We start from the raw sequence: 115343 nt of genomic DNA on the forward strand, positions 1-115343 counted from the left end.
GGGTGAACAGATCCGGCAGCTCCTCGGCGGCAATGCCTTTACCCTGATCGGTCAATTCACAGCATAGCCACTCACCCCGGCAACTGACGTTCAACTTGATCGTGGTACCGACCGGGCTGTACTTGATGGCGTTCTCCAGCAGGTTGAACAAGGCGCGGGTCAGCAGGCCCTGGTCAGCGTTGATCAAACGCTCTTGGGATTGTTCGTCCATCGTGTGCAGCAGTTTGATGCTTTTCTGCTGGGCGATGGGCAGCGCCTGATCCAGCACGTCCAGCACCAGCATCGCGAACAGACTGGGCTGGAACTGATAAGCCTCGGACTCGGCCCGCGCCAACAGAACGAAACCGTCAGTCAGATCGAGCGCCCGGCGTACCTGGCGCTCGATCTGCTCGAACAGCGGTGAGTCCGCGCCGGCTTGATGGCGATGTACATCGAGCAGGGCCAAAATCGCCGAATGCGGGGCGCGCAGATCGTGGGAAAGGAACCGCAGCAAGACCCCTCGCTGTTCTTCTGCGGCGCGTTCGGCGCTCAGATCGGTGAGGCTCAGCAGCCAGCCGATGGGAGTATCGCCATCCACCGGCAGCAAAGCCGCCCGTTCCAGACGCAAACTGCGTTCCTTGTGATCGCGAAACTCCAGCAGCGTCAGGTCCGACAGCGCCGGGCGTGGTTCTGTGGACAATTCCGGATAACCGAGGCGGGCCAGTTGCTCGAGAACATAGTCACCGACCAGCGGGTCATCGAACAATACCCGGGCCTTGCGGTTTCCCAGCAGAATCTGCCCCTTGGGATCGCTGATCAGCGTCGCCACCGGCAGGTATTCCAGACCGTCGGCAATGAAACGCCGGGTATCGCGGGTGCGGCTCATGGCTTGCTCCAGTGCCATGATCTGGCCCTGCAGCTGATCAGCGCTGGTGAATTGCGCACGGCGCCGCTCGGGAAATACTTTCGGCTCGCGGTCCAGTCGGGCCAGCTCCCAGCCAAAATACGTCAGCACCACACTCAGGCGCCGCCAGTTCCAGATCAGGTAGCCGAACAACATGCCCAGCGCCGCTGGAGTCGGTGACCACCAGTGTCGAACTTCCGCCAGCCCGGCGCTAGCCAGCAGCACACAAGCCACACCGCACGATGTCACCCAGATCGCCCAGCGCGGGCGCCACAGCAGCAATCCGAGTACGCAGGCTACCAGCCCTACCGAAAGCAACGCGCTCCACATCGGTACCACGTCGTGCAGATTGATCTGCGCGCGATACGACAACAAGGCAGTCAGCGGCAACAGCACTAGACTTATCCACAACCACTCACGCACCAGCCGTCGAAACAGACGCTGGACCTGACTTGGCTCGCGGCTTTCACGCCGACGCGGGCTATTCATGACAAACAGGGCAGGGGACAGTGAATGGTTTCATGGGCCACAGGTCTGAGGATGTAGATCCGAAGAATCATAGCGGACGTCGACCGATGGTGGACTGCTTACTTTTACCGCACAGGCCGAGCCTTCAGGGTTGCCGGCCACTGCTCAAGCAACAAGGAACCCACGCGTATGCGCGTTGCGATACTGGACGATGAACCCGCCGAACTGCGTCGGGTCGAGCAAACCCTGCAGCAGATGGCTGCGGAGGGAGACCAGCCTTGGTCGTTGCACAGCTTTGAACGGAGCGAGGACCTGTTGCGCCAATTGCGCCGGGACACCTTCGACCTGCTGATCCTCGACTGGCAACTGCCCGACCTGTCCGGCCTGGCGCTGCTGCGCTGGACCCGCGAACACATGGAGGCGCCGCCCGCCGCGATCATGCTGACCAGCCGCGACGGCGAGAGCGATATCGTCCAGGCGCTGAACGCCGGTGCCGACGATTACGTCAGCAAACCGTTCCGCCCCAACGAGCTGAAAGCCCGAGTCGCCGCCGTACTGCGCCGGCACAGCCAGCAACGCAGTAGCGCTGCCGAAGTCCTGAGCTTCAATGACCTGACCTTCGACGATGCCGAACTGAGCGTCACCCGCGAGGGCAAGGCAGTGGTCATGACGGAGCGTGAATACCGCCTGGCGCGCTGCCTGTTCAGTAACCTGGGTCGGCCATTGTCGCGGGAGTACCTGTACGAACGCTTCTGGCCCCACGAAGAAGTGGCGTCGTCACGGCCGCTGGATACGCACATCTATCGCCTGCGCAACAAGCTGGGGCTGACGGCGGATCGGGGTTGGCAGTTGCTGACGATTTATGGGTATGGGTATCGGTTGGAGAGTGTATCTGCGACACCTGCTGACAGCATGATGCAGTCGTAAGGTGAATCGACCAGTCAAACTGGTCGATATTTGGCAGCCCGCGAGCGTCAGTTGACCAAAGGTGCACGCCAGTCATCTGAACCCGTCGTGCCGCAGATTTCATGCGTCCAGATGATTTTACGATACGTGAAATGTACGTCTTCCAACTGTGTGAAGTGCGCCATATTCATATCTTGGAAATTCGGCATTCTGGAATTCACTTCCACAATAACGGCGTCTACCAATTCAATACTGAAAAAATGTTCTTGTGTACCTGAAGCGGAAGTTCGATACCAGGCAATATGACAATTGTCCAAGACTTCGCCACTGGTCAAGGCGCTGAATATCAACGGGGATGCCTTGTCGAAAACTTTGGTAACCATGAGCGGCTTATGCACCCGCTGACCGGTGGGCTGGCCGGATTGAGGGTCACGTGGAATGATTATTTGATGGCTGAAAGCTTGTACCAAAATCTGATCTTCGTGCCCTTCCTGGTAGGTATTACCCACTGAATCTGCTGTAAAAGCTCCAGCACTGATTAAACCTTGTCGATTACCATTGATCGTCAAATACGCAGGTGTTGGCATAACTAAGTTCCCTGTTTGATTCTAGACACTGACAGTGCTTCACCTGTGCCGTAGGGCAGTTAGCGAAGCGGCTGTAAGATAAATAGAACCGATCCAGATATATGTAGGAAGAGTCTCTCCTATACGAAGGGATAGTCTTAAAATTTGCAGGTTTTAATCCGACAAGAAAGAACTAAAAAAAAGCCAGCGCATAGCGCTGGCTTTTTTATTCGTGCGTTAGCGATGGGACGATGGATCAGAAATCCAGGTTGGAAACCGCCAGCGCATTGCTCTCGATGAAGTCACGGCGAGGTTCGACCGCATCACCCATCAGGGTGTTAAAGATCTGGTCTGCGCCAATGGCGTCTTCGATGGTGACTTTCAGCATGCGGCGCACGCTTGGGTCCATGGTGGTTTCCCACAGCTGATCCGGGTTCATTTCACCCAGACCTTTGTAGCGCTGGATGGTGTGGCGCTTGGTGCTTTCGGCCATCAGCCAGTCGAGGGCTTCCTTGAACTCGGTGACCGCTTTCTTGCGCTCGCCACGCTGGATGTACGCGCCTTCGTCGAGCAGGGTGCTCAGTTGAGCGCCGAGGGTGACGACGGTCTTGTAGTCGTTGCTGCCGAAGAAGTCGCGGTTGAAGGTGACGTAGTTCGACAGGCCGTGGGAGATCAGCTCGACCTCTGGCAGCCAAACGCCACGTTCACGATCTTCACGCAGGCTGGCCTTGTAGACCAGGCCCGACTTCTCGACGGTGCGCAGACGCACTTCGTACTGAGCCAGCCAGTCCTGCATCTTGGCGTGGTCGCCGAGCATTTCCAGGCTCACGGCCGGCAGGTAGATGAAGTGTTCGGTCAGTTCCTGCGGGTACAGGCGCGACAGACGCTTGAGGGTCTTCATCACCATGCGGAAGTCGTTCACCAGACGCTCGAGCGCTTCACCGGAAATGCCCGGAGCCTCTTCGTTCAGGTGCAGGCTCGCATCTTCCAGAGCCGACTGCGTCATGTACTCTTCCATGGCGTCGTCGTCTTTGATGTATTGCTCTTGCTTGCCTTTCTTGACCTTATACAGCGGCGGCTGGGCGATGTAGATGTAGCCGCGCTCGATCAGCTCCGGCAACTGACGGAAGAAGAAGGTCAGCAGCAGGGTACGGATGTGCGAACCGTCGACGTCAGCATCGGTCATGATGATGATGTTGTGATAGCGCAGCTTGTCGATGTTGTACTCTTCGCGACCAATGCCGCAGCCCAGCGCGGTGATCAACGTGCCCACTTCCTGGGACGAGATCATCTTGTCGAAGCGTGCTTTCTCGACGTTGAGGATCTTGCCCTTCAGCGGCAGGATCGCCTGGGTCTTGCGGTTACGTCCCTGCTTGGCAGAGCCGCCCGCGGAGTCACCTTCCACGAGGTACAGTTCGGACAGCGCAGGATCTTTTTCCTGGCAATCAGCGAGCTTGCCCGGCAGGCCGGCGATGTCCAGCGCGCCTTTGCGGCGGGTCATCTCACGGGCCTTGCGCGCCGCTTCACGGGCACGCGCCGCGTCGATCATCTTGCCGACGACCAGCTTGGCTTCGTTCGGGTTTTCCAGCAGGAAGTCGGAGAAGTACTTGCCCATCTCCTGCTCGACCGCGGTCTTCACTTCGGAAGACACCAGCTTGTCTTTGGTCTGCGAGCTGAACTTCGGATCCGGCACTTTTACCGAAATGATCGCGGTCAGGCCTTCACGGGCATCGTCACCGGTGGTCGCGACTTTGTGCTTCTTCGCCAGACCTTCCTGCTCGATATAGTTGTTCAGGTTACGCGTCAGTGCGGAACGGAAACCCACCAGGTGAGTACCGCCGTCGCGCTGTGGAATGTTGTTGGTGAAGCACAACAGGTTCTCGTTGAAGCTGTCATTCCACTGCAGGGCGATTTCCACGCCGATGCCGTCTTCACGCTGGATGTTGAAGTGGAACACCTGGTTGACCGCAGTCTTGTTGGTGTTCAGGTATTCAACGAACGCACGCAGGCCGCCTTCGTACTTGAACAGCTCTTCCTTGCCGCTGCGCTCGTCCTTGAGGACGATGCCGACACCGGAGTTGAGGAAGGACAGTTCACGAATGCGCTTGGCCAGAATGTCCCAGCTGAAGTGAATGTTCTTGAAGGTTTCGCTGGAAGCCTTGAAGTGGATCTGGGTACCGGTGGTTTCGCTGTCGCCAACGATCGCCATAGGAGCCTGAGGCACGCCGTGGACGTAGGTCTGTTCCCAGATCTTGCCGCTGCGGCGTACGGTCAGTACCAGCTCTTCGGACAGGGCGTTCACGACCGACACACCTACACCGTGCAGACCGCCGGATACCTTGTAGGAGTTATCGTCGAACTTACCGCCAGCGTGGAGGACGGTCATGATCACCTCGGCGGCGGAAACGCCTTCCTCTTTGTGCACGTCTACCGGGATGCCACGGCCGTTGTCTTTGACGGTGATGGACTCATCCGGGTGGATGATGATGCTGATGTCGTCGCAGTGGCCGGCGAGGGCTTCGTCGATCGAGTTGTCGACCACCTCGAACACCATGTGGTGCAGACCGCTGCCATCGTCGGTGTCACCAATGTACATACCGGGACGTTTGCGTACGGCATCCAGGCCTTTCAGCACTTTAATGCTCGTTGAGTCGTACGTATTTTCTTCGCTCAATGCCTTCACTCCCGATGGTCGTGGGTCTGGGTGATACGGCCCTGTTCCACGTGGAACAGAGCGACTGGCGTTTCCGTCTGCCAGCCTTCCCTCAATAATTCGTGATCTACACAGGTGATGAAAACCTGGCAGCGTAAGTCTTCCAGCAAGCGGCACAGCGCGCGACGGTGGCTCTCGTCCAGCTCGGACGGCAAGTCATCCACCAGATAAATACACTGGCCGCGTCGGGCCTGGCTCACCAGATGCCCCTGGGCAATTCGCAAGGCACAAACCACCAGCTTCTGCTGACCCCGGGACAAGATGTCCGCGGCATTGTGTGCGCCCAATCTAAGGCGCAAATCAGCCCGTTGCGGTCCGGCCTGGGTATGACCCATTTGCTGGTCCCGTTGCACGGAGCCAGCCAGTACGGCACTCAATTCCCGGTCCTTGTCCCAGCCTCGGTAATAGCTGAGCGTCAAACCTTCAAGCTCAACCAGTTCGCTCAAGGTTTGTTCAAAGACTGGTTTCAAGGCTTTGATGTAAGCGCGGCGGTATTCATCGATTTCAGCGCTGGCCTGGCACAGTTCCCTGTCCCAAACCGCTTGCGAAACGGCGTCAAGTGTACCATGCCGCAGCCAGGAGTTTCTCTGGCGCAAGGCCTTCTGCAAACGCTGCCAGGTCGCCATGAAACGCGGTTCGACGTGGAACACGCCCCAATCGAGAAACTGCCGGCGAATCTTCGGCGCACCTTCGAGCAGGCGGAAGCTGTCGGGGTTGATCAGTTGCAGCGGCAGGATCTCTGCCAGTTGCGCGGCACTGCGAGCGTTCTGCCCGTCGATGCGGATCTGGAACTCGCCCTGACGGTCGCGAGATATCCCCAACGCACTGTGACCACCCTCGGCCAATTCGACCTGACCGAACACGGTGCAGGCGAGTTGCTCGTACTGGATGACCGGCAACAGCCGCGTGCTACGAAACGAACGGGCAAGCCCCAGCAGATGAATGGCTTCCAGAACACTGGTTTTGCCGCTGCCGTTGGCGCCGTAAAGAATGTTGATGCGGGGGGAGGGGGAGAAGGTCACCGGGTGCAGATTACGCACCGCGGTGACCGAAACACGACTTAAGGACATCCAGGATCAGCTGATTACAGACGCATCGGCATGACAACATAAGCCGAGTCGTCATTGTCGGACTCTTGCACCAGCGCACTGCTGTTGGAGTCGGAGAGGATCAGGCGAACCTGTTCGGTGGTCATCACGCCCAGCACGTCGAGCAGGTAGCTCACGTTGAAGCCGATTTCCAGCGAACCGCCGTTGTATTCAACGCCCACTTCTTCTTCCGCTTCTTCCTGCTCCGGGTTGTTGGCCTGGATCTTCAACTGACCGTTGGCCAGTTGCAGACGGATGCCGCGGTACTTCTCGTTGGACAGAATCGCGGTACGGCTGAACGCTTCACGCAGGGCCTGACGATCGCCCAGTACCAGCTTGTCGCCACCCTTCGGCAGAACGCGCTCATAGTCCGGGAACTTGCCGTCGACCAACTTCGAGGTGAAGGTGAATTCGCCGGTGGTGGCGCGGATGTGGTGCTGACCCAGAACGATGCTGACGTTGCCATCCGGCTCGGTGAGCAGACGCGCCAGTTCCAGAATGCCTTTGCGTGGCACGATCACCTGGTGACGATCCGGCTGACCGATATCGGCCTGCATCGAGCACATGGCCAGACGGTGACCGTCGGTTGCCACAGCGCGGATCACACCGGCCGAGACTTCCAGCAGCATGCCGTTGAGGTAGTAGCGCACGTCCTGCTGGGCCATGGCGAAGCTGGTGCGTTCGATCAGGCGACGCAGTTTGCTCTGCTCCAGGCTGCAGGTCAGCGAACCCGGGCCTTCTTCAACCGTCGGGAAATCATTGGCGGGCAGGGTCGACAGGGTGAAACGGCTACGGCCGGCCTTCACGACCAGCTTCTGCTCGTCGACCTTGATGTCGATCAGCGCGTCGTTGGGCAGGCTCTTGCAGATGTCCATCAGCTTGCGCGCAGGCACGGTGATGGAGCCGGTTTCAGCCGGCTCTTCGAGTTGCACGCGACCGACCAGCTCGACTTCCAGATCGGTACCGGTCAGCGACAGTTGCTGGCCATCGACGACCAACAGCACGTTGGACAGTACCGGCAAGGTCTGTCGGCGCTCGACGACGCCTGCGACCAGTTGCAGGGGTTTCAACAGGGCTTCGCGTTGAATGGTGAAATGCATGGTCTAGTCCCTTGCCTTAATAAGCTGCGCTGGAGTTCATCAAGTGGTCAGTGTACGCAGCAGGTTCTTGTAGTCCTCGCGGATGTCCGCGTCGGATTCCTTAAGTTCGTTGATCTTGCGGCAGGCGTGCAACACCGTCGTGTGGTCGCGACCACCAAACACATCGCCGATTTCCGGCAGGCTGTGGTTGGTCAGCTCCTTGGACAGCGCCATGGCCACCTGACGCGGACGTGCCACCGAGCGCGAACGGCGCTTGGACAGCAGGTCGGAAATCTTGATCTTGTAGTACTCGGCGACAGTGCGCTGAATGTTATCCACAGAGACCAGTTTGTCCTGCAGTGCCAACAAGTCTTTCAGGGATTCGCGGATCAACTCGATGGTGATGTCGCGGCCCATGAAGTGCGAGTGGGCGATCACGCGTTTCAGCGCGCCTTCCAGCTCACGGACGTTGGAACGAATTCGTTGGGCGATGAAGAAAGCCGCATCGTGAGGCAACTCGACTTTGGCCTGGTCGGCCTTCTTCATCAAGATCGCCACGCGGGTTTCCAGCTCCGGCGGCTCGACGGCAACCGTCAGGCCCCAACCGAAGCGGGATTTGAGGCGCTCTTCAAGGCCTTCGATTTCTTTCGGGTAGCGGTCACTGGTGAGAATGACCTGCTGGCCACCTTCAAGCAGGGCGTTGAAGGTGTGGAAAAACTCTTCCTGGGACCGCTCTTTACGGGCGAAGAACTGAATATCGTCGATCAGCAGAGCGTCCACCGAACGGTAGAAACGCTTGAACTCGTTGATCGCGTTCAGTTGCAGCGCCTTGACCATGTCGGCCACGAAGCGCTCGGAATGCAGGTACACGACCTTGGCATTCGGGTTCTTCTTTAATAGATGGTTACCCACTGCGTGCATCAAGTGGGTTTTACCCAGGCCGACGCCGCCATAAAGGAACAGCGGGTTGTAACCGTGTTTGGGATTGTCCGCCACCTGCCAGGCCGCCGCGCGGGCGAGCTGGTTGGACTTGCCTTCGACGAAGTTCTCGAAGGTGAAGGTGCGGTTCAGGTAACTGGTGTGCTTGAGCGCGCCTTCGACCTGAACGGTGCGCTGTTCGGCGCGAACCGGGGCCTGTTGCGAGGCCGCACCGGCCATCGGGTCAAAGCTGTCGCGGGACGGCTCTTCACTGACTTCCTCGGTTTTCTGCGTCGAGCGCTTGGCCGGAGCTGCACTTGGAGCGGGTGCTGGCGCACTGGCCGGCACGGTATTGGCCTGAGCCTGAGACACCTGCGCAGCGGCCAACGGCGCGTTCGGCGCGGCACGCGGTGCCGAGCTGCGTTTGCTGCCTATTAATAAGGAAAGCGCTGGCGCCATGCCGTTGCCGTGCTCATCCAGCAGTTCAAGGACGCGACCGAGGTACTTTTCGTTGACCCAGTCCAGCACAAAACGGTTCGGTGCGTAGACGCGCAACTCGTCGCCTTCGGCTTCGACCTGTAGTGGACGGATCCAGGTGTTGAATTGTTGGGCAGGCAGCTCCTCGCGCAAAAGCTCCACGCACTGCTGCCAAAGTTCCACTGACACGGATATCCCCTAAGTTGAAAGCCGGTGAGGCAAAAACAAGCGGCCATTGTAGCGGCGAGCCGTCCACTTATCCACATGCAGGTTGTGTGGTGACCATGATTAATCAATGCGTTAACGGGTAAAAAGGCGACCAACGGTGTGTGCATAAGCTCTGTGGATAACCGCCTCTGAGGGCACTGGACAACTGGGGGTGGAACTCGGTGGATAACCAGCCTGTGGATAACAGGCCATTCCACACACAGGTTATCCGACAGCGCAGCACAGGCTGAACACGGTTTTCCACTGTAGTTGTCATTCTCTGTACATCACGCTCTACAAGGGCTGAAGATGGTTATCCACAGAAGATGGCTGCCCTAGCTTTTACAAGCTTTACAGAAAAGCTTTAAATAATTCCCTTCTTTATTTTTATGTCTGGCAAACAGGATTTCGCTTCCGCAAGCTCCAGAGATCTATTTATAAGGAAACGTTGGTTGGAAATTGACCTGAGGGCTTGCTTTCTCTAGAATCCCCGGTCTCTTAAAACGGGGGCCATTCCGGCCCGTTGTGGACGAACCAGGTAACACGACATGAAACGTACTTTCCAACCAAGCACTATCAAACGCGCTCGTACCCACGGTTTCCGTGCTCGCATGGCTACCAAGAACGGTCGCGCTGTCCTGTCGCGTCGTCGCGCCAAAGGTCGTGCGCGTCTGGCAGTTTGATAATCCGGTACTGGAGGTGAGTCAGGACTTCAGTCGGGAAAAGCGTCTGCTTACCCCCCGGCATTTCAAGGCAGTCTTTGACTCCCCTACCGGCAAGGTTCCGGGGAAAAATCTCCTGCTCCTTGCGCGCAACAACGATCTTGATCACCCCCGTCTCGGGCTGGTTATCGGGAAAAAGAGCGTAAAGCTCTCCGTTGAGCGCAATCGCCTCAAACGTCTGATGCGCGAATCGTTCCGTCTGCACCAGGATTCTCTGGTCGGCTGGGATATCGTTATCGTCGCGCGCAAAGGTTTGGGCGACGTAGAAAACCCCGAATTGATTCAGCATTTCGGCAAACTCTGGAAGCGTCTGGCCCGTAACAAGCCAGTTCCAGCAGTCAAAACCGAAACTGTAGGGGTAGACAGTCCAGATGCGTAAACTGGCACTCGTTCCGATCCAGTTTTATCGCTACGCCATTAGTCCTTTGATGGCCAGTCACTGTCGTTTCTACCCCAGTTGTTCTTGCTACGCGTATGAAGCCATCGAAAATCATGGCCTTCTGCGCGGTGGCTGGCTGGCCTTTCGTCGTTTAGGTCGCTGTCATCCGTGGAATCCCGGTGGTTATGACCCGGTTCCACCTATCCCTACCTCCCGTTCTTCTTCGATGGCCGAGTAATCATGGATATCAAACGCACGATCCTGATCGTCGCCCTGGCAATCGTGTCCTACGTTATGGTTCTTAAATGGAACCAGGACTATGGCCAGGCTGCCCTGCCGACTCAGAATGTTGCTTCCAGTACGACTGCATCCGGTTTGCCGGACACCGTTCCTGGCAATAACGCTTCCGCCAGTGACGATATTCCGCGTGCCGCAAGCGACACCAGCGCACCTGTGGAAACCCCGGTTGCTGCCAGCAAGGATCTGATCCAGGTCAAAACCGACGTGCTCGATCTGGCGATCGATCCCCAGGGCGGTGACGTTGCTCAACTGACTTTGCCACTGTATCCACGTCGTCAGGATCGTCCTGATGTACCGTTCCAGCTGTTCGACAACGGCGGCGAACGTACTTATCTGGCACAAAGCGGCCTGATCGGCACCAACGGTCCGGACGCAAGCCCAGCCGGTCGTCCGGTTTACGCCTCGGAGAAGAAAAGTTATCAACTGGCTGACGGTCAGGACCAATTGGTCGTCGACCTGAAGTTCAGCAAGGACGGCGTCAACTACATCAAGCGTTTCACCCTGAAACGCGGCCTGTATGACGTAACCGTGACCTACCTTGTGGATAACCAGAGCGCTCAGCCTTGGTCGGGTTCGATGTTCGCCCAACTGAAGCGCGACGCCAGTGCCGACCCTTCGTCGACCACTGCCACCGGCACCGCGACTTACCTGGGCGCTGCCCTGTGGACAAGTTCCGAGCCGTACAAGAAAGTGTCCATGAAAGACATGGACAAAGGTCAGCTCAAGGAAACCGTCACCGGTGGCTGGGTAGCCTGGCTGCAACACTACTTCGTGACTGCATGGGTTGCGCCGAAGGGCGAAAACAACATTGTTCAGACACGTAAGGACAGCAAAGGCAACTACATCATCGGTTACACCGGTCCTTCGCTGACCGCTGCACCGGGTGCCAAAGTTGAAACCAGCGCCATTCTGTACGCCGGGCCGAAAAGCCAGGCCGTACTGAAACAGTTATCCCCAGGTCTGGAACTGACAGTCGACTACGGCATTCTGTGGTTCATCGCTCAGCCGATCTTCTGGTTGCTGCAACACATCCACGCGATCGTGGGTAACTGGGGCTGGTCGATCATCTTCCTGACAATGCTGATCAAAGGGATCTTCTTCCCGCTGTCGGCTGCCAGCTACAAATCCATGGCGCGCATGCGTGCCGTAGCACCGAAACTGGCTGCACTGAAAGAGCAGCATGGCGATGACCGGCAGAAAATGTCGCAAGCCATGATGGAGCTGTACAAGAAAGAGAAGATCAATCCGCTGGGCGGTTGCTTGCCGATCCTCGTGCAGATGCCGGTTTTCCTTTCGCTGTACTGGGTTCTGCTGGAAAGCGTGGAAATGCGCCAAGCGCCATTCATGCTGTGGATCACTGACCTGTCGATCAAGGATCCGTTCTTCATCCTGCCGATCATCATGGGCGCGACCATGTTCATTCAGCAGCGTCTGAACCCGACTCCACCGGATCCGATGCAGGCGAAGGTCATGAAAATGATGCCAATCATCTTCACCTTCTTCTTCCTGTGGTTCCCGGCTGGTTTGGTGCTGTACTGGGTTGTGAACAACTGCCTGTCGATTGCCCAACAGTGGTACATCACGCGTAAGATCGAAGCGGCGACGAAAAAAGCCGAGGCGTAACTTACTCTGTGGATAACACCACTCAAAACGCCCCCTAGTGGGGCGTTTTGCTATCTGCCACTTTTGTCTGGATTCCGGTTTATGAGCGTACCTCGTGAAACCATCGCTGCTGTCGCCACCGCTCAAGGTCGCGGCGGTGTCGGCATCGTCCGTATTTCCGGGCCGTTGGCCAGCGTTGCAGCCAAAGCCATCAGCGGCCGCGAACTGAAACCGCGTTACGCGCATTACGGTCCGTTTTTCAGTGCTGATCAGCAGGTGTTGGACGAAGGACTGGCCCTGTATTTCCCGGGACCAAACTCGTTCACTGGCGAAGATGTGCTGGAGTTGCAGGGGCACGGTGGCCCGATCGTCCTCGATATGCTGCTCAAGCGTTGCCTGGAACTGGGTTGCCGTCTGGCTCGCCCGGGTGAATTCAGCGAGCGCGCGTTCCTCAATGACAAACTCGACCTGGCTCAGGCCGAGGCGATCGCCGACCTGATCGAAGCCAGTTCGGCACAGGCTGCACGCAATGCCTTGCGCTCACTGCAAGGGGCGTTTTCCCAGCGTGTGCATAACCTCACCGAACAACTGATCGGGTTGCGTATCTACGTCGAAGCCGCCATCGACTTCCCGGAAGAAGAAATCGACTTCCTTGCCGATGGCCATGTGTTGAGCATGCTCGACAAAGTGCGCGATGAACTGTCCACAGTGCTTCGCGAGGCCGGGCAGGGGGCTTTGTTGCGTGACGGCATGACCGTGGTGATCGCCGGTCGGCCGAATGCCGGCAAGTCCAGTCTGTTGAATGCCCTGGCCGGCCGCGAAGCCGCGATCGTGACGGAGATTGCCGGCACCACCCGCGATATCTTGCGCGAACATATCCACATCGACGGCATGCCGTTGCACGTGGTGGACACCGCCGGTCTGCGTGATACCGATGATCAGGTGGAAAAGATCGGCGTCGAGCGTGCGTTGAAAGCGATCACTGAAGCGGATCGGGTGCTGCTGGTAGTCGATGCCACCGCGCCGGAAGCTGCAGACCCGTTTGCCCTTTGGCCGGAATTCCTCGAAACCCGTCCGGATCCGGCCAAAGTCACCTTGATTCGCAACAAGGCTGACCTGACGGGTGAAGCAATCGCTCTGGAAGTCAGCGACGATGGCCACGTGACCATCAGCCTCAGCGCCAAATCCGCTGGCGAAGGGCTGGAATTGCTGCGCGAACACCTCAAGGCCTGCATGGGCTATGAGCAAACCTCGGAAAGCAGCTTCAGTGCCCGTCGCCGTCATCTGGAGGCTCTGCGCCATGCCAGTGCAGCGCTGGAACATGGTCGCGCACAGCTGACGTTGGCCGGTGCCGGTGAGCTGCTGGCCGAGGATTTACGTCAGGCCCAGCACTCTCTGGGAGAAATCACCGGGGCATTCAGCTCCGATGACCTGCTTGGCCGGATCTTTTCCAGCTTCTGCATCGGTAAATAACCCTTCTGCTGTTCACAGACAGGCCCGTTCGCGGCCTGTCTGCACTCCTCATTTCTCAATTCCTTTCTCCAGTGCCGGGCAGACTCTCTCGCCCTGGGCGGATTTCCCTTGCCCGCCAACCAATCATTCAGCTGATTTCTGTGGATTAAGCCCTGTGAATAACTGCCAATGAGGTCAGTTGATAACAGGGCGTGAAAACTGGATATAACTGCCTCTGTGGATAACCACCCCATTCATCCACAGGCTTAAACCGGTTATCCAAGGGCCTCCCGAGGACCTGATAACAGGGTTTTGAAACTCTGTACACATTGAATAATAAGGCCTGTAGCAATTTATCCACAGAAAGGTCGGTCAGTAAGAATAAGCATTAAAACAAAGGTTTTATAAATTTCTCTCTTTTTTATTCTTTTAACCTCGAGTTCTCCACAGCTGGTTAAATTTTGTGCAAAGGGTTCTTTAGGAAGGGCGAAGTCCCTATACTTGTCGACCAGGTCCAGAAACCTGATCTCAAACTATTCCTGAATACCTACTTAAGCAGGCACGAGGTGCGTGGTGGATTTCCCTTCCCGTTTTGAAGTGATCGTCATCGGCGGCGGTCATGCCGGTACCGAGGCAGCACTGGCCTCAGCACGTATGGGGGCAAAAACCCTGTTGCTGACGCATAACGTGGAAACCCTCGGTGCCATGAGCTGCAACCCGGCCATCGGTGGCATTGGCAAAAGCCATCTGGTCAAGGAAATCGACGCCCTCGGCGGCGCGATGGCCATGGCTACCGATCTGGGCGGCATCCAGTTTCGCGTATTGAACAGCCGCAAAGGTCCGGCCGTACGAGCGACCCGTGCGCAAGCCGACCGTATTCTGTACAAGGCCGCTGTCCGCGAAATTCTGGAAAACCAACCGAACCTGTGGATATTTCAACAGGCCGCTGACGACCTGATCGTCGAGCAGGACCAGGTACGCGGTGTTGTCACGCAAATGGGTCTGCGGTTCTTCGCCGATTCCGTGGTGTTGACCACTGGTACGTTCCTCGGTGGACTTATCCACATCGGTTTGCAGAATTTCTCCGGCGGTCGTGCCGGTGACCCGCCGTCGATTGCCCTGGCACATCGTCTGCGTGAACTGCCGCTGCGTGTCGGTCGCCTGAAAACCGGTACGCCACCGCGCATCGATGGCAAATCTGTGGATTTCTCGGTCATGACCGAGCAACCGGGCGATACGCCGATCCCGGTCATGTCGTTCATGGGCAACAAGGAACAACATCCGCGCCAGGTCAGTTGCTGGATTACCCATACCAACGCCCGCACCCACGAAATCATCGCGGCGAACCTCGATCGTTCGCCGATGTATTCCGCTGCCGGCGAAATCGAGGGCATCGGTCCGCGCTACTGCCCGTCGATCGAAGACAAGATTCATCGCTTTGCCGACAAGGAAAGCCATCAGGTGTTCATCGAGCCGGAAGGCCTGACCACCCATGAGCTGTACCCGAACGGGATATCCACAAGCTTGCCGTTCGACGTGCAATTGCAGATCGTGCAATCGATCCGCGGCATGGAAAACGCGCACATCGTGCGTCCGGGTTATGCGATCGAGTACGACTACTTCGACCCGCGTGACCTGAAATACAGCCTGGAAACCAAAGTCATCGGCGGTCTGTTCTTCGCTGGTCAGATCAACGGCACCACCGGTTACGAAGAAGCTGGTGCGCAAGGTTTGCTCGCCGGGGCCAACGCCGCGCTGCGTGCCAAGGGCAAAGAAGCCTGGTGCCCGCGTCGCGATGAAGCGTACATCGGCGTGCTGGTCGACGACCTGATCACCCTCGGTACCCAAGAGCCGTACCGCATGTTCACTTCCCGTGCCGAGTACCGCCTGATTCTGCGCGAGGACAACGCCGACCTGCGTCTGACCGAAAAAGGTCGTGAACTGGGTCTGGTCGATGACGCGCGTTGGGCGGCCTTCTGCAAGAAACGCGAAAGCATCGAACTCGAAGAGCAGCGCCTGAAGAGCACCTGGGTTCGCCCGGGCACCCAGCAGGGCGATGCGATTGCGGAAAAATTCGGCACGCCGCTGACTCACGAATACAACTTGCTCAACCTCTTGAGCCGTCCGGAAATCGACTACGCTGGTCTGGTCGAAGTGACCGGGCAGGGCGCCGAAGATCCACAGGTCGCCGAACAGGTTGAAATCAAGACCAAATACGCCGGTTACATCGACCGTCAACAGGACGAAATCGCCCGTCTGCGCGCCAGTGAAGACACGAGATTGCCTGTGGATATCGATTACACCAACATTTCCGGTCTCTCCAAGGAGATTCAGAGCAAGCTCGGTGCGACGCGTCCGGAGACGCTCGGCCAGGCTTCGCGAATCCCGGGCGTGACCCCGGCAGCGATTTCGCTGTTGATGATTCATTTGAAAAAACGCGGCGCGGGCCGTCAGTTGGAGCAAAGCGCTTGAGTTCTAAGGTCACTTCGCAACACGCCGAAGAGTTATCCACAGGAGCCCGCGCGCTCGGTGTCAATCTCAGCGCAGCCCAGCACGAATTGCTGCTGGGTTACCTGGCCCTGTTGATCAAATGGAACCAGGCCTACAACCTGACTGCAGTGCGCGATCCTGATGAAATGGTTTCGCGGCATCTGCTCGATAGCTTGAGCGTGATGTCGTTCATCGAAAACGGCCGTTGGCTCGATGTTGGCAGTGGCGGCGGCATGCCGGGGATCCCGTTGGCGATCCTGTATCCGGACTCGCAAGTCACCTGTCTGGACAGCAACGGCAAGAAAACCCGCTTCCTGACTCAGGTCAAACTCGAACTCAAACTGGATAACCTGCAAGTTATCCACAGTCGCGTCGAAGCCTTCCAGCCTGCCCAGCCATTCAACGGGATCATTTCCCGGGCCTTCAGCAGCATGGAGAACTTCACCAACTGGACTCGCCACCTCGGCGATGCCGACACGCGCTGGCTGGCAATGAAGGGCGTTCATCCGGCCGATGAGCTGGTAGCATTGCCGGCAGACTTCAAACTCGATAGCGAACACGCCCTGGCCGTACCCGGTTGCCAAGGCCAACGCCATCTGCTGATACTGCGCCGCACGGCATGATTGGGAACACAAGCAAGAATGGCTAAGGTATTCGCGATAGCGAACCAGAAGGGTGGTGTGGGCAAGACCACCACCTGCATCAACCTCGCAGCATCTCTGGTCGCGACCAAGCGCCGGGTGCTGTTGATCGATCTCGATCCACAGGGCAACGCCACCATGGGTAGCGGTGTGGATAAACATGGCCTGGAAAACTCGGTCTACGACCTGCTGATCGGCGAATGCGATCTGGCCCAGGCCATGCACTATTCCGAGCACGGCGGTTATCAACTGCTGCCGGCCAACCGCGACCTGACCGCGGCAGAAGTGGTTCTGCTGGAAATGCAGATGAAGGAAAGCCGTCTGCGCAGCGCGCTGGCGCCGATCCGTGAAAACTACGATTACATTTTGATCGACTGCCCGCCGTCGCTGTCGATGCTCACATTGAACGCACTGGTCGCCGCTGACGGGGTGATTATCCCCATGCAGTGCGAATACTTTGCGCTCGAAGGCTTGAGCGACCTTGTGGATAACATCAAGCGCATCGCCGAACTGCTGAACCCCAACCTCAAGGTCGAAGGTCTGCTGCGCACCATGTACGACCCGCGGCTGAGCCTGATGAACGATGTTTCGGCGCAGCTGAAGGAACACTTTGGCGAGCAGCTGTACGACACGGTGATCCCGCGCAACATCCGCCTGGCCGAAGCACCGAGCTACGGTATGCCGGCACTGGCCTACGACAAGCAATCGCGCGGCGCGCTGGCCTATTTGGCCCTGGCGGGCGAGATGGTTCGCCGTCAGCGCAAAAATTCACGCATCGCCGCTGCCCAGCCAACTTAAGGAATCCCCATGGCCGTCAAGAAACGAGGTCTCGGACGTGGACTGGATGCACTGCTGAGTGGTCCGACCGTCAGCGCGCTGGAAGAACAGGCGGCGCAGGCCGATACCCGTGAACTGCAACACCTGCCGCTGGACCTGCTGCAGCGTGGCAAATACCAGCCACGCCGCGACATGGATCCGCAAGCGCTGGAAGAGCTGGCGCAGTCGATCAAGGCGCAAGGCGTGATGCAGCCGATCGTGGTGCGCCCGATTGGCGGTGGCCGTTTCGAAATCATCGCCGGCGAACGCCGCTGGCGCGCCAGCCAGCAGGCCGGCCAGGAAACCATCCCGGCGATGGTCCGTGATGTGCCGGATGAGACCGCGATCGCCATTGCGCTGATCGAGAACATCCAGCGTGAAGACCTGAACCCGATTGAGGAAGCCGTCGCCTTGCAGCGTCTGCAGCAGGAATTCCAGCTCACTCAACAGCAGGTGGCCGAGGCTGTGGGTAAGTCCCGCGTGACTGTGGCTAACCTGTTGCGACTTATTGCACTGCCGGAAGTCATCAAGACCATGCTGTCCCACGGTGACCTGGAAATGGGTCATGCCCGTGCTTTGCTCGGTCTGCCGGACAATCAGCAGGTGGAAGGGGCGCGACATGTTGTCGCACGCGGCCTGACTGTGCGCCAAACCGAGGCACTGGTTCGTCAGTGGTTGAGTGGCAAACCGGAGCCTGTGGAAGCGGCCAAACCCGACCCGGATATCGCCCGGCTCGAACAGCGTCTGGCCGAGCGCCTAGGCTCTGCGGTGCAGATTCGCCACGGCAAGAAGGGAAAAGGTCAGCTGGTGATCGGTTACAACTCCCTCGATGAGCTTCAAGGTGTGCTCGCACACATCCGCTGAAACATTTCCTCATGTAGCGCGCAGTCGGAAATCACTACCTGACAGTTGAATAGGGGCAGAACCGCCCCTATACTCTGCGCGCATTTTGTCGGCACAAATTATGCCAAGTTATTGAATTCTGGCAGCCGACCATTGGAGAGCAAACGTGATGGAAACCCGCAAGCCAAACCGCCTGCCGTTCCATCGCCTGGCGGTTTTTCCGGTGTTGATGGCTCAATTTGTCATTTTGCTCATTGCCGCTTTGGCGCTCTGGCAATGGCACGGAGTCGTTGCCGGATACTCGGGACTTTGCGGAGGCCTGATAGCCTTGCTGCCCAATGTTTATTTCGCTCACAAGGCATTTCGGTTTTCCGGCGCCCGAGCAGCCCAGTCCATCGTCCGGTCATTTTATGCCGGCGAGGCAGGCAAACTGATTTTGACGGCAGTGCTGTTTGCACTGGTGTTTGCAGGTGTGAAGCCATTGGCGCCGATCGCAGTATTCGGCGCTTTCGTGCTGACTCAGTCGGTCAGCTGGTTCGCTCCCCTGCTGATGAGAACAAGACTTTCGAGACCTTAGGGCGTTTGAGGCAACCATGGCAGAAACAACCGCTTCGGGCTATATCCAGCACCACTTGCAGAACCTGACCTTCGGTCAGCTACCTAACGGCGGCTGGGGCTTTGCCCATACCGCAGCAGAAGCCAAGGAAATGGGCTTCTGGGCTTTCCACGTCGATACCCTCGGCTGGTCGGTCGCGCTGGGTCTGATCTTCGTTTTCCTTTTCCGCATGGCGGCAAAGAAAGCAACATCGGGTCAGCCAGGTGCTTTGCAGAACTTCGTTGAAGTATTGGTCGAATTCGTCGATGGCAGCGTGAAAGACAGCTTCCATGGCCGTAGCCCGGTGATCGCACCGCTGGCACTGACCATCTTCGTCTGGGTGTTCCTGATGAACGCCGTCGACCTGGTACCGGTCGACTGGATTCCTCAGCTGGCCATCCTGATCACCGGCGACCACCACATCCCGTTCCGTGCCGTGTCGACCACCGACCCGAACGCGACCCTGGGCATGGCGTTCTCGGTTTTCGCACTGATCATTTTCTATAGCATCAAGGTCAAGGGCATCGGCGGCTTCATCGGCGAACTGACCCTGCACCCGTTCGGCAGCAAGAACATCTTCGTTCAGGCCCTGCTGATCCCGGTGAACTTCCTGCTGGAATTCGTGACCCTGATCGCCAAGCCGATCTCTCTGGCCCTGCGTCTGTTCGGCAACATGTATGCCGGCGAGCTGGTGTTCATTCTGATCGCTGTGATGTTCGGCAGCGGCCTGCTCTGGCTGAGTGGCCTGGGCGTTGTTCTGCAGTGGGCGTGGGCTGTGTTCCACATCCTGATCATCACCCTGCAGGCGTTCATCTTCATGATGCTGACCATCGTCTACCTGTCGATGGCGCACGAAGAAAACCATTAAGAGCAGCCTCGGCTGATCTGATGTCCCTCCCGGTCAAACGGGAGGGGGCTCTTAACCGGGCCTCTGAAACGATTTGTTTTACCGCTTTAATCTAAAAAACCTAAACCATACGACGTAAAAGTCGGGAGGAAAGATGGAAACTGTAGTTGGTCTAACCGCTATCGCTGTTGCACTGTTGATCGGCCTGGGCGCACTGGGTACCGCAATTGGTTTCGGCCTGCTGGGCGGCAAGTTCCTGGAAGGCGCAGCGCGTCAGCCAGAAATGGTTCCAATGCTGCAAGTTAAAATGTTCATCGTTGCCGGTCTGCTCGACGCCGTAACCATGATCGGTGTTGGTATCGCTCTGTTCTTCACCTTTGCGAACCCGTTCGTTGGTCAGATCGCTGGCTAATTACCCGGATTCTTCCGAGTAATTTGGTGTGATGGACAACGTAACTGCGAGGTGTTGGCGTGAACATTAATGCGACCCTGATTGGCCAGTCCGTTGCGTTCCTGATTTTTGTACTGTTCTGCATGAAGTTCGTATGGCCTCCGGTCATCGCTGCTCTGCACGAACGTCAAAAGAAGATCGCTGATGGTCTGGACGCTGCCAGCCGTGCAGCTCGCGACCTGGAGTTGGCCCAAGAGAAAGCGGGTCAGCAACTGCGCGAAGCGAAAGCTCAGGCAGCTGAAATCATCGAGCAAGCCAAGAAACGCGGTAACCAGATCGTTGAAGAGGCTGTTGAAAAAGCCCGTATCGACGCTGACCGTGTGAAGGTTCAGGCTCAAGCCGAGATCGAACAGGAACTGAACAGTGTCAAAGACAAGCTGCGCGCCCAAGTGGGCTTGCTGGCTGTCGGCGGCGCCGAGAAGATCCTGGGTGCCACAATCGATCAAAACGCGCACGCAGAGCTGGTTAACCAACTGGCTGCTGAAATCTAAGCGAGGGCGATCATGGCAGAACTGACCACGTTGGCCCGACCTTACGCTAAGGCGGCCTTCGAGCACGCTCAGGCCCACCAGCAACTGGCCAATTGGTCAGCCATGCTCGGCCTGGCTGCAGCGGTGTCGCAAGACGACACCATGCAGCGCGTGCTCAAGGCCCCGCGACTGACGAGCGCAGAAAAGGCCGCCACGTTCATTGACGTGTGCGGCGACAAGTTTGATGCCAAGGCACAGAACTTCATCAATGTCGTTGCCGAAAACGACCGTCTCCCGCTTCTGCCGGAGATCGCCGCTCTGTTCGACCTGTACAAGGCCGAACAAGAGAAGTCGGTAGACGTTGAAGTGACCAGTGCTTTTGCATTGAACCAAGAACAGCAAGACAAACTCGCCAAGGTTCTCAGTGCACGACTCAACCGGGAAGTGCGCCTGCAAGTTGCGGAGGATGCTGCCCTTATAGGGGGTGTCGTTATCCGCGCCGGCGACCTGGTTATCGATGGCTCGATTCGCGGCAAAATCGCGAAACTTGCCGAAGCATTGAAATCTTGAGTTTGAAGGGGCAGCAGAGCAATGCAGCAACTCAATCCTTCCGAAATAAGTGAAATTATCAAGGGCCGCATCGACAAGCTCGATGTGACCTCCCAAGCCCGTAACGAAGGCACTGTCGTCAGCGTATCTGACGGCATCGTGCGGATTCACGGTCTGGCCGACGTCATGTACGGCGAGATGATCGAGTTTCCGGGCGGCGTCTACGGTATGGCCCTCAACCTGGAGCAAGACTCCGTAGGTGCCGTTGTACTGGGCGCATACACCAGTCTGGCTGAAGGCATGAGCGCCAAGTGCACCGGCCGCATCCTCGAAGTTCCGGTGGGTAAGGAACTGCTGGGTCGCGTAGTCGATGCACTGGGTAACCCTGTTGACGGCAAAGGTCCACTGGGCAACACCTTGACCGACGCGGTCGAGAAAGTTGCACCGGGCGTGATCTGGCGTAAGTCGGTAGACCAGCCTGTACAGACTGGCTACAAGGCTGTCGATGCCATGATCCCTGTCGGCCGTGGCCAGCGTGAGCTGATCATCGGTGACCGTCAGATCGGTAAAACCGCTCTGGCGATCGACGCGATCATCAACCAGAAAGACAGCGGCATTTTCTGCGTCTACGTAGCGATCGGTCAGAAGCAATCGACCATCGCCAACGTGGTTCGCAAGCTGGAAGAAAACGGCGCCCTGGCCAACACGATCATCGTGGCTGCCAGTGCTTCGGAATCTCCTGCGCTGCAATTCCTGGCACCGTACTCCGGTTGCACCATGGGTGAATTCTTCCGCGACCGCGGTGAAGACGCGCTGATCGTTTATGACGATCTGTCCAAGCAAGCAGTGGCTTACCGCCAGATTTCCCTGCTGCTGCGCCGTCCACCAGGCCGTGAAGCTTACCCAGGCGACGTGTTCTATCTCCACTCCCGTCTGCTGGAGCGCGCGTCCCGCGTTTCGGAAGAATACGTAGAGAAGTTCACCAACGGCGCAGTGACCGGCAAAACCGGTTCCCTGACCGCACTGCCAATCATCGAAACCCAGGCTGGCGACGTTTCCGCGTTCGTTCCGACCAACGTGATTTCCATCACCGACGGTCAGATCTTCCTGGAATCGGCCATGTTCAACTCGGGCATCCGCCCTGCAGTGAACGCCGGTGTTTCGGTATCCCGTGTGGGTGGTGCCGCTCAGACCAAGATCATCAAGAAGCTGTCCGGTGGTATCCGTACCGCTCTGGCTCAGTACCGTGAACTGGCGGCATTCGCCCAGTTCGCTTCTGACCTGGACGAAGCGACCCGTAAGCAACTTGAGCATGGTCAGCGCGTTACCGAGCTGATGAAGCAGAAGCAATACGCACCAATGTCGATCGCTGACATGGCGCTGTCGCTGTATGCCGCTGAGCGTGGGTTCCTGACTGACATTGAAATCGCCAAGATCGGCAGCTTCGAACAAGCGCTGATTGCTTTCTTCAACCGCGATCACGCCGATTTGATGGCCAAGATCAACGTTAAAGGTGACTTCAATGACGAAATCGACGCTGGCATGAAAGCCGGTATCGAGAAGTTCAAGGCCACCCAAACCTGGTAAGCCGCAGCGGGAGCCGCAAGGCTCCCGCTTGCTAACCTGATAGGTGTTACATGGCAGGCGCAAAAGAGATTCGCAGTAAGATTGCGAGCATCAAAAGCACGCAAAAAATTACCAGCGCCATGGAAAAAGTGGCGGTGAGCAAAATGCGCAAGGCACAAATGCGCATGGCAGCCAGCCGTCCTTATGCGGAGCGTATCCGCCAGGTAATTGGGCATCTGGCCAACGCCAACCCGGAATACCGCCACCCGTTCATGATCGACCGTGAAGTAAAGCGCGTCGGTTATGTCGTCGTGAGCAGTGACCGTGGTTTGTGCGGCGGCTTGAACACCAACCTGTTCAAGGCCCTGGTCAAGGACATGGCGGTAAACCGCGAAAACGGCGTCGAGATTGATCTGTGTGTAGTCGGTAGCAAGGGTGCGGCCTTTTTCCGCAACTTCGGCGGTAACGTCGTTGCAGCTATCAGCCACCTGGGTGAAGAGCCGTCGATCAATGATTTGATCGGCAGCGTCAAGGTGATGCTGGATGCCTACCTGGAGGGCCGTATCGATCGCCTGTCCGTGGTATCCAACAAGTTCATCAACACCATGACACAACAGCCTACCGTGGAGCAGTTGATTCCACTGGTGGCAACCCCGGATCAAGAACTCAAGCACCACTGGGACTACCTCTACGAACCAGACGCCAAAGAGCTGCTTGACGGCTTGATGGTGCGCTACGTGGAGTCGCAGGTGTACCAGGCGGTGGTCGAGAACAACGCGGCTGAACAAGCTGCGCGGATGATCGCGATGAAGAACGCTACCGACAACGCCGGTGATTTGATCAGCGATTTGCAGCTGATCTACAACAAGGCGCGTCAGGCTGCGATCACCCAAGAGATCTCGGAAATCGTCGGCGGCGCTGCCGCGGTTTAACGGTTCAAATATTCAGAGGATCCAGCTATGAGTAGCGGACGTATCGTTCAAATCATCGGCGCCGTTATCGACGTGGAATTTCCACGCGACAGCGTACCGAGCATCTACAACGCGCTGAAAGTAGTCAGCGCGGCCGAAACCACTCTGGAAGTTCAGCAACAGCTGGGCGACGGCGTGGTTCGTACCATTGCGATGGGTTCCACCGAGGGCTTGAAGCGCGGTCTGGAAGTTACCGATTCCGGCGCAGCCATCTCCGTACCGGTCGGTAAAGCGACTCTGGGCCGGATCATGGACGTTCTGGGTAACCCGATCGACGAAGCCGGTCCAATCGACACCGAAGAGCGCTGGGGCATTCACCGCGCAGCACCTTCGTTCGCTGAGCAAGCAGGCGGCAACGACCTGCTGGAAACCGGCATCAAGGTTATCGACCTGGTTTGCCCGTTCGCCAAAGGCGGTAAAGTCGGTCTGTTCGGTGGTGCCGGTGTAGGCAAAACCGTAAACATGATGGAACTGATCCGTAACATCGCCATCGAGCACAGCGGTTATTCCGTGTTCGCCGGTGTGGGTGAGCGTACTCGTGAGGGTAACGACTTCTACCACGAGATGAAGGACTCCAACGTTCTGGACAAAGTGGCACTGGTTTACGGTCAGATGAACGAGCCGCCGGGAAACCGTCTGCGCGTAGCCCTGACCGGCCTGACCATGGCCGAGAAGTTCCGTGACGAAGGTAACGACGTTCTGCTGTTCGTCGACAACATCTACCGTTACACCCTGGCCGGTACTGAAGTATCCGCACTGCTGGGCCGTATGCCTTCGGCAGTAGGTTACCAGCCGACCCTGGCTGAAGAGATGGGCGTTCTGCAAGAACGTATCACTTCGACCAAAGAAGGTTCGATCACCTCGATCCAGGCGGTATACGTACCTGCGGATGACTTGACCGACCCGTCGCCAGCGACCACCTTCGCCCACTTGGACGCTACCGTCGTTCTGTCCCGTGACATCGCTTCCCTGGGTATCTACCCAGCGGTAGATCCACTGGATTCGACTTCGCGCCAGCTGGATCCGAACGTAATCGGTCAGGACCACTACGACACCGCTCGCGGCGTTCAGTACGTTCTGCAACGTTACAAAGAGCTGAAAGACATCATCGCGATCCTGGGTATGGACGAGCTGTCGGAAGCCGACAAACAGTTGGTTAACCGTGCTCGTAAGATCCAGCGCTTCTTGTCGCAGCCGTTCTTCGTGGCTGAAGTCTTCACCGGTGCTTCGGGTAAATACGTTTCCCTGAAAGACACCATTGCTGGCTTCAAAGGCATCCTCAACGGTGACTACGACCACCTGCCAGAACAAGCGTTCTACATGGTTGGCGGCATCGAAGAAGCGATCGAGAAAGCCAAGAAACTGTAATCCCGGCGCCCGGCAACGGGCGCTAATTTAGGTTGAGGCAATCAGATGGCTATGACAGTCCATTGCGATATCGTCAGCGCGGAAGGGGAAATCTTTTCCGGCCTGGTCGAGATGGTGATTGCGCACGGTGCACTGGGTGATCTTGGTATCGCTCTGGGTCACGCGCCGCTGATCACTAATCTGAAGCCAGGTCCGATCCGCCTGATCAAGCAAGGCGGGGAAGCCGAGGTGTTCTACATCTCCGGTGGTTTCCTCGAGGTTCAGCCGAACATGGTCAAGGTGCTTGCCGATACCGTGCAACGTGCCGCCGACCTGGATGAAGCTCAAGCCCAGGCAGCTCTCAAGGCTGCCGAAGCTGCTCTGCACGAGAAGAGCGCAGATTTCGACTACGGAGCTGCGTCCGCACGTCTGGCCGAGGCTGCAGCTCAGCTGCGCACCGTCCAGCAGATCCGCAAGAAGTTTGGCGGTTAATCCGTCAGCCACTTGTTGTGCGATTGATAAAAAAGGGTAGCCTCGGCTACCCTTTTTTCTTTTCCGATTTTTACAACCCGGTCGCAGTTGCTGACCACCCAGGATTGGTAGCCAGTCATGTCTCTCGAAATCGTTATCCTCGCGGCCGGTCAAGGCACCCGTATGCGTTCGGCGTTGCCGAAAGTGCTGCACCCGGTAGCCGGCAATTCCATGCTTGGGCATGTTATCCACAGCGCACGGCAGCTCGATCCACAGCGCATTCATGTGGTGATCGGCCACGGTGCCGATGTGGTGCGTGAGCGTCTGGCGGCTGACGATTTGAATTTCGTGCTGCAGGACCAGCAATTGGGCACTGGTCATGCAACGGCTCAGGCTGTGCCGTTCATCAGCGCCGACACCGTGTTGATCCTCTACGGTGACGTGCCATTGATCGAGGTCGAAACCCTGCAGCGCCTGCTTAAACATGTCGTACCGGGGCAGATGGGCCTGTTGACCGTCGAGCTGGAAGATCCGACCGGTTACGGCCGCATCGTGCGTGATGCTGACGGCAAGGTCGCAGCCATCGTTGAGCACAAAGATGCCAGCGAAGCCCAGCGCGCAATCACCGAAGGCAACACCGGCATCCTCGCCGTCCCGGCCAATCGTCTGGCCGACTGGATGAGCCGCCTGTCGAACAACAATGCCCAGGGTGAGTACTACCTGACCGACGTGATCGAAATGGCGGTCAGCGATGGTTTGGTGGTGGCCACTGAACAACCGCACGACCCGATGGAAGTGCAGGGCGCCAATGATCGTAAGCAACTGTCCGAGCTCGAGCGACATTACCAGCTGCGCGCCGGCCGCCGGCTGATGGCGCAAGGCGTGACCCTGCGTGACCCGGCGCGTTTCGATGTGCGTGGCGAAGTCACCGTCGGTCGCGATGTGCTGATCGACATCAACGTGATTCTCGAAGGTAATGTTGTCATCGAGGACGACGTGGTGATCGGCCCGAACTGCGTGATCAAGGACAGCACCCTGCGCAAAGGCGTGGTGATCAAAGCCAACAGCCACATCGAAGGTGCGATTCTTGGCGAAAGCAGCGATGCCGGTCCGTTCGCCCGTCTGCGTCCAGGTACCGTTCTGGAAGCGCGCGCGCATGTGGGTAACTTTGTCGAACTGAAAAACGCGCGCATGGGCGAGGGCGCCAAGGCCGGGCATCTGACCTATCTGGGCGACGCGGAAATCGGCGCCCGCACCAACATTGGCGCGGGCACCATTACCTGCAACTACGATGGCGCCAACAAGTGGAAAACCGTGTTGGGCGAGGACGTGTTCATCGGCTCCAATAACTCGTTGGTGGCACCTGTGGATATCTCTTCCGGGGCAACCACCGCGGCTGGTTCGACCATCACCCAGAATGTGGATAACGCCCAGTTGGCCGTTGGTCGGGCGCGGCAAAAGAATATCGATGGCTGGAAGCGCCCTGAGAAGATCAAGAAAAGCTGAGTTATCCACAGCTGCACTTATTGCTTGAATCCAAATGTGGGAGCGGGCTTGCTCGCGAATGCGGTGTTTCAGTTTCACATTTCAGTGACTGACCCTCCGCATTCGCGAGCAAGCCCGCTCCCACATTCGTCTGGGTCGTTTCTAAAATTTTCGATCTGTCGCTTGACGATTTATGGCCAATAGGTTTTGATTGCTTCCGTTATCTTTCGAATCGAAACTTAAGCCGCCATGTCGAAACGCAACACACCCCAGCGCCGACACAATATCCTCGCCTTGCTCAATGAGCAGGGCGAAGTCAGTGTGGATGAACTGGCCAAGCGCTTCGAAACTTCTGAAGTTACGATTCGCAAGGATCTGGCCGCACTGGAAAGCCATGGTCTGTTGCTGCGCCGTTACGGCGGGGCGATCACCATGCCGCAGGAATTGGTCGCTGAACCGGGCCAAAGCGTTTCAAAGTACAAACAGGCGATTGCCCGCGCCGCCGTCAAACGTATCCGCGAGCACGCCCGCATCATCATCGACAGTGGCAGCACCACTGCGGCGATGATTCCCGAGCTTGGCCAGCAGCCGGGTCTGGTGGTGATGACCAACTCCCTGCACGTGGCCAACGCCTTGAGCGAACTCGAACACGAGCCGGTGCTGCTGATGACCGGCGGCACCTGGGATCCGCATTCGGAGTCCTTCCAGGGCCAGGTGGCCGAGCAGGTACTACGCTCTTACGACTTCGACCAGTTGTTTATCGGCGCCGATGGCATCGATCTGGTGCGCGGTACCACCACGTTCAACGAGTTGCTTGGCCTGAGCCGGGTGATGGCCGACGTGGCGCGTGAAGTCATCGTGATGGTCGAGGCCGACAAGATCGGCCGCAAGATTCCCAACCTGGAGCTGCCGTGGAGCAGCGTCCATACCCTCATTACCGATGATCGCCTGCCACAAGAGGCCCGCGATCAGATACAGGCCCGCGGTATCAGCGTGATTTGCGCGGCTGTCAGTCAGGAGAAATAAGCATGTGTGGAATTGTCGGCGCAGTTGCTGAACGTAATATCACCGCCATCCTGCTCGAAGGCCTCAAGCGCCTTGAATACCGCGGCTATGACAGCGCCGGTGTGGCAGTTTTCACCAACGATGAAAAGCTCGAGCGCATGCGCCGTCCGGGCAAGGTCAGCGAGCTGGAAGCGGCGCTGGCCGCACAGCCGCTGGTCGGCCGTCTCGGTATCGCCCACACCCGTTGGGCGACCCACGGTGCACCGTGCGAGCGTAACGCGCACCCGCATTTCTCCGGTGATATCGCGGTGGTGCACAACGGCATCATCGAGAATCACGAAGCCCTGCGTGAGCAACTGAAAGCGCTGGGTTACGTGTTCACTTCGGACACCGACACCGAAGTCATCGCGCACCTGCTGAGCCATAAACTCAAGGATCAGCCTGACCTGACCGTCGCGCTGAAAGCCACCGTCAAAGAACTGCACGGCGCCTACGGTCTGGCCGTGATCAACGCACAACAGCCGGATCGTCTGGTTGCCGCACGCAGTGGCAGCCCGTTGGTGATCGGTCTGGGCCTGGGCGAGAATTTCCTCGCGTCCGACCAATTGGCCCTGCGCCAGGTCACTGACCGCTTCATGTACCTGGAAGAGGGCGATATCGCCGAAATTCGCCGCGATAGCGTGCAGATCTGGGACGTAGATGGCAAAACCGTCGAGCGTCAGACCGTGCAGTACAGCGATGGTGCCGAAGCTGCCGACAAGGGCGAGTTCCGCCACTACATGCTCAAGGAAATCCATGAGCAACCATCCGTTGTCCAACGCACCCTCGAAGGCCGTCTGAGTCCGAATCAGGTGCTGGTGCAGGCCTTCGGTCCACAGGCTGCCGAACTGTTCGCCAAAGTGCGCAACGTGCAGATCGTCGCCTGCGGTACCAGCTACCACGCCGGTATGGTCGCGCGTTACTGGCTCGAAGAACTGGCCGGTATTCCGTGTCAGGTCGAAGTCGCCAGCGAATTCCGCTACCGCAAGGTGGTGGTGCAGCCGGATACCCTGTTCGTCACCATCTCGCAGTCCGGCGAAACCGCCGACACCCTGGCCGCGCTGCGCAACGCCAAAGAGCTGGGCTTCCTCGCCAGCCTGGCGATCTGCAACGTCGGCATCAGCTCGCTGGTGCGTGAATCCGACCTGACGCTGCTGACCCAGGCCGGTCGCGAAATCGGCGTAGCCTCGACCAAGGCGTTCACCACGCAACTGGTCGGCCTGCTGCTGCTGACCCTGTCGCTGGGTCAGGTACGCGGCACCCTCGGCAAAGGCGTTGAAGCCACGCTGGTGGAAGAGTTGCGTCGCCTGCCGACCCGTCTGGGCGAAGCGCTGGCGATGGACAGCACGGTGGAAAAAATCGCCGAACTGTTCGCCGAGAAGAATCACACCCTGTTCCTCGGCCGTGGCGCGCAGTTCCCGGTCGCAATGGAGGGCGCCTTGAAGCTCAAGGAAATCTCCTACATCCACGCCGAAGCCTACCCGGCCGGTGAGCTGAAGCACGGCCCGCTGGCGCTTGTGGATAACGACATGCCGGTGGTCACCGTGGCGCCAAACAACGAACTACTGGAGAAGCTCAAGTCCAACCTGCAGGAAGTCCGTGCCCGTGGTGGTGAACTGATCGTATTCGCTGACGAGAAGGCCGGGATGACCAACGGCGAAGGCACCCATGTGGTGCAGATGCCGCACATCCACGACATTCTTTCGCCGATCCTCTACACCATCCCTCTGCAGTTGCTGTCGTACTACGTCGCCGTGCTCAAGGGCACCGACGTCGACCAGCCGCGCAACCTGGCGAAGTCGGTGACGGTGGAATAAGTTATCCACAGCTGACATTGACCCGCTGGATTTGAACAATATAGATTGACACTAAATAATAAAGTTTGACACACGCAAACATATGTTGACACAAGGCTTAAACCTCCGTATCTACGGGGGTTTTTTCTTTCCAGGCTTTCCCTTTGGTTTGGATTCATCGCTCCAGTTTTCAGCCGCCCATAAACTAAGAAACGTCCTATGTTCATAATCTATAACGGTCGCTAGAGTGCTTGGTCTCTCAGATAACTCTTATCGGTATCAACATGAAACATTCGAATTTATTTCTGACGTTTGCTGCTTCGGTAGTACTGGCCTACTCATCAGGGGCAGTGGCAGGTGGTTGCGGTGTTGTAGAGCTATCGACATTTACCATAAATTTCGGTAAGAGCCTTACACCTAATTTTACGATTCCCCAAGATGCTCCTAACGGCACGATTATTTACAAAGAAACTTCCAGTAGTGTGGTGCGAACTTCTATACTTCATTGTTTTGAACCTTTGATCGGATTTAGTGTTAATCCCGCTTTTGGAAGTGTGACTAGTGGTAGCGTATTTCCTTTGGGAGTGCCCGGGCTTTCATTTCGAATACTAAAAGAAGGCAATCCTTTGCCGGCGCCAACGCTTGAGTTGGGAAGTTTTACTATGCACTTTCCTCCCCGTATCTATAGCCTTGAAATTTTCAAGTCTGGAGAGATCTTGTCGCAAAGCCCGATCCCTGCTGGATCTCTAGGTCAGTATCGCGCCGGTGAAGTAGTATTGGGTAATTTTAATCTAATCAATCCTATAGTCGTGAACGCAGCGACCTGCCAAACACCCTCGATAACGGTGGCGATGGGAGAAGGCTATCGTCTGGGAGAGTTCGAAAAAGTCGGCGAAACCTCTCGGCTGATGAAATTTAACATTGCCTTGAATCAATGTCAGCGAGGCATCCAGAAAGTGACATATCAGCTCAAAGCTAATACGCCTGTTATCGATTCTAAAAATGGTGTCGTTGCGCTGAACGCCGGATCATCAGCCAAAGGAATTGGCTTGCAGTTGAGGAACGACGCAGGGCAGCCTATAGAATTAGACACGCCATACACGTTTAATGGTTTCAATCCCTCGGGCACGGATTTCAATATTCCGTTATCTGCCGCTTATATTCGCCTTGCCGATAATAGACTCGAAGCCGGTACTGCCAATAGTGAAGTATCCTTCATTATGAGCTATCTGTGAAACTAAGAATCGTCTGATTTTCCCTGCTTTCTGCTCCAATTAAAGTAGCGGAATGAAATTAAAAACGTATCTCCACCAGTTGAATCCAGTCCTTTCCACGCCAGACGCGGCGCGGCGATTACTGCGTATTTTTGCCTTGGTGCTGCTGGTCGGCATCCTCGGCGGCGTTTATAACTTTTTACTGTTCACCTTCAACAATGAAATTTCTCAGCGGCGCGGCTATATGAGCAGTGCGATTGCCGAAGCCCATACCTTTTTCACTACCCGTGAAGCACTTCTCAAAAGTCTCAGCTTGTCATCTACGCGCCACGACTGGCAGTTCGATCCGGCGGTGACCGAAGAAGAAATTCATCTGCTGTTGGGCGATTCGCCCGGCAAGCAGTGGAACATCTGGCTGACCCAGCGCATGCGTGATTATTTGAAAGCGCAACAAGTCAACTTGATCTATGTCAGCAGCGATGTCGAGACCACGGTGGCGCGCCTGTACAACGCCACACCAGTAGCAGGTGATTTCTCCGAAACCATGCTGAATGAACTCCAGACCCTTAAACGTGACAACGCCCCCGCCCTTCAAGAGTTGTGGCTGACCCATCAGTCGGCGGGGCATTCGCAGCTGTACATATTCATTCGTCTGGACGAGCGCGACGTGAACTCCGGCTGGCTGGGTCTGGAGATGGACGACCGGGAAGTCTCCAGAGCCTTGAGTGACCACAGCGCAGGCGAGTTCACCATGTTCAACGCCCAAGGCATGCCGCTTTTCAGCAACAGCCGCAGTCCTCACTCAAGCCAGAATCTGCCGGACCTTCAGCGACAAGACTTCTTTGGCTTTGTCGGCGAAAGCTGGCTGCCCGACCGCGTTGTGTTGCGCAAGCAGTTGAAGTCTTCCGACTGGCAACTCGCGTACTCCATTGACTTGCGCGCCGTGCTGTCGACTCTGTGGCCGCAATTGAGCGCTGCTCTCTTGTTTTGCCTTTTTAGCATCAGTCTGGTGTGGCTGCTGACCCATCGTATGGAGCGCCGCTTCATTAAGCCAGCGATCATGCGGATTCAGGCCCTAATTGAAAGCGAGCGGTTCAGCCGCGACGTCATCCAGACCGCCCCCGTAGCCCTATGCGTATTGCGGCGCACCGACGGTCAGGTGGTTCTGGAAAACACCTTGTCTCAGCAATGGCTGGGACAGGGAGGAGAGCGCGATCAGCTGTGCCATGGATGGATTCGCGATGCTTTCGATACGCTCGACCCTGCCCTAAGCGACTACTTTGAGACCATCGATGGGAAGCACCTTTATCTGAGCTGCGCGCCCACCCGGTACAAAGGTGAAGACGTCTTGCTCTGTGCGTTCAGCGACATCAGTGCGCGCACTGAAATCGAAGTCGCCCTGGATGAAGCCCGACAGATGGCCGATGCTGCCAACGAGGCGAAAACCCTGTTCCTGGCGACCATGAGCCATGAAATTCGCACGCCGTTGTATGGGGTGCTGGGTACCTTGGAATTACTGGCGCGTACAGATCTGGATGCCCAGCAAAAAAATTACCTTCGGGCAATCGAAGGTTCATCGGCAACTTTGCTGCAATTGATTTGCGATGTGCTGGACGTATCGAAAATCGAGGCTGGGCAACTGGCTCTGGAGTTGAGCGAGTTTTCGGCGCTGGAACTAGTGAGGGAAGTGGTTCAGGGTTATGCGGCTGCGGCGCAGAGCAGGGGCCTGCAATTGTACGCCTGTCTGGACCCGAAAATGCCGGATCGAGTTATCGGTGATGTCAGTCGTATCCGTCAAATCCTCAACAATTTGTTGAGCAACGCCGTCAAATTTACCGACTCCGGGCGGGTAGTGTTACGAGTCAAGTTGCTCAGCCGCGATGGTGAACGCGCCAGTCTGCAATGGCAGGTCTCGGACACCGGCAGAGGCATCGCACATGACGATCAGCCATTCATTTTTGAGCCGTTTTACCAGACCGGAGGCAATACCAATGTAATCGCCGGTACGGGCCTTGGTCTGCCTATCTGCTTGCGCCTGACAAACTTGATGAACGGCAATATCCGCATGGTTAGCGAGCAGGGTCTGGGTAGCAGTTTTTCTCTGACCTTGCCGCTGGAGGAGCCAACAATCTATTCATTGTCGGCAACGATGACAGGACTGTTGCCCGAAGTAGTCTACGTGGTCTCACCGATCCGTGAAGTGGCCGAAGCCATCAGTGGCTGGTTGCGGCGGTGGGGGGCCCGCCCGCAGATCGGTTGTCCATCACACCAGAACGTTGGCCCGGAGTGCGTATTAGTCGAGCTACACGCGGGCTCCATCGAACCGCGCTTGGTGCAAGAGTGGGGCGGTCCGTTGGTGTTGGCTACCAGCGATGGTTCAAATGAGCCGCAGGCCATGTGTGGTGGCTGGAAGGTCAACATCAATGACTTGAACGCTATTTATCAAGCAGTAAGCCGGGCCCAGGGTGTACGAATGGTCAAGCCTCAGCCGCTGATTGAGCATCGCGACCTGCGCAAACTTAACCTGCACATCCTTGTAGCCGAGGACAACGTGATCAATCAGTTGATCCTGCGCGACCAACTGGAGGAACTCGGCTGTACCGTGGAGCTGACTTGCAACGGTGAAGAAGCATTGGCGATATGGCGCAGTACACCATTCGATATTGTCCTCAGCGATGTGAACATGCCGAGACTCAACGGCTACGAGTTGGCCCGCGAACTGCGTCGCCAAGGTTGCTCTGCGCCGATCATCGGTGCGACGGCCAACGCCATGCGTGGAGAAGAAGCACTGTGTCTGGCGGCCGGTATGAATCACTGCCTGGTCAAACCTTTTACGTTGCGAGCCTTGTTTAACTACCTGGCTCCTTATGAGCGAGCAGCCCATGAAGCCGTGTAGCATTTTGATAGTCGAAGACCACCCCTTCCAGCAGGTGTACTTGCAGCATTTGTTCAGCGAACTGGGAGATTTTTATCTGGAGTCTGCGTGCGACGGCGAAGAAGCGTTGGCCTGCTTGAAGCGGCGCAATTTCGATTTGGTCCTCACCGACCTACTGATGCCCGGCATGGATGGCGTGCAATTCATCCAGGGACTGGCGGCCTTACGTTCGGGGCCAGTGCTGGCGATCATGAGTGCGGCCTCGCGCCGAATGCTAATGGGGGCAAGCCTGGTGGCCAGCAACCTGCAGGTAAAGGTCATAGGGCTGATCTCCAAACCGGTGAATTCAGCGGCCCTGCGCTGCCTGATCGAGCAATTGCAGGGACTGCGCCAAGCCGCTCAGCCATTACCCTTACCCGGTATTGACCGGCAGACGATCCTTGATGCGTTGGATAACGGCGAATTGCAGGCTTGGTTTCAACCCAAAAAAGCCTTGGTCAATGCACGCATCGTCGCCGCTGAAGCGCTGATTCGCTGGGTTCATCCTGAGCACGGCATGCTCTTGCCTGGGATGTTTCTACCCTCACTCATAACGTTCGGTCTGGAAGAGCACCTGTTATGGCGGGTTCTGGAACAGGCCATAGCGGCCCAGGCCCAATGGCGTGAGCAGGGCTATGACATTCCTGTGTCGATCAACCTGCCGACACACTTGCTCAACAGCCATGACCTGCCTGACCGTATTCTCGCGTTCGTGCTCAAACGTGAAGGTATTCCAGGGAAAATTTGCTTCGAGCTGATGGAGTGTTCGGTGCCTGACGATATCAGCAACTTCTACGCTGGTGCCTGCCGCTTGCGGATCAAGGGCTTCGGTCTGTCGCAGGATGATTTTGGCAAGGGCTACAGCTCTTACATGAATCTGGTATCGGCACCGTTTACCGAGTTGAAGATCGATCGGGCACTGGTACATGGCTGTAACGACAGCGAGGAACTGGCGCAAGCGTTGACCAGTATTGTTGGCTTGGGGCGGCAGTTAGGTTTGACTGTGGTAGCTGAAGGTGTCGAAACCGCGCAAGAACTTGCTCTGTTGCGTAAGATCGACTGCACTCAGGTCCAGGGTTTCCTGATTTCCCATGCTGTCGCCCCGGATCAGTTCCAAAAGTTGTTGAGCCATGACGGTCCGACAAACGTGTGCTGATGCACCCGAAAGTCTCTTTCTATGAGGTCATTGTGTTCAACGGCTATCGGCTCGCCCCCTGCGGGGCTGTGCGATGAATCGTTCCAACTCATTACTGGAGAAACTTGCCAGCAGCTCTCTTCGTCTGAATAAAGGCTTGATAGTGCTCGGCGCGCTGGTATTGCTCTTGGTTGGCATCAGCTACTTGGGCGTGCAGCGCACGTTGGAAGAGCAGCGTGACACAATGGGCTTTCATTTTGCCCGGCTGATGGAAAACATTCGCGAACAGGAAGCCTTCCTTAATGCTATCCAGCAGCAAGGTGCAAAAAGCTCCATCCTGGACGGCAGGATTTCGCCGCTGTTTCAGCAAAAAAAACTGCCCGACCAAGGACCGGATGTTTATGAAGGGCAGCAGTTTTCGTTTTCGCTGCCCTTCAGTGTGAAAATCGCCACCGATAAAATCGCGGCCAGCGAACAACCAAAAGTCTTTGCCCTGGCCGCGCACCTGAGCGATTACTACAGCGCGTTCTGGTCCGCGTCGCACTATCAGTCACCACAGGTCTTTCTTTTCAACGTACCGGACAACTTCGATATCACGGTACCGGCAACCGGGTACCTGCGTCGAGATGGGCAGATTCAGGGCGGCGTATTTGGCGATGTCGTGAAGCAGGTCAAGAAGCAACTGCATGACCAGACGTTGGACAATCAGGTTCATTGGGTTCGGTACGGCGCAGCGTCCGATGACGTGAAGACGCCAACCCTCCTCGGCTACGTCAATATTGATCTCGCTTCGACAACATCGAATATTGAAGGCGCCAGTCCTCGGGTGGCGCTCGCGTCCTTGCTGAATCTGACTCAGGTCAACAACATTGAGCGAATTATGCAGTGGTCGATCTACGACCAATTCACCCTGATTTCACCGGCCGGTAGAGTGCTGATTGGTGCACTTGAACCGGAGAGCATGTTGCGTGAAGGGATGAATTTCAACCGTGACGGCCTGGTCTTCAAACTGACCAACCATGATGAACACGCCTGGACGGCGATCTACACCATCAGTTTCAAAAGTTTTGTGGATTACGCCTTGTGGCCATTGCTCTGTATGGCTGCGCTGGTGCTGACGGGACTGGTTTGCGGTTGGGCCTTCAATCGCTGGTATAAAAGGCATGTTGTACTCCCTGCACATCAGGCTCACCAAAAGGTTGCCGAGAGCGAGGCATTCAGCCGTGCCGTGATCGACACCGCGCCAACCGGCCTGTACGTGGTGCGCTGCGGCGACCATAAGGTGTTGCTGGAAAACCAGCGCGCCCAGCAATGGCAAGATACTCCCCAACTGATCAGCGCCCTCAGCCGACAGCATGGCCTCACCGAGCCAGGGCAGGTCGATCTGGAAGTTGATGGCCGCCATTTACAAGTCGCTTTCATTTCTACTCGTTATCAAGGCCAGGACGCCTGGCTCTGTGCCTTTCACGACGTGACCCGGCATATTGAGGACGCAGCAGCCCTTGAGGAAGCCCGTCGGGCGGCCGACTCGGCCAACGAGGCCAAGACCCGTTTTTTGGCCACCATGAGCCATGAAATTCGCACACCCCTGTACGGCGTACTCGGCACCCTGGAACTGCTGGGACTAACCAAGCTTGAGCCGCGGCAGCAGGCCTATCTACACACCATCCAACGCTCTTCCGCGAATTTGTCTCAGTTGATCAGCGATGTGCTGGACGTCTCGAAGATCGAGTCCGGACAGATGACCATCGAGTCTCATGAGTTCTGTCCTCTGGAACTGACGGAGGACACCCTACGTACCTACAGCGCGTTCGCTCAAGCCAAGGGTTTGCAATTCTATGCCTGTATTGACGCAACGCTGCCGAACCGGGTTCGGGGTGATCCACTACGGATTCGGCAGATACTCAATAATCTGCTGAGCAACGCCATCAAGTTCACCGACCATGGTCGGATCGTGTTGCGGGTTCGAGTACTGCAAACCGATGGCTCAAACGTCAGCCTGCAATGGCAAGTCAGTGACACGGGGCGGGGGATAGCCCAAGCCCAGCAGGCGCGACTATTTGATCCTTTCTATCAAGTCCGCGATGGAGTCAACGATTCGGGTGCGGGGTTAGGCCTGGCGATTTGCTGGTGGCTGTGTGAGCTGATGGCTGGCCAGTTGAAAGTGGTCAGCGAACCGGGTCTCGGCAGCAGCTTTACTCTGCAATTGGCGCTTGAGCACTTGCCGGGGGAACTGGCCGATTGCCCCGAGTTCGAGCCAGGAGCGCCGGCAGTCTATGTTCGGGCGCCAGTGCAGGAGTTGACGCAACATCTCTGCACTTGGCTCAACCGACTGGGTATTGAATCCCAATCGGTTAGCTCCGGCCAGTTGCAAGCAGGGCCGTCAACATTGCTGGTGGACATGCTGCCATTAGGCAACGAAATACCCTGGCCGGGACCACGGATTATCGCCATGGCCGATGGGAGTAACCCGCCTGAGTATTCGGGTAGTGGCTGGAATGTAGATGCCAATGATGTGCGCGCCATTGCCTGGAGCATCAGCCTCGCGCAGCAGGGTGTCGACCGGGCTGACCACAGAGCACTGCCGGAAAGAAGCCGAAGCCTGAACTTGCATGTCCTCGTGGCAGAAGACAACCCTATCAACTCGCAGATAATCAAGGAACAACTGGAAGCCCTGGGTTGTTCAGTCGTTTTGGCGGCCAATGGCGAGCAGGCCCTCGCACAGTGGCTGCCTGGCCTGTTCGACCTTGTGTTGACCGACATCAACATGCCCATCATGAATGGCTATGAATTCGCCGCGACCCTGCGCCAACATGATGTGGATCTGCCCATTATCGGTGTGACCGCTAACGCTCTGCGTGAGGAAGGCGAACGCTGCGCTGCAGCGGGTATGAACGCCTGGATGGTCAAGCCGCTGAACCTGAAAGCCTTGCGCACTCAATTATTGGAATACTCCGAGATGGCAGTGCCCGCGCACGCCGCCGTCGCGGGTGACAGCCTCGCGCCTGAAGTTGCAGTTGACTCGGTGCGGCTCTCGCCAAAAATGCGTGAACTGTTTATCAGCACTATGCAGAAGGACAGGCTGGCTACGCTTGCAGCTCTGGACAGAGGTGATATCAACACCGCTGCGCGACAACTGCACAGCATGGCCGGAGCTTTGGGCGCTGTAGAGGCTGGGGCCATGGCAATTGCCTTCGCCGAACTGGAGCATCGGCTCACGGGGCTGACCTTCACGCAGGCGCTCGCGCTGGAGGTCAACACTCAACTTGATCGACTAAGCGCTTTATTGGATAGGCTCTAATAATCTCTATCTCACTGTGGGTAACTGGTCATGAAAAAACTAAATGTTGTCATCGCTGATGATCACCCCATTGTGCTGTTTGGGGTTCGTGAGCTAGTAGAGCGAGACGAACGCTTTCATGTGGTGGGGGAGGCGGTCTGTTCCAATCAGTTGATCAACCTGCTTGAGAGCCTGTCTGTTGACCTGATCATCACCGACTTCAATATGCCTGCAGACTCGCCCTATGGTGACGGCCTGAAATTGGTTGAGTACCTCAAACGTAACTTTCCAACATTGAAAATACTGGTGTTGACCATGATTTCCAATCCCTTGATCTTGACCTTGTTGCATGAGCTGGGGGTGGTTGGGGTCATCCAGAAAAGCCAAATGCACAATGAAATTCAAGTCGCGCTCAAGGCTGTCGCCCAAGGCAATCCGTTCCGAAGTTTAGGACCGGAACCCACCTCGGTGCTCGAGTCCGCCGTATCTATGGATGACCGATTCGCCAAGCTATCGTCCAAAGAACACGAAATTTTACGCTTGTTTGTGTCCGGGCAAAGTGTTTCCGACATCGCCCGTGGCCAGAATAGAAGTATAAAAACTATCAGTGCGCAAAAGACATCTGCCATGCGTAAACTCGAAGTTAATAGTGACCAAGATTTATTGGCATACTGCTTCGAGCGCAACATTTTCAATTAGTAATTATCGCGTCCCACCGTCTATTTTTCTTTAAGAATCGTCTGATGTTCCTGTATGGGTCGGTTCTATATCTTGCTTCTGCAACGAATAGAATCTCAATCCACCCAATGGTAATCAGAATGAAGAAGCTTTCCTTGGCAATGATGACACTGTCAATTTTGGCAGCTACTGGTAGCGCTTTCGCAGTAGAACCAGTCGTCACCAAAGCTGGTAGTGGCACTATCAACTTTTCCGGCATCATCAACAACGATGCATGTTCTGTACAAGGCTCCGGCGTCAACAAGACCATCTCCGTAGCGATGGGTGAAGTGTCGATCAAAGACATGGGCACGGCCGCCGCGCCAATTGGCAGTGGCAGACTGAGTGCCGAAAACTTCGATATGAAGATCAGCTGCAACGCCGGTGCCAAAGTTTCTATGATCTTTGAGCCCAATAAAGGGACCGGTTCGGGTGTCGATAGCAATGGTGTACTGAACCTGGTCGATGGTCTGGGGGCTGCAAAGAACATTGGTATCGCTCTTCTCGATGCTAATGGTGCGCTGATTAACTTGAGCTCGCCTACTACCGCGAAAATCGAGAACAAACTGCAAGATGGCAGCACTTCGCTAAAGTTCTCCGCCGTCTACGTCACGACCGGCGCAGCGGGTACTGCCGTTGCAGGTCGCGGTGATGCAACCCTGCCATTTACCCTGCAATACGAGTAATCGCAGGGAATTAACGGACTTAGTGCGGGGCTTATCGGCCCCGCGCACGCCTTGAATCAAACGGTAATTATTATGTTTCGTCGTCCCTCCCTATCTTTCTGCCTGGGCCTCCTGGGCGTTTTAGTTGTTTCCCAAGCCAATGCTGGCATCTCCTTGAGTACTACTCGTCTGGTCTTTGACGGAAAGCACAAGGAAGCTAGCATCACCGTGCGCAATAGCGGTGAAGACGTATTGATCCAGTCTTGGCTCGATACAGATACCCCTGGCGTTACATCGGTACCCTTTGCCGTAACTCCGCCGTTGGCTCGAGTGGTAGGTAAGGAGCAGCAGTTATTGCGAGTGATTTATGAAGGCTCCGGCATGCCATCCGATAAAGAGTCGGTAGTCTGGCTCAATGTTCAGGAAATCCCTCAGGCTTCGAAAGAGAAAAATACATTGCAACTCGCAGTGCGCCAGCGCATCAAGGTGTTCTTCCGTCCGGTCGAGTTGAGCGCAGATGCCTATCTGGCACCGACCAAACTGTTATGGCGCCTGGAGAATCGGGGCGGAAAAACGGTCTTGGCGGTGAATAATACAGGACTCTTTCACGTGTCCATGGCGGACATAAAACTTCAATCAGGAACAATGACCGAACAAACTGCAGACTCAACGATGATCGCGCCGGGCGAAAATAAAGAATTCGTTGTTAAACAATTCAATAGCACGGCTACGCCAAATTTACTGTTTACGAGTATTAACGACTACGGTGCACAAGATCGTTACATTGCAAAACTTTCCGATGGTGCCTCAAGTCAGGCTAGTCTGAATAAAGAGTAGCTTTGATACGCTTGCCATAAGGGCCAATTTATTCTTTTTCCGTATTTCTCTTCGCTCCGTTTAGAAGTTCGTATCGGAGGTGATATAGGTGCTTTAAATGCTTTTGTTTCCAAGCAACCGATCCGGTTCAGGCGCGAGCGACCAAACTTGGTACTCGGGTACCTACACTCTTTTAAGTACGCTATTTGTCGCTGTTACCACCACCCTCTCCATGTTTGTCGGTGCGGAGGAGTTAGAATCCGAACAACTCGAACAGTTCAACACCACATTTCTGCAAGGCGCTCACTCGTCGCTGGATCTGCAGTTGCTGTTATCCGCCAACAATGTGGTGCCGGGGCAGTACCGGGTCGACCTCTACAGCAACGAAGTGCTGGTGGGGCGCCGCGATATCGACTTCCAACGAAACGCGAAGAACGGCAAGGTCGAAGCCTGCTTGACCCTGGATATGTTGCTGCAACTGGGCATCGATATGAACAAGCTGGAAGCGGCGGGCAAAATCAACCCAAATGTACCGCAAGGCTGCTACGACTTGCCGTCACTTATCGACAAAGCTACCTTGCGCTACGACGCAAGCCGCCTGCGGCTGTTGGCCAGTGTGCCGCAAATAGCCATGCAGAGAGGTATGCGCGGGTATATCGACCCGGCTTTGTGGGATCAGGGGGTTCCGGCAGCCTTCATCAACTATCAGTTGAGCAGCAACCGCAACAGCTCGGATCACAGCACCGCGCTTTCAAATAACCTGGGATTGCGTAATGGGATCAATCTGGGCGGCTGGCGGCTGCGTAACGAGTCGAACTTCAGCACCACCACGGGGCAGCCGAGCACCTTCAAGAGCAACCGTAGCTTCTTGCAGCATGATGTAACGGCGCTGAAGGGCCAATTCTCTGCGGGCGACATCTTTTCCGACACGGACCTGTTCGACAGCGTGCGTTATCGCGGCCTGAAACTGGCCTCCGATGAAGGCATGCGCGCCGATAGCGAACGCGGCTATGCGCCGATCATTCGCGGCGTGGCGGAAACCAGCGCCACGGTGGAGATCCGTCAGAACAACTACATTCTCTACACCGCCAACGTACCGCCGGGCCCGTTCGAGATCAGCGATATCTATCCCAGCGGCTCCAACGGCGACCTGGAAGTGACCATCATCGAAGCCGATGGTTGGCGACGGGTAACGATGCAGGCGTTTTCCAGCTTGCCAATCATGGTCCGCGAAGGCCAGGTGAAGTACAGCGTGTCCGCGGGCCAGTACAACAGCAACAATGATGGCTTGGCGTCGCCGGAGTTTGTCAGCAGCACCCTGGCCTACGGGATCAACAGCAACCTCACCGGAATCGTCGGTGTCCAGGCCTCGGAGAACTTCAAGGCACTGTCCGTCGGTGCGGGTCGCAACACCCCGATCGGTGCCGTCTCCGTCGACCTGACTCGCTCCTCCAGCCTTACCGTAGGCCAGACGGTGCAAGGTAATAGCCTACGGGCGTTGTACGCCAAGACTTTCACCGGGACCGATACCAACTTTACCCTGGCGGCCTATCGCTATTCGACCGAGGGCTACCGAACGCTGACCAACCACGTCGAGGAACTCAACGCCGATGGCCAGAAACCCTTCGGCAACTCAAAAACTCGTACCGACCTGACCATCAACCAGAGCTTGGGCCGCAACCGGCAATATGGCAGCGTTTACATGAACGCCAGCGACCAGCGTTACTGGGGGCGCGGCGGTTCCCAGAGTCTTTCTACCGGTTATGGCAACTACTGGGGTGAGGTTAGCTACAACGTTAGCGCGACCTATACTAAGGACGTCGGAGATTTCGGATCGTCAAATAATGACACGTTGATCAACCTGTCTCTGTCGTTTCCCCTGGGCTCAAAACCCCGAGCGCCACGGGCCTTTGTTTCGGCCAACACGCAGAAGAACAGCAGCAGCACGCAAGTCGGCATCAACGGTTACGTGTCGGAAACCAGCGATACCTATTACTCACTGCAAGGTGGTAACAGCAGCATCGGTGGCAGCTCGGCCTCGGGCAACATCAGCACCCGCACCTCGGTTGCGGATATTAGCGCGGGTTATAGCCAGGGGCGCGGTTACACCTCGCAAACCCTTAACCTGGCCGGCTCTGTGGTTGCCCATGCCGGAGGTATCAATCTGGGGCAGACCGTGGGTGAAACCTTTGCCTTGGCCGAAGTGCCGGGCGTTTCCGGCGCAAAAATCGGCAGCTACAGCGGTGCAGAGACCGGCGCCAATGGCTTTGCCGTCGTGCCCAACATTCAGCCCTATCGTGTGAACTGGATCAGCCTGGATACCCGGGATCTGGGTGCGGAGATCGAGATCGATAATGCCACCCAGCAAGTCGTACCAAGGCGAGGCGCAGTAGTGCTGGCGCAATATATTGGCAAGACCGGTCGACGGGTGCAGTTCGAGCTGTTTGATGCGCAGAACAAGGCCATTCCATTTGGCGCTGCGCTGGAGGATGCGGCGGGTAAACAACTGGGCATTTCCGACCCGAGCGGTAAAGCCCTTGCGCTGGTGGAAGAGGATTCAGCCACTCTGACTATCAAATGGGATGGCAAACGCTGTCTCGCGCCCTACACCTTGCCCGAGCGCAACAAAGCCCTGAACTATGAGCGTGTGCTTTTGATATGCGCCCCATGACCAATAAAGCCTTGCGCATCATGATTGCCGACCCACAACACTTTCAGCGCCTACGCCTGGAACGTAATTTCAACCGCGAGGGCTATCACGGCATCGCGCCGGTATCGAATCTTGAGGATATGCTGATGTTGCTGGAGTACGGCGACATTAGCTTCGATCTGGTATTGATCAATGCTAGTTTGATGGCCAACATCCGCTTTAATCTGTTGATCTTTTGCCGTGACCATCCGCTAATCCGCCAAGCCTTCATCTACAATGTGTCGGAATGCCGCTTAGCGCTACTTGGCGCGCAGATGAAAGCGCGGATTGTCTTCAGTTCTATGCAATTACCCGAGGGCACACCGATCAAGCGCCTGATCCAGAAAGTTGATCCGCCCAATCTCGGTGAGCCGACACGAAGTACGGTAAGTCACCAGGGACAGAGCTGACGGGTGCGATGCAGTGGGCAACCGATGGCCTCTACCTAGCGATCACTCCTCGCCTCTGTTAGTTCTTGGTATCGCTGCCGTTTGCCGCTTCATGAGAATGTCTGGCAGTCGTGCACACTGGTTGTGTCAAACTATGATGTAAGAAGGTCAGAGCGTTATTCGAAAAGTCAGGGTGGCGGTGTCAATCTTTATTGTGATACGGCGTACGATTCGTTCCGGTTTCGCCCAATGGTTGTTGGGGTGTTTGTGTCAGACTTAGTTGTAAGCACCCATGACCCGCAAAAATCGCAGCCTCGGCTGCGATTTTTGTATCTGAATCGAGGACATCCATGGACCGCTTCCAGGAAATGCAGATCTTCGCCACCGTGGCCCAGGAGCAGGGCTTCTCGGCGGCGGCGCGGCGTCTTGGCTTGTCCGCGGCCAGTGTCACCCGCGCGGTAGCAGCGCTGGAGCAGCGTATTGGCACGCAGTTGCTGATCCGTACCACGCGCAGTGTGCATCTGAGCGAAGCGGGTCAGCGTTATCTGGAAGACTGTCGGAGAATTCTCGCCGAGGTGCAGGAAGCCGAGGATTCGGCGGCCGGCAGTCACGCCCAGCCCCGTGGGCAATTGACGGTGACCGCGCCGGTTCTGTTCGGTGAGTTGTTTGTCACGCCCCTGATGACCAGTTATCTGACGCAGTATCCAGACGTTTCGATCAATGCGCTATTGGTCGATCGGGTGGTGAGCATGGTCGAGGAGGGCATCGATGTCGCGGTGCGCATTGGTGAGTTGCCGGACAGCAATCAGCACGCGATCCGGGTCGGCGAAGTGCGACGGGTGATCTGTGCGTCGCCGGCTTATCTGGCTCGGCACGGCCGACCCGAGCATCCACAGGCGCTGGCCGGCGCGCCGGTGGTGGCGACCTCGGCCATCGGTCAGTTGCGCAACTGGCCGTTTGTGGATCAGGGCGAAGCGATCAGCGTGCGACCCGAGCCTCGGCTGGTGGTCACCGCCAACCAGGCGGCGATTGCTGCGGCCTGCCTGGGGTTGGGGCTGACCCGGGTGTTGTCCTATCAGGTCGCCGGCAAGGTGGCTTCCGGTGAACTGGAAATTGTCCTCGCCGATTTCGAACTGCCTCCGCTGCCGATTCATGTGGTGTATCAGGGCGGGCGCAAGGCACCGGCGCGGGTGCGCAGTTTTGTCGACCACGCGGTGAAGGTGCTGCGAGAACATCCGGCGCTGCAGAACGCGGCGTTATTTCATCCAGTGAAATAATTGATTGCGATTGCTGGTGATTCTGTTGATTTGAAGATGGGTGGAAGATGGCCTCCATCGGCGCTGCCATCCCGAACGGCGCCCTCTCCAGCGGAGTCGACCATGCAAGCGATCAAACTCTACAACTTCCCGCGTTCCGGCCACGCCCATCGGGTAGAGCTGATGCTGTCCCTGCTGCAGTTGCCGACCGAATTGATCCTGGTCGATCTGGCCAAGGGCGAGCACAAGCAGGCGCCGTATCTGGCAATCAACAGTTTTGGCCAAGTGCCGGCGATTGACGACGGCGGTGTGGTGCTGGCCGACTCCAACGCGATTCTGGTGTATCTGGCGCTCAAGTACGGCAATGGCCGCTGGCTGCCCACCGATCCGGTCGGCGCGGCGCAGGTGCAGCGCTGGTTGTCGGCCGCTGCAGGGCCGATTGCTTTCGGACCTGCTGCTGCACGTTTGGTGACGGTGTTTGGCGCACAGTTGAATGCTGAAGAAGCGATTACCCGTGCGCACAACCTGCTCAAAGTGATGGAGGTGGAACTGGGCAAGACCCCGTATCTGGCCGGCAGCGAGCCGACCATCGCTGACGTGTCCGCCTACAGCTACATCGCCCATGCGCCGGAAGGCAACGTGTCGCTGGACGACTACGCCAACGTGCGTGCCTGGCTGGCGCGTATCGAAGCCTTGCCCGGTTTTGTCGGCATGCCGCGCACGGTCGCCGGTCTGCAAAAGACTGCCTGAGAGGTCGGCCCGATCTGATCGAGTTATCCACAATGCGCCGGCGGCGCGGGGAGATGCGTGATGGAACGTTCACCGTGGCACGCTGGCGAGCAACAACTGCAGGCCCATGTCGGCGTTGCCGAGCGCATGGAGGCCTTCGGCCGAAAAGTGATTCGTGACTGGATGCCGGATCAGCACCGCGCCTTTTATGAGCAGTTACCGTTCATGCTGTACGGCGCGGTCGATACCGACGGGCGTCCTTGGGCCAGTGTGCTCGAAGGCGCGCCGGGGTTTGCGCATTCGCCTGATCCCGAGCATCTGCATTTCGCCAGCCAACCCGCTGCCGATGATCCGGCGCAATTGCGCAATGGCGAGCCGATCGGGTTGCTCGGCATTGAATTGCATACCCGCCGCCGCAATCGCCTCAACGGTCATGTCGACAATCTGACCGTGCAGGGTTTCGATGTGAGCGTGGATCAGGCTTTCGGCAACTGTCCGCAATACATTCAACTGCGCCAGTTCCAGCGCGTGCCGCTGAGCGATCCGCAGACGCGGCCAGCGCAGCACGACGACGGTCTTGATGACGCAGCCAGAGCCATGATCGAAAGCGCCGATACCTTCTTTGTCGCCAGTTACGTCGATGTGGACGGACAACGTGCGGTGGATGTTTCCCATCGTGGCGGGCAGGCCGGGTTTGTCCGGGTTGAAGGTAATCGTCTGACCATCCCGGATTTTGCCGGCAACCTGCACTTCAACACGCTCGGCAACCTGCTGCTCAATCCCAAGGCCGGCCTGCTGTTCATCGACTTTTCCACAGGCGATGTGCTGCAACTGAGCGGGCGGACCGAAATCATCCTCGACGGGCCGCAGATCGAAGCGTTCCAGGGCGCCGAGCGCCTCTGGACATTCGAGGTAGAGAGACTGGTGCGGCGCCCGGCGGCACTGGCCCTGCGCTGGCGCTTCGACGGCATGTCGCCCACCAGTCTGCTGACCGGCACCTGGGCCCAGGCCGATGCACGTTTGCAGGCCAAAGCGCTGGGTGACCGCTGGCGGCCGCTGCGGGTGACCCGCATCGAAAGGGAGAGCCAGCACATCCGCTCGATTTATCTGCAACCGGACGATGGCGCAGGGATGCCGGTGTTTCAGGCTGGCCAGCATCTGCCGTTGCGCTTCACTCTGGATGGTGAAACGCATATTCGCACTTATAGCCTGTCGAGTGCGCCATCGGATGATTTCCTGCGCATCAGTGTGAAACGCGAGGGCCTGGTTTCAGGCCATTTGCACCAGCAGATCCGGGTCGGCGATGTTCTTGAGGCACGGGCGCCACAGGGGCACTTCACGGTGGCGCCACTGGAACACCGGCCGCTGGTGCTGCTGGCGGCGGGGGTTGGCATCACGCCGTTGCTGTCGATGCTGCGTGAGGTGGTGTACCAAGGTCTGCGCACCCGGCGGATTCGGCCGACGTGGTTGCTGCAGAGTTCGCGCAGCCTGGCCGATCAGCCGTTTCGCGAGGAACTCGATCGCGTGCTGGAAAGTGCTGGCGATGCGGTACGGGTGATTCGCCTGCTCAGTCAGCCGGAGGCCGACGTGCATGAAGGCGAAGATTTCGACCGCCATGGGCGCATTGATCGGGCACTGCTGCGTGATCTGCTGGAGGTCGAAGATTACGACCAGATCGATTTTGCTGTCTGTGGGCCCGGCGCTTTTACCCAAAGTGTCTACGACAGTCTGCGCGAGCTGGACATTCGCGACGCGCGGATCCATGCCGAGACCTTCGGCCCGTCGACGCTCAAGCGCCAGCCGGACCCGGATGCGGCGGTCATCGAGCAACCACCGGCGGCCATCACGTCTGTGCCGGTGATGTTTGAGCGTTCGGCCAAAGAGGCGCGCTGGCAGCCGGACGGCGGCAGTCTGCTGGAGCTCGCAGAAAGCCGTGGCCTGCGCCCCGAGTTCAGTTGCCGTGGAGGTTCGTGCGGCACCTGCAAGACACGTCTGGTCAGTGGCGCGGTGAATTATCCACAGCCCCCGGCAGACCTGCCGGAAGCGGGGCAGGTGCTGATTTGTTGCGCGGTGCCGGCGCAGAGTGAGCAGTTGTTGGTGCTAGATCTCTAACGGCTCATTTGAAATCACTACACCCCCCCTGTGGGAGCGGGCTTGCTCGCGAAGGCGTCAGATCAGTCGACATCATTGTTTACTGAAAGACCGCTTTCGCGAGCAAGCCCGCTCCCACAGGGTGATGTGTTTCAGCAACGGGATCAGGCGTAAGACAGGTCTTTCTCTTCGAGCAACTCCTGATACAACTCGGTCCACTTGCGGCCCATTTCATCGGCGGTAAACAACTGCCGGTAACGCGCCTCGGCCTTTATGCCCATGGCTGCTGCGCGTTCGGGGTTTTCCCAGAGGCTGCGCATTGCCTCGCGAAACGCCTGAGGGTTGCTCGGTGGCACCACCAGCCCGGTTTCGTTGTGGATATTGATGTAGCTGGTGCCGGTACCGATTTCGCTGGAGATCATTGGTTTGCCGTACATCGCGCCTTCGAGCAGCGAAATGCCGAACGCTTCGGAACGCAGGTGCGACGGGAACACGATGGCGTAGCTCAGTTGCAGCAGGGCGACCTTGTCTTCATCGCCCAGGCGCCCGAGAAAGTGGATGTTACGCAGCCCCAGCGCAGCAGCCTGGGCGTGCAACTCCAGTTCCAGCGGCCCGGCACCGACGATCACCACCGGATAGTCCACGTCCTTCAAGGCGTCGAGCAGGATGTGCAGACCTTTGTAATAACGCATGACCCCGACGAACAGGAAAAACTTATCCCCAAGCTGCTGGCGCCAGCGATTCATCCGTTCGCTGTCGGCCTGTGGATAACCGGCCTTGTTCAAACCGTATGGAATCACCCGGGTCTTGTTCTGAAACTGCTGCAGCACGTCGCTGGTGTGCAGGTAGTTCGGCGAGGCCGCGACAATCCGGTCGGCGCTGGCGAGGAAGCGGTTCATCAGCGGTCGGTAGAGTTTGAGCAGATGCTTCTGACGAATAATGTCCGAGTGGTAGGTCACCACGCTCGGTTTGTTCATGCCGCTGGCAAAGTGCACCAGGTCCATGAACGGCCATGGAAAGTGATAGTTGACCACATCGGCTTCGGCGGCCAGCTCGCGAAACTGTTTGAACACGCTCCAGGAAAACCCGGTGGAGGCGAACTGAATATCGAGTCTGGCGCGATGCACTTCGTGTTGACCCAGTTGCACCACAGGCGGGGTCGGGTCGGCGCTGAGTGTCAGCACCTGGCCGTCGATACCGTGATGCGCACCGCTTTCGCACAGTTGAAATATCACCTGCTCGATACCGCCGACCGAGTCAGGCAAGTAGGTTTTGAAAAAATGAAGAACTCGCATTCAACCTCCCATGGCCTGGCGGTAGGCACCGGCCGTGGCCTGTGCGCAGCGCTGCCAGGAAAAAAGCCGCGCCCGCTGCAATCCGGCTTCTCGGCATGCTTGCCAATGCACCTGATCGTCGAGCAGACGGATCAGCGCGTCGCGCAAGCCGTCTGCATTGTCAGGTTCAATATAGTTGCCCGCGTCGCCCGCGACTTCCGGCATGGCCGAAGCGCGGGTGAGTACCACCGGCGTGCCGCTGGCCATCGCCTCCAACACCGGCAGGCCAAAGCCTTCGTATAACGAAGGAAAAATCAGCGCCCGGGCACCGGCCAACAGCTGGGCCAGGTGTTCATCGGGCAAGTAGCCGAGCAGGCACACATGCCCGCTTGCCAATGCCTGACGCAGTTCGGCGCTGAACTGTTCGCGCTGCCAGCCAGCCATGCCGACGATCAGCAGCGGAAAGCGTTGGCGCACGGCCTCCGGCAGCAAGGCATGGGCGCGCAGGGCCAGCCGCAGATTCTTGCGTGGCTCCAGCGTCCCGACACAGAGGAAATACTCCCGCGCCGTAACGGCATGGGCCTTGAGTACCGGGTCGATGGTGTGTGCATCGCGCGGATGAAAGCGCTCGGCCACGCCCAAGGGAGCGACCACGAAACGTTCAGCGGGCAGGCCGAAACAGCTTTGAGCTTCGTCGGCGATCGCTTGTGAATCGGTGAGGATCACTTGTGCCTGCCGCACGCCGGTAGCCAGTCGGCGCTCGATCTCTTGCAAACGTGCCGGCGGCTGAGTTTCGGGGTAATGCAGGTGCGTCAGGTCGTGCAGGGTGATCACGGTCGGGCCGTCGAAGGCCAGTGGCCACAGACTCGGTTCGTGATACAGATCGATGCCATGCGCGCGCGCCTGATCGAAACGCTTTTGTTCCAGCCAGCGCCGCGCCTGATAAGCCCCGGGGATCTGCCGCAGCAGTGGCGTCAGGCGCGAATAACCGGGCATCGCCGCCTCCGGCAAGGCCGAACTCCAGCCCCAGCCGTGGAACAACTCAATTTCGATATCGGTATCGCTGCGCAACGCATTCACCAACTCGGCGACGTAGTGGCCGATGCCGGTGCGCGGTGCCTGCAGGATCCGGGCATTAAGGGCAATGCGCATGCGGCCTCGCTGGCGCCAATGGCGCTTGCACTGCATTGCGTACGGTGCGCTCGGCCAGTTGCGCACTCGCCTCGTGCCAGTCGATCCAGCGCCAGTCCGCCACATCGCGAGCAGCGGGGAATTGGCCACTCTGCAGGAACCGCATGATCAAGTCAGCGAGGCTTTGCGGATCCTGCAAATCGAAATAGGCCATGAATTCGCCGCCGATTTCGCGGAACACTGCAATGTCGCTGCCCATCGCCGGCAAGCCACGCTGCATGGCTTCCACCAGCGGCAGGCCAAAGCCTTCGACAAACGAAGGGAATACCAGCGCACTGGCGTGGGCGTAGGCATGTTCGAGGCTGGTGTCGCTCAAGTCGTTGAACATGAACAGGCGGCGATTCAGTTCGGGATGACTGCGCACCCGGGCGAGCAGGGCGTCGCACTTCCAGCCGATGCGCCCGGCGATGCACAGACGCGCCGGGGAGCCGGCGGTCCAAGCCCGTTCGAAGGCATCGAGCAGGTATGCGTGGTTCTTGCGCGGCTCAATGGTACTGACCATCAGGAACAGCGGCTCCGGTGTATTGAACAGCTGTTGCAGGCGCGGTTCGACGGTTTCCCCGGCGCTGTGCAGATCCAGTTCGGAACCGAGGTGAAAATAATCGAACCAGCGTTTTTCGGCCTGTACCGTGCCGATCCGTTGCTGCAGTTCGGCGCGCACCTGATCGCGTACCGTGGCGGAAATGGCCAGGTAGCCGTCGGCCGTGCGGGTGATCCAGTCGAACCATTCACTGAAGACCTGCACCAGCCGCGTGTCGTAGAACTGCGGGTGGGTCAGCGGTATCAAGTCGTAGATAACCGCGACGATACCGACACCCTCGCGCTTGAGCTGTTCGGCGTGGGAGAAAAAGTCCGAGTGCCAGGACGAATCCAGCAGCACCAGTTGGTCTCCGGGCTGATGCTGCAAGGGGGCACAGCGTTTTGGCAGTTGCTGGCGGTTGATCCGCTCGATCAGCCGCAGGGGTACGCCAAATGCCGCGAAAGCGCTCAGCCGATAGCCGACGTACAACAGGCGTCGTGGGGTTTTTGCCTGCAGGCGGCTGTCGATGCGCTGATGCCATTGCCAGAAACGGTGCGCAAGGCGTTCCAGTCGTTCGCCGAATGTCGCAATGGCGTTGAACAGCGGCGCGTCCAGCGGGGCCAGGCGCGTGACCCGATACAGCCGGCCCCTCAGCGAAATGACCGGCAGGCACTCGACATCACCCACCCGCTCCGGCAATTGCTTGATGACGTTGCGCACCACGCGTTGAATACCGGAGTTGATCTTCGGGTGTTTGAAGACGTGGGTGCACTCGACCAACAGGCGGGTCATGGCGCACGCTCGGTCAGCGCTGCCTCGGTGTGAGGGGTGATCGTCGTGTTGGCATTGAGCCAGGAACAGCCGACGAAATCTTCCTGGCGGTTGTTGATCACGTGAAACACCAGACCGTAATCGCGCCATTCGAAGTTGCGGTCCAGATGCGAGTCCAGGCGCGACAGGCTCAACGATACCGAATAGTTGCCCTTGCCCAGCCCCATGACGAAGGCGAAGCGATAAGTGAAGCGTTCGCCGGCGCGCAGATCGGTCAGGGCCTTGTTCAGGCGATGGGTGTTGATGCCATACATCATCTGGCCCAGACGATCCTTGAGGATGAAGCCGAGCACCAGCCGTTCAATGTCGCGGCGAACTTCGACCTGCACTTCCAGTACCACTGGCTGGCCGACCTCGGCAGCGTCGATGGCGCGATCGTGTTCGTCCAGCAGGCGCACACTCAGAATGCCTGCCTCGCCGGTGCCGGACACGGTCTGCACTTCGCCGCCGGCGAGCATTTCCTGGCGCACGATCTGACCTTCGCGCTCGGCCATCAAGGCGTTGTAATAGTCGAGCACCACTTCCGGTTTGTCGTACATGGCCATGTGGCCGTCCTTGAGCAGGATCGCCGAATCGCAGATCGACTGGATGGCCGAGCGGTCGTGGGAGACGATCAGCAGGGTCGTGCCGGCCTTGCGGAAGCTGCGAATGCGTTCGAAGCTCTTGTGCTGAAAGTAGGCGTCGCCCACCGACAGGGCCTCGTCGACGATCAGAATGTCCGGACGCCGCGCGGTGGCGACGCTGAAGGCCAGGCGCATCTGCATGCCGCTGGAGTAGGTGCGCACGGGGTGGTCGATGGCTTCGCCGATTTCTGCGAAGTGTTCGATGTCAGGCATCAGCGCTTCGATTTCGCCAACCTGCAGGCCCAGCAACTGCCCGGCCATGATCGCGTTCTGGCGCCCGGTAAAGTCCGGGTGAAAACCCATGCCCAGCTCCAGCAATGCCGCTACGCGCCCTTCAATCTCGATTTTGCCGCAGGTGGGTTGAGTGGTACCGGTGATCATCTTCAGCAAAGTGCTTTTGCCCGCACCGTTGGCGCCGACGATACCCACGGCCTCGCCGGGGGCAATCTCGAAAGCGACATCCTGCAGCACCCAATGCTCGCGGTGGCGCACCGGGGAAAACGGGATCAGCCATTCCGCCAGACGGCTCCAGCGTGTCGGATACTGTTTATAAGCCTTGCCCAGGCCCGTTACGCGTATCAGTCCCATCAGAGTTCATCCACCATTTCACCGACGCGCTGGCGGAACAACCGCAGGGCGATCAGACACATCACCACCGCGACGATGAACACCGGTAAAAGCGAGTTCCAGACCGGCCATTGCCCATACAGGAACAGGTTCTGATAGCTGCCGATCAGGCTGGTCATCGGGTTGAGTTGCAGCAGCCGCTGGACCCACTCCGGGAGGATGGTGATCGGATACACGATCGGCGTCAGCCAGAACCAGAACTGCAGGCAGATGGCGAAGAGCTGGCCGACATCGCGAAAGAATACATTCAACACGCCGAGGATCATGCCCAGACCAGCGCAGAACAGCATCTGCAGCGCAATCAGGGGAATCAGCGCCAGGAGCGCCATACCGGGCCAACGCCCGCTGATCAATAGAAATCCAAGGAACAGGCCGATGATGATGGCGAAATTGATCGCCGCATTGCACAGCACGATCACCGGCAGGCAGATGCGGGGGAAGCTGATTTTCTTCAGCAGGTTGGCGTTATCCAGAAACATGGTCTGGCTGCGCAGGGTGATTTCCGAAAACATTCCCCAGGCGAGCAGCCCGGCGCAGAGATAGACACTGTAGGCCATGCTGTCATCCACGCCCGGCAGGCGGGCGCGCATGATGTGAGAAAAGATCACGGTGTAGACGATGATCATCGACAGTGGATTGAACACGGGCCACAAGGCGCCGAGCAGCGAATTGCGATAACGCGCTTGAAACTCTCGCTGTACGCTGCCGAGGATGAATCCTCGATAGCTGTAAAGCGAGCGGTACAGGGAAAGCAGCATCAAACCGTCCTGCCGTATTGGTCTTCGAAGCGCACGATATCGTCTTCACCCAGGTATTCGCCGCTTTGCACTTCGATGATCACCAGGTCGATCACGCCGGGGTTTTCCAGGCGATGGCGATGGCCGGCGGCAATGAACGTCGATTCGTTCTTGGCCACCAGATGCGTGCCGCTGCCGTTGTTGGTGACCTTGGCCATGCCTTCGACCACCACCCAGTGTTCGTTGCGGTGATGATGCATTTGCAGCGACAGCTTGCCGCCGGGCTTGACCACGATGCGCTTGATCTTGAAGCGCGGGCCTTCCTCGAGCACGGTGTAGGTGCCCCACGGACGGCTGACCGTGCGATGCAGGCGATAGGCTTCGTGGGATTTTTCCTTGAGCTGCTTGGCGACGCGCCGCACATCCTGGGCGCGATCGGCGTGGGCCACCAGCACGGCGTCGGCGGTGTCGACGATGATCAGGTTATCCACACCCACGGCGGCCACCAGTCGGCCTTCGCTCTGCACGAAGTTGTTGTGGCTGTCGATGAACACCGCTTCGCCGCTGGCGCGATTGTTGTCGGCATCGGCCGGCACCAGCGCCGCCACAGCGCCCCATGAACCGATGTCGCTCCAGTCGAAACCGGCGGGCACCACCACGACTTTGTCGGAGCGTTCCATCAGCGCGTAATCGATGGAGATGTCGGTGATCTCAGCGAACAGTGTCGGCGACAGTTCCTGTTGCAGACAGCCGACGGTTTCCACCGCGGCGCTGGCCTGCATGCAGGCGCGGGTCTGTTCCAGCAACTCTGGCGCGTGCAATTGCAGTTCGTTGATCAGGGTCGCGGTGGTGAAGCAGAACATGCCCGAGTTCCACAGGAAGTTGCCGCTTTCCAGGTAATGGGTGGCGGTCTGCAGGTCGGGCTTTTCCACGAAACGCTGCACTTTCGCTGCGCCTTTGGCGTCCAGCGGTGCGCCGGTTTCGATGTAGCCGAAGCCGGTTTCCGGGGCGGTCGGCACAACACCGAAGGTCACCAGATAACCGTCCTTCGCCAGGTTGACCGCGTGTTCGACGGCGCTCTTGAGCGCTTCCTGATTAACGATCAAATGGTCGGCGGGCATCACCACCATGATTGCATCGTCGCCGTGCAGCGCCTGCAGCGACAGGGCGGCGGCGGCAATCGCCGGGGCGGTGTTGCGCCCGGTCGGCTCCAGCAGGAAGTGCCCGCGATGGCGCGACACGTGGGCGGCGCAATAGTGATCCTTGCTCTGGAAGTAGTACTCGCGGTTGGTCACCGTGACGATGTCGCCCCAGCCGTCGAGCAGTGCTGCCGCCCGCTGGTAGGTCTTGCCGAGCAGCGACTGCCCGTCGGGCAGGGTCATGAACGGTTTGGGATGGCCCTCGCGGGACACCGGCCACAGACGCGTACCGGCACCGCCGGACAGAATCACGGGAATCAGCATGACCTACTCCTTGGCGACGCGTTTCATATCCGCATCCATCATCATGCGGATCAGGGTGTCCAGGTCGGTTTTCGGTTTCCAGCCCAATACGCGCTGAGCCTTGGCCGGGTTGCCGAGCAGCACTTCGACTTCGGCCGGGCGGAAGAACGCCGGGTCGATCTTCACGTAGTCGCGGTAGTTCAGGCCGACGTGATCGAAGGCGATGCGGCACATCTCGCGCACGGTGGTGGTGACGCCGGTGGCGACCACGAAATCGTCAGGCTTGTCCTGTTGCAGCATCAGCCACATGGCTTCGACGTAGTCGCCGGCAAAGCCCCAGTCGCGCTTGGCGTCGATGTTGCCCAGGGCCAGTTCCTGCTGCTTGCCCTGTTTGATGCGGGCGGCGGCGTCGGTGACCTTGCGGGTAACGAATTCGATGCCGCGTAGCGGCGATTCATGGTTGAACAGGATGCCGCTGCTGGCGTGCAGGTCGAAGCTTTCACGGTAGTTGACGGTGATCCAGTGACCGTAGAGTTTGGCCACGCCGTAGGGGCTGCGCGGGTAGAACGGGGTGTTCTCGTCCTGTTGCTCGGCCTGGATCAGACCGAACATTTCGCTGGTGGAGGCCTGATAGAAACGCGTGTGCGGGCTGAACTGGCGGATCGCTTCGAGCAAGTGGGTGACGCCCAGGCCATCGACGATGCCGGTGGTCACCGGCTGATTCCAGGAAGCGGCAACGAAGCTTTGTGCAGCGAGGTTGTAGACCTCGTCCGGCGCCGACTGAATGACTGCACGTTGTACCGAGCAGGCATCGGCCATGTCACCGTCCAGGTAGACGATGTCGCCTTCGACGCCCATCTCGCGCAAGCGCCAGCGCGAATCGCTGCTACGGCGTGCTACCAGGCCGTGAACCTTGTAACCCTTGTCGAGCAGCAACCTGGCCAGATATGCGCCGTCCTGGCCGGTGATCCCCGTGATCAGTGCACTTTTCATTGTTGTTTTACTCGCTGCTCCCAGTCGGACAGGATCGCCCGCAGGGATTGTTGTGTGGTGATTGCCGGTGCCCAGCCCGTGGTCTGGACCAGCTTTGCGTGACTGCCGCAAACGCGACGCTGATCGGCGCGCCGCATGCGTGCCGGATCCTGCACCAGTTGCACTTCGACCTGCGCCAGATCGCCCAACTGCTCGATCAGACTGCGGATGCTTTGTTCGCGGCCCGAGCAGATGTTGTAGACCTGCCCGGGGGTGCCTTTTTCCAGAAGGGCGAAATAAGCCGTGATCACATCGCCGACATCGAGGAAGTCGCGCGTGACGTCAATGTCGCCGACTTCCAGTCGTGCTGCCTGCAAGCCTTGCTTGATGCGGTTGATCTGGCGTGCGGCGCTGGCGATGACGAAGCTGTCTTTCTGTCCGGCGCCGATATGGTTGTACGGCCGCGCCACCAGCACCGGCCAGCCCTCACTCAGGCCCCATTGCAGGCTGAGAAACTCGGCCGAGAGCTTGCTCACCGCATAGGGGTTGCGCGGGCAGGGCGGTTGCAGTTCGGTGATGGGCAGGGCGCTCTCGTCGACTTGTCCATAGACGTCGCCGGAGCTGACATACAGGAAGGTCCCCCGAAATCCGCGGGCCTTGAGGGCCTGCAACAGATTGAGGGTACCCAGCAGATTGATCTCGAGCGTACGGGCCGGGTCACGGAAGGCTTCGGGAACGAAGGTCTGACCAGCGAGGTGAATCACCGCGTCGGGCAATTGTGGCCACAGGTCGACGAGGCTCGCCGCTGACGTGAGATCGTAGGGTGCGGTGGCAGGCAGCAGTTCCCACGTCGAGTCAGGCTGGGCCAGACGCGACTGGATATGTTGTCCCACGAACCCACTGAGGCCCGTGACGAACAGACGCTTTTTCAAACAGCGACCCCTTGGTCTTTAACATTCGCCACTTTCCCACAGGCTTTGAGGGGAAGTCTGTCAGGCCGCATGAAAAAGGCCGACAGGATGACAGGCGAAGTCGTTGTTGTAGTTGTTTGTTACCAATCTGTGCCAAATGCTTGGCAATTTCAACAGTGCAAACCGTGACTGGTCAGTTCTCGTCAGAGTAGACGGATTTATTCTCGCCGGGCGGTTCACGAATCCGCGACGGATGTGTTTAGAATGCCCCTCGTCGCGTTCAACAGGGGTTGTTCAGCCCCAGTCAAACCGACCACTAAAAACAAGAACAAAGACGGGCTGGAAGATGCAGGACGAGTGTCGGCATGCCGACCACGATTCAGCGCTTCGCCGTCATGGATTGAAGCAGCCGGGATGGCGGCTTCATCGTGGGATGCCATGAACTTCATTCTTTACTCGGACGTCAACGACCGTTCCATCAGCCAGAGTCTCGGGCGTCCCGAATACAGTTACTACTTCGTGCTCAAGGCTTATCGCCCAGTGCTGGAAAGCCTTGGGCGGGTGCATGTGGTGTCCGCCATCACCGAGGTTGATCCGCTCTTTCGCCAATTGCGCGAGGCGGGCGAAGACAGCCTGTTTCTCTCTTTCACCCCGCCGCAAAATACGCCGACCGATCTCGAGTGTCCGACCCTGTGTGTGGTGGCCTGGGAGTTCGATTCGATCCCGGACGAGATCTGGGACAACGATCCGCGCCACGACTGGACGCAGATGCTGGCCCGACAAGGGCGGGTGATTACTCTGTCCAGCCATACTGCCCGGGCGATTCGCCGGGCGCTGGGCGAGGACTTTCCGGTACTGGTGTTGCCGACACCGTTATGGGAGAACTTTGCGGCGATTCGTCAGCAGCAAGTTCCGGCGCCGGTCAATCCAGGCACGGCGCTGGCGATCAAGGGCTGCATTTTCGACAGCCGTACGCTGGCGCTCTCAGCCGATGACCTGCTGCCCAAACCACTGACCGCCGAGCAACTGGCCGCGATCGAGGCACAGCGACCTCCTCCGCTGACCTTCAAACGGCGCCTGGTCATCGCCCGGCACTACCTGCGCCAGTGGCGCCTGGATGCAGGCCGCGAACAGCAACAGCCGCGGGTGAAGTTTCTGCATCACTGGTATTGGGAGGGACTGCGTGATCTTTTCTCACGCAGGGCGCATGCCTGGCTGGAGCGACAGCTGCCGAGTATCGCCGGTCCACAGGCGGTGGCAGTGGTCGAACCGCCGCCGCTGGATCTGCCGGACACCACGTCGGTGGTCGACACCACGGTCGACGGTGTGGTCTACGTCACCGTGTTCAACCCCAAAGATGGCCGCAAGAACTGGCATCAACTGATCACCGCGTTTTGCTGGGCGTTTCGGGAAACGGCCGATGCGACGCTGGTATTGAAAATCACCCAGAACGACCTGGCGTCTTACTACAGCGAATTAATGACCCTGTTGGCGCAGCTCTCACCCTTTGCCTGCAGGGTGGTGGTGTTGCACGGTTATCTGGATGACGCCCAGTACACCCGGCTTTACGCCGCTGCCAGTTACTACGTCAACGCCTCGCGCTGTGAGGGCCTGTGTCTGCCGTTGATGGAGTTCATGTCCAGTGGCAAACCGGTAATCGCCCCGGACCACACGGCCATGGAAGACTACATCGACGACAGCGTCGCCTTCGTGATCAAGTCCAGCGAAGAACCCGCCATCTGGCCGCAGGACTCGCGGCTGATTTACCGCACCCTGCGCCACCGCCCGGATTGGGCTTCGCTGAAACAAGCCTACGAGGACAGCTACCGCATGGCCAAAGACCAGCCGGAGCGGTACCGGCAGATGTCGGCGGCAGCGGTCGAGCGCATGCATGACTACTGCGCTTTTGCCCCCGTGCAAACGCGCATGGCGGAATTTTTCGGGCTTGCACCGCATCCCGCCAATGCTGCGTCAGTGACGGAAAACGCCTCATGCTGATCATCATTCATTCGGAAACCAACCAGCACACCATTGCCCAGAATCTGGGGCGCTCGGAGTACAGCTATTACTTCGTGCTCAAGGAGTATCGCCCGGTACTCGAGCGTCTCGGACGCGTGGTGGAAGTGGCCGATCCGCTGACCGAAGTCGACGCGCTTTACGAGGAATGCCGCGCCAGTGGCGAGCCGTGCGTCTTCCTGTCGTTCTCGCCGCCCCATCGCACGCCGGTACACCTGATGTGTCCGACTTTGCCGGTGTTTGCGTGGGAGTTCAGCACCATCCCCAATGAGCCGTTTGCCGGTGAGCCGCGCAACGACTGGCGCACGGTGCTGCAGGCTTGCGGAGCGGCGATCACCCATTCCAGCTACACCGTTAACGCGGTGCGCGAGGCAATGGACAGCGATTACCCGATCGTCGCGGTGCCTGCGCCGGTATGGGATCGCTTTGCCGCCCGCGGTGCGCCGTTGCAGGGCCAGCCACCGATTGGACCGGTACGGTTGAAGATCAAGGGATTGGTGGCCGACAGTCGCAAACTTGACGTGAACGCATTCGCCCCCCGGCCTTTGCGCACGGGCAAGGGACTCGATTTCCATGCGCCGGTCAGGGAGCAGGAGTTGCTGCTCGACGGCGTGGTCTACACCTCAGTGTTCAATCCCGGCGATGGGCGCAAGAACTGGGAGGACATGCTCAGTGCATTCTGCGTCACGTTCCGCGAGGTCGAGGACGCAACGCTCGTGCTGAAACTGACGCACCACGATGCCGAAGAAGCGCTGAGCGACATCCTCCACCACCTGTACAAGAATCAGTCCTACCGCTGCCGGATCGTGCTGATCTACGGCTACCTCGCGGACGCCGATTATGAGCGCCTGGTGCAGGCGACCCGTTATGTGGTCAACACGTCCTACGGCGAGGGCCAGTGCCTGCCGTTGATGGAATTCATGTCCTGCGGCAAACCGGCGGTGGCGCCGCGTACGACGGCAATGATCGATTACCTGAGTGCCGACAACGCCTTTCTGATCGACTCCACCGACGAGCTCACGGCCTGGCCGCATGACCCGCGCAAGGCCTTCCGCACCCTGCGTTATGTGACTAACTGGACGTCGTTGTGCACGGCCTATCGCGCCAGCTATGCGGTCGCCAAAGACGATCCGCAACGTTATGCACAGATGGCCGCTCAGGCGGTGAGCAGCCTGCAGGATTTCTGCAGTCAGGCGGTGGCCGAGCAGCGGTTGCAGGTGTTTCTGGGGCAGTTGTTCGAACGCCGGTTCGCCTCAGACCCCGAGATGCGCGGGGCATGAACAGCAAACGGATCATGGACATCGAGGTACTGCGCGCGATCGCGGTGCTCGGTGTGCTGTTTCATCACCTGCAGGGCAGCCTGTTCACCGACACCGTGCCGCTGCTGCAAACAGTCCACCATTGGGCGCAGTCCTGGTGGGGCGTTGACCTGTTTTTTGCGATCTCCGGATTTGTCATCGCCCGCAGCCTGATCCCCGCTCTGCAAGGCTGCACGAGCCGTCGACAGTGCTGGGAGCAGACACGCAATTTCTGGCTGCGCCGGGCCTTTCGTTTGTTGCCCTCGGCCTGGCTGTGGCTGGCGCTGATGTTGCTGGCCTGTGTCTTGCTCAATCGCTCAGGTGCGTTCGGCACGCTGCACGCCAACCTGCAGGCGACACTGGCCGGGGTGTTGCAGTACGCCAATTTCCGTTTTGCCGACAGTTTCTTCCAGTACGAATACGGCAGCAGTTTCGTCTACTGGAGCCTGGCACTGGAGGAGCAGTTCTACTTCCTGTTCCCGCTGCTGATTGTCGTGTGTCGCCGACATCTGGGCTGGGTATTGCTGGCGCTGGTCGCGGTGCAACTGTTCACGTTGCGCACCCCCTTGCTGATGGTGGTGCGCACCGATGCCCTGGCCCTCGGCGTATTGCTGGCGATGTGGAGCGCGCAACCGGGTTATTCCCGTTGGGAACCGAGGTTCCTGCGACGGCCGTGGGCCGGAGTTTCGGTACTGACTGTGCTGGCGTTGCTGCTGAGCTACATGGCCACCGACCGCTTCACGTTCGCCTCTTACCGCATCGGCTCGATCGCCGTGCTCAGCGCGCTGCTGGTGTGGATTGCCTCGTACAACCGTGATTACCTGCTGCCGCGCGGAAGGTTGCAACGGCTGATGGCGTGGATCGGCAGCCGTTCCTACGGCATCTACCTGATCCATATTCCGGCCTATCTGCTGGTCCGTGAATTGATCTTCCGCTTGCAGGACGCGGGGCTGCCCAGTCCGGCCGGGCACCCGATTCTCACGGTGCTGATCGCCGGCGGTCTGATCGCGCTGCTCAGCGAATTGAATTACCGATTCATCGAAATGCCGATGCGCAATCGCGGCGCCGCGCTGGTGCGCCGCCTCGGTACGTCGCGAACCGCCGTCCCATCCTCTGGAGCTACCTCATGCTGAGCCTTTTGAAGAAACTTAGGGCAACGTCTCCCGCACCGGTTGCTGTGCCATCTGCCGCCGACAAGGTTGATCCGTACATGCTCGGCCTGTACGACGCAAAGCTCAGTGGCTGGTTCAATCAAGAGACCGACGAGCTGTTCACAGGCTTTCGGGTGAGCGCCGATGACACGTTGCTCGATGTCGGCTGTGGCGACGGCGGTAATGTGCACTTCTGCGGCATGCGCGGGGCGAAGATCATCATTGCCGACATCGACGCGGCCAAAGTCGAGGCCACCCGCCAGCGTCTGAGCGATACCCCGGCGCGTAGCGTCGAATGCCACGTGACCGACTGCAACCCGCTGCCGATTGCCGATGCCACCGCCACCCGCGTGGTCTCCACCGAAGTCATCGAGCATGTCGACGATCCGGCGCAATTTCTTGCCGAACTGGTGCGGGTCGGCAAGCCGGGAGCGCTGTACCTGCTGAGCGTGCCGCATCCCAGCTCGGAAGATTTGCAGAAAGACATTGCCTCGCCGGATTATTTCCAGAAACCCAACCACATTCGCATCATCAGTGAAGAGCAGTTCAAGGCGATGGTCAGTGACGCCGGGCTGGAGATCATCAGCCACAGTCAGTACGGCTTTTACTGGTCGATGTGGATGCTGTTGTTCTGGGAAGCCAAGGTCGAATTCAGTAACCCCGATCACCCGTTGCTCGAGCATTGGGCCAACACCTGGCAAGCGGTGCTCGATTCGCCCCGTGGTGCACAGATCAAGCAGGCGCTGGACGCGGTGGTGGCGAAGAGTCAGGTGATCATTGCCCGCAAGCCCTGAGTGCTTTTGTGTAACCTTGCAGCCTGATGTCTCAGGGATCTGCAAGGTATGCGCGTTATCGTCGGGTTGTCGGCCATGCTGGCGGTGTTGTTGCTCTGTGCTTGTGAACGACAGGACGCAGCGCCACTCGATCAGCAACTCTACGTCTGGCAACGGCAATGGACGTCCGCCCATGAGCTCGCGCTGAAAGACAGCCGCAGCGACTTTTCGACCCTGCGCGTGTTGGCCTTGCAGGCATTCCCCAGTGACGGCTGGCATCGGGCGCGGATCGATGCGCCGTTGCTCAAGCACGATGGCCGGCCTCTGATCGCGGTGATTCGTCTCGACGGTCAGCTCAAAAGTCTGGATCAGTCGCAGGTCACGGCGCAGATTCTTCAGGTTGTCGCCGACTGGCAGGCGCAGGGGCTGACCCTGAGTGGCGTCGAGATCGATCATGACGCGGGTAATGCGCGTCTGCCGGAATACACCGAGTTCCTCACACATCTGCATTCCGCGTTGCCCGCATCGTTGCCGCTGAGCATCACCGCGCTGCCGGCGTGGCTCGGCAGTTCACAGCTGCCGGCGTTGTTGGCCACAGTCGACAGCAGCGTGCTGCAGGTGCACGCCGTCAGCGATCCGCGACGCGGCTTGTTCGACCCCGAGCAGGCTCGGCGCTGGGCCAGCGCCTGGGGCAAAATCAGCAGCAAACCGTTCTATCTGGCGTTGCCGGCCTATGGCGTGGCGCTGCTGCCGGATGCCGACGGTGCCCCGGTGGTGGAAAGCGAAGTACCGATCGAACGTGAAGGGCAACGCCGGGAACTGCTCGCCGATCCGTTGCAACTGAGCCGACTTGCAAAAGCGCTGCGCGAGGACCCGCCGGAACATCTGGCCGGGCTGATCTGGTTTCGCCTGCCGCTGGCCAATGATCGTCGGGCCTGGAGCCTGACCACGTTGCGCTCCGTGGCCCGCGGCGATGCGTTGAGCAGCCAACTCGGTCTGGCGTTCAGCGACCACTATGGCCTGCAGGACATCGCCTTGCGCAATGTCGGAAACCTCGACAGTGCCTGGCCCGCACGGATCATCGTCAAGGCCAGCGCTTGCGAAGGCGCCGATGCGCTCGCCGGTTACTCGTTGCAACAGAGCGCGGATCTGCTTACCTTCACCCGCCTGCGCGACGGTCGTTTGCCGGCGGGTGGACAACGCGCCATCGGTTGGGCGCGCTGTGCATTTATTGATCAAGGAGGTTCGCATGTTGACCCGTAACTGGCCCCGCCATCTGCTCTGCCTGAGCCTCAGCCTGCCGCTGGGTTCGGCGTTGGCCTGCGGCCCGGACTTCCCGATGCGCCTTCTCGACAATCGCGGGCAAACCCTGGCCGATTTGCCGGAGGGCAACTTCAACTTCGAGATCAGCCGCCTCGGCAAGACCATTGCCGGGCTGAAGAACGTCACCGCTGCGACGCACAATCCCGACGACATGTACGGCGACGCAAGCGAGCCTGCTGCGCTGCGCGAAAAAGCCGAGCAGGTCGGTCTGAGCGCCGAACAACAGGCGCTGGTCAAGCAACTGCGTGGCCTGACCGATGCGCGTCAGGTCGAGGCGCAGGGCGCCAGCCTGCCAGCGGAAATCCGTTTGTACGTGGCCGGCGCGGTGGCGTTTGCCACTGGCGATCATCCGCTGGCGATCGAATACTTCAACAAAGTGCTGGCACTGCCGGCCGATCAGCGCCCGCTGCGCAGCACCTGGGCGGCGTATTCCCTGGGCCGTGCCTGGTTTGCCACGAGTGCCGAGGCGGGCGATGTCATCGAAGTGCTGGAGGACGCACGTGCGGCCTTCCGTCAGGCTCGACAACTGAGCATCGATGGCTTCAGTGATCCGCTGGAACTCGGTGTGGCCAGCCTCGGTGAAGAGGCGCGGGTGCTGCGCAACGCTGGTGACTGGAACGGCGCCATCGAACTGTATGAAGCGCAGAACCTGCACGGTTCGGCCGTGGGTTACACCTCGCTGAAACAACTGATGAATGAGCTGGCCGAACTGCCCGAGCCGCAACTGGCGAAGCTGCTGGAGCGCAAGGCGGTGCAGCAACTGGTTACCGCTTCGTTGATCAGCCGCATGGGTTGGTCATTCGACGAACAACCGCCGAACGAGAAGAAACTGATCAAGCTGCTGCAGGACAGCACCCGTGGCAGCCTGGAAAACGCCGATCGACTGGCGGCGATGAATTATCAACAGGGTGATTACGCCAGCGCCAAAGCCTTCCTTGAAAACGCCGGTGACGGCGGATTGGCGTGGTGGTTGCGGGCCAAGCTGGCGGTGCGTGACGGTGATAAAAATGCCGCGGCTGCCGCCTATGCCCAAGCCGCGCAGGCGTTCCCGCAGAGCGAAGATTGGGGCTACCGGCGCACCCCTGACTGGGACTTCGAAACCGTCCAGCCGAAATGCCGGGTCGAGGGCGAAAGTGCGATTCTCGCGCTGCAACGTGGCGAATACCTGCAAGCGTTCGTGCAGTTGTATCGCAGCAACAGCATCTACTGGTTCGACGCGGCGACGGTGGCCGAGCGCGTGCTGACGGTCGATGAGCTCAAGCGCTATGTCGATGACAACGTACCGGCGCCGCCGGCATTGACCCAGCAGCAGCGCGACAACTACGTGCCGCTGCCGGTCGCCGCCAGCCTGCGCAATCTGCTGGGACGGCGCTTGCTGCGTGAAGGGCATTACGAGGAAGCGGTCGGCTATTTCGACAATCCCGATCTGCAGCACAAGGCCCGTCTGTACGGCGAGCAACGGATGAAGGCTGACGCTGCGTGGTGGCCGACCAAACGCGCCAGCGCCTTGTACAACGCGGCGTGGACCGCGCGTGAATGGGGCATGGACATTCTCGGTTACGAGATGGCGCCGGACTACGCCACGTTTGGCGGCAACTACAGCCTGGAAAACACCGAGCTGAAAGTCGGGCCGCTGGTGGCCGAGGCTGAAGTCCAGCGCCAGAAGGCCAGTGAAGCGCAGCCGGATGAGCGTTATCACTACCGTTTTGTCGCCACCGCGCTGGCCAGCCGGGCCGCGGATAATTTGCCGCACACCAGTCAGGCGTTTGCGGCGGTGTTGTGTAACGCTGCGGGTTTCAACAGCAGCCTGGAAGAGCAGAGCGCGCTGTATCGACGCTACGTCAATGAAGGCCCGTACGTGCCGTGGGCGTTGGACTTCGGTAATCAGTGCCCCTATCCGGATTTCGAAAACGCCGACAAGCGTTACGTCACCCAGGTGACCGATGCCGCGCGCATGGCTCTGCGGCCTTACAAATGGCCGGTACAGATCGGCGCGATCGTACTGGCGGTCGGCGTTGCATTGGCGCTGATCAGCCGGCGCCAACGCAAGGTCCGCAAACCCTAGGCCTGCTGGATAAACGTCAGGCGTACGGCGAAGCCGATCAGCAGGCTGCCGAACAGCCATTGCTGAACGCGTTGGGCGGTTGGACTGTGTTGCAGCCAACGGCCCAGCGCCGCGCCGATCAGGGCATAGGCACTGTCGAACAGCAGCCCGATGCCCACCAGCAACCCGCCGAGGGTGGCAAACTGGGTCAGCACTGCTGCGCCGTCATTGACGATGAATTGTGGCAACAGCACCGAGCAGAACAGCAAGGCCTTGGGGTTGAGCAGATTGGTCAGCAGGCCACGACGAATCGCCTCGCGCCATTGTCCTTGGGTGGCAGTCACGGCAGCCGTATTCAGGTTCGGCAGCAGGCTGCTGCGCAAGCATTGAATGCCGATCCACAGCAGGTACGCCGCACCGGCCAGGCGCACCAGATCAAACGTCCACGGCGCCGCCTTGAACAGCGCCGCCAGACCCAATGCCGCCAATGCCACGTGACAGCCCCGGGCGATCGCCAGGCCAACGGCGGTTGCCAGCGCCGCACCGCGACCCTGGCGGGCACCGGTTTGCAGCAACAGAATCATGTCCGGGCCGGGCAACAGGAAGACCACCGCCAATGCCAGAAAAAACAGCCAGAAACTCGTCATGTCGCAGCCCTTTCGTTATCGATTCGGTGAGCAAAGTCTATGGCGCAAGGGCGGGGCAGGTGCTTGCGAAGTCAGCTTCAAAAACCCTTGGGATTGGCATAACCTGCTTTCTTTTTGTGCCTTGACCAGCAGGATCTGCCAAACATGAAACTCGACGCTTTTGATCGCAAGATTCTCGCTGCCTTGCAGCGCAACGGACGGCTGAGCAATGTCGAGCTGGCGGACGAGATCGGCCTGTCGGCGTCACCTTGCTTGCGCCGGGTGCGGATGCTGGAGGAGGCCGGGGTGATTCGTGGCTACCAGGCCAACCTCGATCGCGATGAAGTGGGACTGGGGCTGACGGTGTTTGTCGGGGTCAAGGTCGAGCGCCACAACGATGAGCAGGCCGAAGCCTTTTACGCGGCAGTCACCGCCCTGCCGGAGGTGATCTCGGCGTTTCTGGTGTCGGGGGAGTCGGACTTTCTGTTGCAGGTGGTGGTGCCGGACCTGCGCGCGTATGACCGGTTTCTCAGCGGCTGCCTGCTGAAGCTGCCGGGGGTGAGTGACATTCGCAGCAACTTTGCGATTCACACGGTGAAGACGCCGGGGGCGTTGCCGTTGGGGCATCTTCCGCTGTAGAGCGGGTTGCTCCCACATTCGACCGCAATCCTCCAGCAGGAACACGGTCAACTGTGGGAGCTTTCTTGCCAGCGATAGCGGTGTGTCAGCGACCGCAACGGTTAAAGGACTGACGCCATCGCTGGCAAGCCAGCTCCCACAGGGTTTGGGTGACCACCTACATTTGCGTCGCCATCCCCTCGACATTCATCGCCGCCTGACGCAGCGCCTCGGAGCGGGTCGGGTGCGGATGGCAAGTCAGCGCGATATCTTCGGCAGACGCACTGAACTCCATGGCCACGCAGTATTCACCGATCATTTCACTGACGCTCGGGCCGACCAGGTGCACGCCGAGGATCTCGTCCGTGCGTTCGTCGGCGAGGACTTTGGCGAAGCCTTCGGTCTCATGGTTGATCTTGGCCCGGCTGTTGGCGGTGAACGGGAATTTACCGACTTTATAGGTGCGCCCTTCAGCCTTGAGCTGCTCCTCGGTCTTGCCGACGCTGGCCAGCTCGGGCCGGGTGTAGATGACGTTGGGAATCAAGTCGTAATTGACCTCGCCGGCCTTGCCGACGATCTGTTCCACGCAGGCCATCGCTTCGTCTTCGGCCTTGTGCGCAAGCATCGGGCCTGATGTCACGTCACCGATCACCCATACGCCGGTTGCCTCGGTACGGTGCTGGCGGTTGGCGAGCATGCCGCGTTTGTCGGTGCTCAGGCCGACGTTCTCCAGGCCCAGGCCTTTGGTGTACGGGCGCCGGCCGATCGCGACCAGTACGTAGTCGGCTTCCAGTAACTCGGCGCTGCCACCGGCGGCGGGTTCGACGCTGAGCTGCACACCGTTGACCGAGGGGGTGGCGCTGGTGACCTTCGAGCTCAATTTGAAGCTGATGCCTTGCTTGCTCAGCGCACGCTGGAGGGTTTTGCCGGCCTCGCCATCAACACCCGGGCAGATGCGGTCGAGGTATTCGACCACGGTCACCTGGGCGCCGAGGCGGCGCCAGACCGAACCCAGCTCCAGGCCGATCACCCCCGCGCCGATCACTACCAGATGCTTGGGCACTTCACTCAGCGACAGCGCGCCGGTGGAGTCGAGGATGCGTTTGTTGTCGATCTCGACGCCGGGCAGGGGCGTGGGTTCGGAGCCGGTAGCGATGATGATGTCCTTGGCGCTCAGCTCGGTTTTGTTGCCTTGATCGTCGGTCACCGTGACTTTGCCCGGGCCGTCGATGTGACCCCAGCCTTTGATCCAGTCGAGCTTGTTTTTGCGAAACAGAAACTCGATGCCTTTGGTCAGGCCGCTCACGCTTTCGTCTTTCTGTTTCATCATTTGCGTGAGGTTGAGCGTGGGTTTGACCTCGATGCCGAGGTTGGCGAATTCCGCACCCATGGCCGCGTCGTACAGCTCCGAAGCATGCAGCAAGGCCTTCGACGGCATGCAACCGACGTTCAGGCAGGTGCCGCCGAGGGTGGCGCGGCCTTCCACGCAGGCTGCCTTCAGGCCCAACTGGCCGGCGCGGATCGCCGCGTTATAACCACCGGGGCCGCCGCCCAGAATGACCACATCGTAGTTGCTCATGCTGTTGCTCCTCGTTGGGGATGCGGATCGCTAAAAGTAGTCGGTCGATAAAATTACGAACGTAATATGTGCGTTTCCGGACATTTCGGTCAAGGCTTCAGGCAAGCGACAGGTTGCGCATCTTTAGATAAGCGAATTTGTGTACGAATATTTCACGCTTTTCGTTATATCGTAACGATAAGACCGGTGAATCAATTGCTTTGGGGTGATATGCAAGTCGATCTGGATGTCGATGGCACGCAAGTGACCGGGTTGCCGCGCTTTCAACAAGCGGCCACACAGGGGCGACGCTTGCGTCGTCTGGCCATCGGTCTCGGCGGATTGGCCGGGGCAGGGTGGGTGCTGGCGCTGTTTGTCGAACTGTTTGCCGCGCAATCGATATGGCCGGCCTTGTTGGTGAATTTGGGCGCGGCTTTGCTGGTGTTGGTCGCCGGCTTGCAGTCGGCGTGGTGGGTGACGCAATGGCGTGCAGGGGTGATTGACCCGCCGGTATCGGTGGCGCTGACCGAGGAGCTGGAGCCAGTAGCGCCGGATGGCTGGTACGAACGGCTGCTGGAGCGGTTGAGTCAGTGCGGCCTGCACCTGCTCGGTCAGATTGGCGCGGCCACGTTGTGGCTGGGCGGCTGGTCAGTACTGGTGGTGCTCGCCGTCGGGCAGGTGTGGAATCTGGCATTGCCTGCCGCTGCGGTCGGGTTGTCGGCCACGGTGGGCGCGGCGCTGATGTTGCTGTTGGGTTTCGGCTTGCTGGTGCTGGAGCGGCAACTGGCTCAGGAAAACCCGGCGCAATGGCCGGAAGCCGGAAACCTCGCACAATTGGCGCGGGTGGCGATCATCAGTCTGGTGCTGGGCGCGTTGTGCCTGTTGTTCGCCAGCGACGCTTCGGTGTGGCCCGTGCGCCTTGCGGTATTGATTGGAATCTTGCCGGGAATGGTCGCGATCGAGTTGCTATTGCGCGCGGTCCTGTCGGTTTTCAGTCCCCGTCGCGAGCAGCTCGAACCGACCCTGCTGGCACGCAGTTTTGTCGCTGACATGCTGCGCTGGCCGCCGCAGCCGCTGCTGGCCTTGCAGCACGAATTGCACAATCGTTTCGGCATCGATCTGCGCCAGATCTGGGCGTTCAGTTACATGCGCCGCGCCTTTCTGCCGGTGCTGGCGCTGGTCGCTGCGGTCGGCTGGATGCTGACCGGGATCCACGAAATCCCGCTGCAAGGGCGCGGTATCTACGAGCGTTTCGGCAAACCGGTGCAAGTGTTCGGCCCCGGATTGCACGCTGGGTTGCCGTGGCCGCTGGGCCGAGTATTGAGCGTCGAGAATGGCGTGGTGCACGAGTTGGCAACCAGCGTCGGCGATGCTCCTGCCCCGACCCAGGCTGATCCTGCCGAAGGCCCGGCGCCGATGGCCGCCAACCGCTTGTGGGATGCCAGCCACGTCAATGACAAATCCCAGGTGATCGCCAGCAGCCGTGGCGATCAGCAGAGCTTTCAGATCGTCAACATGGACGTGCGCTTCGTTTATCGCATTGGTCTGCGTGATCAGGATGCCTTGGCCGCCACTTACAACAACGCTGATGTGCCGACGCTGATCCGCAGCACCGCGAGCCGGATTCTGGTGCACGATTTTGCCTCGCGCACCCTCGACGGTCTACTCGGTGCTGACCGGGTAGGGCTGGGCGAAGAAATCGGCCGCGCAGTGCAAGGTGATCTACAGAAACTCGACAGCGGTGTTGAGATTCTCGCCACCGTGGTCGAAGCAATTCATCCACCCGCCGGCGCCGCCAATGCTTATCACGGCGTGCAAGCCGCGCAGATCGGCGCGCAGGCGTTGATCTCCCGTGAGCGCGGTGCTGCGGCAGAGGCGAGTAACCAGGCACAGTTGCAGGCCAGTCTCGCCCGCGATCAGGCGAGTGCCAGCGCCCGTGAAATCAACGCCACCGCGCAGGCGGCGGATCTGAAATTCAAGGCTGAGCAGAAAGCCTATGCCAGCGCTGGCCAGGCGTTCGTGCTCGAGCAATATCTGAGTCAGCTCAGCCTCGGCTTGAGCAAGGCCAAACTATTGGTACTCGACCACCGTTTAGGCGGCAGCAGCAATGCGCCGACCATCGATCTGCGTACGTTTACGCTGCCGGCTGATCCGACGCCTGCGCGCACTACCGCTCAACCAGGAGTTGCCCCTTGAGCCAGTCGCACACTCACGATTCGCATGACCACAGCGGCCACGATCATGGCCACGCCGGGCATCACCATCATCATGGGCATCATCACCACGGTGTGCCGGAAGAGGCGGGGCCATTCCCGTGGCGGCGCATGGGCTGGGCGTTGTTGCTGGTGGGGTTTGCCATCGCGGCGGCAAGCCTGGTCCAGGTGCGCTCGGGCGAGGCCACCGTCATCACTCGTTTCGGTAATCCGTCGCGGGTACTGCTTGAGCCGGGTTTGAGCTGGCGCTGGCCGGCGCCGTTCGAAGCGGCGATCCCGGTGGATCTGCGCCTGCGTACCACCTCCAGTGGGTTGCAGGATGTCGGCACCCGCGACGGTTTGCGCATCATCGTTCAGGCCTACGTGGCGTGGCAGGTGCAGGGCGACCCGGACAATGTGCAGCGTTTCATGCGCGCGGTGCAGAACCAGCCGGACGAAGCGGCGCGGCAGATTCGCACCTTTGTCGGTTCGGCGCTGGAGACCACCGCCAGCAGTTTCGACCTGGCGGATCTGGTGAACACCGATGCCAGCAAAGTGCGTATTGCCGATTTCGAAGCGCAACTGCGTCAGCAGATCGACCAGCAACTGCTCGCCACCTACGGTGTGCGTGTGGTGCAGGTGGGCATCGAACGCCTGACCTTGCCTTCGGTCACGCTCACCGCCACAGTCGATCGGATGCGCGCCGAGCGTGAAACAATTGCCACCGAACGCACCGCCATTGGCAAGCGAGAAGCCGCGCAAATTCGTTCTGCGGCCGAGCGCGATGCGCGAATTGTCCAGGCCGATGCCACGGTTAAGGCCGCAGAAATCGAAGCACAGTCGCGGGTCGAAGCCGCGCAAATCTACGGCCGTGCCTACGCTGGCTCGCCGCAGCTGTACAACCTGCTGCGCTCGCTCGATACCCTCGGCACCATCGTGACCCCGGACACCAAGCTGATCCTGCGTACCGACGCCGCGCCATTCCGCGTGCTCGTGGACGGCCCGCCGAATGTTGAAAATAAATTCGGATCGCAGCCATGAGTGATGAAGTTCCACGTGGAACACATTCGTTGAGCAGTCCGTGGATTCAGGCCGGACGCCTGGCGTTTTTCGCCTTATATGCGGTGACGGTATTGGCTGCGTTGGCGTGGGCGTTTTCCAATGTGCGGCAGATTGATCCGCAAAATCGCGCGGTTGTCTTGCACTTTGGCGCACTGCAACGCGTCCAGAATGCCGGGCTGTTGCTGGCCTGGCCGCAGCCGTTCGAGCAGGTGGTTTTGCTGCCGGCGGCGGATCGGGTCATCGAGCGCCGAGTGGAAAACCTGCTGCGCAGCAGTGAGGCGATCAAGGCTGATCGTGTAGCAACCTTCGCCACGCCACTGAGCGATGCACTGGCCGGTTCCGGCTATTTACTGACCGGCGACGCCGGCGTGGTGCAACTGGATGTGCGGGTGTTTTACAAAGTCAGCGATCCCTATGACTTCGTGCTGCAGGGTGATCATGTGCTGCCAGCACTGGATCGGCTGGTCACCCGCAGCGCTGTGGCCCTGACCGCTGCTCGGGATCTGGATACGATTCTGGTCGCTCGGCCGGAATTGATCGGTGCCGACAATCAAGCGGCTGAACGTCGTGAGCGTCTGCGCGGTGATCTGGTGCAAGGCATCAACAAGCGTCTGGCTGAATTGAAGGCGAGCGGGCAGGGCATCGGCATCGAAGTGGCGCGGGTCGATGTTCAATCGAGTCTGCCCGACCCGGCCGTCAGTGCCTTTAATGCGGTGTTGACCGCCAGTCAGCAGGCCGACAAAGCCGTCGCCAATGCACGCACCGAGGCGGAAAAACTCACCCAAACCGCCAACGAACAAGCCGACCGTACTCTGCAAGTGGCCCATGCTCAGGCCGGCGAACGGCTGGCAAAAGCCTCTGCCGACACTGCCACGGTAATGAGCCTGGCCAAGGCGCAACAACAGGGCACCGACCCGCAGATGCTCCTGCGGCTATACCGCGAACGCATGCCGAAGATCCTCGGCCAGGCCGGGTCAGTGACCACGGTCGATCCGAAAGATGATTCCCGCCTGATCATTCAGGGAGCCAGTAAATGACTGCGACCACCGCTGCACCGAGCCTGTTGTCCTCGGCCGAACAGCGCCGCGCTGCACGGCAATTGACACTGGCGATGCTCGCCCTTGGCTTGCTCGGCCTCGGTCTGATCTGGCGTTGGCTGGTGCCGGAGCAAACCGGTGTCAGTCAGTTGCTGCTGGGTTCCGCCTCCTTATTAGTGGCGGTGCCGGTGATGCGCTCGGCGTGGTACAGCCTGCGTTATCCAAGCCTGCACGGCATCACCGATCAACTGATTGCCCTGGCGATGCTCGGTGCGTGGGCGACCGGCGATCTGCTGACGGCGGCGTTGCTGCCAATCATTATGATCTTCGGCCATGTGCTGGAAGAGCGCAGCGTGATCGGCTCGCAGGAAGCGATTCATGCTCTCGGCCAATTGACCCGCAGCCACGCGCGCAAGATTCAGGCGGACGGCTCGATCATCGAAGTCGATAACGGCACGCTCAAACCCGGCGACACGGTCGAGGTGCGTGCAGGAGATCGGGTGCCGGCGGATGGCCGGGTGCTGTTCGGTCAGGCCAGCCTCGACACGGCGTCGATCACCGGCGAATCGGTTCCGGTGGAAACGGCGGTGGGCATGACGGTGTTTGGCGGGGCGATCAACCTCGACGGCTTGCTGCGCGTTGAGGTGACCCGTACCGGCGATCAATCGACGTTGGGCAAAGTCATCGCGCTGATGCAGAACGCCGAGCGCTCGAAGCCACCGATCACCCGCCTGCTTGAACGTTATGCCGGCAGCTACATGGTGCTGGTGTTGCTGTTGGCGGCGGTGACCTGGTTTGTCACTAATGACGCGCAAGCGATGCTCGCGGTGCTGGTGGCGGCCTGTCCCTGTGCCTTGGTGCTGTCGGCACCGGCCACGGCGATTGCCGGAGTGGCGGTGGCAGCGCGCCACGGTATTCTGATCCGCAGCTCGGCGTTCCTTGAGGAGTTGGCAGACCTCACATCACTGGTGGTCGACAAGACCGGCACGCTGACTTACGGCACCTTGCGTTTGCAATCGATCAGCAGCCCGCGTCTGGATCAGGCCTCGGTGATGGCGCTGGCCGCCAGTCTCGGTGCGGCCAGCAGTCATCCTGTCAGCCGGGCGTTGGCGGGGCTGGTGAGTCAGGAGCAGAGCCTGCCGCTGACGGACATTCACGAGCGTCAGGGCCTCGGGGTCGTGGCCATGACCGCGCAAGGCGAGGCGGCGCTGGGACGTCCCGAACTGTTCGCGCAACTGGGCATCGTCACTACCATCGTTCCCGAGCACGACGGGCCGATTGCCGGATTGGCGCTGAACGGCGAATTTGTCGCCTGGCTGTTGCTGGCCGACAGCGTCAAACCGGAAGCGCGCTTTGCCCTCGCTGAATTGCGCGAACTGGGGCTGGGTCGCCAGTTGCTGCTGACCGGCGACCGCCAGAGTGTTGCGCAGACCCTGGCCCGCGAGGTCGGCCTGCAAGAGGTGGAAGCGCAGGCGCTGCCTGAGGACAAGCTCAACCGCGTGCTCAAGGAAATCGACAACGGTTTCCGGCCGATGGTGGTGGGTGACGGCATCAATGATTCGCTGGCGCTCAAGGCCGGGGTGGTGGGTGTGGCGATGGGCGCCGGCGGTGCCGACATCGCGCTGGCCTCGGCGGATATCGTGTTGATCGGCAGCGATCTGCGCCGTCTGGGCACCTGTGTGCGGCTGAGTCGTCAGTGCCGTCGAACCTTGCAGGTCAACGTGATCATCGGTCTGGGCTGGACCCTGGCGATCGTGGTGTTTGCGGCATTCGGCTGGCTCGGCGCGGCCGGAGCGATGATCGCCGCGCTGCTGCACAACCTCAGCACGCTGCTGGTGTTGGGCAATGCCGGACGGTTGCTGCGGTTTCAGGAGCCGCTGCTCAAGCTCAAGGATGATCACTGAAGCGGGTTTCAGCGAACTGTGCGCCGAATAGGCAGTCATCTATGAGAGGGCGCACACTTCACGCCGTTACCTGGGCTAAAGCAGTAGTGGGTGCATGACGGCATGTAGGAGCGCCTGGAACGATAGTCTCGGCTAATTAAATCGATAGCCTGCTATTTTTCAAGGATGGTCTACCCTCAGATCTGACGTCTGAAACAAGGGGGATTTTCCATGCTCGCGCAACTTCCACCGGCCTTACAGAATCTGCAGCTTCCGCTTCGCTTGCGACTCTGGGATGGCCATGAGTTCAACCTGGGGCCGACGCCCAGCGTCACCATTGTGGTCAAGGACCCGACGATGGTCACCCAGTTCACCCATCCGAGTCTCGACGCGCTGGGGGCGGCGTTTGTCGAAGGCAGGCTGGAACTGGAGGGCTCGATCAGCGAGGTCATCCGGGTCTGCGACGAATTGAGCAGCGCCTTGCTCGATGAAGACGAAAGCGCGCAGCCAGTGCGTGCGGTGCACGACAAGGAAACCGACGCCAAAGCCATTTCCTATCACTATGACCTGTCCAACGCGTTCTATCAGCTGTGGCTGGACAGCGACATGGCGTATTCCTGCGCGTATTTCGAAACCGGCAGCGAAACTCTGGAACAGGCACAGCAGGCCAAGTTCCGACATCTGTGTCGCAAACTGCGTTTGCAGCCCGGTGATTATCTGCTGGATGTCGGTTGCGGCTGGGGTGGTCTGGCGCGTTACGCCGCGCGTGAATTCGGCGCCAAAGTGTTCGGCATCACCTTGAGCAAGGAACAGCTGGAACTGGCCCGGGAGCGGGTCAAGGCCGAGGGCCTGGAAGATCAGGTTGAGCTGCAATTGCTCGACTACCGCGATCTGCCGCAGGACGGGCGTTTCGACAAGGTAGTCAGCGTCGGCATGTTCGAACACGTCGGCCACGCCAACCTCGCCGAGTACTGCAAGGTCCTGTTCGGCGCGGTGAAGGAGGGCGGTCTGGTGATGAACCACGGCATCACCGCCAAACACACCGATGGCCGTCCCGTGGGACGCGGTGCTGGCGACTTCATAGAGAAATACGTGTTCCCCAACGGCGAGCTGCCGCACCTGGCGATGATTTCGGCCGAGATCAGCGAAGCCGGGCTGGAGATCGTCGACGTCGAAAGCCTGCGCCTGCATTACGCGCGCACGCTGGATCACTGGAGCGAGCGGCTGGAGGACAACCTCGAAGCGGCCGGGAAACTGGTACCGGATCAGGCGTTGCGTATCTGGCGGCTGTATCTGGCTGGATGTGCCTACGCGTTCGCGCGTGGCTGGATCAACCTGCACCAGATTCTTGCGGTGAAGGCGCATGCGGATGGCAGCCATGAACTGCCCTGGACCCGCGACGACATTTATCACCCCTGAGGCCTGACGACCGTTCGCTCGTTCGAGCGAGCGGCCGGTTAAAGAATCGGTGAAATAAGCCGGGCGATCCGCATGCCGAGCTGTTGCAGGCGGTGGATCTCCCGGCTTTCTTCTTTGGCGACTTCATAAGCCTGCTCGAAGTCTTCGTTGAGCATCTGTTCCACTTGGGCGGCGAACTCGCTGTCGACGGTCAGCAGCATCACTTCGAAATTCAGCCGGAACGAGCGGTTGTCCAGATTGGCGCTGCCGATGGCGCTGATTTCGCTGTCGATCAACACCACTTTCTGATGCAGGAACCCCGGCTCGTAGCGGAATACCCGCACGCCGGCGCGTACTGCTTCGAACGCGTAGAGACTGGAAGCAGCGTAGACGATGCGGTGATCCGGACGCGATGGCAGCAGCAGGCGCACGTCGACGCCGCGCAGCACCGCCAGGCGCAACGCGGCGAATACTGCCTCATCGGGAATGAAATACGGGCTGGTGATCCACACTCGTTCCGTCGCCGCGTGGATGGCTTCGACGAAGAACAGTGAACAGGTTTCGTAGGCATCCGCCGGGCCGCTCGCCAGCAATTGGCAGAGCACGCCATCTTCCGGGTAGACATCCGGCAGGATCAGCGGTGGCAACGTCCGCGCGGCCCAGAACCAGTCCTCGGCAAACGACTCCTGCATGCAGGCCACCACCGGCCCGCGCACCTGAACATGGGTATCGCGCCACGGCGCCAGGGGCGGTTTCTCGCCCATGTATTCATCGCCGACGTTATGCCCGCCGACGAAGCCGAGTACGCCATCGACCACGACGATTTTGCGGTGGTTGCGGAAATTCACCTGGAAGCGATTGAGCCAGCCGCTGCGTGTGGCGAAGGCTTTGACCTCGACACCGCCATCGCGCAGCGCCTGCACATAACTGTGGGGCAGGGCGTGGCTGCCGATGCGGTCGTAGAGCAGATGAATTGCCACACCTTCCGCGGCCTTCTTCAGTAACAGGTCGCGCAGGCGCTGCCCGAGGCGGTCGTCATGGATGATGAAAAACTGCACCAGTACGGCTTCGCGCGCTTGATCGATGGCGTGGAAGATCGCCTCGAAGGTCGCGTGGCCATTCACCAGCAGTTGCACCTGGTTGTTCGCCAGGCACGGCATACGCCCCAGTTTGGGCATGGCGCGCAGCGAGGCGTAGGCATTCGAGGCGCGAGCGGTGAGGGCTTCTTCGACCCATGGGCGCCAGTTCAACTCGGAGATCGCCTGACGCATCTGTTCGTTGGCCTGACGCCGCGCCTTGATATAGCCGTCGAAGGTGCTGCGACCGAAAACCAGATAAGGGATGAGGGTCAGGTAGGGAATGAAAATAAGCGACAATGCCCAGGCGATCGAGCCTTGGGCGGTGCGTACGGTCAGCACCGCATGGATGGCGGCGATCAAGCCGAGGCTATGTATCAGGGCGATCAGATAACCGAAAATGTGCGGTCCAAAATAATCCATGGGGCAGCCTTGCTCCTGAAGACTCAATGCGTAACAGACCATGTTCCGAGGCGAATGTCGCTATTTAATTGGTGCATGAACCGAAGCAATCGGCCGACGTCTAACGGCCACTACTGATCAGGAGTTTTTCGATGAACGTTCGTCTGCTGGGTTTGGCGCTGGGCCTGGGTTTGGCAATGCCGGTGGTTGCGCAGGCGCAAATGCTGCAGCCGGGGCTATGGGAAATGACCTCAAGCAACGTCAAGGTCGATGACCAGCCCATGGATGTGCAATCGATCCTTGGCCAGTTGCAAGGCCAGATGACCCCACAGCAGCGTGCGGCGCTGGAAAAGAACGGAATCAACATCGGCGGCAAGGGCATTCGTGCCTGCCTGACGCCGCAGCAAGTGGCGACCAACGATATTCCGCTGGCCGATCCGCAATCGGGCTGCAAACAGCAGATCACCGAACGCACCGGTAACCAGTGGAAATTCCGCTTCAGTTGCCCGAAAGCGCAAGGCACCGGGGTTGCTACGTTCCTCAGTGATCGTGAGTTCACCACGGTGGCCAACGGCACGTTCAATGCGATCGGGATCAACCAGAAGGGCAGTCTGGAAACCCGAGCGGTGTGGTTAGGTCAGGATTGCGGCACCGTGAAGCCAAGAGCTTAAAAGCTTCGCGAGCAAGCCCGCTCCCACAGGGGACAGCACAATCCTTGTGGGAGCGGGCTTGCTCGCGAAGGCGTCTTGGTTGTCACCGCATGAATCGCAGCGCCAGCCCCTGACATCCTTCGTTGATACGCTGCTCCCGCCAGGCGATCTGCCCCGACACCAACGTGGTATTCACCCGATAGCGAAAAGTCTTGTCAGCAAACGGCGTCCACCCGCATTGCGACAGAATCGGTTGCCGCGACACTTCAAGAGCCAAGGGCTCAACCAGCACCAGATCCGCCCAATACCCCTCGCGCAAATAACCCCGATCCGGAATCGCAAACAGATCCGCCACGCGATGGCTGGTCTTCGCCACCAACGTGGTGATCGGCAGCACGCCAACGGCCACCAGCTCCAGCAGTGCCGGCAAGGCGTGTTGCACCAGCGGTAAACCGGACGGCGCATCGGCATACGGGCGCTGTTTTTCTGCCCAGGTATGCGGAGCGTGATCGCTGCCGATCACATCCAGTCGATTGCTCAGCAGCGCCGCGCGCAAGGCATCGCGGTCGGCCTGGGTCTTGATCGCCGGATTGCACTTGATCAGGTTGCCGAGGGCCGGATAGTCGCGGTCATCAAACAGCAGATGATGCAGGCAGACTTCGGCCGTGATGTGTTTCTGTGCGAGCGGCTTGTCCTCGAACAACTCGAGTTCGCGAGCGGTGGTCAGATGCAAAACGTGCAGGCGGGTGCCGTGACGTCTGGCCAGTTCCACCGCCAGCGAAGAGGAGCGGTAGCAAGCCTCGGCATCGCGAATCAGTGCATGGATACTCGCTGGCAGGTGTTCGCCGAGGCGTTCGCGCAGACGTGCTGCATTGGCCTCGATGCTCGGCGTGTGTTCGCAATGCGCCAGCAGTATTGTCGGCACTTCGGCGAATAAACGCTCGAGAGTCCTCGGATCGTCCACCAACATGTTGCCGGTGGACGCGCCCATGAACACTTTGACCCCGGCCACTTCGCAGGGGTTGAGTGCGGCGACGGTGTCGAGGTTGTCCCGGCTCACACCGAAATGAAAGCCGTAGTTGGCCACAGAGTTGATCGCCGCCCGACGCTTTTTATCCGCCAGCGCTTCGAGGGTGAGGGTGGCCGGCTGGGTGTTGGGCATGTCCATGAAACTGGTGATGCCGCCCGCCACCGCTGCGCGCGACTCGGTGTGGATGCAGCCCTTGGCCGGCGCCCCCGGCTCGCGAAAATGCACCTGGTCATCAATCATCCCCGGTAACAACCATTGACCGTTGGCGTCGATTTCCACGCGGGCATTTTCACCGTCGATGCTGCGCGCGATCTTGACGATGCGGCCATGGCTGACCAGCAGATCACCGTCGAACTCGCGTCCTTCATTGACCAGTCTGGCGTTGCGAATCAGCACGCTGCTCATGGTTCAGAACTCGTTCTGCAAGGCTTTGTAGCCGCGTACCAGATCGACATTGGTGCGTGCCACGTCTTCGGAAAACTCCGAGGCGCTGACACTCACCGGCGGGAACTGCGAGAGGTCGGTATTGGGGCCGATGCGGGTGGTGGAGGGCACGTAGAACGCATCCGGCAAATCGCGGCCATCGACCACCGAGTTGTGCCGCACCACACAGCCGTCACCGACCACGCAATTGAACAGCACACTGTTGAAACCGATGAACACCCGGTCGCCGACTACGCACGGGCCGTGCACGATCGAGCGGTGAGCGATCGAGGTGAATTCGCCGATGGTCACGGCAGCGCCGGATTTGGAATGGATCACCACGCCGTCCTGGATGTTCGAATTGGCGCCGATGGTGATCGGCTCCATCGCACCGGAGGCGTCCACCTCATCCGCGCGAATCACGGCGTAGGGACCGACGAACACGTTCTCGCCAATGACCACCTTGCCGCAGATGATCGCGGTTTTATCGACGTAGGCCGACTCGGCAATTTGCGGCAGATCGCCGGAAGGATTCTTGCGGATCATGGTTGGCTCAGTGCGTCGTAAAGGGTGTTGAGGTTGTATTCGAACAACCCGGTAAAGGTGCTGGCCGGGCCGCTGGCGGCGAGGGCATCGGAGTACAACGTGCCGCCGATATGCGCGCCACTTTCCTCGGCGATCTGCTTGAGCAGGCGCGCGTCCTTGATGTTTTCCATGAACACCGCTTTGACCTTGGCCTGACGAATCTGCTTGATCAGCGCGGCGACTTCGGCGGCTGACGGTTCGCGCTCGGTGGACAGACCTTGCGGCGCCATGAAGTCGATGCCGTAGGCCTGACCGAGATAACCGAAGGCATCGTGGCTGGTGACGATCTTGCGATTGCCTGGCGGCAGTGAACCGAGCTTGGCCTTGGCTTCGGCGAGCAGGGCGTAGATCTGTTTCAGATAGGCCTGGCTATTGCGTTGGTAGTCGGCCTTGTTCGCCGGGTCGGCAGCGATCAGCGCCTTGGTGATGTTGGCGATGTACAGCTCGGTGTTGGCCAGGTTGTGCCAGGCGTGCGGGTCGGGAATGGTCTCGCCGTCTTCCTCCAGCGAGCGTGGAATCACGCCATGACTGGCACTGATGACGGGGGCTCTGGTCTCGGTGCTGGTTACCAGACGATCAAGCCAAGGCTCGAAACCCAATCCGTTCTTGATAATCAGTTTGGCTTTGAGCAGCGCTTTGGCATCATCAGGCGTCGGTTCATAGGTGTGTGCGTCGGCGTCCGGGCCGACCATGTTGGTGATCTGGATATGCTCGCCACCCACCTGGTGAACCATGTCGGCGAGGATGCTGAAGCTGGTAACCACCGGCAATTTTTCCGCCGCCGACAACGACATCGATAGCAGCAAGCTGAACAACACGAGTAGAGCGCGCATCGGGAAACACCTCATTGGGATGTGAGCAAAGGCGGGCGGCGCAACAAGCCGTGCACCGGCCCGAATACCACGGACAGCAGATAACTGATACCCGCGACCAGCACGATCGCCGGACCGCTGGGCAGCGAGTAGTAGAACGAGATCAACAATCCGCACCACACCGAGAGGCAGCCGATAAGCGCCGAGATGGCAATCAGGCTCGGCAGGCGACGACTCCAGAACCGTGAAGCGGCGGCGGGCAGCATCATCAGGCCGACGACCATCAAGGCGCCGATGGCCTGGAAACCAATCACCAGGTTGAGCACTACCAAGGTCAGGAACACACCGTGGGCGAGAGGGCCGAGGCGGCTGACGGTTTGCAGGAATAGAGGATCGAGGGTATCGAGCAGCAGTGGTTTGTAGATCAAGGCCATGGCGACCAAACTCAGTCCCGACACCCACAACATTCCATTGAGGGTCGGACCGTCGACGGCGAGCGCTGAGCCGAACAGCAAGTGCAGCAGGTCCAGGCGCTTGCCGGCGATGCCAAGAATCAGCACGCCGCTGGCGAGTGAGATCGGATAGATCGCCGCGAGGCTGGCGTCTTCGCGCAGACCGGTGCGACGGGTGATCCAGGCGGCCAGTCCGGCCATGCCCAGCCCGGCACCCAGACCACCGAAGGTCAACGCGGGCAGACTCAAACCGGCGAGCCAGAAGCCCAATGCCGCGCCGGGAAGGATACCGTGGGCAACGGCGTCACCGATCAGGCTCATGCGCCGCAGGATCAGAAAAATGCCGAGTGGCGCTGTGCTACAGGCCAATACCAGTCCGCCGAGCAGCGCTCGGCGCATGAACACGAACTCGCTGAACGGTTGCCAGAGGTGGGCGACGGTGAGCATCAGGCCACCTGCATATTGGGTGTTTGCTGGATCAGTTCGGCACTGGGGCCGAACACGCATTCGCGGTTTTTGATCAGCAGTGTCTGCGGGATGTGTTGGCGGACGGCGGCGAGGTCATGGCAGACCATCAGCAATGTTCGTCCTTCGGAGTGCCAGGCATGGATGTGTTGCCAGAGTAACTGCTGGCCCAGTTCATCGAGAGCTGCGTGGGGTTCGTCGAGCAGCAGCAATTGGGCGTCGGTCAGACTCAAGCGGGCGAGCAGGGCGCGCTGCAACTCGCCACCGGAAAGGGCCATCAGCGGACGCTTTTCCAATCCACTCAAGTGCCAGTTTTCCAGTGCGTTACCGAGTCGTTGTGCGCGCAGTTGCGTCGACAATCGACGCCCCCAGAAACCCGCGGCTACCAGTTCTTCGAGGCTGATGGGGAACTGCCGGTCGAGGTGTTGCTGTTGCGGCAGGAACGCCAAACCGCCCTGACGTGGAACACCCAGTGCGACCTTTCCCGATAACGGCTTCTGCAAACCGGCGATGACTTTCAGCAGGCTGCTTTTACCGCAGCCGTTGGCGCCGATGATGGCGCTGAGGCTGCCGTGTTCCAGCGATAGGGTCAGTGGCGAAGTCAGTGGTTGGCCGGGTGCGCCCCAACTCAGGGTGTGGCAACGGATCATGCGAGTTCTCGATGCCAGTGGCTTTCAGCGACAGCGTCGTGGGCGTGCAGGCTTTCAGCATGGATCACTCGCAGGTGGAATCCACTCACCCCGGGGGAGCGACGCAGGGCCAGATTAAGTCGTCGCGCGGCGTCTTCGCAGAACATCAGGTTCTGTCCATTGGCCAACGCGAAGGCTTGCTCGTCGGCGCGTTTCACGGCGGTTTGCACGGCGGTGCCGATCGCCGCTTCGGCGTCATTGATGATCACACTCAGGGGAAGCTCGTCGATGAACTCGTCAAGGTGCATATGCAATTGCGCGGTGCTGCGTTGGCTGTGCGGGGTGGCGACAATGCCTTGGTTTGATCCTAGCCAAGCCAAAACTTCGGCATGTTGCAGTGGCTTGTTGGCGAAGTCATCGATGAATTGCTGCTGAATCAACTGTCGCGCCAGCGCTGCTGAGCAGGGGCAAGTTGAGGAGTAGGGCACCTCGATTTTAAGTTCCACGTGGAACATTTGGTTTTTCAGACTCGCTGAAATGCTCACTGGGTAGCTCTTCCAACCCGCTAGAGGGCTGACTAACGCAGGCCTTTTCAGCAGCACTTCGCAGTGGATTTTCAGGTAGGCGCTGTTGGATAAACCGTCATGGCTGACCAGAAATTCCTCGAGAACCTGGCGCAATAGGGAGGGAGAGAGGTCCTGCCGCTCAAGTGCCGCCAGTGCGAGATATAGCCGCGACATGTGAATGCCGCGCGCCTCGCCATCATCGAGACTTACGCCTGCATCAGCTTTTGCGCTCAGACGTTGGCCTCCTAATAAAACAGGCAGAGCAATGCCGCACATTCCCACCCAATCAAGCGGTAACGCCTGCCGAGCGGCTTGAGTCGCAATATCCGGAAGTGTCAGCGAATTCATGTTCGAAACCATCGTGTTGATTGAATTAGATGTTACATTATAACAATTCAAATCACGATGCCTTTTTCATGAACAGGCTTTCATATGCACCGACGTCATCTGCTCAACCTGCTTGTGGCCAGCACGGCTTTGGCTTTTCCCTTCACCGTTTCGGCTATACAAATTCGCAATGCACGCCTCTGGCGTTCGGATGACAAGCTCAGATTGGTGTTCGATCTGAGCGGTCCGGTGCGCTACAAAACCTTCTCCCTGAGCGCTCCAGAACGCTTGATCATCGACCTTTCCGGGGCGAGTTTGAATGGCGATTTCAGTCAATTGACGCTTGCCGATACAGCTATTCATTCGATTCGATCAGGGCGCTTTGGTCAGGGTGATACACGGATCGTTCTCGATCTGAACCATCCGGTGCTATTGAGCAGCTTCCTTTTGGCGCCTCAAGATGGCCAGGGGCACCGCTTGGTGCTTGATCTGGTAAACGCCAAACAGGCATCAAGTCCGGCAATGGTTCCACGTGAAACACCCTCGAATCAGGCTCACCCCAAGCGCGACATCATCGTTGTCGTTGATCCCGGGCACGGCGGAAAAGACCCAGGTGCGGTTGGCGCCAGGGGTGAGCGGGAAAAGGATGTGGTTCTTGCCATCGCTCAGTTGCTCGCCAAACGCCTGAAAAAAGAGAAAGGCTTCGACGTCAAACTGGTGCGCAATGACGACTTCTTCGTGCCGCTGCGCAAGCGTGTGGACATCGCACGTCAGCACAAGGCCGACATGTTTATTTCGGTGCACGCCGATGCGGCGCCGCGTCTTACCGCGACGGGAGCATCTGTGTATTGCTTGTCTGAAGGTGGTGCGACGTCAGCAACTGCACGCTTCATGGCACAGCGGGAGAACGGCGCGGATCTGCTGGGCGCGACCAGTCTGCTCAACCTTAAGGACAAGGATCCGATGCTCGCCGGCGTGATTCTCGACATGTCGATGAACGCCACCATTGCCGCCAGTTTGCAACTCGGCAGCACCGTTCTCGGCAGTCTGGCGGGCATTACCACGCTGCATCAGAAGCGCGTGGAGCAGGCAGGGTTTGCCGTGCTGAAGTCGCCGGACGTGCCGTCGATTCTGGTGGAAACCGGCTTCATTTCCAACGCCCGTGACAGCCAGCGCCTGGTCACGCCTCGACATCAGCAGGCCGTGGCGGATGGTTTATTCGAAGGGCTGCAGCGTTACTTCCAGAAGAATCCGCCAGTAGATAGCTACATCGCCTGGCAGCAGGAGCAGTAAGAAGCGCAGGTTTAGCAGCCGGTGATCCGACTGCAGGTGAACTTGGCGCTGCTGCCGCCAGAGCTGGAAAAGCGATTGATTGTCGTCCAGCCAACGCGACGGGTGTAGCCAACCCAGGCTTCGCCGTCAGAGGCGAGCCCGGTGAAGAACGTCAGCTGGCCGAAACGACTGTTGGTCTGTGCCCAGTAGCGATTGCCGTCCTTTTCAAAGCCACGCAGGTAAATCGTGCTGCCCACCGTGTTTACGCTGTAGGTATTGCCCTGCGCATCGATGCAGGCCAGCAGATTGGCGCTGCGTGTGCAGTTGGCGAGTGCAGGAATTTGTCCCCATGCGTTGGCCCACGATAGCAACGCGAGACTCAGCAGCGAGCATTTCAGGGCAATTTTCATCTCGGTATCCGATGGGCAGTTTGCGTGCAGCTTCCAGCGCTTTATCGGTTTGGGCAAGAGCGGGGCTGGCTAATTTATATTGTTATACTATAACATAAATCTGAATTGAGCCTGAGCTCGCCGATTGCAAGCGTCTGCTTCTGCCAAAGCGCTGTTTTGAAGCTCAAGTACGCGGTGAGCTACGCCAAAACAGGCCAAAACGCACATCGGCCACAACCTGATGAGGATTATCCAATGTCATCTCCACTTCCCGTGACCGTTCTATCTGGCTTTCTCGGCGCCGGAAAAAGTACACTTTTGAATTACGTACTACGTAATCGAGAAGGTTTGCGCGTTGCGGTCATCGTTAACGATATGAGCGAGATCAACATTGATGGCAGCGAAGTCCAGCGAGATGTCAGCCTTAACCGTGCGGAAGAAAAACTGGTGGAGATGAGCAACGGTTGTATCTGCTGTACGTTACGCGAGGACCTGCTCGAAGAAGTCAGCAAACTCGCCCGCGAAGGAAGATTCGATTACTTGCTCATCGAATCTACCGGTATTTCCGAGCCGCTACCGGTCGCCGAAACGTTCACCTTCCGTGACGAGCAGGGCCAGAGCCTCGCCGACGTCGCACGGCTCGACACCATGGTCACGGTAGTCGACGGCGTGAATTTCCTCCTCGACTACCAGGCCGCCGAGAGTCTGGCTTCCCGAGGCGAGACCCTGGGCGATGCAGATGAACGCTCGATCACCGATCTGCTGATCGAACAAATCGAGTTCGCCGATGTACTGCTGATCAGCAAGATCGACCTCATCAGCCGCCAGGAGCGCGAAGAGCTGATGGCCATCCTCAAGCGTCTCAACGCCCAAGCGGAGATCATCCCGATGGTGATGGGCGAGGTGCCGCTGGAGAAAATCCTCAACACCGGGCGTTTCGATTTCGAGAAAGCCGCTCAGGCCCCAGGCTGGTTGCAGGAATTGCGCGGTGAGCACGTGCCGGAAACCACGGAATACGGTATCGCCTCGACGGCCTACCGCGCACGCCGTCCGTTCCATCCGCAGCGCTTTTTCGACTTCATCGATCGTCCATGGCCGAACGGCAAACTGCTGCGCTCCAAAGGCTTCTTCTGGCTCGCCAGCAAACCCTCCGACGCAGGCAGTTGGTCGCAGGCCGGCGGTTTGATGCGCCATGGTTTCGCCGGTCGCTGGTGGCGTTTCGTGCCGAAAAACCAATGGCCGCAGGATCAGGAAAGTACCGCAGCGATCATGGAGAACTGGACACCGAGCGTTGGAGATTGTCGTCAGGAGCTGGTATTCATCGGCCAGAACATCGACTTCGTACAGCTCAAGTCGGAGCTCGACGCCTGCCTGCTGACTGATGAAGAAATGGCCATTGGCGCAGATGGTTGGCGCAGGCTGCCGGACCCGTTCGGCCCTTGGCACGAAGAGGCCGCCTGATGCTTGCGCTCAAACTGCAGCAAAACCGGGCGCGCCATCAGCATCAGGGGGTGACGCCGAAAACGCTGACGCGAATCCTCGAAGACGACGTCAATCTCGCGGTCTGGCAGCGCCAACTGCCGCTGCACATCGCCGATTTCGCAGAGTTGCTGCTCTCGCTCAACGAGCCTTTGGCGGAATCGCTGTGCATCGAATTGCCGAATGAAGACGCCGACCCTGATCTGCAAGGACTGGCCGCCGGGTTCCGTGATCTGCAAGGCTACGAGGGCTTCATCGCGGACCTGCAATGGCTGGTGAGTGCCTTCGCCTGTCTGCTGGGTGCTCTCCGCATCGGTTTGCGCCTGCGGGTGTTGGACAAAGCCATGTGCCCACGCTTCCATGTCGATCATGTGCCGGTGCGCTTGATAACCACCTATGCCGGAATTGGCAGCCAATGGCTCAAGGAAGGGGTGATGGATCGCGAGCAGTTGGGCCAGGCCAACGCTGAGCCACACGGCATGAGTCAAATCCAGCAACTCAAGCGTGGTGACGTGGCGTTATTGAAAGGTGAGAAGTGGCACGGCAACGAAGGCTTCGGCCTGATTCATCGCTCCCCGCAACCGGCGCCGGGTGAGCGACGTCTGCTGCTGACCCTCGACTGGCTCGGCTGACGGCTCAAGGTTTGAGCCACTTGCCCTGGCTCTGGCCTTCGCAGTACGGCTGCAAATACGCCGCGTCGGAGGCGACGCCGTAATAGTGGATATCCTGGCGATAGGGCATATTGGCGACTTGCGCGTTGCTGCACACGCCGAACGCGCCGCTCGGGCATTGATCGACGTACTGCACCTCGACTTTCTGCCCGGCCAGGGTCGGTTGGCAGAAGCCGTCGCTGAACAGCTTCTCGGGAATATTGCGGTTCTGCTGGCAGACTTTGACGTCGAGTCGCTCGCCCTGGCTGTGTACCACGCAAGCCTGGGCCCATGCTTCGCTCGACAGCAGCATCAACAGCAACGACCATCCCATCCAACGCATGTCCAATCCCCTCAGAAAACGCCCAGTCATGTTGCAGAACATTCCTACCCATGTCATCGCCGGCCCTTTGGGCGCTGGCAAGACCAGCCTGATTCGCCAACTCATGGCCCAACGGCCGGACGGCGAGCGCTGGGCGGTGCTGATCAACGAGTTCGGTCAGATCGGCCTCGATGCTGCGTTGCTGACCCGCGACGCCGATGGTATCGCACTGGGCGAAGTCGCCGGAGGGTGCCTGTGTTGCGTGAACGGTGCGCCGTTTCAGATCGGCCTCGGCCGTTTGCTGCGCAAGGCAAGGCCGGATCGACTGTTCATCGAGCCGTCCGGACTGGGCCATCCGGCGCAATTGCTCAAGCAGTTAGGCGAGGCGCCGTGGTTGGGTGTGCTGGCGCTGCAGCCCTGCGTGTTAGTGCTGGATGCCCAGGCGCTGGCCGCCGGGAAAGCCTTGCCGACCGCTCAGCAGGAGGCTTTGGCCAGCGCCGGCCTGCTGTTGCTGAACAAGGCAGAAAGTCTGGATGAGGCTGCACGGCAGACCATCGTCGAGCGTTTGCCGGCAGTCAAAATGATCTGGACGCAGCAGGCGCAACTGCCGTTGAGCGAGCTGCCGGGTGTGGCTGCGCAAGCGGGGGCTGCGGTGGATAACCTTGTTGTGCCCGAGGGATCGGGATCGATTCCGGCGATCTGGAGCGACCCGGCATCGCCGATCTGCCTGAGTCAGGCACAGGAGGGCGGTTGGAGCATCGGCTGGCGTTGGCACCCTGGACAGACGTTCGATACGCAACGTCTGAGCCAATGGCTGCAGAGACTGGACTGGCGGCGGGCCAAACTGGTTATCCACAGCGCCGAGGGCTGGGTGTCGGCCAATGCGGTGGATAACGCCGAACTGGATTGGCAACCGAGTGAGTGGCGACGGGATTCACGTATAGAGCTGATCTTTGCCGATGCACAACGTATCGATGCTTTGCAGTCAGGCCTGACGCAATGCCGGGTGCAGGCGGGTTAGCTCAAGGCTTCCACTTGTTGTGTTCCTGCCGCCACTGGCTCAGTTCGATCACTTCGGCCCGTGGGCGGGTAACTTCGACCACCGGCGGCGTGTCGTCGAACGGCGCCGGGTAGGGCGCCAGTTCGATCTGCGCGCTGTGTGCGCCAAACTGGGTGATGGTGCCGTTGTGCCGGGTTTCGCCGGTCACGGTGAACTCGAAGTTATAGACCCGGGCCAGGCGCCGCCGCCCGCTGGCATCCTTGATCAAACCGATTTTTTTCAACGCGACGTTACCGTCCAGCAGTTCGACGCCGACGTTGATGCAATGCTGCTTGACCCGCTCCAGCGCCCGCTCGCGCAAGCCGTGGTTGTGCCATAACCATGCGCCGGCAGCGGCGAACAGCATCAGCACGAAGATGTTTTCGAGGGTCAGCATCAACAGGAAACTCCAAAAGATAAGCTCAGCTTAACTGCGTCGCCGGTCTGTCGTACAGGCTGTGTTTCGTCGCATACTGCGCGGCTTGAATTTCAATCGTTTTACGGAATAACCCGAATGAAACGTACGCCTCATCTGCTCGCCATTCAGTCCCATGTGGTCTTCGGCCACGCCGGCAACAGCGCCGCCGTGTTTCCGATGCAGCGGGTCGGGGTGAATGTCTGGCCGCTCAACACCGTGCAGTTTTCCAATCACACCCAGTACGGGCAGTGGGCCGGTGAAGTGCTGGCGCCGCACCAGATCCCCGAACTGGTCGAAGGCATTGCCGCCATTGGCGAGCTGGGCAACTGCGACGCTGTGCTTTCCGGTTATCTGGGCAGCGCGGCGCAGGGCCGGGCGATTCTCAGTGGCGTCGAGCGCATCAAATCGGTCAATCCGAAGGCGTTGTACCTGTGCGACCCGGTGATGGGCCATCCGGAGAAGGGCTGCAGTGTGCCGGCCGAAGTCAGCGATTTCCTGCTGGAGGAAGCCGCTGCGGTGGCGGACATCATGTGCCCGAACCAACTGGAGCTGGACAGCTTCTCCGGGCGCAAGCCGCAGTCGCTGTTCGACTGCCTGGCGATGGCTCGGGCGCTGCTGGCGCGTGGGCCGAAAGCGGTGCTGGTCAAGCATCTGGATTATCCGGGCAAGCCGGCGGACGGTTTCGAGATGTTGTTGGTGACCGCAGACGAAAGCTGGCACCTGCGCCGTCCGCTGCTGGCGTTTCCGCGTCAGCCGGTGGGTGTCGGCGATCTGACGTCTGGGCTGTTCCTCGCGCGGGTACTGCTCGGCGACAGTCTGGTGGCGGCGTTTGAGTTCACCGCAGCGGCGGTGCATGAGGTGCTGCTGGAAACCCAGGCGTGTGCCAGTTACGAGCTGCAACTGGTGCGAGCGCAGGACCGGATTGCGCATCCGCGGGTGAAGTTCGAGGCGACGGCGATCAGCCTGTAAGACCGCGTTACACCCATTCGCGAGCAAGCCCGCTCCCACCTTCGACCGCGTTCTCATGGGAGGACTGCGATTCAATGTGGGAGCGGGCTTGCTCGCGAAGGCTATCTGTAAAGCGACATCATTCCAAAGGGCTGATCAGGCGTCGCCCTTGATCTCCTGATAACGCTTTTCCAGCTCCTGACGAATCTGCCGACGCTGCTGCGCCTGCATGTAGCGGCGCTTGTCTTCGCTGTTCTGCGGTTGCAGCGGCGGCACGGGGGCCGGTTTACGCTGGTCATCCACCGCAACCATGGTGAAGAAGCAGCTGTTGGTGTGGCGTACCGAGCGCTCGCGGATGTTTTCGGTCACCACTTTGATGCCGACTTCCATCGAGGTGTTGCCGGTGTAGTTGACCGACGCGAGGAAGGTCACCAGTTCGCCGACATGGATCGGCTCGCGGAAAATCACCTGATCCACCGACAGCGTTACCACGTAGCGGCCGGCATAGCGGCTCGCACAGGCGTAGGCCACTTCGTCGAGGTATTTGAGCAGGGTACCGCCGTGGACATTGCCAGAGAAGTTGGCCATGTCGGGGGTCATCAATACCGTCATCGACAGTTGGGCGTTTCCGGGTTCCATAACGTTCTCACGGATCAAGGCTGGATGGCTGGACGCACCTCTGCGGGTGCCTGGTGGTTTTTTCAAAAACACCGTTATCGGGACGCCAGACGACTGGCTGCCGTCACGCCGCGACCGATCTGTTTCCTTATATTGCACCGCCTTCCAGCCGGAAGTCGCGGTGTTAACCTGCAAAAGGCCCTGCCCAAGGGCAATTCCTACACGAAAAGCGGATTTTTACCCAGCTCGCTCAGACCTTTCTGAAGTCTGACGGCGGGTCACGTCATACAAGGAGCCCACACCATGCATGCCATCAGCTTTATTCAGGACCTGGCAGTGATCATGTTGGTCGCAGGTGTGGTCACCGTGCTGTTTCACCGCTTCAAGCAGCCGGTGGTGCTCGGTTACATCGTCGCCGGTTTCATCATCGGCCCGCACACACCGCCGTTCGGCCTGATCCACGACGAAGAAACCATCAAGACCCTCGCCGAGCTGGGGGTGATCTTCCTGATGTTCTGCCTCGGGCTGGAATTCAGTCTGCGCAAGTTGTTCAAGGTCGGGGCCACGGCGTTTATCGCAGCGTTCCTTGAAATCGTCCTGATGATCTGGATTGGCTACGAAATCGGCCGCTGGTTCGACTGGAACACCATGGACTCGCTGTTCCTCGGCGCAATCCTCGCCATCTCCTCAACCACCATCATCGTCAAGGCGCTCAACGACCTGAAGATGAAGAACGAGCGCTTTGCGCAACTGATCTTCGGCGTACTGATCGTCGAGGACATCCTCGGCATTGGCATCATCGCCTTGCTGTCGAGCATCGCGGTCAGCGGCACGGTCAGCTCCGGCGAAGTGTTCTCCACGGTCGGCAAACTGTCGCTGTTCATGATCGTCGCGCTGGTGGTCGGCATTTTGCTGGTACCGCGTCTGCTGGCGTATGTCGCCAAATTCGAAAGCAACGAGATGCTGCTGATTACCGTGCTGGGCTTGTGTTTCGGCTTCTGCCTGCTGGTGGTCAAGCTCGAATACAGCATGGTGCTCGGCGCCTTCCTGATCGGCGCGATCATGGCCGAGTCGCGGCAGCTGCTGAAGATCGAACGGCTGATCGAGCCGGTTCGCGACCTGTTCAGTGCAATCTTCTTCGTCGCCATCGGCCTGATGCTCGATCCTATGATCCTGCTGCAATACGCGTGGCCGATTGCAGTCATTACCGTGGCGGTGGTGCTCGGCAAGATGTTGTCCTGCGGCCTCGGGGCGTTTATCGCCGGCAATGACGGACGCACCTCACTGCGTGTGGGGATGGGGCTGTCACAGATTGGCGAATTTTCCTTCATCATTGCCGCGCTCGGGATGACGCTGCAGGTCACCAGCAACTTTCTGTATCCCGTCGCGGTGGCGGTGTCGGTGATCACCACGCTGCTGACGCCGTATCTGATCCGTGCGGCCGATCCGCTGTCGATCAAGCTCTCGGCGGCAGTGCCCAAGCGTCTGGGCCGGGTGTTCGGCATGTATGGCGAATGGCTGCGCAGTATTCAGCCGCAAGGCGAGGGCGCGATGCTGGCGGCGATGATCCGGCGGATCCTGTTGCAGGTCGGGGTCAATCTGGCGCTGGTGATCGCGATCTTCTTCAGCGGTGCGTTCTTCGCCGGACGGTTGTCGGTGTGGATGCAGGACTGGATCACTGATCCGAGCTGGCAGAAGGCGTTGATCTGGGGCGGGGCGCTGCTGCTGTCGCTGCCGTTCCTGATTGCGGCGTATCGCAAGCTCAAGGCGTTGTCGATGCTGTTGGCGGAGATGGGTGTGAAGCCGGAGATGGCCGGGCGTCACACGCAGCGAGTGCGTCGGGTGATCTCCGAAGTGATCCCGATCCTCTCGCTGCTGGTGATCTTCCTGCTGTTGGCAGCCTTGTCGGCCAGTATCCTGCCGACCAACAAGTTGCTGGTGCTGGTCGCCGTGGTCGCGGCCGCCGTGGCGGCGCTGCTCTGGCGCTGGTTCATCCGCGTGCACACGCGGATGCAGGTGGCCCTGCTGGAAACCCTCGACAACCACAAGGAGTCGTCGGGGCACTGACCGGCCCGGGCATCCGGCTAATCAGCTCTCCAGCCAGACATCCCGCGCCCAATGCCACACCGACTCCCAGGACTCTTCGGTGATCAGCTCTTCTTCGCCGGACCACAGCACCACGGTGCCGTCTTCTTCGACGCAGTAGTAGTTGTCGCCGTCCTGGCAGATCGGGATCAGGTCGCGCGGTACGCCAGCATCCCAGGCGTTGGCCGCGACATCCGGCAGGTAAGTGTGTGATTGCGGGTCGGTGACGGTCACCGGCTCGAGGCTGCCGTACACCACGTCGCTGACGGTCAGCAGAAACTCTTTGAAGACGAACGGGATGTTGATGAAGAGTTCTTCTTCGATTTCCACCAATTGGTCTTCGTCGGGCAACTCCAGGGGAACCGGTACGGGTTCGTTGGCTTCGCGCAGTTGTTCGATGATTTCTTCCACGTCCGGGATCCTCTTGCTTGAATGGCGCGGTTTATATGGGCCGGTTTATACAGTAGCTCGCTATAGATGCAACTGCGAAATAGAAAACCCCGGCCGAGGCCGGGGTTTTTATTACCACATGCGTAACGCGCAGGGGATCAGCCGTTCTGGCGGATACCGGCCACCAGCCAAGGCTGGTTTTCGCCCTGCGGACGTTCCATGTTCCAGCTTTCGCTGAACACTTCGCCCTGGTCGAAACGCGAGGTCTTCGACACGCCGCTGAAGGTCAGGGTAGCGATGGTCTTGTCGGCACGATCATCCACGCCGTCCAGCTGCACCTGCAGGTTGTCGATGTAGGTCGACTGGAAGCCGTCGCCCAGGTCCGCACGCTCACGCTTGAGGAAGTCGAGCATCTGCGGGGTCACGAACTCAGCAATCTTGTCCATTTCGTTGGCGTCCCAGTGCTGCTGCAGCGACTGGAAGTGGCTGCGCGCAGCGGCAAGGAAGTTCTGCTCGTTGAACCAGGCCGGTGCGTTGATCACCGGACGAGCGGCAACCGGCGCGGCCGAACCACCGAAGATCGAACCCATGGCGGCAGGCTTCTGCTCGAACACTTCACGCTGCATCGGCGCGCCGGCCGGAGCCAGATGCTCCTGCTGCTTGCGTCGACGCGCAGCGATGAAGCGGAAGATCACGAACGCGATCACGGCCATGATCAGGATGTCGAAGATCTGCATGCCCTGGAAACCGCCGCCCATGAACATGGAAGCGAGCAGGCCACCGGCGGCGATACCGGCCAGAGGGCCGAGCCATTTCGAAGCGCCACCGGCCTTGGCCGCGGCACCGGCAGCGCCGGCTGCACCAGCGGTCGCTGCTGCGCCGCCCATGCCTGGGGAAGAAGGAGCCATCTGGCTGGTCTGGTGCGTCGGCGCAGCGCCGGCGCTTTTGCCACCACCAAAGCGCTTGGCGTTGGCGTCGAGGCTCATCGTCAGGCCGATGCACAACGCCATGGCGATGCTAAGAAAACGTTTCATAAAGGGAATTCCCGTTTGTGGAGACACGCGCGCCATGTTGCACAGCTGAAGTGTTACTGGCTAGCGAGAGAGTGTTTCGGGCTTTTGCCTGACAGCTTAGGTTCAGCTCCATCGAAGCAATAAGGCCATGTACTTTTGTCTGTAGGAAAATGGGATAGGTTCAGCGGGAAACCTGCTTATCGACGCAACGCCAGCATTACCACACCGGCGGTGATCAGGCCGATGCCGCCCCATTGGCGCAGGTCGAGTTTCTCGCCCAGCAGGATCACGCCGAGCACCGCCACCAGTACCACGCTGAGCTTGTCCACTGGCGCGACCAGCGAAGCCGGGCCGACTTTCAGCGCGCGGAAGTAACACAGCCACGATGCGCCGGTACCCAGGCCAGATAACAGCAGGAACAAGTAGCTCTTGGCGGAAATTGATCCCAATGACTGATATTGGCCCGTCGCGTACAAAATCAAGGCCAGGCTGACCAGGACCACGATGGTGCGCAGCAGGGTAGCGAAGTCGGAATTGACGTTTTCGATGCCGATCTTGGCGAAGATCGCCGTCAGCGCGGCGAAAGTCGCCGAGAGCAGGGCCCAGAATGTCCAGGAAGAAAAGAAGCCTGAGCCCATGGAAATATCCTTAAAGATGAGCCGACACAAAGCCTTGTAGGAGTGAGCCTGCTCGCGATGAGGGCGTGTCAGACAATAAATATATTGAATGATAAATCGCTATCGCGAGCAGGCTCACTCCTATAGAAGCAATCGAGCAAGGCGTTAAATGGCTTCCAGCTTCGCGTATCCCAGCATCAGCCACTTGCTGCCTTCGCTGAAGTTCACCTGCACCCGCGCCTGCGCGCCGGAACCTTCGAAGTTGAGGATCACGCCGTCGCCGAAGATCGAATGTCGTACCGCCTGACCGAGGCTGAAGCCGGTTTCCGGGATCTCGCTACCGCTGAACAGATTGCTGCCGCTCATCGACTGGTTGCCGCCGAACGGTCGGCTGACACTGTTCGACAGGCGCACTTCCTGAATCAGCCCCTTCGGCACTTCACGGACGAAACGCGAGACCTTGTTGTAGGTTTCGCTGCCGTACAGGCGCCGGGTTTCAGCATAGGTCATCACCAGATTCTGCATGGCACGGGTGATGCCCACATAGGCCAGGCGGCGCTCTTCTTCCAGACGACCCGGTTCTTCCAGGCTCATCTTGTGCGGGAACAGGCCTTCTTCCATGCCCACCAGGAACACGTAAGGGAATTCCAGGCCTTTGGCGCTGTGCAGGGTCATCAGCTGAATGCTGTCTTCGTGCTCGTCGGCTTGAGTGTCGCCGGCCTCCAGCGAAGCGTGGCCGAGGAACGCCGCCAGCGGCGTCAGCTCTTCGTCTTCTTCGGTGTTCTCGAAGTTGCGCGCGGCGCTGACCAGCTCCTCAAGGTTTTCCACCCGGGCCTGGCCTTTCTCGCCTTTTTCCGCTTCGTGATAGGCGATCAGTCCCGATTGCTCGATGACGGTCTGGGTCATCAAGTGCAGCGGCATCTCCATGCACTTGGCGGCAAGGTTCTCGATCAGCTCGATAAACGCACCCAGGGCGCCGGCAGCGCGACCGGTCAGGCCTTTATTGGCGACCAGTTGGCGCATCGCTTCCCACATCGATACATCGCTGTGGCGAGCATGGTCGCGGATCGCCTCGACGGTTTTCTCGCCAATGCCACGGGCCGGGACGTTGATGACCCGCTCCAGCGCGGCATCGTTGCCTCGGCCTTCGAGCAGGCGCAGGTAAGCCATGGCGTTCTTGATTTCCGCGCGTTCGAAGAAGCGCTGGCCGCCATAGATGCGGTACGGAATGCGTTCGCGCAGTAAGGCTTCTTCGAGAACGCGCGATTGGGCGTTGGAGCGGTAGAGAATTGCGATATCGCTACGGGCCAAGCCGGTTTTCAGCGCGCTTTCGATGGTTTCGACAACGTAGCGTGCTTCGTCGTGTTCGTTGAACGCGGCGTACAGGTTAATCGCTTCACCGTCGCCACCGTCGGTCCACAGCTCTTTGCCGAGGCGTCCGGTGTTGTTGGCGATCAGGGCGTTGGCCGCCTTGAGGATGCCGGCGGTGGAGCGGTAGTTCTGCTCCAGGCGAATGGTCACCGAATCCGGGAAGTCGGACGAGTACTGATGAATGTTCTCGATTTTCGCCCCGCGCCAGCCGTAGATCGACTGGTCGTCGTCGCCGACCACCATCAGGCTGTCGCCGCCCTTGCCCAGTAGGCGCAACCAGGCGTACTGCACGGCGTTGGTGTCCTGGAACTCGTCGACGAGGATATGACGGAAGCGCTTCTGATAGTGCGCCAGCAGACCCGGGTGATCGCGCCACAGGTCGAGGGCGCGCAGCAGCAGTTCGGAGAAGTCGATGACGCCGGCGCGCTGGCAGGCCGCCTCGTAAGCTTCGTAAATGCCGCGCATGGTCGCCAGGTACAAGTCGCCGCTAGCCTGAATGTGTTGCGGACGCAGACCTTCGTCTTTCTGCCCGTTGATGAACCACTGGGCCTGACGGGCTGGCCAGCGTTGTTCGTCCAGTCCCAGCTCGCGGATCACCCGCTTGACCAGCCGCTGCTGGTCGTCGCTGTCGAGAATCTGGAACGTCTGGCTCAACCCGGCTTCCTGCCAGTGCGCGCGCAGCAAGCGGTGCGCCAGGCCGTGGAAGGTGCCGACCCACATGCCGGCCGGGTTGATACCCAGCAACTGCTCGATGCGATGACGCATCTCGGCAGCGGCCTTGTTGGTGAAGGTCACCGACAGAATGGAGTGGGGCGAGGCGTTTTCGACCTGGATCAACCAGGCGATACGGTGCACCAGCACTCGGGTTTTACCGGAACCGGCACCGGCCAGGACCAACTGACGGCCAACGGGGGCTGCTACAGCCTGGCGTTGGGCATCGTTGAGGGAGTTCAGCAGAAGGGAGAGATCATCGCGCATCGGGGCATTCTAGGGTGCGCCGCAGGCCCGGGCAAACCGAGCTTTGCATTAGCCGATGAAAGCGCCGTCGATGACGACCGGTCGGTCACTGGCTACAGGCTTCGGCCCGCCTCACTCTGCGGGTTTTGCCGGTGATCGGACGGCGGAAAGTTTCCGGCAAATTATGATCTGGAGCAGTTTGGCAACGGGGTTGGCTTGTGTATGCTCCGTCCACGTTTCGGGCCCATGCTCACTCTTATAAGAACAACAACATTGCACAAGACCCTCAGCTCAGACCTGTCGGGCCCCTCTGTGGAACCCCGGGTCATCCGCAAGCATTACGCCGTCGAAATGGCGGTCGAACGCACGCGCCTGCTGTATCAGGGCTCGCTGCTGCCGACGATGTTCATGTTACTCAATGGTCTGGTCTGCGCCGCTTTGCTCTGGAGCCCGCAGCGCTATTTCGTGGTCAGCATCTGGCTGGTCTGGTTGTTGTCGCTGGTGGCACTGCGGGTGATTCAGGTCGCGGCGTTCGATTCGGCGATCCCGGACCGTCAGGCTCAGCCGATCTGGTTCCGCATGTTTCTGCTCGGCTCGACCATGACCGGCCTGACCCTGGCCGGCGCCGGCATCGCGCTGGTGCCCGCCGACAACTTCATGCAGCAAGCCTGGGTGTTCGGCCTGATCGGTGCCGCGACGTTATCGGCCAGCGTTGCCTACGCCGTCAGCCTGCCGGCGTTTCTGTCCTTTACCTTGCCGTGCCTGCTGCCGGCGATCGGCTACCTGTTCTGGGGCGGTGATGAGCAGGCGCGCGGTTGGGGCTGGCTCGGGCTGATTCTGCTCGGTTCGCTGAGCGTGGTCGCCTGGCAGGTCAATCGGCTGATTGATCGTGGCTTGCTGCGACGGTTTCAGAATCAGCACCTGATCGAACACCTGCAGCAAGCGCAGAACCGCAGCGAGCAGCTCAATCAGGCGCTGGCCAAGGAGATCGAACAGCGGCGCTGTGCCGAGGGCCAACTGCGTGAAGCACAGATCGAGCTGGAAGACCGCGTGGCCCAGCGCAGCCGCGAGCTGGACGTGGCCAATCAGGCGCTGAGCAAAAGCGAAGCCCGGCTGGCCCTGGCGTTGAAGGCCAGTGAGCTGGGGCTGTGGGACTGGAACCTGCAGACCGACGAAGTCCATCACACGCAGATTCAGGAGTTGTTCGGCCTCGCGCCTGAATACGTCACGGCGATCCTGCGCGACCTCAAGCCACGCCTGCACCCGGAGGATGTGCCAGGGCTCAAGCAGGCGCTGATCGAACACCTGAAAGGGCGCACCGAGGACTATCAGATCGAATACCGCGTACGTCACGGCGACGGCCATTGGGTGTGGATCGAAGACCGCGGTCGCGCCGTGGAGCGCAGTGACAGTGGGCGGGTGATCCGCATGGTCGGCACCCGGCGCGACATCAGCGCGAGCAAAAGCCTCGAAGAACAGCAGCGACTGGCGGCCACGGTGTTCGAAGCGGCCAGCGAAGGCATCGTCATTCTCGACCCGAACTACGCGCTGATCGCGATCAATCAGGCGTTCAGCCGCGTCACCGGTTATGACATCGAAGACATGCTCGGGCGCAACGTCGTCGAACTGCCATGCAGTCGTGATGCGCGGCGGCACTACGTCTCGATCCGCCACGCTTTGGAGCAGCACGGCAGTTGGCAGGGCGAACTGGTGGAAACCCGCAAGAACGGCGAGCTGTATCCGCAGTGGCTGCAACTCAACGCGGTGCGCGACAGTCGAGGAAATGTCAGCCATATCGTCGGCTTCTTCGCCGATCTTTCTGCGCGGCGCGAATCCGAAGAGCGCATGCGCTTCTTGACGCATTACGATGAGCTGACCGGGCTGGCCAATCGCTCGCTGTTCCGCGAACGCCTGCACGAAGCCCATCAGCGCGTGCGTCAGGGCGGGCGCCGCAGTCTGGCGCTGCTGCACATCAATCTCGATCGCTTCAAGTTGCTCAACGACAGCCTCGGCCACGAGGTGGCGGATCAGCTGTTGCAGAAAATGGCTCGACGCCTGGTCAACGCCTTGCCGGAGGCCGACACCATCGCCCGATTGTCCGGTGACGAGTTTGCCGTGCTGTTCGATGCCTACGGCAACCTGTCGAGCCTGGCGCGGGTCGCTACGCGGCTGTCGAGCAAGCTGCGTCTGCCGCTGACGGTCGAAGGGCATGAACTGGTGGTCAGTGCCTCGATGGGCATCAGCATGCTGCCGGACAACGCCCGGGAAATCTCTGCGCTGGTCAGTCAGTCGAACATGGCCATGCAACACGCCAAGCATCTGGGCGGCAACAATTTCCAGTTCTACACCGACAGCCTGCAGGCCAGTACCCTTGAGCGCCTGCAACTGGAAAACCAACTGCGCAAAGCCATCGAAGACAAGCAGCTCAAGGTGTTCTACCAGCCGAAGCTGTGCCTGCAAACCGGGCGCCTGAATGCGGCGGAAGCGCTGGTGCGTTGGGATCATCCAAGCATGGGCCGGGTTCCGCCGGGGGACTTTATCGGCCTGGCCGAGGAAACCGGACTGATCGGCCCGATCGGCGAGTTCGTGCTGCGCCAGGCCTGCTGGCAGGCGTGCGAGTGGCAGCGGCAAGGGCTGGAGCCGATTCGGGTATCGGTGAACCTGTCGGTGCATCAATTGCGTCAGGGCAAACTGGTCAGCCTGGTGCGCCAGGTGCTGGAAGAAACCGGGCTGGCGCCGCACTACCTCGAACTGGAACTCACCGAGAGCCAACTGCTCGACAGCGTCGAACACATCATCGCGACCTTCCAGCAGTTGCGTGATCTGGGGGTGAAGCTGGCGATCGATGACTTCGGCACCGGCTATTCGTCGCTGAGTTACCTCAAACGAATTCCGGTGGATTACGTGAAGATCGATCAGGCGTTCATTCGCGGACTGGGGCAGGGCAGCGAGGATGCGGCGATCACCCGGGCGATCATTGCCATGGCGCACGGGCTGTCGTTGAAAGTGGTGGCTGAAGGCGTCGAGCGGCAAGAACAGCTGGAATTTTTACGTGCTGAACGCTGCGACGAAGTGCAGGGGTATCTGATCAGTCGCCCGGTGGAGGCTGAGCGTCTGGCTGGGCTTTTACGCGAACAGGGAAATCCGCTTTAAGGGCTACATGCACTCCATCGCGCCTGATACGGGGACATGGAGTTACGCATTGAGCAGGCAAAAAGCCAATTCATGTAGTATAACTACAAGCGTGCTACATCCTTGCCCATAAGAAGAGTCCAGCCCCTTGAATCTGCTGCAACACATCGCCCAGTCACGTCACCTGTTACGCAAGTCGGAGCTCAAGGTCGCCGACCACGTGCTGCTTGACCCTGCGGCCGTGATGCACAGTTCCATGGCCGACCTGGCCCACAGCGTCGGCATCAGCGAGCCGACCATTGTGCGTTTCTGCCGGGCCATCGGCTGCTCCGGGTTTCAGGATCTCAAGCTGAAACTGGCGCAAAGCCTGGCCGCTGGTGCCAGCTTCGGTCAGTTCGCGATCCATGAGGACGACTCGGTCGCCGACTACAGCCTGAAAATTTTCGACACCACGTTGCACACCCTGATGGAGGTTCGCGAGAAGCTCGATCCGGTGGAGTTGCAGCGCGCGGTGACGCTGATGTCCCAGGCCCAGCGTGTCGAGTTCTATGGCTTTGGTGCGTCCGGCGCGGTGGCGGCGGATGCGCAGCACAAGTTCTTCCGTCTGCTGCTGACGGCGGCGGCGTATTCCGACCCGCACATGCAGGCGATGTCGGCGGTGACCTTGAAGCCGACCGATGTGGCGATCTGCATTTCTCAGTCCGGGCGCTCCAAGGATCTGCTGATCACCGCCAACCTCGTTCGCGAGAGCGGCGCTTCGCTGATCACCTTGTGCCCGAGCCAGACACCGCTGGCTGAGCTGTCGACCGTCAACCTGGCGATCGATGTGCACGAAGACACCGAGATCTATACACCGCTGACCTCGCGAATCGCGCATCTGGTGGTAATCGACGTGCTGGCGATGGGCGTGGCAATGGCGCGCGGGCCGAGTCTGGTCAATCACCTCAAGAGCGTGAAGCGCAGCCTGCGCAGCTTGCGGCTATCCCCCAAGGCCGTGAAGGCCCTGGACGATTAAAGCAAGGTCGTTCCGACCTTATTCGCGAGCAAGCCCGCTCCCACAGGGGATCTCTGGTGACCACAGATTTTGTGTCATATCGAGATCAAATGTGGGAGCGGGCTTGCTCGCGAAAGCGTCCTCAATAGCACCGCACTTTTCAAAAGTTTCATCGCACTGTCATCCCCGCGCAGCCAAACCGTCATCCCTCCCGCCTATCGTGAAACTCCCGTACTCGCCTTGGGAGACTCGAAATGGCTCAGCCCTACGAAGAACGCAACAGCGCCGCGAAAACCCGTCGTCAGCAGGAAGACCAGCGCCGCATGGAATTTCGTCGCGCGATCGAAGATCGCTTCGAACTTCGTCAGCTTCAAAGCGAAATCAGCGATTTTCCCGAGGACATCGAACTCAACTACTGGCAGGCAGCGCCCGCAGCTTCCCGTCGAAGCGTTCAACCAGCGCGCTGATCTGCACCCGTTCGCTGCGGATAAACGCCAGGAAGGCGTGCGCCACCGGTGACAGGCGTTTGGCCTTGGCTTGCACCAGGCACCAGCTGCGAAACAGCGGCAACTCTTCGACCGGCAGCTCGACCAGGCCGCCGGTCGCCAGCTCCAGGTTCAGGGCGTGGCGCGTCAACAGCGCCAGGCCCAGACCCGCCACTACGCATTCGCGCTGGGCTTCAGCCGAGGCCACTTCCTGGGTTTGGGTGAAGTGCACGCGTTTCTCCTTGAAATACTCTTCACAGGCCAGTCGCGTGCCCGAACCCGGTTCGCGGATCAGCAGTGTGTAAGGCTCAAGATCCTGCAGGCGCAGCGGCCCCATGTGTGCCAACGGATGGTCCGGACGCGCGACAGCGACAATCGGATTATTGAGAAACGGCAGGAACTCCAGGCCCATGTCCTGTGGCACCATCGACATGATCACCAGATCATCGCGGTTGTCCGAGAGGCGACGAATTACCTGGCCGCGGTTGACCACGGTCAGTTGCAGGTTGACTTCCGGATGCTGGCGCTTGAACGCGGCGAACAGATGCGGCACGAAGTATTTAGCGCTGGATTCCACCGCCAGTTTCAGCTGCCCCTGCAGCGAGCCCTGCATGTCCGACAGCTGCATGTCGAGGTTTTCCAGGCGCCCGAAGATGTCCCGGCTGGCACGCTGCAGGGCTTCGGCGGCCTCGGTCATGTAGAGTTTTTTGCCGACATAATCGAATAATGGTTGCCCGATCAGCTCTTCCAGCTGACGAATCTGTAGGCTGACGGCCGGTTGTGTCAGAGACATTTCATCGGCTGCGCGGCTGTAGGACCGTAAATCACACACTTCGTTGAAGATCTGCAACTGGCGTAATGTCATACGCATCAAGGACTTACGCATTTTTTATAGGCTCTGACGGCAGGCTGATGGTTTAACTATAAGTCTTTGCTTATGCCTGACCCAATTTTTATTCATTTTTGTTAATCCCTTGTGAGGGCTAGTGTGGGGCTGCGACTAAATTGAAACATTTAGTCACGCGTCGACCTGGGTCTAGCAGGTCGTGGTGCCACCGGCTCAAGGGAATTTCCAAGTGATAAAAAAGATCCTGATCGCCAACCGTGGTGAGATTGCCGTACGAATCGTGCGGGCCTGCGCCGAGATGGGCATTCGCTCGGTAGCGATTTTTTCCGACGCCGACCGCCATGCCTTGCATGTGAAGCGTGCGGACGAAGCCCACAGCATCGGTGCCGAGCCACTGGCCGGTTACCTCAACCCGCGCAAGCTGGTGAATCTGGCGGTGGAAACCGGTTGCGATGCATTGCATCCCGGTTACGGCTTCCTTTCGGAAAACGCTGAGCTGGCAGACATCTGCGCCGAACGTGGAATCAAATTCATCGGCCCGTCGGCAGAAGTCATTCGCCGCATGGGCGACAAGACCGAAGCCCGGCGCAGCATGATCAAGGCCGGTGTGCCGGTCACCCCGGGCACCGAAGGCAACGTGTCGGGTATCGAAGAAGCCCTGACCGAGGGCGACCGCATCGGTTACCCGGTGATGCTCAAGGCCACCTCCGGTGGTGGCGGGCGCGGCATTCGTCGCTGCAACAGCCGCGAAGAACTCGAACAGAACTTTCCTCGGGTGATTTCCGAAGCGACCAAGGCCTTCGGTTCGGCGGAAGTGTTCTTGGAAAAATGCATCGTCAATCCCAAGCACATCGAAGCGCAGATCCTCGGCGACAGCTTCGGCAACGTGGTGCACCTGTTCGAGCGTGACTGCTCGATCCAGCGCCGCAACCAGAAGCTGATCGAGATCGCCCCGAGCCCGCAACTGACCCCGGAACAGCGCGCCTACATCGGCGATCTGTCGGTGCGTGCGGCCAAGGCTGTGGGCTACGAGAACGCCGGTACCGTGGAGTTCTTGCTCGCCGAGGGCGAGGTGTACTTCATGGAGATGAACACCCGGGTGCAGGTGGAGCACACCATCACCGAAGAAATCACCGGGATCGACATTGTTCGTGAGCAGATCCGCATCGCCTCCGGCCTGCCGCTGTCGGTGAAGCAGGAAGACATCCAGCACCGTGGTTTCGCGTTGCAGTTCCGCATCAACGCCGAAGACCCGAAAAACAACTTCCTGCCGAGCTTCGGCAAGATCACTCGTTACTACGCCCCTGGCGGCCCGGGCGTGCGCACTGATACAGCGATCTACACCGGCTACACCATTCCGCCGTTCTATGACTCGATGTGCCTGAAACTGGTGGTTTGGGCGTTGACCTGGGAAGAGGCGATGGACCGGGGCCTGCGCGCCCTCGACGACATGCGTCTGCAAGGCGTGAAAACCACCGCCGCGTACTACCAGGAAATCCTGCGCAACCCGGAATTCCGTAGCGGCCAGTTCAATACCAGCTTCGTGGAAAGCCACCCGGAACTGACCAACTACTCGATCAAGCGCAAACCCGAAGAGCTGGCCCTGGCCATCGCCGCCGCCATCGCCGCCCACGCAGGCCTGTGAGGAATACAACAATGTCCAAGAAAATTTTCGTAACCGACACCATCCTGCGCGACGCTCACCAATCGTTGCTCGCTACCCGCATGCGCACCGAAGACATGCTGCCGATCTGCGACAAGCTCGATAAGGTCGGCTACTGGTCGCTGGAGTGCTGGGGCGGTGCGACGTTCGACGCCTGCGTGCGCTTTCTGAAAGAAGACCCGTGGGAGCGTCTGCGCCAACTGCGCGCCGCGCTGCCCAACACCCGTCTGCAAATGCTTCTGCGCGGGCAGAACCTGCTCGGCTATCGCCACTACAGCGACGACGTGGTCAAAGCTTTCGTTGCCAAGGCAGCGGTCAACGGCATCGACGTTTTCCGCATCTTCGACGCAATGAACGACGTGCGTAACCTGCGCGTAGCCATCGAAGCAGTGAAGGCTGCGGGTAAACACGCACAGGGCACCATCGCCTATACCACCAGCCCGGTGCACACCATCGACGCGTTCGTGGCGCAGGCCAAGCAGATGGAAGCCATGGGTTGCGACTCGGTGGCGATCAAAGACATGGCCGGTCTGCTGACACCGTACGCCACCGGCGAACTGGTTCGCGCACTGAAAGCCGAGCAGTCGCTGCCAGTGTTTATCCACTCGCATGACACGGCTGGTCTGGCGGCGATGTGCCAATTGAAAGCCATCGAAAACGGTGCCGATCACATTGATACCGCGATCTCCAGCTTCGCCTCGGGCACCAGCCATCCGGGCACCGAGTCGATGGTTGCTGCGCTCAAAGGCACCGAGTACGACACCGGTCTGAACCTGGAGCTGCTGCAGGAGATCGGTCTGTACTTCTACGCCGTGCGTAAGAAGTACCACCAGTTCGAAAGCGAGTTCACCGCGGTCGATACCCGTGTGCAAGTCAACCAGGTACCGGGCGGGATGATCTCCAACCTCGCCAACCAGTTGAAAGAGCAGGGCGCGCTGAACCGCATGGCCGAAGTGCTGGCGGAAATCCCGCGTGTACGGGAAGACCTCGGTTTCCCGCCGCTGGTGACTCCGACTTCGCAGATCGTAGGCACCCAGGCGTTCTTCAACGTGCTGGCCGGTGAGCGCTACAAAACCATCACCAACGAAGTGAAGCTGTACCTGCAGGGCGGTTACGGCAAGGCGCCGGGAGTGGTGAATGAAAAACTGCGTCGCCAAGCTATCGGCAGCGAGGAAGTGATCGACGTGCGTCCGGCCGATCTGCTCAAGCCGGAAATGACCAAGCTGCGTGCCGATATCGGTGCACTGGCCAAGTCCGAAGAGGACGTGCTGACTTTCGCCATGTTCCCGGACATCGGCCGCAAATTCCTCGAAGAGCGTGCCGCCGGCACCCTCGTTCCGGAAGTGCTGTTGCCGATCCCTGAGGCCGGCGGTGTGGCGAAGGCCGGTGGCGAAGGCGTGCCGACCGAGTTTGTCATCGACGTCCACGGCGAAACCTACCGGGTCGACATCACCGGTGTCGGCGTGAAGGCCGAAGGCAAGCGTCACTTCTACCTGTCCATCGACGGCATGCCGGAAGAAGTGGTGTTCGAACCGCTCAACGAATTCGTCGGCGGAGGCAGCAGCAAACGCAAGCAGGCGTCGGCACCGGGCCACGTCAGCACTACCATGCCGGGCAACATCGTCGATGTGCTGGTCAAGGAAGGCGACACCGTCAAGGCTGGTCAGGCGGTGCTGATCACCGAAGCGATGAAGATGGAAACCGAAGTTCAGGCAGCGATTGCCGGCAAGGTCACCGCCATCCATGTGGCCAAGGGCGACCGGGTGAATCCTGGCGAAATCCTGATCGAGATCGAAGGCTGAGATAACTGCCGCGATTCAACGTTTTAAACCTCGGGGGGGCATGTGCTCCCCTTTTTTTTCGCCTGCAATTTACCGTCCTCTGTAGGAGCTGCCGCAGGCTGCGATCTTTTGATCTTCAAGAGCAAAGTCAAAAGATCGCAGCCTGCGGCAGCTCCTACACAAGCGCGTTGTGTCAGAACGCCATGCGCCACTGACCCGTCACGCCGTAGCTACGGCTATCAGAGCCGGCTTCGCCGCTGATGCCGACGCCCAGGGTGTTGCGAGTGGACAGCGTCAGGTCCAGACCTGCATCCAGGGTAAAAACGTTGCGATCCATCTCGGCCCCGGCGACTGCAAAGCTTTTGCCACCCTTGACCAGTTGCTGGCGCGTTTCGTTATCGAGCTCGCCGTAGGTATGTTTCACGCTGGCGCTGAGACGTGGCGTCAACTGCATGCCGTTGGCCAGGTGACTGGTTTTCGCCAGGCGCAGGCCGACGGTGCTGCTCGGGTTCGCCCGGGTCTGCCCCTGAACCTTGAGCGCCGCAGCGCCACCTTTCTCGGTGTAACCGTCACGCTGGTAGCGTTGATAACCGATACTGGCGAACGGTTCGAAGCTGACGTTGCCACGTCCCAGGTTGTAGCCGACTTCGGCAAACACCTGCTGGGTGCTGGCGTCATAGCTGCTCTTGAGGCGATCACTGAAACCATTGAAGGCAACGCGACGTTTGCCACTGCCGTCATGACTGCCGTACGAAGCCCCCAGGCGCAGGGCAAACGGGCCGTCCTGACGCAGCGCGTAGGCGCCGAGGTGCCAGCTGTCGAGATCACCGTCGAACTGTTGGGCATTGAGCCGGGTTTGCGCTTTCGCCCCCATCAGGCCGACATGCCACTGTTCGTCGAATTGCCAGTCGGCCCCCAGTACCAAACCGTGGGTGGAGTGTTTGAGGGCACTGTCGTAATCACGATCGACCTTGCCGCCATGTCCCAGAGCTTGCAGCCAGACTCGCCCGGGATCATCAGCGTTACGATTGTTCAGCTGATGCATCGCCGAGAGCATGCTGGTGCTGACCGGAGCGGCGCTGCTCAGAGTGGCTTTGGCGAGGTTGGCGTTGCTGCCGGCGGCAAGTTGTTCGAGTGCCAGACTCGCTGTTGGTGTGCTGGCGTCGAGCAGGGCGCTGATGGCGGTATTTGACGGCGAGGCAGGCGTTACGGGCTGCGCTGGTTGGGGCAATGTCTCAGGCTCTTGCGGTTGCTGCGGTTGCTGCGGTTGCTGCGGTTGCTGCGGTGGAACGGATTTTTCTTCAAGGCTTTTTGCGAGTTTCTGAGCATTCGTGCTGTTTGCCAGATGCTCCAGAGGCCTGTCTTGCAAAGGCTCAACCGGCATCTCTTGATCGGGTGTCCGATGCTCTGCATTGCTGGAAGAGCTGCTCGCCAATGGTTGGATGGCAGTTTGGGCTGGACTTGGACTGATAACTTCTTCAATCGTGGAGAGGCCGCCCGACTCGACGGGCGGCTTTGGCTTTGTTTTACGCGGCTTTTTGGGCTTGGGTTCTACTGCAGTTTCGACGACCGGAATCTCCGGCTGTTGGGCGATGGAAACGTTGCTCCATCCGATTGCCAGTGCAATCGCCACGGCGAGTTGGAGGGGGCGAAGCTGGTAGTGTCCGGGCATGAGTCGGGCCTCTCTGGATAGGAGACCCCACTCTATTTTTGCTGCAAAAAATCTGATGTCGGCTGCTTCTCGCAGCCTTGCAGGCGACATCGGAGCTTCACCGTAGAAAAGGATCGCAAGTCCTGCGATCGGTGGTTTTACACGAACCCGGCGGGGCCTTTTCCTACACCAGATCCAGACGCCGCCGGCTGTTCAACGATCAGAAACTCATCTGCCACTGCCCGATCAACCCGTGATTGCGACTGTTGCTGCCGATCTCGCCGCTGTAGCCGACACCCAATGTATGCCGTGCGGAGATCCCCAGATCCAGGCCGGCTTCGAGCATCAGGCTGTCGCGATCCAGCGAACTGCCATCGACATTGAATGCGCTGCCGCCGACCACAAATGCCTGACGCGTCGAGCTGCTGACATCGCCGTAGGTGTGTTTCCAGCCAGCGGCCATGCGCGGGGTCAGGCTCATGCCGTTGTTGAGGCTGTTCAGGTGCGCCAGGCGCAGGCCGAAGGTGCTGCTGAAGTTGTCCTGGGTCTGGCTGTCGACGTCCAGTGCGGCGGCGCCACCCTTTTCCTGGTAACGGTCGCGGTGGTAGCGCTGGTAGCCGAGGCTGGCGAACGGCTCGGCGTTGAGGCGACCGCTGCCCATGGTGTAGCCGAGTTCGGCGAAGGCTTGCTGGCTGTCGGCGTCGTAATCGCCTTTGGGCCGATCATTGAAACCATTGAACGCCACCGTGCGTTTGCTTTCGCCCTGATGGCCACTGTAGGCGGCGCCGAGGCGCAGGGAGTACGGGCCGCTCTGGCGCAGTGCGTAGACGCCGGCGTGCCAGCTCTCGACGTTGCCATCGACGCCGGTCGCGTCCAGATCAGTCTTTGAATAACCGCCGAGTACGCCGAGGCGCCACTGCGGATTCAGTGCCCAGTCGGCACCCAGTACGCTGCCCTTGGTGCGTTGCTCCAGGCCGCTGTTGCCGTGCTCGCCGTCGAGCTTGCCGTAGCCGCCGATGGCTTGCAGCCACAGGCGTCCGCGCGCGTTCGGGTCATTCAGATTGCGCGCTTCCGACGGTACGCCGTTGGCCGCCAGCACCGGGGTGTCGCGTTGATCAAGGCCAACCATCAACCCCGGGCTGCCGCCCATTTGCTGCATCGCCGACAGCATGCTGTTGCCCACCTGACTGCTGGCGCCGAGCGTGGCGCTGGTCAGGTTGGCGTTGCTGGCGCCGGCCAGTTGCTCGATCGCCGCGCCGGCCGTGCTTTGGGTGGTGTTGAGCAAGGCGTTGTACAGCGCGTTGTTCTTGCCCATCGTGGCCAGGCTGTTGGCCGCGTTGCTGCCGTTGCCGGTCGCCGCGAACTGATTGAAGGCCACGTCATTGCGGGTGTAGGTCAGGTCGACTTGTGTCGGTGTATAAGCCAGCGTCGGCGTGAGGAACGCGTAGTGGCTGGTGACGTTACCGAAGGTGCCGTTGACGTTGGCGGCTTGCAGCACGGTGTAGTGGCTCTGCCACGGATAAGTGCCGCTGCCGGGGTTCACCGCCAGGGTTGCACCGTTGAGGCTGGCGGTGCCGCCGACCTGAACCGGGGCGCTGCTGCCATCGGCGTTGACGCCGTAGACGAGGGTCGAGCCGCTGCCCATATTCAAGTCGTGGACGATGGTTGCGCGACCCAGGCCGGTGTCGGTACGCAGCGTGCCGTTGACGTTGAGATTGCCCACCGAGCCGCCACCGGCATACACACCGCCGGCGTCTACGGTCAGGCTGCCGGCAATGCCGCCCTGGTTGATCAGGGTCGCGCCATTGCGCACCGCGCCGCCATCGCTGAAATCGCCGCTGCCGGTGAGTGTCCACGCACCTTGCCTGACCTCCAGCCATTCGAAATTGCGGCTGGCGCCGAAGCTGCCGCCCGCCGCATCGTCCATCACCACCCGGTCGTACCCGCTGCCGCCATCGACCACGCCGACGAAGCGACTGCCGTTGCGCAGGGTCAGGCTGTCGTTGCCGCCACCGAGGTCGAGTGCCAGGCCGTTGCTGCCGCTGATGGTGCCGCCGTTGATCACGTTGTCGGCGAATTCGCCGACGAACTTCACGCCGAAGCCGTCGAGGCCTTGAATGGTGCCGTAGTTCTCCAGCGTGGTGGCTGCCAGCCCCGAACCACCGCTGCCGTCGTCCACCAGAATCGCGCTGTTGGCGCCGCTGATCAGTGCGTTGTTCGCGTTGAGAATGTAGCCGCCGCCGAGGGCGATGCCTTCACTGCCGTTGGCGAATCCGCCCTTGTCCACGCCACCCGCACCGACGCCCTGAATAGTGCCGTAGTTTTCGATGTGGGCGATCTTGTCGATGTCCACGCCATCACCGTCACCGTTCGCCTGCAAGCCTGAGTAAGCACCGGTGATGGTCCCGTGGTTGATCACCGTACCATCGCCGTCGGAACCGAATCCGGAACCATTGCGGCCGGTGATCTGCCCATAGTTGACCAGCGTCGCACCGAGGTCGGTGGTGATGCCATGGCGGCCGCCGGAAATCACCCCGTAGTTGGTCACGCTGACACCGCTGGCCGAGTCGATGTCGATGCCGTCGAACTTCTCATCGGCGTTGTGCGAGTCGCCGGTGGAGATCTCGCCGTAGTTGGTAATCGTCGCGTTGGCGCCGGTCTTCATGCCGTCGCTGGCATCGCCACGAATCAGTCCGCCAGCGCGGTTGATGAGGGTGGTTTTGACCCCGTCGCTGCGCAGCGCATCGAGGTCCAGGCCTTGGCCGGTGGTCGAGCGAATCACGCCGCTGTTGTCGATCAACAGACTGCCGCTGACGAAGTTGCTGTCGATACGCAAGGCGTCGTTGGCGCCGAGAATCTGCCCGCCGCTGCGGTTGTAGATCTGGTAATTGCGCGCCTGGGTCAGGTCACCACTGCTGTCGATGGCCCGGCCACCGCTGGAAACGATTTTCCCGGCGTTATCGATGACCACACCGGCGCCACTGGTGCCGTCCTTCAGGCTCACCGCCTTGCCGCTGTTGGTGATGCTGCCCGGTGCCGAGATCGTCAGCGTGTCACTGCTGCCAAGGGTTTGCGCGGCAGTAGTGGCAGTGTCGATCTGCACGGTCTTGCCGTGGGCGGTGCCGGCGGTGATCAGCAGAACGGCAGCGAGGGACAAGCGCTGAGGCGGGAAGGTCATGGGTGGAGGGCCTTTTTGTTATAAGCGGGCCGTCCTGTATAGCGATGGGGTTTTACAAAATGATGTCGGAAGGTGACCAGCATTACTTGGTGCATATGATCTTAAACACAGTCGCATCTGCATTTTGTTGCATATTGCACCGGGCCATCTTAGCCGAGGTGCAATATATTGCATCTTTGAGCAATAAAATCCCTGCTTAAATGCATTTAAATGCAGCTGGGCTTGACCGACGCATCACATCCTTTCGAACGCTTGCGTGAAGATGCCCAGCGTCTGGCGGCGCTCCCCGACATATTGACGGCGAGCGGTTTGCCCGACAGAACGATGAACCACCCGGGAATCCTTCTGAAAAATCTGGAGCAACGCTTGAAAGAGTGGGATCTGAAATGAGCATGTCGGTAGCCGAGCGCACGGTGCTCATCGAAAACATTCAAGAGGCACTGGCCCAAGGGACACTGGAGATCGGTGAAGCGGTTCGTCGTCTACGCGTGGAAGTGACCGGTCTGCATCAAACCCAGTTTGCCAGGATGTGCAAAATATCGGTTCGCACGCTGGTGCATATCGAGCATGGCGAGGGCAATCAGACATTGAAATCGTTGAATGCGGTGTTTCGTCCGTTTGGACTGAAAATGGGCGTGGTGCGGATGCGGCGAGAGATCAATTAAAACCCGACGCTGGCGCAAGGCGCTGATTAACCTAGCTACGCCGCACATAAGCCTTGCCGTAATGCCGCTCCATACGCGCCTGGATCAGCTCCAGACCGATCGACATCAGCCAGTAAATGATCGCCGCCGTGGTCAGCATCTCGATGTAGCGGTAGCTCGAGCGGCCGTAGGACTGCGCCAGAAACATCACTTCCCAGACGCCCATCACCGAGATCAGTGACGAGTCCTTGAGCATCGAGATGAACTGGTTGGTGGTCGGCGGAATAATCGTGCGCATCGCCTGGGGCAGGGTGATGCGCCAGAAGATCACGCTCTCGCGCATGCCCAGCGCCAGCGAAGCTTCGCGTTGGCCGTAGGGCACGCCGAGGATACCGGCGCGGAAAATTTCGCTGAGGTAGGCGCCGTAGTTAAGTGACAGGGCAATGATCCCCGCCACCACCGCGCCGGGCACCACGCCCAGTTGCGGCAGGCCGAGGTAGATCAACAGGATCTGGATCAGCAGCGGCGTGCCGCGAAAGAACGAGGTGTAGAAACTGGCGATCCCGAATGCCACGGCGCTTTTCGACAGGCGCGCCAGAGCGGTGACGAAGCCCAGCAAGGATGAGGCGACGATCGCGCAGGCGCAGAGAAACAGGGTCAGTGCCGCGCCCTGCAGAAAGCCGTTGGGCGCCAGGTGCACGCCGAGCAGATTCGGCAGCTTGTCGAGGATGATCGAGAGCTTCAGATCGAAGCTGAGGAAAAACCCGGCGAACAGGCTGAACATCGCCGCCCAGGTCAGGTACAGGCGCGTGCGGAAACCGAGCAGCCGTTGCAGGCGCGATTCAGCCACCGGTTGCGGCGGCTGTGGAGGTGTCGGGAAGGCAGTCATTGGCTGATATCGGCGCCGATCCATTTCTGCGACAGCTTGCTCAGCGTGCCGTCCTGCTTGAGTTGCGCAAACACCTCGCGCACTTTGGCGTCCCACTCGGCATCACCCTTTTCGATGGCCACCGAGTTCGGCTCCGAGTACAGCGGCGCGCCGGCCAGTTTGAAACGCTGATCCTGATTCAGGCGCGGCTGCGCGGTCACCAGATTGGTGAGGATGGCGTCCAGGCGCACACCGGCGCCCAGGCCCAGATCCTGGAAGGCGACGTTGTCGGTATCGTACGGAGCGATCTGCACATCCTCGAACGGGTACTCCAGGCGCGTGTCTTCGGCGCCTTCGATGACCAGATTCTTGTTCAGATAGCTTTCGTAGCTGCTGGCGCTGGTCAGGCCGACCTTTTTGCCGCTCAGGTCCTTGGCGCCGTGGATGCGATCGTCCTTGGCGTTGACCACGATCACGGCGGGCGAGGCGTAGTACTCGACCGGGAAATCGAACACTTCGGCGCGGGCCTTGCTCGGAGTCATGGAGCAGATGCAGATGTCATAGCGCCCGCTCCAGCGGCCGGCCGCAATGACGTCCCAGGACGGCGTTTCGAGGCGCAGCTTGACCCCCAGCTTGTCCGCAACGGCTTTGGCGACGTCCACGTCGAAGCCGTCGAGCTGATTCTGCTCATTGAGAAACGAGAAGGGTGGGTAGCTTTCCATCAGCACGCCGACCAGTTGTTTTTTCTGTTCGACGCGATCGAGTGTGGCGCCGCCGAAGGCTTGAGTGGACGCGGCCAGAATCGTCAGGCCCAGGGCCAGTAGCGGTTGAAGTTTCACAGTCGACACCTGAAAAAAAGGGGTTGTTATTAACCGAATGGTGCGTATTAAATAGTTATAAGAACTACTCTGGTAGTGAGTAATTTTCATAAGCATATGAGCGAAAAGCATATGGGCACAGCAAGCACGGTAATTCTCGATGGCGGCATGGGCCGTGAGTTGCAACGCGCCGGGGCGCCGTTTCGGCAGCCCGAGTGGTCGGCGCTGGCCCTGATCGAAGCACCGCAAGCGGTCGAAGCGGTGCACGCCGCCTACATCGCCAGCGGCGCCAATGTGATCACCAGCAACAGCTATGCGGTCGTGCCGTTTCACATCGGCGAGGCGCGGTTTGCCGCTGAAGGTCAGGCACTGGCGGCGTTGGCCGGAGAGCTGGCGCAGCGTGCGGTGCAGGCCTCGGGCAAAGCGGTGCGAGTGGCCGGTTCGTTGCCACCGCTGTTCGGTTCCTATCGCCCGGACCTGTTCGAAGCAGCACGCGTGAACGAATTGCTGACGCCACTGGTGACCGGGCTGGCGCCACATGTCGACCTGTGGCTGGCGGAAACCCAGAGCTCGATCATCGAGGCGCGTTCCATTCGCGCCAGTCTGCCGCAGGACGGCAAACCTTTCTGGCTGTCGTTTACTTTGAAGGATGAAGACACCGACGAGGTGCCGCGTCTGCGTTCCGGCGAACCGGTGGCCGAAGCAGCGGCGGTGGCGGCGGAATTGGGCGTCGAGACGCTGCTGTTCAATTGCAGCCAGCCGGAAGTGATCGGTGCGGCGATTGATGCGGCGCGCGATACCTTCGAGCGTCTGGGTGTGCAGATTCACATCGGCGCGTATGCCAACGCGTTTCCACCGCAACCGAAAGAGGCGACCGCCAACGACGGCCTCGACCCGTTGCGCGACGATCTGGATCCGCCGGGGTATCTGCACTGGGCGAAGGATTGGCAGCAGCGGGGCGCCAGCCATTTGGGTGGTTGCTGCGGGATCGGCCCGGAACACATCGCGGTGCTGGCGCAAAAGTTGGGGTAAACAACAGATCAAAAGATCGCAGCCTGCGGCAGCTCCTACATGGGATTGACGTTCACCCTGTAGGAGCTGCCGCAGGCTGCGATCTTTTGCTTTGAAGATTTAACTACGGCACTCGACCAAACCTTTGAGCTGCCCGTTCGGCGTCTGGTTGGCATCGCTCAACCACTGCTCGAAACCTGCCGCAATCGCCGGCCACTCCGAATCCACAATCGAATACCACGCGGTATCGCGGTTCTGGCCCTTGACCACCATGTGCTGACGGAACACGCCTTCGAAGCTGAAGCCCAGGCGTTCGGCGGCGTATTTGGAGCGGGCGTTGCCGTTGTTGCACTTCCACTCCAGGCGACGATAGCCCTGTTCTAAGGCGTATTTGGCCAACAGGTAAACCGCTTCGGTACTCTTTGGTGAACGTTGCATCGGCGCACCGAAGGTGACGTGGCCGATCTCGATGCGCCCCTGCGCCGGGACGATCGACATCAGGCTGAGGATGCCTTGCACCTGGCCCGTGACGCGGTCGATGACGCTGAAGAAATACGGATCGCTGCTGGCCGCATGGTTGTTCAACCAGTCATTGAAAACGCTGCGCTCGGGGAACGGCCCATAGGGCAAGTAATCCCACAGCTTCGGGTCGGCGCCGGGGCCTTCGAGGGCGTTGAACAACTCGTCGCCGTGGCGCGCCGGGTCGAGGCGTTCCAGGCGGATGAACCGGCCTTCGAGCAAGGTGGCGGTGGGGGCGGGGACGCCTTTCCAGTCGGCAAGTGCAGTGGTCATGTACGCGGCTCCTTAAATGGCTTTGCGAAACTGGATGAATCCCGGGCGCTCGGCGATGCGCTCGTAGAGCTGAATCGCGGTGGCATTGGTTTCGTGAGTCAGCCAATGCACCTTGCAGCAACCGTCAGCCTTGGCGGTGGCGTAGACGTGTTCGATCAGCAAGCGACCGACGCCGGTGCCACGAGTCTCCGGTGCCACCAACAGATCCTGCAAGTAGCAGGAGTTTTCGATGCTCCAATTGGAGCGGTGATAGATGAAATGCACCATGCCCACTGCTTTGCCGTCAGCCCAGGCGAGGGCGGCGTGGGTTGGTTCGCTCGGGTCGAGGAAACGCTGCCAGGTGCTGTGCG

The 115343-nt window shown here is 59.5% G+C and carries 98 protein-coding genes and 1 pseudogene (2 of these 99 only partly in view); 61 read left to right on the forward strand and 38 right to left on the reverse strand.

All coding sequences use genetic code 11. The features are described from left to right. A protein-coding gene (locus M0808_RS00570) for a HAMP domain-containing sensor histidine kinase (protein WP_247839485.1) crosses the window boundary here: on the reverse strand, positions 1-1372 show its 5' portion. It extends 161 nt beyond the left edge of the window; the window shows 1372 of its 1533 coding nt (coding positions 1-1372); it begins with the start codon at positions 1370-1372; the stop codon falls past the left edge of the window. Between the two features lie 168 nt (positions 1373-1540). On the opposite strand from M0808_RS00570, the gene M0808_RS00575 reads away from it, so the two are divergent. Further along, a complete protein-coding gene (locus M0808_RS00575) occupies positions 1541-2278 on the forward strand; it encodes a response regulator transcription factor (RefSeq protein ID WP_247839487.1) in 738 nt (245 codons plus the stop codon). Positions 2279-2325: 47 nt separating this feature from the next. On the opposite strand, the gene M0808_RS00580 is transcribed toward M0808_RS00575, so the two are convergent. From M0808_RS00580 to dnaA, 5 genes are all read right to left on the reverse strand, one after another. Beyond that, positions 2326-2844 carry an Hcp family type VI secretion system effector gene (locus tag M0808_RS00580; RefSeq protein WP_247839489.1) on the reverse strand — a complete coding sequence of 173 codons (519 nt, stop codon included), beginning with the start codon at positions 2842-2844 and terminating at the stop codon, positions 2326-2328. 235 nt (positions 2845-3079) lie between these two features. Next, positions 3080-5497, reverse strand: a complete 2418-nt coding sequence (gene gyrB / locus M0808_RS00585) for a DNA topoisomerase (ATP-hydrolyzing) subunit B (protein ID WP_007960764.1) — start codon at positions 5495-5497, stop codon at positions 3080-3082. 5 nt (positions 5498-5502) lie between these two features. Beyond that, positions 5503-6606 (reverse strand): DNA replication/repair protein RecF, encoded by a 1104-nt coding sequence (gene recF, locus M0808_RS00590; protein ID WP_003220208.1) that lies wholly within the window; start codon positions 6604-6606, stop codon positions 5503-5505. Positions 6607-6620: 14 nt separating this feature from the next. Then, positions 6621-7724 carry a DNA polymerase III subunit beta gene (gene dnaN, locus M0808_RS00595; RefSeq protein WP_003220202.1) on the reverse strand — a complete coding sequence of 368 codons (1104 nt, stop codon included), beginning with the start codon at positions 7722-7724 and terminating at the stop codon, positions 6621-6623. A 39-nt stretch (positions 7725-7763) separates the two neighbouring features. Continuing rightward, positions 7764-9287 carry a chromosomal replication initiator protein DnaA gene (dnaA, locus tag M0808_RS00600; RefSeq protein WP_095139791.1) on the reverse strand — a complete coding sequence of 508 codons (1524 nt, stop codon included), beginning with the start codon at positions 9285-9287 and terminating at the stop codon, positions 7764-7766. Between the two features lie 566 nt (positions 9288-9853). Between dnaA and rpmH the strand changes: the two genes are divergently transcribed. The 33 genes from rpmH to M0808_RS00765 all read left to right on the forward strand — a co-directional run bounded on the left by rpmH (position 9854) and on the right by M0808_RS00765 (position 48058). After that, complete coding sequence (rpmH, locus tag M0808_RS00605) at positions 9854-9988, forward strand: 50S ribosomal protein L34 (RefSeq protein ID WP_003213577.1); 135 nt, start codon at positions 9854-9856, stop codon at positions 9986-9988. Positions 9989-10004: 16 nt separating this feature from the next. Next, entirely contained in the window at positions 10005-10406 is a 402-nt protein-coding gene (gene rnpA, locus M0808_RS00610) for a ribonuclease P protein component (protein WP_011336726.1), read from the forward strand. Further along, positions 10399-10644: a membrane protein insertion efficiency factor YidD gene (yidD, locus tag M0808_RS00615; protein ID WP_080761984.1), complete on the forward strand. Its 246-nt coding sequence runs from the start codon at positions 10399-10401 to the stop codon at positions 10642-10644. The genes rnpA and yidD overlap by 8 nt, the downstream gene beginning before the upstream one ends. Positions 10645-10646: 2 nt before the next feature. Next, entirely contained in the window at positions 10647-12329 is a 1683-nt protein-coding gene (gene yidC, locus M0808_RS00620) for a membrane protein insertase YidC (RefSeq protein WP_027610285.1), read from the forward strand. 81 nt (positions 12330-12410) lie between these two features. Continuing rightward, a complete protein-coding gene (mnmE, locus tag M0808_RS00625; protein ID WP_247839491.1) occupies positions 12411-13781 on the forward strand; it encodes a tRNA uridine-5-carboxymethylaminomethyl(34) synthesis GTPase MnmE in 1371 nt (456 codons plus the stop codon). A gap of 552 nt (positions 13782-14333) precedes the next feature. Further along, on the forward strand, positions 14334-16232 hold the full coding sequence (mnmG, locus tag M0808_RS00630; protein ID WP_247839493.1) for a tRNA uridine-5-carboxymethylaminomethyl(34) synthesis enzyme MnmG: 1899 nt from the start codon (positions 14334-14336) through the stop codon (positions 16230-16232). Then, entirely contained in the window at positions 16229-16873 is a 645-nt protein-coding gene (gene rsmG, locus M0808_RS00635; RefSeq protein WP_041073590.1) for a 16S rRNA (guanine(527)-N(7))-methyltransferase RsmG, read from the forward strand. The genes mnmG and rsmG overlap by 4 nt, the downstream gene beginning before the upstream one ends. Positions 16874-16891: 18 nt before the next feature. Beyond that, complete coding sequence (locus M0808_RS00640) at positions 16892-17689, forward strand: ParA family protein (protein ID WP_003229787.1); 798 nt, start codon at positions 16892-16894, stop codon at positions 17687-17689. A 9-nt stretch (positions 17690-17698) separates the two neighbouring features. Further along, complete coding sequence (locus M0808_RS00645) at positions 17699-18571, forward strand: ParB/RepB/Spo0J family partition protein (RefSeq protein WP_007960777.1); 873 nt, start codon at positions 17699-17701, stop codon at positions 18569-18571. A gap of 148 nt (positions 18572-18719) precedes the next feature. Further along, positions 18720-19127 (forward strand): F0F1 ATP synthase subunit I, encoded by a 408-nt coding sequence (locus M0808_RS00650; protein ID WP_003229783.1) that lies wholly within the window; start codon positions 18720-18722, stop codon positions 19125-19127. A gap of 16 nt (positions 19128-19143) precedes the next feature. After that, entirely contained in the window at positions 19144-20013 is an 870-nt protein-coding gene (gene atpB, locus M0808_RS00655) for a F0F1 ATP synthase subunit A (protein ID WP_007960779.1), read from the forward strand. A gap of 133 nt (positions 20014-20146) precedes the next feature. After that, a complete protein-coding gene (gene atpE, locus M0808_RS00660; RefSeq protein WP_003097235.1) occupies positions 20147-20404 on the forward strand; it encodes a F0F1 ATP synthase subunit C in 258 nt (85 codons plus the stop codon). A gap of 59 nt (positions 20405-20463) precedes the next feature. Further along, positions 20464-20934, forward strand: coding sequence for a F0F1 ATP synthase subunit B (locus tag M0808_RS00665; protein ID WP_011336718.1), 471 nt, complete (start codon positions 20464-20466; stop codon positions 20932-20934). A 12-nt stretch (positions 20935-20946) separates the two neighbouring features. Then, positions 20947-21483: a F0F1 ATP synthase subunit delta gene (locus tag M0808_RS00670; RefSeq protein ID WP_007911956.1), complete on the forward strand. Its 537-nt coding sequence runs from the start codon at positions 20947-20949 to the stop codon at positions 21481-21483. 21 nt (positions 21484-21504) lie between these two features. Further along, positions 21505-23049 (forward strand): F0F1 ATP synthase subunit alpha, encoded by a 1545-nt coding sequence (atpA, locus tag M0808_RS00675; protein ID WP_047596971.1) that lies wholly within the window; start codon positions 21505-21507, stop codon positions 23047-23049. Between the two features lie 50 nt (positions 23050-23099). Then, positions 23100-23960, forward strand: coding sequence for a F0F1 ATP synthase subunit gamma (atpG, locus tag M0808_RS00680; RefSeq protein WP_010565870.1), 861 nt, complete (start codon positions 23100-23102; stop codon positions 23958-23960). A gap of 27 nt (positions 23961-23987) precedes the next feature. After that, on the forward strand, positions 23988-25367 hold the full coding sequence (gene atpD / locus M0808_RS00685) for a F0F1 ATP synthase subunit beta (protein ID WP_027610292.1): 1380 nt from the start codon (positions 23988-23990) through the stop codon (positions 25365-25367). Between the two features lie 45 nt (positions 25368-25412). Then, entirely contained in the window at positions 25413-25838 is a 426-nt protein-coding gene (locus tag M0808_RS00690) for a F0F1 ATP synthase subunit epsilon (protein WP_007954164.1), read from the forward strand. Positions 25839-25955: 117 nt separating this feature from the next. Further along, positions 25956-27323, forward strand: coding sequence for a bifunctional UDP-N-acetylglucosamine diphosphorylase/glucosamine-1-phosphate N-acetyltransferase GlmU (glmU, locus tag M0808_RS00695; protein WP_247839495.1), 1368 nt, complete (start codon positions 25956-25958; stop codon positions 27321-27323). A 228-nt stretch (positions 27324-27551) separates the two neighbouring features. Continuing rightward, positions 27552-28328, forward strand: coding sequence for a DeoR family transcriptional regulator (locus tag M0808_RS00700; protein ID WP_098966413.1), 777 nt, complete (start codon positions 27552-27554; stop codon positions 28326-28328). 2 nt (positions 28329-28330) lie between these two features. Continuing rightward, positions 28331-30163 (forward strand): glutamine--fructose-6-phosphate transaminase (isomerizing), encoded by a 1833-nt coding sequence (glmS, locus tag M0808_RS00705; RefSeq protein WP_098966411.1) that lies wholly within the window; start codon positions 28331-28333, stop codon positions 30161-30163. A 263-nt stretch (positions 30164-30426) separates the two neighbouring features. Beyond that, the gene (locus M0808_RS00710; protein ID WP_246881612.1) at positions 30427-31377 is read left to right on the forward strand and encodes a fimbrial protein; all 951 of its coding nucleotides are present in this window, start codon (positions 30427-30429) and stop codon (positions 31375-31377) included. Positions 31378-31429: 52 nt separating this feature from the next. Further along, a complete protein-coding gene (locus M0808_RS00715; protein ID WP_210556227.1) occupies positions 31430-34252 on the forward strand; it encodes an ATP-binding protein in 2823 nt (940 codons plus the stop codon). Then, positions 34239-35426: an EAL domain-containing response regulator gene (locus M0808_RS00720; RefSeq protein WP_210556580.1), complete on the forward strand. Its 1188-nt coding sequence runs from the start codon at positions 34239-34241 to the stop codon at positions 35424-35426. Before M0808_RS00715 ends, M0808_RS00720 begins: the two co-directional genes overlap by 14 nt. A gap of 73 nt (positions 35427-35499) precedes the next feature. Next, positions 35500-38706 carry a hybrid sensor histidine kinase/response regulator gene (locus M0808_RS00725; protein WP_247839497.1) on the forward strand — a complete coding sequence of 1069 codons (3207 nt, stop codon included), beginning with the start codon at positions 35500-35502 and terminating at the stop codon, positions 38704-38706. A 30-nt stretch (positions 38707-38736) separates the two neighbouring features. After that, entirely contained in the window at positions 38737-39384 is a 648-nt protein-coding gene (locus tag M0808_RS00730; protein WP_247839499.1) for a response regulator, read from the forward strand. A gap of 119 nt (positions 39385-39503) precedes the next feature. Continuing rightward, positions 39504-40088, forward strand: a complete 585-nt coding sequence (locus M0808_RS00735) for a fimbrial protein (protein WP_210556234.1) — start codon at positions 39504-39506, stop codon at positions 40086-40088. Positions 40089-40160: 72 nt separating this feature from the next. Beyond that, a complete protein-coding gene (locus M0808_RS00740; protein ID WP_210556236.1) occupies positions 40161-40904 on the forward strand; it encodes a molecular chaperone in 744 nt (247 codons plus the stop codon). A gap of 211 nt (positions 40905-41115) precedes the next feature. Beyond that, complete coding sequence (locus M0808_RS00745; protein WP_247839947.1) at positions 41116-43554, forward strand: fimbria/pilus outer membrane usher protein; 2439 nt, start codon at positions 41116-41118, stop codon at positions 43552-43554. Next, a complete protein-coding gene (locus M0808_RS00750) occupies positions 43551-43982 on the forward strand; it encodes a response regulator (protein WP_210556238.1) in 432 nt (143 codons plus the stop codon). The genes M0808_RS00745 and M0808_RS00750 overlap by 4 nt, the downstream gene beginning before the upstream one ends. A 329-nt stretch (positions 43983-44311) precedes the next feature. Beyond that, positions 44312-45238: a LysR family transcriptional regulator gene (locus M0808_RS00755; protein WP_247839502.1), complete on the forward strand. Its 927-nt coding sequence runs from the start codon at positions 44312-44314 to the stop codon at positions 45236-45238. A 102-nt stretch (positions 45239-45340) separates the two neighbouring features. Further along, complete coding sequence (locus M0808_RS00760) at positions 45341-45967, forward strand: glutathione S-transferase (protein WP_247839504.1); 627 nt, start codon at positions 45341-45343, stop codon at positions 45965-45967. A gap of 60 nt (positions 45968-46027) precedes the next feature. Next, entirely contained in the window at positions 46028-48058 is a 2031-nt protein-coding gene (locus M0808_RS00765) for a pyridoxamine 5'-phosphate oxidase family protein (RefSeq protein WP_247839506.1), read from the forward strand. A gap of 143 nt (positions 48059-48201) precedes the next feature. On the opposite strand, the gene M0808_RS00770 is transcribed toward M0808_RS00765, so the two are convergent. From M0808_RS00770 to M0808_RS00805, 8 genes are read right to left on the reverse strand one after another with little or no spacing between them, the layout of a single operon-like run. Then, entirely contained in the window at positions 48202-49332 is a 1131-nt protein-coding gene (locus tag M0808_RS00770; protein ID WP_027610301.1) for a glycosyltransferase family 4 protein, read from the reverse strand. Further along, positions 49333-50463: a glycosyltransferase family 1 protein gene (locus M0808_RS00775; protein WP_027610302.1), complete on the reverse strand. Its 1131-nt coding sequence runs from the start codon at positions 50461-50463 to the stop codon at positions 49333-49335. Next, positions 50447-51814: a glycosyltransferase family 1 protein gene (locus tag M0808_RS00780; protein ID WP_247839508.1), complete on the reverse strand. Its 1368-nt coding sequence runs from the start codon at positions 51812-51814 to the stop codon at positions 50447-50449. Before M0808_RS00780 ends, M0808_RS00775 begins: the two co-directional genes overlap by 17 nt. Beyond that, positions 51811-53064 (reverse strand): ABC transporter ATP-binding protein, encoded by a 1254-nt coding sequence (locus tag M0808_RS00785; RefSeq protein WP_247839510.1) that lies wholly within the window; start codon positions 53062-53064, stop codon positions 51811-51813. The genes M0808_RS00780 and M0808_RS00785 overlap by 4 nt, the downstream gene beginning before the upstream one ends. Continuing rightward, positions 53064-53861, reverse strand: a complete 798-nt coding sequence (locus M0808_RS00790) for an ABC transporter permease (RefSeq protein ID WP_027610305.1) — start codon at positions 53859-53861, stop codon at positions 53064-53066. The genes M0808_RS00785 and M0808_RS00790 overlap by 1 nt, the downstream gene beginning before the upstream one ends. Then, positions 53861-55303, reverse strand: coding sequence for a mannose-1-phosphate guanylyltransferase/mannose-6-phosphate isomerase (locus M0808_RS00795; RefSeq protein ID WP_247839512.1), 1443 nt, complete (start codon positions 55301-55303; stop codon positions 53861-53863). Before M0808_RS00795 ends, M0808_RS00790 begins: the two co-directional genes overlap by 1 nt. A 3-nt stretch (positions 55304-55306) precedes the next feature. Next, positions 55307-56275 (reverse strand): GDP-mannose 4,6-dehydratase, encoded by a 969-nt coding sequence (gene gmd / locus M0808_RS00800; protein ID WP_027610307.1) that lies wholly within the window; start codon positions 56273-56275, stop codon positions 55307-55309. Further along, on the reverse strand, positions 56272-57186 hold the full coding sequence (locus M0808_RS00805) for a GDP-mannose 4,6-dehydratase (RefSeq protein ID WP_247839514.1): 915 nt from the start codon (positions 57184-57186) through the stop codon (positions 56272-56274). The genes gmd and M0808_RS00805 overlap by 4 nt, the downstream gene beginning before the upstream one ends. Positions 57187-57603: 417 nt before the next feature. Between M0808_RS00805 and M0808_RS00810 the strand changes: the two genes are divergently transcribed. From M0808_RS00810 to M0808_RS00835, 6 genes are read left to right on the forward strand one after another with little or no spacing between them, the layout of a single operon-like run. Continuing rightward, complete coding sequence (locus tag M0808_RS00810) at positions 57604-59163, forward strand: glycosyltransferase (RefSeq protein ID WP_247839516.1); 1560 nt, start codon at positions 57604-57606, stop codon at positions 59161-59163. Next, positions 59157-60461 carry a glycosyltransferase gene (locus M0808_RS00815; RefSeq protein ID WP_247839517.1) on the forward strand — a complete coding sequence of 435 codons (1305 nt, stop codon included), beginning with the start codon at positions 59157-59159 and terminating at the stop codon, positions 60459-60461. Before M0808_RS00810 ends, M0808_RS00815 begins: the two co-directional genes overlap by 7 nt. Continuing rightward, on the forward strand, positions 60458-61612 hold the full coding sequence (locus M0808_RS00820) for an acyltransferase (RefSeq protein WP_247839519.1): 1155 nt from the start codon (positions 60458-60460) through the stop codon (positions 61610-61612). The genes M0808_RS00815 and M0808_RS00820 overlap by 4 nt, the downstream gene beginning before the upstream one ends. Further along, positions 61606-62424, forward strand: a complete 819-nt coding sequence (locus tag M0808_RS00825) for a class I SAM-dependent methyltransferase (protein ID WP_247839521.1) — start codon at positions 61606-61608, stop codon at positions 62422-62424. Before M0808_RS00820 ends, M0808_RS00825 begins: the two co-directional genes overlap by 7 nt. 48 nt (positions 62425-62472) lie before the next feature. Further along, positions 62473-63666: a DUF3142 domain-containing protein gene (locus M0808_RS00830; RefSeq protein WP_247839523.1), complete on the forward strand. Its 1194-nt coding sequence runs from the start codon at positions 62473-62475 to the stop codon at positions 63664-63666. Next, complete coding sequence (locus M0808_RS00835) at positions 63653-65791, forward strand: hypothetical protein (protein WP_247839525.1); 2139 nt, start codon at positions 63653-63655, stop codon at positions 65789-65791. The genes M0808_RS00830 and M0808_RS00835 overlap by 14 nt, the downstream gene beginning before the upstream one ends. On the opposite strand, the gene M0808_RS00840 is transcribed toward M0808_RS00835, so the two are convergent. After that, the gene (locus tag M0808_RS00840) at positions 65788-66417 is read right to left on the reverse strand and encodes a LysE family translocator (protein ID WP_247839527.1); all 630 of its coding nucleotides are present in this window, start codon (positions 66415-66417) and stop codon (positions 65788-65790) included. The two genes, M0808_RS00835 and M0808_RS00840, sit on opposite strands and share 4 nt — an antisense overlap. 144 nt (positions 66418-66561) lie before the next feature. On the opposite strand from M0808_RS00840, the gene M0808_RS00845 reads away from it, so the two are divergent. Beyond that, entirely contained in the window at positions 66562-67035 is a 474-nt protein-coding gene (locus tag M0808_RS00845; RefSeq protein WP_007960832.1) for an Lrp/AsnC family transcriptional regulator, read from the forward strand. 157 nt (positions 67036-67192) lie between these two features. Here the strand turns inward: M0808_RS00845 and lpdA are convergent, their stop codons facing one another. Next, complete coding sequence (gene lpdA, locus M0808_RS00850) at positions 67193-68593, reverse strand: dihydrolipoyl dehydrogenase (protein ID WP_247839529.1); 1401 nt, start codon at positions 68591-68593, stop codon at positions 67193-67195. 210 nt (positions 68594-68803) lie between these two features. Here lpdA and M0808_RS00855 point away from each other — a divergent pair, with 210 nt between their 5' ends. From M0808_RS00855 to cfaB, 5 genes are all read left to right on the forward strand, one after another. Continuing rightward, entirely contained in the window at positions 68804-70768 is a 1965-nt protein-coding gene (locus tag M0808_RS00855; RefSeq protein WP_247839949.1) for a protease modulator HflK, read from the forward strand. Then, a complete protein-coding gene (locus M0808_RS00860; RefSeq protein ID WP_247839531.1) occupies positions 70765-71805 on the forward strand; it encodes a protease modulator HflC in 1041 nt (346 codons plus the stop codon). The genes M0808_RS00855 and M0808_RS00860 overlap by 4 nt, the downstream gene beginning before the upstream one ends. Beyond that, positions 71802-72863 carry a protease modulator HflK gene (locus M0808_RS00865; RefSeq protein ID WP_247839533.1) on the forward strand — a complete coding sequence of 354 codons (1062 nt, stop codon included), beginning with the start codon at positions 71802-71804 and terminating at the stop codon, positions 72861-72863. Before M0808_RS00860 ends, M0808_RS00865 begins: the two co-directional genes overlap by 4 nt. Next, positions 72860-74767 carry a heavy metal translocating P-type ATPase gene (locus M0808_RS00870; protein ID WP_247839535.1) on the forward strand — a complete coding sequence of 636 codons (1908 nt, stop codon included), beginning with the start codon at positions 72860-72862 and terminating at the stop codon, positions 74765-74767. The genes M0808_RS00865 and M0808_RS00870 overlap by 4 nt, the downstream gene beginning before the upstream one ends. Positions 74768-74977: 210 nt before the next feature. After that, positions 74978-76165, forward strand: coding sequence for a C17 cyclopropane fatty acid synthase CfaB (gene cfaB, locus M0808_RS00875; protein WP_247839537.1), 1188 nt, complete (start codon positions 74978-74980; stop codon positions 76163-76165). A 38-nt stretch (positions 76166-76203) separates the two neighbouring features. Here cfaB and cls read toward each other — a convergent pair whose 3' ends face one another. Next, positions 76204-77643, reverse strand: coding sequence for a cardiolipin synthase (gene cls / locus M0808_RS00880; RefSeq protein ID WP_247839539.1), 1440 nt, complete (start codon positions 77641-77643; stop codon positions 76204-76206). A 131-nt stretch (positions 77644-77774) separates the two neighbouring features. On the opposite strand from cls, the gene M0808_RS00885 reads away from it, so the two are divergent. Continuing rightward, complete coding sequence (locus tag M0808_RS00885) at positions 77775-78293, forward strand: DUF3617 domain-containing protein (RefSeq protein WP_027610324.1); 519 nt, start codon at positions 77775-77777, stop codon at positions 78291-78293. Between the two features lie 82 nt (positions 78294-78375). Here M0808_RS00885 and M0808_RS00890 read toward each other — a convergent pair whose 3' ends face one another. The 6 genes from M0808_RS00890 to folE2 are packed head-to-tail and all read right to left on the reverse strand — an operon-like array spanning position 78376 to position 83582. Continuing rightward, a complete protein-coding gene (locus M0808_RS00890) occupies positions 78376-79707 on the reverse strand; it encodes a dihydroorotase (RefSeq protein ID WP_247839541.1) in 1332 nt (443 codons plus the stop codon). Between the two features lie 3 nt (positions 79708-79710). After that, complete coding sequence (locus M0808_RS00895) at positions 79711-80271, reverse strand: carbonate dehydratase (RefSeq protein WP_025112617.1); 561 nt, start codon at positions 80269-80271, stop codon at positions 79711-79713. Beyond that, positions 80268-81143 (reverse strand): metal ABC transporter substrate-binding protein, encoded by an 876-nt coding sequence (locus tag M0808_RS00900; RefSeq protein WP_247839543.1) that lies wholly within the window; start codon positions 81141-81143, stop codon positions 80268-80270. The genes M0808_RS00895 and M0808_RS00900 overlap by 4 nt, the downstream gene beginning before the upstream one ends. Positions 81144-81154: 11 nt before the next feature. Further along, positions 81155-82021 (reverse strand): metal ABC transporter permease, encoded by an 867-nt coding sequence (locus M0808_RS00905; RefSeq protein WP_247839545.1) that lies wholly within the window; start codon positions 82019-82021, stop codon positions 81155-81157. Further along, a complete protein-coding gene (locus M0808_RS00910) occupies positions 82021-82689 on the reverse strand; it encodes an ATP-binding cassette domain-containing protein (RefSeq protein WP_223007051.1) in 669 nt (222 codons plus the stop codon). Before M0808_RS00910 ends, M0808_RS00905 begins: the two co-directional genes overlap by 1 nt. Beyond that, positions 82686-83582: a GTP cyclohydrolase FolE2 gene (gene folE2 / locus M0808_RS00915; RefSeq protein ID WP_247839547.1), complete on the reverse strand. Its 897-nt coding sequence runs from the start codon at positions 83580-83582 to the stop codon at positions 82686-82688. The genes M0808_RS00910 and folE2 overlap by 4 nt, the downstream gene beginning before the upstream one ends. Positions 83583-83666: 84 nt before the next feature. Here folE2 and M0808_RS00920 point away from each other — a divergent pair, with 84 nt between their 5' ends. Then, entirely contained in the window at positions 83667-84854 is a 1188-nt protein-coding gene (locus M0808_RS00920) for an N-acetylmuramoyl-L-alanine amidase (RefSeq protein ID WP_247839549.1), read from the forward strand. Positions 84855-84865: 11 nt separating this feature from the next. Here M0808_RS00920 and M0808_RS00925 read toward each other — a convergent pair whose 3' ends face one another. After that, positions 84866-85243 (reverse strand): glutamine synthetase, encoded by a 378-nt coding sequence (locus M0808_RS00925; RefSeq protein WP_139055065.1) that lies wholly within the window; start codon positions 85241-85243, stop codon positions 84866-84868. A gap of 234 nt (positions 85244-85477) precedes the next feature. On the opposite strand from M0808_RS00925, the gene zigA reads away from it, so the two are divergent. Next, entirely contained in the window at positions 85478-86683 is a 1206-nt protein-coding gene (zigA, locus tag M0808_RS00930) for a zinc metallochaperone GTPase ZigA (RefSeq protein WP_247839551.1), read from the forward strand. Then, the gene (locus M0808_RS00935; protein ID WP_247839553.1) at positions 86683-87333 is read left to right on the forward strand and encodes a DUF1826 domain-containing protein; all 651 of its coding nucleotides are present in this window, start codon (positions 86683-86685) and stop codon (positions 87331-87333) included. Before zigA ends, M0808_RS00935 begins: the two co-directional genes overlap by 1 nt. 4 nt (positions 87334-87337) lie before the next feature. Here M0808_RS00935 and M0808_RS00940 read toward each other — a convergent pair whose 3' ends face one another. Further along, on the reverse strand, positions 87338-87694 hold the full coding sequence (locus M0808_RS00940; protein ID WP_096795431.1) for an NADH:ubiquinone oxidoreductase: 357 nt from the start codon (positions 87692-87694) through the stop codon (positions 87338-87340). A gap of 28 nt (positions 87695-87722) precedes the next feature. Here M0808_RS00940 and M0808_RS00945 point away from each other — a divergent pair, with 28 nt between their 5' ends. Continuing rightward, entirely contained in the window at positions 87723-88694 is a 972-nt protein-coding gene (locus tag M0808_RS00945) for a CobW family GTP-binding protein (protein ID WP_247839555.1), read from the forward strand. Position 88695: 1 nt separating this feature from the next. Here M0808_RS00945 and M0808_RS00950 read toward each other — a convergent pair whose 3' ends face one another. Next, on the reverse strand, positions 88696-89109 hold the full coding sequence (locus M0808_RS00950; protein WP_025112628.1) for a DUF3301 domain-containing protein: 414 nt from the start codon (positions 89107-89109) through the stop codon (positions 88696-88698). Between the two features lie 117 nt (positions 89110-89226). Here M0808_RS00950 and pdxY point away from each other — a divergent pair, with 117 nt between their 5' ends. Beyond that, the gene (gene pdxY, locus M0808_RS00955) at positions 89227-90099 is read left to right on the forward strand and encodes a pyridoxal kinase PdxY (RefSeq protein WP_027610337.1); all 873 of its coding nucleotides are present in this window, start codon (positions 89227-89229) and stop codon (positions 90097-90099) included. Positions 90100-90234: 135 nt separating this feature from the next. Here pdxY and M0808_RS00960 read toward each other — a convergent pair whose 3' ends face one another. After that, the gene (locus M0808_RS00960; RefSeq protein WP_041073853.1) at positions 90235-90717 is read right to left on the reverse strand and encodes an acyl-CoA thioesterase; all 483 of its coding nucleotides are present in this window, start codon (positions 90715-90717) and stop codon (positions 90235-90237) included. Between the two features lie 282 nt (positions 90718-90999). On the opposite strand from M0808_RS00960, the gene M0808_RS00965 reads away from it, so the two are divergent. Continuing rightward, on the forward strand, positions 91000-92763 hold the full coding sequence (locus M0808_RS00965) for a cation:proton antiporter (protein ID WP_097089419.1): 1764 nt from the start codon (positions 91000-91002) through the stop codon (positions 92761-92763). Positions 92764-92784: 21 nt separating this feature from the next. Here the strand turns inward: M0808_RS00965 and M0808_RS00970 are convergent, their stop codons facing one another. The 4 genes from M0808_RS00970 to uvrD form a co-directional block, all read right to left on the reverse strand. Further along, the gene (locus M0808_RS00970) at positions 92785-93192 is read right to left on the reverse strand and encodes an SMI1/KNR4 family protein (RefSeq protein WP_024164487.1); all 408 of its coding nucleotides are present in this window, start codon (positions 93190-93192) and stop codon (positions 92785-92787) included. Positions 93193-93329: 137 nt separating this feature from the next. Then, positions 93330-94205, reverse strand: coding sequence for a Tim44 domain-containing protein (locus M0808_RS00975; RefSeq protein ID WP_007962237.1), 876 nt, complete (start codon positions 94203-94205; stop codon positions 93330-93332). Positions 94206-94381: 176 nt separating this feature from the next. Then, positions 94382-94822: an EamA family transporter gene (locus M0808_RS00980; protein WP_027610340.1), complete on the reverse strand. Its 441-nt coding sequence runs from the start codon at positions 94820-94822 to the stop codon at positions 94382-94384. A gap of 144 nt (positions 94823-94966) precedes the next feature. Further along, positions 94967-97150 carry a DNA helicase II gene (gene uvrD, locus M0808_RS00985; protein ID WP_041073860.1) on the reverse strand — a complete coding sequence of 728 codons (2184 nt, stop codon included), beginning with the start codon at positions 97148-97150 and terminating at the stop codon, positions 94967-94969. Between the two features lie 201 nt (positions 97151-97351). On the opposite strand from uvrD, the gene M0808_RS00990 reads away from it, so the two are divergent. The 3 genes from M0808_RS00990 (at position 97352) to M0808_RS01000 (ending at position 101722) form a co-directional block, all read left to right on the forward strand. Continuing rightward, the gene (locus M0808_RS00990; RefSeq protein ID WP_190953459.1) at positions 97352-100282 is read left to right on the forward strand and encodes a GGDEF domain-containing phosphodiesterase; all 2931 of its coding nucleotides are present in this window, start codon (positions 97352-97354) and stop codon (positions 100280-100282) included. Between the two features lie 127 nt (positions 100283-100409). Next, positions 100410-101276, forward strand: coding sequence for a transcriptional regulator HexR (hexR, locus tag M0808_RS00995; protein WP_007962240.1), 867 nt, complete (start codon positions 100410-100412; stop codon positions 101274-101276). A gap of 233 nt (positions 101277-101509) precedes the next feature. Beyond that, positions 101510-101722, forward strand: coding sequence for a hypothetical protein (locus M0808_RS01000; RefSeq protein ID WP_027610343.1), 213 nt, complete (start codon positions 101510-101512; stop codon positions 101720-101722). On the opposite strand, the gene M0808_RS01005 is transcribed toward M0808_RS01000, so the two are convergent. Continuing rightward, a complete protein-coding gene (locus tag M0808_RS01005; protein ID WP_027610344.1) occupies positions 101664-102626 on the reverse strand; it encodes a LysR family transcriptional regulator in 963 nt (320 codons plus the stop codon). The two genes, M0808_RS01000 and M0808_RS01005, sit on opposite strands and share 59 nt — an antisense overlap. A gap of 190 nt (positions 102627-102816) precedes the next feature. On the opposite strand from M0808_RS01005, the gene M0808_RS01010 reads away from it, so the two are divergent. Both M0808_RS01010 and oadA read left to right on the forward strand, forming a co-directional pair. Next, a complete protein-coding gene (locus M0808_RS01010) occupies positions 102817-104232 on the forward strand; it encodes an acetyl-CoA carboxylase biotin carboxylase subunit (protein ID WP_027610345.1) in 1416 nt (471 codons plus the stop codon). An 11-nt stretch (positions 104233-104243) separates the two neighbouring features. Then, positions 104244-106052 (forward strand): sodium-extruding oxaloacetate decarboxylase subunit alpha, encoded by a 1809-nt coding sequence (oadA, locus tag M0808_RS01015; RefSeq protein WP_007962245.1) that lies wholly within the window; start codon positions 104244-104246, stop codon positions 106050-106052. Positions 106053-106224: 172 nt separating this feature from the next. On the opposite strand, the gene M0808_RS01020 is transcribed toward oadA, so the two are convergent. Both M0808_RS01020 and M0808_RS01025 read right to left on the reverse strand, forming a co-directional pair. Next, positions 106225-107262 (reverse strand): autotransporter outer membrane beta-barrel domain-containing protein, encoded by a 1038-nt coding sequence (locus tag M0808_RS01020; protein WP_348773027.1) that lies wholly within the window; start codon positions 107260-107262, stop codon positions 106225-106227. 640 nt (positions 107263-107902) lie between these two features. Beyond that, positions 107903-110860, reverse strand: a complete 2958-nt coding sequence (locus M0808_RS01025) for an autotransporter outer membrane beta-barrel domain-containing protein (protein ID WP_247839557.1) — start codon at positions 110858-110860, stop codon at positions 107903-107905. A gap of 243 nt (positions 110861-111103) precedes the next feature. On the opposite strand from M0808_RS01025, the pseudogene M0808_RS01030 reads away from it, so the two are divergent. Beyond that, positions 111104-111250: pseudogene (locus M0808_RS01030) on the forward strand (type II toxin-antitoxin system HipA family toxin); the annotation flags it as partial. Then, entirely contained in the window at positions 111247-111525 is a 279-nt protein-coding gene (locus tag M0808_RS01035) for a helix-turn-helix transcriptional regulator (protein WP_247839559.1), read from the forward strand. The pseudogene M0808_RS01030 and the gene M0808_RS01035, both read left to right, overlap by 4 nt. A 31-nt stretch (positions 111526-111556) precedes the next feature. On the opposite strand, the gene M0808_RS01040 is transcribed toward M0808_RS01035, so the two are convergent. Both M0808_RS01040 and M0808_RS01045 read right to left on the reverse strand, forming a co-directional pair. Beyond that, complete coding sequence (locus M0808_RS01040) at positions 111557-112393, reverse strand: amino acid ABC transporter permease (protein ID WP_027610349.1); 837 nt, start codon at positions 112391-112393, stop codon at positions 111557-111559. Next, entirely contained in the window at positions 112390-113211 is an 822-nt protein-coding gene (locus M0808_RS01045; RefSeq protein ID WP_027610350.1) for an ABC transporter substrate-binding protein, read from the reverse strand. The genes M0808_RS01040 and M0808_RS01045 overlap by 4 nt, the downstream gene beginning before the upstream one ends. Before the next feature lie 111 nt (positions 113212-113322). On the opposite strand from M0808_RS01045, the gene M0808_RS01050 reads away from it, so the two are divergent. Further along, positions 113323-114222, forward strand: a complete 900-nt coding sequence (locus M0808_RS01050) for a homocysteine S-methyltransferase family protein (RefSeq protein ID WP_247839561.1) — start codon at positions 113323-113325, stop codon at positions 114220-114222. Positions 114223-114321: 99 nt separating this feature from the next. Here the strand turns inward: M0808_RS01050 and M0808_RS01055 are convergent, their stop codons facing one another. Beyond that, the gene (locus M0808_RS01055; protein WP_247839563.1) at positions 114322-114993 is read right to left on the reverse strand and encodes a GNAT family protein; all 672 of its coding nucleotides are present in this window, start codon (positions 114991-114993) and stop codon (positions 114322-114324) included. A gap of 12 nt (positions 114994-115005) precedes the next feature. After that, a protein-coding gene (locus M0808_RS01060; protein ID WP_064589872.1) for a GNAT family N-acetyltransferase crosses the window boundary here: on the reverse strand, positions 115006-115343 show its 3' portion. The gene runs 109 nt beyond the window's last position; only the last 338 of its 447 coding nucleotides appear in the window; its start codon lies beyond the right edge, outside the window — the gene reads right to left on this strand; it ends in the stop codon at positions 115006-115008.

The organism is Pseudomonas sp. MWU12-3103b (assembly GCF_023100615.1).
GTDB lineage: Bacteria > Pseudomonadota > Gammaproteobacteria > Pseudomonadales > Pseudomonadaceae > Aquipseudomonas > Aquipseudomonas putida_A.

Excerpts from the sequence above, each read along its gene's own strand:
- M0808_RS00670 (WP_007911956.1), top strand. The coding sequence starts at position 20,947 with ATGGCAGAACTGACCACGTTGGCCCGACCTTACGCTAAGGCGGCCTTC.
- M0808_RS00905 (WP_247839545.1), bottom strand. The coding sequence starts at position 82,021 with ATGCTCACCGTCGCCCACCTCTGGCAACCGTTCAGCGAGTTCGTGTTC.
- M0808_RS00895 (WP_025112617.1), bottom strand. The coding sequence starts at position 80,271 with ATGATCCGCAAGAATCCTTCCGGCGATCTGCCGCAAATTGCCGAGTCG.
- M0808_RS00960 (WP_041073853.1), bottom strand. The coding sequence starts at position 90,717 with ATGGAACCCGGAAACGCCCAACTGTCGATGACGGTATTGATGACCCCC.
- M0808_RS00785 (WP_247839510.1), bottom strand. The coding sequence starts at position 53,064 with ATGGGACTGATACGCGTAACGGGCCTGGGCAAGGCTTATAAACAGTAT.
- zigA (WP_247839551.1), top strand. The coding sequence starts at position 85,478 with ATGTCATCTCCACTTCCCGTGACCGTTCTATCTGGCTTTCTCGGCGCC.
- M0808_RS00645 (WP_007960777.1), top strand. The coding sequence starts at position 17,699 with ATGGCCGTCAAGAAACGAGGTCTCGGACGTGGACTGGATGCACTGCTG.
- atpB (WP_007960779.1), top strand. The coding sequence starts at position 19,144 with ATGGCAGAAACAACCGCTTCGGGCTATATCCAGCACCACTTGCAGAAC.
- glmS (WP_098966411.1), top strand. The coding sequence starts at position 28,331 with ATGTGTGGAATTGTCGGCGCAGTTGCTGAACGTAATATCACCGCCATC.
- M0808_RS00840 (WP_247839527.1), bottom strand. The coding sequence starts at position 66,417 with ATGACGAGTTTCTGGCTGTTTTTTCTGGCATTGGCGGTGGTCTTCCTG.
- pdxY (WP_027610337.1), top strand. The coding sequence starts at position 89,227 with ATGAAACGTACGCCTCATCTGCTCGCCATTCAGTCCCATGTGGTCTTC.
- dnaN (WP_003220202.1), bottom strand. The coding sequence starts at position 7,724 with ATGCATTTCACCATTCAACGCGAAGCCCTGTTGAAACCCCTGCAACTG.
- atpD (WP_027610292.1), top strand. The coding sequence starts at position 23,988 with ATGAGTAGCGGACGTATCGTTCAAATCATCGGCGCCGTTATCGACGTG.
- M0808_RS00885 (WP_027610324.1), top strand. The coding sequence starts at position 77,775 with ATGAACGTTCGTCTGCTGGGTTTGGCGCTGGGCCTGGGTTTGGCAATG.
- atpE (WP_003097235.1), top strand. The coding sequence starts at position 20,147 with ATGGAAACTGTAGTTGGTCTAACCGCTATCGCTGTTGCACTGTTGATC.
- uvrD (WP_041073860.1), bottom strand. The coding sequence starts at position 97,150 with ATGCGCGATGATCTCTCCCTTCTGCTGAACTCCCTCAACGATGCCCAA.
- M0808_RS00720 (WP_210556580.1), top strand. The coding sequence starts at position 34,239 with ATGAAGCCGTGTAGCATTTTGATAGTCGAAGACCACCCCTTCCAGCAG.
- M0808_RS01040 (WP_027610349.1), bottom strand. The coding sequence starts at position 112,393 with ATGACTGCCTTCCCGACACCTCCACAGCCGCCGCAACCGGTGGCTGAA.
- M0808_RS00990 (WP_190953459.1), top strand. The coding sequence starts at position 97,352 with ATGCTCCGTCCACGTTTCGGGCCCATGCTCACTCTTATAAGAACAACA.
- M0808_RS00710 (WP_246881612.1), top strand. The coding sequence starts at position 30,427 with ATGAAACATTCGAATTTATTTCTGACGTTTGCTGCTTCGGTAGTACTG.
- M0808_RS00980 (WP_027610340.1), bottom strand. The coding sequence starts at position 94,822 with ATGGGCTCAGGCTTCTTTTCTTCCTGGACATTCTGGGCCCTGCTCTCG.
- glmU (WP_247839495.1), top strand. The coding sequence starts at position 25,956 with ATGTCTCTCGAAATCGTTATCCTCGCGGCCGGTCAAGGCACCCGTATG.
- M0808_RS00820 (WP_247839519.1), top strand. The coding sequence starts at position 60,458 with ATGAACAGCAAACGGATCATGGACATCGAGGTACTGCGCGCGATCGCG.
- M0808_RS00925 (WP_139055065.1), bottom strand. The coding sequence starts at position 85,243 with ATGAAAATTGCCCTGAAATGCTCGCTGCTGAGTCTCGCGTTGCTATCG.
- M0808_RS00725 (WP_247839497.1), top strand. The coding sequence starts at position 35,500 with ATGAATCGTTCCAACTCATTACTGGAGAAACTTGCCAGCAGCTCTCTT.
- M0808_RS00865 (WP_247839533.1), top strand. The coding sequence starts at position 71,802 with ATGAGTGATGAAGTTCCACGTGGAACACATTCGTTGAGCAGTCCGTGG.
- yidC (WP_027610285.1), top strand. The coding sequence starts at position 10,647 with ATGGATATCAAACGCACGATCCTGATCGTCGCCCTGGCAATCGTGTCC.
- M0808_RS01055 (WP_247839563.1), bottom strand. The coding sequence starts at position 114,993 with ATGACCACTGCACTTGCCGACTGGAAAGGCGTCCCCGCCCCCACCGCC.
- recF (WP_003220208.1), bottom strand. The coding sequence starts at position 6,606 with ATGTCCTTAAGTCGTGTTTCGGTCACCGCGGTGCGTAATCTGCACCCG.
- M0808_RS00735 (WP_210556234.1), top strand. The coding sequence starts at position 39,504 with ATGAAGAAGCTTTCCTTGGCAATGATGACACTGTCAATTTTGGCAGCT.
- M0808_RS00935 (WP_247839553.1), top strand. The coding sequence starts at position 86,683 with ATGCTTGCGCTCAAACTGCAGCAAAACCGGGCGCGCCATCAGCATCAG.
- M0808_RS00650 (WP_003229783.1), top strand. The coding sequence starts at position 18,720 with ATGGAAACCCGCAAGCCAAACCGCCTGCCGTTCCATCGCCTGGCGGTT.
- M0808_RS00580 (WP_247839489.1), bottom strand. The coding sequence starts at position 2,844 with ATGCCAACACCTGCGTATTTGACGATCAATGGTAATCGACAAGGTTTA.
- atpA (WP_047596971.1), top strand. The coding sequence starts at position 21,505 with ATGCAGCAACTCAATCCTTCCGAAATAAGTGAAATTATCAAGGGCCGC.
- M0808_RS00750 (WP_210556238.1), top strand. The coding sequence starts at position 43,551 with ATGACCAATAAAGCCTTGCGCATCATGATTGCCGACCCACAACACTTT.
- M0808_RS00790 (WP_027610305.1), bottom strand. The coding sequence starts at position 53,861 with ATGCTGCTTTCCCTGTACCGCTCGCTTTACAGCTATCGAGGATTCATC.
- M0808_RS00975 (WP_007962237.1), bottom strand. The coding sequence starts at position 94,205 with ATGAAACGTTTTCTTAGCATCGCCATGGCGTTGTGCATCGGCCTGACG.
- M0808_RS00780 (WP_247839508.1), bottom strand. The coding sequence starts at position 51,814 with ATGACCCGCCTGTTGGTCGAGTGCACCCACGTCTTCAAACACCCGAAG.
- M0808_RS00920 (WP_247839549.1), top strand. The coding sequence starts at position 83,667 with ATGCACCGACGTCATCTGCTCAACCTGCTTGTGGCCAGCACGGCTTTG.
- M0808_RS00870 (WP_247839535.1), top strand. The coding sequence starts at position 72,860 with ATGACTGCGACCACCGCTGCACCGAGCCTGTTGTCCTCGGCCGAACAG.
- gmd (WP_027610307.1), bottom strand. The coding sequence starts at position 56,275 with ATGAAAAGTGCACTGATCACGGGGATCACCGGCCAGGACGGCGCATAT.
- cls (WP_247839539.1), bottom strand. The coding sequence starts at position 77,643 with ATGGATTATTTTGGACCGCACATTTTCGGTTATCTGATCGCCCTGATA.
- M0808_RS00845 (WP_007960832.1), top strand. The coding sequence starts at position 66,562 with ATGAAACTCGACGCTTTTGATCGCAAGATTCTCGCTGCCTTGCAGCGC.
- folE2 (WP_247839547.1), bottom strand. The coding sequence starts at position 83,582 with ATGAATTCGCTGACACTTCCGGATATTGCGACTCAAGCCGCTCGGCAG.
- M0808_RS00770 (WP_027610301.1), bottom strand. The coding sequence starts at position 49,332 with ATGCGAGTTCTTCATTTTTTCAAAACCTACTTGCCTGACTCGGTCGGC.
- M0808_RS00900 (WP_247839543.1), bottom strand. The coding sequence starts at position 81,143 with ATGCGCGCTCTACTCGTGTTGTTCAGCTTGCTGCTATCGATGTCGTTG.
- M0808_RS00730 (WP_247839499.1), top strand. The coding sequence starts at position 38,737 with ATGAAAAAACTAAATGTTGTCATCGCTGATGATCACCCCATTGTGCTG.
- oadA (WP_007962245.1), top strand. The coding sequence starts at position 104,244 with ATGTCCAAGAAAATTTTCGTAACCGACACCATCCTGCGCGACGCTCAC.
- M0808_RS00690 (WP_007954164.1), top strand. The coding sequence starts at position 25,413 with ATGGCTATGACAGTCCATTGCGATATCGTCAGCGCGGAAGGGGAAATC.
- M0808_RS00760 (WP_247839504.1), top strand. The coding sequence starts at position 45,341 with ATGCAAGCGATCAAACTCTACAACTTCCCGCGTTCCGGCCACGCCCAT.
- M0808_RS00815 (WP_247839517.1), top strand. The coding sequence starts at position 59,157 with ATGCTGATCATCATTCATTCGGAAACCAACCAGCACACCATTGCCCAG.
- M0808_RS01000 (WP_027610343.1), top strand. The coding sequence starts at position 101,510 with ATGGCTCAGCCCTACGAAGAACGCAACAGCGCCGCGAAAACCCGTCGT.
- rpmH (WP_003213577.1), top strand. The coding sequence starts at position 9,854 with ATGAAACGTACTTTCCAACCAAGCACTATCAAACGCGCTCGTACCCAC.
- M0808_RS00810 (WP_247839516.1), top strand. The coding sequence starts at position 57,604 with ATGAACTTCATTCTTTACTCGGACGTCAACGACCGTTCCATCAGCCAG.
- mnmE (WP_247839491.1), top strand. The coding sequence starts at position 12,411 with ATGAGCGTACCTCGTGAAACCATCGCTGCTGTCGCCACCGCTCAAGGT.
- M0808_RS00740 (WP_210556236.1), top strand. The coding sequence starts at position 40,161 with ATGTTTCGTCGTCCCTCCCTATCTTTCTGCCTGGGCCTCCTGGGCGTT.
- M0808_RS00950 (WP_025112628.1), bottom strand. The coding sequence starts at position 89,109 with ATGCTGACCCTCGAAAACATCTTCGTGCTGATGCTGTTCGCCGCTGCC.
- M0808_RS00575 (WP_247839487.1), top strand. The coding sequence starts at position 1,541 with ATGCGCGTTGCGATACTGGACGATGAACCCGCCGAACTGCGTCGGGTC.
- atpG (WP_010565870.1), top strand. The coding sequence starts at position 23,100 with ATGGCAGGCGCAAAAGAGATTCGCAGTAAGATTGCGAGCATCAAAAGC.
- cfaB (WP_247839537.1), top strand. The coding sequence starts at position 74,978 with ATGCTCGCGCAACTTCCACCGGCCTTACAGAATCTGCAGCTTCCGCTT.
- M0808_RS00700 (WP_098966413.1), top strand. The coding sequence starts at position 27,552 with ATGTCGAAACGCAACACACCCCAGCGCCGACACAATATCCTCGCCTTG.
- M0808_RS01050 (WP_247839561.1), top strand. The coding sequence starts at position 113,323 with ATGGGCACAGCAAGCACGGTAATTCTCGATGGCGGCATGGGCCGTGAG.
- M0808_RS00765 (WP_247839506.1), top strand. The coding sequence starts at position 46,028 with ATGGAACGTTCACCGTGGCACGCTGGCGAGCAACAACTGCAGGCCCAT.
- M0808_RS01005 (WP_027610344.1), bottom strand. The coding sequence starts at position 102,626 with ATGCGTAAGTCCTTGATGCGTATGACATTACGCCAGTTGCAGATCTTC.
- lpdA (WP_247839529.1), bottom strand. The coding sequence starts at position 68,593 with ATGAGCAACTACGATGTGGTCATTCTGGGCGGCGGCCCCGGTGGTTAT.
- M0808_RS01025 (WP_247839557.1), bottom strand. The coding sequence starts at position 110,860 with ATGACCTTCCCGCCTCAGCGCTTGTCCCTCGCTGCCGTTCTGCTGATC.
- M0808_RS00795 (WP_247839512.1), bottom strand. The coding sequence starts at position 55,303 with ATGCTGATTCCCGTGATTCTGTCCGGCGGTGCCGGTACGCGTCTGTGG.
- M0808_RS00835 (WP_247839525.1), top strand. The coding sequence starts at position 63,653 with ATGTTGACCCGTAACTGGCCCCGCCATCTGCTCTGCCTGAGCCTCAGC.
- M0808_RS00755 (WP_247839502.1), top strand. The coding sequence starts at position 44,312 with ATGGACCGCTTCCAGGAAATGCAGATCTTCGCCACCGTGGCCCAGGAG.
- M0808_RS00830 (WP_247839523.1), top strand. The coding sequence starts at position 62,473 with ATGCGCGTTATCGTCGGGTTGTCGGCCATGCTGGCGGTGTTGTTGCTC.
- M0808_RS00640 (WP_003229787.1), top strand. The coding sequence starts at position 16,892 with ATGGCTAAGGTATTCGCGATAGCGAACCAGAAGGGTGGTGTGGGCAAG.
- M0808_RS00965 (WP_097089419.1), top strand. The coding sequence starts at position 91,000 with ATGCATGCCATCAGCTTTATTCAGGACCTGGCAGTGATCATGTTGGTC.
- M0808_RS00715 (WP_210556227.1), top strand. The coding sequence starts at position 31,430 with ATGAAATTAAAAACGTATCTCCACCAGTTGAATCCAGTCCTTTCCACG.
- M0808_RS01035 (WP_247839559.1), top strand. The coding sequence starts at position 111,247 with ATGAGCATGTCGGTAGCCGAGCGCACGGTGCTCATCGAAAACATTCAA.
- M0808_RS00945 (WP_247839555.1), top strand. The coding sequence starts at position 87,723 with ATGTTGCAGAACATTCCTACCCATGTCATCGCCGGCCCTTTGGGCGCT.
- M0808_RS00890 (WP_247839541.1), bottom strand. The coding sequence starts at position 79,707 with ATGAGCAGCGTGCTGATTCGCAACGCCAGACTGGTCAATGAAGGACGC.
- M0808_RS00855 (WP_247839949.1), top strand. The coding sequence starts at position 68,804 with ATGCAAGTCGATCTGGATGTCGATGGCACGCAAGTGACCGGGTTGCCG.
- M0808_RS00775 (WP_027610302.1), bottom strand. The coding sequence starts at position 50,463 with ATGCGCATTGCCCTTAATGCCCGGATCCTGCAGGCACCGCGCACCGGC.
- M0808_RS00745 (WP_247839947.1), top strand. The coding sequence starts at position 41,116 with ATGTTTGTCGGTGCGGAGGAGTTAGAATCCGAACAACTCGAACAGTTC.
- M0808_RS00940 (WP_096795431.1), bottom strand. The coding sequence starts at position 87,694 with ATGCGTTGGATGGGATGGTCGTTGCTGTTGATGCTGCTGTCGAGCGAA.
- M0808_RS00910 (WP_223007051.1), bottom strand. The coding sequence starts at position 82,689 with ATGATCCGTTGCCACACCCTGAGTTGGGGCGCACCCGGCCAACCACTG.
- M0808_RS00825 (WP_247839521.1), top strand. The coding sequence starts at position 61,606 with ATGCTGAGCCTTTTGAAGAAACTTAGGGCAACGTCTCCCGCACCGGTT.
- yidD (WP_080761984.1), top strand. The coding sequence starts at position 10,399 with ATGCGTAAACTGGCACTCGTTCCGATCCAGTTTTATCGCTACGCCATT.